Origin of the sequence: Streptomyces sp. 2323.1 (assembly GCF_900221035.1) — a bacterium.
In the GTDB taxonomy this organism is placed as follows: Bacteria; Actinomycetota; Actinomycetes; order Streptomycetales; family Streptomycetaceae; genus Streptomyces; species Streptomyces sioyaensis.
In genome coordinates this window covers 288,358-403,700 of record NZ_LT907981.1, presented here as the reverse complement: position 1 = coordinate 403,700, position 115,343 = coordinate 288,358, and the positions used below count along the sequence as shown (strand labels likewise).

Genomic DNA, 115,343 nt, shown 5'->3' with positions numbered 1-115,343 from the left:
CTGGTGTCACTGCATCTGGCCGTACAGGCGCTGCGCTCCGGGGAGTGCTCCCTGGCGATCGCCGGAGCCGCGGCGGTGATGGGCGAACCGATCGGCCTCGTGGGCTTCAGCCGGCAGCGGGGGCTGGCGCGGGACGGGCGCTGCAAGCCGTTCTCGGCGTCGGCCGACGGTATGGGCATGGCCGAAGGCGTCGGCGTCCTGCTGGTGGAACGCCTCTCGGACGCCCGCCGCAACGGCCACCGGGTGCTGGCGGTCGTCCGCGGGACGGCGGTCAACCAGGACGGTGCGTCCAACGGCCTCACCGCACCCAACGGCCTCTCCCAGCAGCGGGTGATCCGGGCCGCGCTGGCCAATGCCGGTCTGTCGGCCGGTGCGGTGGACGTAGTGGAGGCGCACGGTACGGGTACGTCGTTGGGCGATCCGATCGAGGCGCAGGCGCTGCTCGCCACGTACGGGCAGGAGCGGGACGCGGACCGGCCGCTGTGGCTCGGCTCGGTCAAGTCGAACATCGGACACAGCCAGGCCGCCTCCGGCATGGCCGGGATCATCAAGATGGTGCAGGCACTACGCCACGGCGAGCTGCCGGCGACGCTCCACGCCGACGAGCCGTCGCCGCACGTGGAGTGGTCGTCGGGCGCGGTGGAGCTGCTGACCGAGGCCCGGCCGTGGACGGCCGAAGAGGACCGTCCGCGCCGTGCCGGCATCTCCTCGTTCGGCGTGAGCGGGACCAATGCGCATGTGATCGTCGAGCAGGTGGAGGAGTCCGGACAGGCGGAGTCGGCTGAGGATGGGGAGCCTGTTTCGTCGTCCTTGGGTGGCGTGCTCGTGCCGTGGGTGGTGTCCGGGCGTTCTGCCGATGCGTTGGCGGCGCAGGCGGAGCGGTTGGCGTCGCGGGTGACGGGCTCCGGCTGGTCGCCCGTTGACGTGGGGTGGTCGTTGGTGGCGTCGCGGTCGTCGTTCGAGCACCGGGCGGTCGTCGTGGGCTCTGCGACCGATGAACTGGCCGGAAAGCTAAGGCAGTTGAGCCCGTCTGCTGCGGTGGGTGATCCCGGCAGGACGGTGTTCGTCTTCCCAGGGCAGGGCTCGCAGTGGCTCGGTATGGCCGTGGAGTTGCTGGACTCTTCGCCGGTGTTTGCGGGTCGGTTGGCGGAGTGTGAGGAGGCCTTGGAGCCGTTCACCGACTGGTCACTGACTGCGGTGTTGCGTGGGGATGACGGCGCGCCGGGCTTGGACCGGGTGGATGTGGTGCAGCCGGTGTTGTGGGCCGTGATGGTGTCGTTGGCCGAGGTCTGGCGCGCCCACGGCGTCGAGCCCGCGGCGGTCGTCGGCCACAGCCAGGGAGAGATCGCCGCGGCCTGCGTCGCCGGCGCCCTGAACCTGGAGGACGGCGCCCGGGTAGTGGCACTGCGCAGCAAGGCGATCCGTGCGCTCTCCGGCCGTGGCGGAATGGTCTCGGTAGCGCTGCCCTCGTCCGACGTATCGGACCTGATCAAGCCCTGGAACGGTCGTATTTCGGTTGCGGCGCTCAACGGCCCGTCGTCCGTGGTGGTCTCCGGCGATGCGGACGCGCTCGATGAGCTGATGGACGGGTGCAAGGAGCGTGAGGTCCGTGCGCGCCGCATCGAGGTGGATTACGCCTCCCATTCGGCTCATGTGGAGTCGATTCGCGAGGAGTTGCTTGAGGTCTTGGCGCCGGTCGCGCCCCGTCCGGCTGAGGTGCCGTTCTTCTCCACTGTGACGGGGGAGTGGCTGGACACGATGGCCATGGACGCCGGGTACTGGTTCACCAACCTGCGGCAGACAGTGCAGCTGGAGCCCGCGGTGCGTGCGCTGCTGGCCGCGGATCATCGGGTGTTCGTGGAGGTCAGCCCGCATCCGGTGCTGACGATGCCGGTACAGGAGACCACCGAGGCCGTGGGCGCGGACGCGGTAGTGACCGGCACCCTCCGCCGCGACGACGGTGGTCTGTCGCGCCTCTACACCTCCCTCGGCGAGCTGTACGTACACGGCGTGGACGTGGACTGGTCCCCGGCCTTTGCTGCCGCTCGGCCGCAGCTCGTAGATCTGCCCACCTACGCCTTCCAACACCGCCGCTACTGGCTCGAATCGCCCAAGCCCGCAGCCGGGACGGCCGCTTCGGGACTCGTCGATGCCGGATTCTGGGAGACCATCGAGCGCGGGGACGCGGACACGCTCGCCGAGACGCTCGGGCTGTCCGATGACGGTGCGCTGCGCGAGGTGCTGCCCGCGCTCTCGCTGTGGCACCAGCAGCGGCAGCAGCGCAGCACGGTCGACGGCTGGCGCTACCGGATCGTCTGGCGGCCCCAACCCGAGCCCGAGCGTATGGGCTTGGACGGTACGTGGCTGGTGGTCGTACCTGACGGTCACCAGGACTCCCCGGTGGTCGAGGGCGTCGTCGGCGCGCTCCGGTCGGGCGCCGTGGACATCCGGCCCCTGATCGTCGGTACGGAGGACGCCGACCGGGAACGGCTCGCGGGCCGGCTGCGGGACGAGGCCGGGACGGTGGCCGGGGCGATCGCCGGGGTGCTGTCCCTCGTGGCCCTGGACGAGCAGCCGTGGACCGAGACCCAGACTCTGCCGGCCGGGCTGGTCCTGATGACGTCGCTGCTCCAGGCGCTCGGTGACGCCGGGATCGACGCGCCGCTGTGGTGTGCGACCCGGGGCGCGGTGTCGGTCAACCGTGCCGATGTCGTCGCTCAGCCGACGCAGGCGATGGCGTGGGGGCTGGGCCGGATCGCCGCCTTCGAATATCCGCAGCGGTGGGGCGGACTCGTCGATCTGCCGGGTGAGTTGGACGAGCGGGCCGGGCGACGGCTGGTCGCCCTGCTGGCGCAGACCCGGGGCGAGGACCAGGTGGCGCTGCGTGGTTCCGGTGTCTTCACCCGCCGGATGGTGCGGTCTCTCCCGGGGGACCGGCCGGCCGGTGAGGGCTGGCGGCCGCGTGGCACCGTCCTGGTCACCGGTGGTACGGGCGCGTTGGGCGGGCATCTCGCCCGCTGGCTCGCCCGCAACGGTGCGGAGCATCTCGTACTCGTCAGCCGCCGGGGCCCCGAGGCGCCGGGTGCCGCCGAGCTCGTCGAGGAGCTGGCGGGGCTCGGCGCGCGGGCGACCGTGCGGGCCTGTGACGTCAGTGACCGGGCGGCGGTGGCGGCACTCGTCGCGAGCCTGCCGCCGGAGCAGCCGCTGACGGCCGTGGTGCATACGGCGGGAGTGCTCGACGACGGGGTGATCGACCAGCTCACCGCGGACCGCGCCGGGACCGTGTGGGAGCCCAAGGCGGGCGCCGCCTTCGCCCTCCACGACGCGACCCGGCATCTCGACCTCTCGGCGTTCATCCTGTTCTCCTCCATGGCGGGCACGCTCGGCGGCCCCGGCCAGGGCAGCTATGCGGCGGCGAACGCCTGCCTGGACGCCCTCGCCCTCCAGCGCCGCGCCGAGGGACTGCCCGCGACCTCGATCGCCTGGGGCGCCTGGGGCGGCGGCGGTCTGGTGGGCGAGGAACTGGCGGAGCGGCTGCGCCGCGACGGAGTGCCGCCGATGGATCCCGACCTGGCCGTCTCCGCCCTGCAGACGGCCCTGGACGAGGACGAGACGTTCCTGGTCGTCGCGGACGTCGACTGGCGCAAGGCCACGGCCCGGCGGGTCGCCGCGGTGAGTGAACTGCCCGAGGTCCAGGCGTCGGCCGGGGCGGGTGCGGACGAGGCCGCGGCGCGCGGCGACGCCGCGCCGCTCGTGGCGCGGCTGCGGGACCTCGCACCGGCAGAGCGGCGTGCCGCGCTGCTGGACGACGTACGGGCCGCGGCCGCCGCCGTCCTCGGCTTCGACCAACCCGACGCGATCCCCGCCGACCGGGCGTTCCGCGACCTGGGCTATGACTCGCTGACCGCCGTCGAGCTGCGCAACCGGCTCGCCGAGGCGACGGGTCTGCGGCTGCCGGTCACCTTGGTGTTCGATCATCCGACGGCGACCGCGCTCACGGCGTTCCTGCACGACGGGCTCTTCGGCGCGCTGCCGGAGCGCGCCGAAGAGGCCGCACCTGCCGTCCCCGTCGACGACGATCCGGTCGTCATCGTCGGGATGAGCTGCCGCTACCCGGGGCAGGCCGACTCGCCCGAGGAGCTGTGGCGGCTGCTCGACGGGGGCACCGACGCCGTCTCGGGCTTCCCCACCAACCGAGGATGGGACATCGAGCGGCTCTACGACCCGGACCCCGACAAGCCGGGCACCTTCTACGCCCGCGACGGCGGGTTCCTCTACGACGCCGACCACTTCGACCCGGCGTTCTTCGGGATCTCGCCGCGCGAGGCCGTCGCGATCGACCCGCAGCAGCGGCTCCTCCTGGAGACCTCCTGGGAAGCGATCGAACGGGCAGGCATCGACCCGGAGGTGCTCCGCGGCACGGCGGCCGGCGTCTTCGTCGGTTCGAACTACAACGACTACGGCTCCCGTGCGCACACCGCCCCGGAGGGCATGGAGGGGTATCTGGCCACGGGCAGCGCGAGCAGCGTCGCCTCCGGCCGGATCGCCTACACCTTCGGTCTGGAGGGGCCGGCCGTCACGGTGGACACCGCGTGTTCGTCGTCGCTGGTCGCCCTGCATCTGGCGACCCAGGCCCTGCGGTCCGGCGAATGCACGCTGGCGCTGGCCGCCGGTGTGACCGTGATTTCCACCCCGCAGACGTTCATCGAATTCAGCCGGCAGCGGGCGCTCGCTCCCGACGGCCGCTGCAAGGCGTTCTCCGCGGATGCCGACGGCGCCGGCTGGGCCGAGGGCGTCGGTGTCGTCCTGCTGGAGCGGCTGTCCGAGGCCCGTCGGCGCGGACACCCGGTACTCGCCGTCGTCAAGGGCACGGCCGTCAACCAGGACGGTGCCTCCAACGGCCTGACGGCACCCAACGGGCCGTCCCAACAGCGGGTCATCCGCCAGGCGTTGGCGAACGCGGGCCTGGCCGCGGGCGACATCGACGCCGTCGAGGCGCACGGGACCGGCACCCAGCTCGGCGACCCGATCGAGGCCCAGGCGCTGCTTGCCACCTACGGCCAGGACCGGCCCGCCGAGCGCCCGCTGTGGCTCGGCTCGATCAAGTCCAACATCGGTCACACCCAGGCCGCGGCCGGTGTCGCCGGAGTCATCAAGATGGTGCAGGCGATGCGGCACGGTGTGCTGCCGCGCACCCTGCACGCCGCGCAGCCGTCGCCGCACATCGACTGGTCGGCGGGGAATGTGCGGCTGCTGAGCGAGCCGCAGGAGTGGACACCGGGCGACGGCCCGCGCCGGGCCGGCGTCTCCGCCTTCGGCATCAGCGGGACCAACGCGCATGTGATCCTGGAGGAGCCCGAGCCGGTGGCCGTCGAGCCCGGCGCCACACCGCAGGGCCCTCGGCCGGAGACCCCCGACGCCCCGGCGGCCGTCGTCCCCTGGCTGCTGTCCGCACGGGGCGCCACGGCTCTGCGGGCCCAGGGCCGGCGGCTGGCCGCACACCTGGACCGCCACCCCGAACTCGCGCCCGCCGATGTCGCGCTGTCCCTGGCCACCTCGCGCACCGCATTCGAGGACCGGGCCGCCCTCCTCGGCCGGGACACCGGTGAACTGACCGAGGCGCTCCGGGCGTTCGCCGAGGGCCGGGAGCACCCGCGGGTCGCCGTGGGCCGCGCCCGCGGCGGAAAGCTGGCCTTCCTCTTCCCGGGGCAGGGATCGCAGCGCGCCGGGACGGGACGGAGCCTCTACGCGACCCATGACACCTTCGCCGACGCCCTGGACGCGGTCTGCGCCCACCTCGACGGCCACCTCGACCGGCCCTTGCGCGAGGTGCTGTTCGCCGAGCCCGGCACCCCCGAGGCGGAGCTGCTCGACCGGACCGTCTACACCCAGGCCGGTCTCTTCGCCCTCGAAGTCGCCCTGTTCCGGCTGCTCGAAAGCTACGGCGTGCACCCGGACCTGCTGCTCGGCCACTCGATCGGTGAACTGGCCGCCGCGCATGTCGCCGGGGTGTTCTCCCTGGCGGACGCCTGCCGGCTGGTCGCCGCCCGCGGCCGGCTGATGCAGGCCCTGCCCGCCGGCGGAGCCATGGTGTCCGTCGACGCGGCCGAGGAGGACGTACTGCCGCTGCTCGCCCCGTACGAGGACCGGGTCGCGCTCGCGGCCGTCAACGGACCCGCCGCCGTCGTCCTCAGCGGCGACGAGGACGCCGTCACCGAGCTCGCCGGTCAACTCGAAGCCGCCGGTCACCGGACCAAGCGGCTGCGGGTCAGCCATGCCTTCCACTCCGGCCACATGGACGCGATGCTCGACGAATTCGCCGCCGTGGCAGCCGAGTTGGACTACCAGCGGCCCACTACGCCCGTCGTCTCGAACGTCACCGGGCGCCCGGCCACGGCCGAGGAACTGTGCAGCCCCGCCTACTGGGTGCGGCACGTACGGCAGGCGGTCCGGTTCCACGACGGGGTCCGGACCCTGGAAGAGCTGGGCGCGCGGACACTTCTCGACCTCGGGTCCGGGGTGCTGACCGCCATGGCGGACGAGTGCCTGACCACGGACGGGATCTCCCTCGGTGCGGTGCTGCGCCGGGACACCGACGAACCGGAGTCGCTCACCACCGCGCTCGCCCACCTGCATCTGCACGGCCACGGCCCGGACTGGGACCGCTGCCTCGCGCCCTCGGGCGGCCGACGGGTGCCGCTGCCGACCTACGCGTTCCAGCGGGAGCGGTACTGGCTGGAGGCCGGCACGGACCTGACCGACGTCTCCGCCGTAGGGTTGGAGGCCGCGGGCCATCCGCTGCTCGGCGCGGCCGTGCCGCTCGCCGGTTCCGGCGGTGCCCTGTTCACCGGGCTGCTCTCGGCGGGGCGTCAGCCGTGGCTGGCCGACCACGCCCTGGACGGCACGCTGCTCTTCCCCGGCACGGGATTCCTGGAACTGGCGCTCCAGGCCTGCGCCCGGACCGGCGCCGGCCACCTGGAGGAACTCACCCTGCAGGCCCCGCTGGTGGTCCCGGAGGACGGCACGGTCCAGCTCCAGCTCACCGTCGGGGACCCGGACGAGTCGGGCCGCCGCCCGCTGTCCGTGCACTCGCGCCCCGCCGGCCGCCCGGACGACGAGGGGCAGCCCTGGACCCGGCACGCCGAGGGCACCCTCGCCGACGGCCCGCCCGAGACCGGGACGCCCGCCGACCTCACCGCCTGGCCCCCGCCCGGCGCCGAGCCGGTCGACGTCTCCGACCTCTACGAGCGCACCGCCGCCAACGGCTTCGCCTACGGGCCGGCCTTCCGCGGTCTGCAGGCCGCCTGGCGCCGGGGTGACGAGGTGTTCGCCGAGGTCACCCTGCCCGAGCAGTACCGCGACACCGGCTTCGGGCTGCATCCGGCGCTGCTGGACGCCGCCCTGCACACCGTCGCCCTGGCCGCCCCCGACACCGAACGGGCCGTACTGCCCTTCAGCTTCCGGGCGGTCACCGCGGCACCGGCCGCACACCCGGACACCCTCCGGGTCCGTCTCGTCCGACAGGCCGACGACACCTACGCCGTGCAGCTGGCGGACGCCTCGGGCGCGCCGCTCGCCGCGATACCGGCGCTGGTTCTGCGGCCGGTCGACCCCGCACAACTGGCCGCCGCCGGACCGAAGCCGGCTGACCTGTACCGGATGGACTGGACGGACCTGCCGCTGAGCGGCCAACCGGCCGAGCAGTATGCGGTCATCGGTACGGACGGGGTGCCGGAGGTGCCCGAGGGGCACGGCGCCCGGTACGCGGAGCTGTCCGTGCTGGCCGCGGCCGTCGACGCCGGGGCCGAGGTGCCCGCGACGGTCCTCGTCGGCTGCCCGCAGACCGAGGGCGACCCGGCCGAGGCCACCCGCCGGGCCGTGCACCACGCACTGGAACTGGCACAAGCCTGGCTGAGCGACGAGCGGTTCAGCGCCTCGCGGCTGGTCGTGTGCACCCGTGACGCCGTGGCCGACCGGGCCGGCGCGGCGGTCTCCGGACTGCCGCAATCCGCCGTCTGGGGCCTCCTCCGCACCGCCAAGGCCGAGAACCCGGGCCGCTTCGCGCTGCTCGACCACGACGGCACGGCACGGTCCGCGGCCGCGCTGCCGGCCGCCCTGGCGACCGGCGAACCCGAGATCGCGTTGCGCGACGGCGCCGCCCGGGTGCCGCGCCTGGTACGGGCCCGGGCCGCCGAGCCGTTCCGGGGCCTCGGCATCGACGGCACGGTACTGATCACCGGTGCCGGCGGCATGCTCGGCCGGCTCGTCGCCCGTCATCTGGTGACGGCACACGGCGTGCGCAGCCTGCTGCTCGCCAGCCGCCGCGGGCGGACCGCGGACGGAATGCCCGAACTGGAGAAGGAGCTGCGCGAACTGGGCGCGGAGGTCGACATCGCCGCCTGCGACCTCGCCGACCGGGACGACACCGCCCGGCTGCTGGCGTCGGTAGCCGCCGAACGTCCGCTCACCGCGGTGGTCCACACCGCGGGCGTCCTCGACGACGGGGTGCTCGGTTCCCTGACTCCCGACCGCATGGACACCGTGCTGCGGGCCAAGGCGGACGCCGTACTCCACCTCGACGAGCTGACCCGGGACCTCGACCTGACGGCGTTCGTCCTGTTCTCCTCCCTCGCCGGGACCTTCGGCGGGGTCGGGCAGGGCAACTACGCGGCGGCCAACGCGTTCCTGGACGCCTTCGCGCACGCCCGCCGGGCAGCGGGCCGGCCGGCCGTCTCCCTCGCCTGGGGCCTGTGGGCCGCACGCAGCGGAATGACCACCAAGCTGGACGAGACCGACCTGCACCGGATGGCCCGCGGCGGGGTCCGCCCCATGCCGTCGGAGCAGGCGTTGGCGCTCTTCGATGCCGCGCTCGCCACCGAGGAGGCGTTCCTCGTCCCCGCCAAGCTCGACATGGCGGCGCTGCAGACCGCGGCCGGCGAGGTGCCTCCGCTACTGCGGTCGCTGACCGGACCGCGGCCGCCGGCGGGCCGGCCGGGCCCCGCGGCCGCCGCCGAAGCCGGACAGCTCGGCACCCGCCTCGCCGGGCTGCCCGAGCGGGACCGGCGCCAGGCGGTGCTCGATGCCGTCCTGGGCCAGGCCGCGCTGGTCCTGGGCCACACCTCGGCCGACGCGATCGACCCCGAACGCGGCTTCCTGGAGCTGGGCTTCGACTCGCTGACCGCCGTCGAACTGCGCAACCGCCTCACCACCGTGACCGGAACCAGGCTGCCCGCGACCCTGCTGTTCGACTACCCGGAACCGGGCGGACTGGCCGACCACCTGCTCGGCAGGCTGGCAGCCGCCGTGGAACAGCAGCCGGCCAACGGCGGTTCCATGTCCGGCCCGCTCGACGCGTGGGAGGCACAGACCGAGCGGCTCATGGACGACACCGCCGCCAGGACAGCGCTGCGCAGCCGCCTCCAGGGACTCATGGACCGGCTCGACAGCCTTCCCGAGGACCCGCACGCCGCACTGGAGAGCCGGCTGGACCAGGCGTCGGACGACGAGCTGTTCGACTTCATCGAGAAGGAACTCGGCGGATCGTGAGGCGCTGAGTGCCCGTACCGTGTACGGGCTGAGCGTCCGCGCACCGGCTCCGGCTGCCCCTGACGGGCTGCCGGAGCCGGCGTTGTCCAGGAGTACGGACGCTGGCCGAGGACTACACAGCCGACACCGCCGCGGACGACGATCCGCGCTTCCAGATGCTCGTTCACCGGGTGGAGGGTTCGCCCTCGCGGGTGGCGTGGAAGGTGCGCCGGTAGGCGAGGGGGGCCACGCCGATGGCGGCGTGGAGGTGCTGGCGGAGCGAGGTGGCGGTGGTGAAGCCGACCTGACCGGCGATCTGGTCCACGGACAGATCGCTGGTTTCGAGGAGTTGGCGTGCCCTGGAGAGGCGCTGCTGCGTGAGCCACCGCCCCGGGCTCTCCCCGACCTCGCCGCGGAAGCGGCGCGCGAAGGTCCGTAGGCTCATCTGTGCATGTCCTGCGAGGTCGGTAAGGGTGAGCGGGAGGTGCAGGTGATCGAGGGCCCATTGCCTGGTGGCGGCCGTGGTGACGGCGGTCGGTTCGGGGACGGGCTGTTCGATGTACTGTGCCTGGCCGCCTTCCCGCCACGGTGGCACCACGCACAGCCGGGCGACATGGTTGGCCACCGCACTGCCGTGGTCGGTGCGTATGAGGTGCAGGCACACGTCCACACCCGATGCGGCACCGGCCGAGGTGAGGACGTCGCCGTCGTCGATGAAGAGCACGTCGGGGTCGAGCCGGACCTGTGGGAACAGGCGCCGGAAGTGTTCGGCGAGGGCCCAGTGCGTGGTGGCGGGGCGGCCGTCGAGGAGTCCGGCCGCCGCGAGGACGAAGGCACCGGTGCAGATGGAGACCAGGCGGGTGCCGGGGCGGATCATGGCGAGTGCGTCGGCGACGGCGTCAGAGAGTTCGCCGGTGGCCAGGGCCAGGTCGAATGGCGGGATCACCACGGTGTCGGCGGTGCGCAGGGCCTCGGGACCGTGGTCGACGGCGATCTCGAAGTCGGCGTCCGTGCGCACCGGGCGCCCGTCGACGGTACAGGTGAGCAGCTCGTAGCGGCCGTCCGCGCTGCCGAAGACCCGGTTGGCGATGCCGAGTTCGAACGGATAGACCCCGTCGAGTGCGAGGACGACGATGCGGTGCGCCGATTGCGGCTGCGGTGCCTGGCTCATGACACGTCCATCCCGTCCATCCGTCCCCCCCGCTGCTCGATTGGCAGAATCCCATCGAATAGTGACCATCATGCCATTGCTCCGTGCCGCCGCGCGACGGCAGTGTGGACCGTATGAGTACAGCGACTTCACAACAGACCACCGCAGAGCAGGCCGCGACCACGCACACGGCCACGATGCGGGCGATCAGCCAGGACGTTCTCGGCCGGCCCGAGGTACTGAAGGAAGTGGAGGTGGCGCGCCCGGAACCCGGTCTGAGCGAGGTGCTGGTCAAAGTCCATGCGGCGGGGGTGAACCCCACCGACTGGAAGCACCGGGAAATGGGCCTCTTCCTCGGCCAGCCGCCGTTCGTCCTGGGGTGGGACGTCTCCGGGGTGGTGGAGGCAGTCGGAACGGGGGTCACCCTTTTCAAGCCGGGTGACGAGGTCTTCGGGATGCTGCCGTATCCCTACGGGGTGGGCTCCCACGCCGAGTACGTCACCGGGCCCGCGCGCGCCTTTGCCCGCAAGCCCGCCACGATCGACCACGTCCAGGCCGGAGCACTCCCGCTCGCCGCACTGACCGCCTGGCAGGCACTTGTCGACACCGCCGCCATACGGGCCGGAGACCGGGTGCTGATCCACGCCGCGGCCGGGGGAGTGGGCCACCTCGCGGTGCAGATTGCCAAGGCCCGCGGCGCCTATGTGATCGGTACGGCCAGCGCGGCCAAACACGCATTCGTACGCGACCTCGGGGCCGACGAAGTGGTCGACTACCAGCAGGCCGACTTCGCCGAGGTCGTCCACGACGTCGACGTCGTCCTGGACACCATCGGCGGCGAGTACCAGCTGCGTTCGCTGCGCACCCTGCGCCGTGGCGGCCTGCTGGTCTCGATCCTGCCCTTCCCGGCGCAGGGGCTGGCGGAAGAGGCCGACCGGCTCGGGGTGCGCACCGAACTGCTGCTCGTCGAGGCCGATCACACCGGGATGAAGGCGATCGCCGAGCTCGCGGAGGCGGGCGAGCTCCGGGCGGCCATCGCGGGAACGTTCCCGATGGCGCAGGCCGCGAAGGCACACGAGCTTGGCGAGACGAATCGAACCACGGGCAAGCTGGTGCTCGTCATGCGACCCACTAGCGGCGCAGGCGACTGACCGGCGAACGAATTCCGAGCAGCTGCTCCGGCCGGCAGCTGCCCTCCTGCCCTACGACGGTGGCCGTCGCCTGCGGGTGAAGCGCCGGGCGGCCAGCACGAGTGCCGTCACCGCGGTCACGGCCACCATCGCGAGCAGCCAGTTGCGCGAGTAGTCCAGCGGAAGCACCGAGGAGTTGGCCCTTGACCCCGGGCGCAGCAGCACCGGCAGCGCCACCATGGTCAACGCGCCCGCGACCGTCAGCGCGCCACGAACCGGCCCGCGCACGCCACCGCGCACCAGCACCAGCCCGACCAGCAACACCAGCGGCGCGATCACCCCGTCGTGCAGCACCACTGCTCCGCCCAACCAGACCAGCACGCCGGTCAGGTCAGGGACGTTCCTCAGCAAGGACGCCCCCACGCCCATGAGCACCACGCCGCCCACGCCCGCAAGGGCACGCACCATCTTCATGCCAGCACCTCCAGTCGGCCGACCCACTTGGTCTGAAGCACACCGGGACGGTTCGGGGCGATGAGCCGCGCCGGGTAGCCGTGGTCGGGGTCGAGTTCCTCCCCGTTCAGGCGCAGGGCGAGCAAGGTCAACGGGTCGCGGGCGTGCTCGTGCCCCATCTCCGACACCCGGTAGCCGCCGCGCAGCTGCAACGACGTCACCCGCACCCGCGCGTGCGGCGGCGCGCCCGCCCGCTCCAGCAGGTCCACGACCCGCACACCCGTCCAGTGCGCCGACTTGCTCCACCCCTCCACGCAGGCGATCGGCAGCTCCACCTCGTGCTGCGGCAGCGCGCGCAGCTCGTCCAGCGTCAGGGCGTACCGCTGCGGACCGTCCACCACCAGGCGGTACTCCTCGTCGGCGATCCGGCCGACGCCGGCTGCGGCAGCCGTCCGGTTGACGGGCAGGGACTGTGGGCCCTTGTCCGGGTGGCGCGGTGCGAACAGGGTGAAGTCCTTCAGCGGGGTGAAGGACTGGCCCACGGTGGTCAGCGTGACGGCCCCGACGGCAGCACCCACTGCGGCCAGCAGGGAACGCCGGTCGGGTCCGTCCTGCGGGGGCAGGGCGAGCGTCCCGGGCGACCGCCGGCTCCAATGCGCCCGGATCTCCGGGGCCTTGACCGCGATGTGCAGTACCAGCGCCCCGACGACCAGCCACGCCACGGCGTAGTGCACCGGCACGAACGAGAACGGCCATGGGTACCACTGGGCCGTGTTCAGCAGTCCCGTCGCCAGCTCGAAGACGGCTCCTGCCACCAGCACGGCGACCGACAGTCGCTCCAGGGCGTGCTTGGCCGACCGCAGTGGCGGCCATGCGAACAGCCGCGGATACACGGTCCACAGCTTGGCCAGCAGCAAGGGGATTGCCGCGATGCCGGAGGCGACGTGCAGGCCCTGGGTGAGCCGGTATCCCCACGACGGGCGGCTCGGGATGTTGTTGGCCAGCCAGCCCGGCGGATGCTGCATGACGTGGCTGACCAGTCCGGTGACGAAGCACACGGCGAACGACAGCCCCAGCCAACGGCCGATCGAGGTCGCCGTGCGGGCGTCATGGAGTCCGCCCTTGAACACCGGCGGAGAGAAACGCGATTTCATGCGTCCCATCACAGCGGCCGCAAGGGCACCGTGGAACGAATCGTCTCCTTACGGAACAGGGACGTCGACTGACTGTGCCTAGGTGAGCACTCAGTGTGGCGCGGTCGGTGTGTCGGTGCTCCCCGAGCCGGTGCCCGATCCGACAGACGCTCACCCGACGACGACTTCATCTGACCCGGGCTTGGCACACCACACCCAATGCCCCACACGAAGTCACCGGAATTGCTCCTAGGGGTTCTCTTAGAGTCCCCGGCCGGCGCACAAATCGGCTGACCGGCGCCCACAGAATGTGATCTGCGAGTAGAGGAATCCAGCGTCGTGGTCGCCGCTGTGAGGCAGGCCGCCGGTCCGCCGAGCGGTCCGGGGAAGGGAGCTGAACTGTGAGCGAGGGAAAGCTCCGCGACTATCTGAAAAGGGTGACGGCGGACCTCCACCGCACCGGCAAGCGGCTGCGCGAGATGGAGGCCCGCGAACGCGAGCCCATCGCGATCGTGGCCATGAGCTGCCGCTACCCCGGCAACGTGCGCTCGCCCGAAGACCTCTGGCGGCTGGTCGCCGACGGCACCGACGGCATCACGCCCTTCCCGGAGGACCGCGGCTGGAACGTGGACTCCCTCTACCACCCGGACCCCGCCCACCCCGGCACCTGCTACACCCGGGAAGGCGGCTTCCTCCACGACGCCGCCGACTTCGACCCGGACTTCTTCGCCATGTCGCCGCGCGAAGCGCTGGCGACCGACCCGCAGCAGCGCCTCCTCCTCGAAACGTCCTGGGAGGCCTTCGAACGGGCCGGACTGCGCCGGCAGGCTCTCAAGGGCAGCCCCACCGGCGTCTTCGTCGGCGTCATGTACAACGACTACGGCTCGCGGTTCACCGAGCCGCCCGCCGGCCTCGAAGGTCACCTGGGCAACGGCAGCGCCGCCAGCATCGCCTCCGGCCGGGTCGCCTACACCTTCGGCCTCGAAGGCCCGGCGGTGACCGTCGACACCGCCTGCTCTTCCTCCCTCGTCGCCCTGCATCTGGCCTGCAACGCACTGCGCCAGGGGGAGTGCTCCCTCGCCCTCGCCGGCGGTGTGACGGTGATGTCCACCCCCGTCACCTTCCTGGAGTTCAGCCGCCAGCGCGGGCTGTCCGCCGACGGCCGCTGCAAGGCGTTCTCCGACGACTCCGACGGCACGGGTTGGGGCGAAGGCGTCGGCATGCTGCTGCTCGAACGGCTCTCCGACGCCCGCCGCAACGGCCATCGCATCCTCGGCCTCGTCCGGGGCACCGCCGTCAACCAGGACGGCGCGAGCAGCGGGCTGACCGCCCCCAACGGACCGTCCCAGCAGCGCGTCATCCGCGCGGCACTCACCGCCGCGGGCCTCGCCGCGTCCGACGTGGACGCCGTGGAGGCGCACGGCACCGGCACCACCCTCGGCGACCCCATCGAGGCCCAGGCGCTGCTCGCCACCTACGGCCAGGAACGGGAAGCCGGCCGCCCGCTGTGGCTCGGCACCGTCAAGTCCAACATCGGCCACACCCAGGCCGCGGCCGGTGTCGCCGGAGTCATCAAGATGGTGCAGGCGATGCAGCACGGTGTGCTGCCCCGCACCCTGCACGCCGAGCGGCCCTCCACCCACGTCGACTGGAGCGAGGGCGAGGTCCGGCTGCTCACCGACGCCGTGAAGTGGCCGGACACCGACCGGCCGCGGCGCGCCGGGATCTCGGCCTTCGGGGTGAGCGGGACGAACGCCCACGCCGTGCTCGAACAGGCCCCGCCCGCCGCCACCGAAGCACCCGCGACCGGAACCGAAGCACCGGCCGACGGCCCCGACGCGGCGGAGCCGGCCCCTTTCGCCGAGCAGTCCGCCCCGGCGCCGCTCCCGGTGGTGCCCTGGGTGCTCTCCGCCCGCAGCGAACCGGCCGTCCGGGCCCAGGCGGCTCAACTGCTCGCCCACGCAGGCGAGTTGCCCGCGGACGTCCGTGCCGTGGACCTCGGTGCGTCGCTGGCCACCACCCGTACCGCTTTCGAGGAACGCGCGGTGGTGCTGGGCGAGGACCGCGAGGAACTGCTCCAGCACCTCGCCCGGTTCGCGCAGGGCGACGACACCGCGGCCGTCCGGGGCACCGCCGGCCGCGGCAAGACCGCGTTCCTCTTCGCGGGGCAGGGGGCCCAGCGGCTCGGGATGGGCCGTGACCTCCACGCGGCGTACCCCGCCTTCGCGGAGGCCTTCGACGAGATCTGCGCCCATCTCGACCCGGAGCTGCCACAGCCGCTCGCGGACGTCGTCTTCGGCCAGGACGCGGCGGCGCTGGACCGGACCGGATTCACCCAGCCCGCCCTGTTCGCCTTCGAGGTGGCGCTCTTCCGGCTCGTCGAATCCTGGGGCCTCACACCGGACTTCCTGCTCGGCCACTCCATCGGCGAGCTGGCCGCCGCGCACATCGCCGGCGTCCTCTCGCTGCCGGACGCCTGCCGGCTCGTGGCCGCCCGCGGCCGTCTGATGCAGGCGCTGCCGGCCGGGGGCGCGATGGGCTCCCTCCGGGCCGCCGAGGCCGAGGTGCTGCCGCTGCTGGCCGACGCCGGCGACCGGCTGAGCATCGCCGCCGTCAACGGGCCCGAGATGACCGTCGTGGCCGGCGACGAGGAGGCGCTCGCCCCGCTCGTCCGCCGCTTCGAACAGCAGGGCGGCAAGGCCAAGCGGCTGAGGGTGAGCCATGCCTTCCACTCCCCGCTGATGGCTCCCATGCTCGCCGAATTCCGTGCTATTGCGGCAGAGTTGACGTTCCATCAGCCGAATATCCCGGTCATTTCCAATGTGACCGGGGAGCCGGCCACCGACCTGGGAACCGCCGAATACTGGGTACGGCACGTACGGGAGGCCGTACGGTTCGCGGACGGCATCCGCGCACTCGACCAGCGTGGCGTCACCCGCTTCCTCGAAATCGGCCCCGACGCCACCCTCACCGCCCTGGCCCAGGGCTGCCTCGACGCGGACCCCGGCCACCCCGGCCACCTCTTCGTCTCCACCCTGCGCAAGGACCGGCCCGAGACCCACAGCGTCCTCACCGCCCTGAGCGCCCTGCACACCCGCGGCGCGAGCCCCGACTGGGACCGCCTCTTCCCCGGCGCCGATCGCGTCGACCTGCCCACCTACGCCTTCCAGCGCGAGCGCTACTGGCTGGCCCCCGAAGCGGCCACCGCGCACCGCACCGGCGAACACCCGCTGCTCCCCACGGCCATCACGCTGGCGGACCGCAGCGCCGTCGTCTCCACCGGACGCCTCGCCTCGTCCGCCCACCCCTGGCTCGCCGACCGGGCGGTCGACGGCTGCGTCCAGCTCCCCACGAGCGCCTACCTCGACCTCGCCCTCCACCTCGGCGCGCTCGCCGGCTGCGAGCACGTCGCCGAACTCGGCGTGGACGCCCCCCTCGTGCTGTCCGAGCGGTCCGCCGTCGAGATCCAGGTGGTGCTCGACGCCGCCGCGGAACCGGACGGACCGCGCACCCTCACGGTGCACTCCCGCCCCGCCGACCGGCAGGACGACGAGACGCCGTGGACCCGGCACGCCCACGGCGTACTCACCCCGCAGCCGCCCGCACTCCCCGGCCATGACCTGCGGAGCTGGCCCCCCGCCGACGCCCGGCCGGTGGACGTGGATGCCTTTCACGCGCCGCAGGAAGGCGACGAGCCCGATGGGCTGGTGGGCGTATGGCGGCAGGGCGACACGGTGTACGCGGAGGCCGCGCTGCCCGAGGCGTACCGCGGCGACGCGGCCCGGTTCGCCCTGCACCCGGCGCTGCTCGACGCGGTGCTCCAGGCGCTCCCGGCGGCGGGACACCCCGGCGCCGTCGCCGTGTCCTGGCGTGACTGCGTGCTGCACGCGGTGGCCGCGGAATCGGTACGCGCCCGCCTCGCCCCCGCGGACGACGGCGGCCTGGACATCCACCTCACCGACGAACTCGGCGAGCCCGTCGCCTCGTTCGGCTCCGTCACACCCGCACCCGACACCGAGGCCGCACCGCCGCAGGCGCCCTCCGGCCGCGACGATCTCTTCACCGTCGAGTGGACCGCACTGCAGCCGTCCACGCCGCAGCAGGCGCGCGCCAGGATCGCCGTCCTCGGCGCGGAAAGCCCCGGGACCGACACCGAAGGACCCGCGCTCCACCGCGCACTGGACGCGCTCGCCACGGAAGTGGAGCAAGGCGCCGGCGTCCCCGACCTCGTCATCGTGCCCTGGCGGACCGGCGACACCGGCGAACCGGCCGACACCGCCCGCACCTCGGCCGGGCAGGCCCTGACGCTGCTCCAGAACTGGCTTGCTCGACCGGCCCTCGCCCCCGCACGACTGGTCCTCCTCACCCGCGGCGCCGTAGCCACCGGCCCGGACGAGACCGTCACCGACCTGCCCGCCGCCGCGGTGTGGGGCCTGGTGCGCTCGGCGCAGTCGGAGAACCCCGACCGCTTCGTGCTCGTGGACACCCACGCCGACCACGACGACAGCGTCGATACCCTGCCCGCCGCGGCGGTCAGCGCGGCCATGGGATCCGGGGAGACCCAGCTCGCCCTCCGCGCCGGGCGCCTCCTGACCCCCCGCCTGACCCGGCTTCCCCAGCACTCCCGGGACACCGCGCACGCCCACCCCACGGCCGGAGGCCGCTTCGATTCGTTCCGCACGGTGCTGGTGACCGGAGCCACCGGAACCGTGGGCGCCGCCGTCACCCGACACCTGGTGACCGGACACGGCGTACGGCATCTGCTGCTCGTCGGCCGCCGCGGTGCGACCGCGCCCGGCGCCGTACAACTGGCCGCGGAACTCCGTGAGTTGGGCGCCCGGGTGACCCTCGCCGCCTGCGACGTCGCCGACCGCACCGCCCTGGCCGACCTGCTGGCCACCCTCCCCGAGTCACACCCCCTGGGCGCCGTCGTGCACGCCGCCGGCGTCCTCGACGACGGGGTGATCTCCTCCCTCACCCCCGAGCGGATCGCCACCGTCCTGCGGCCCAAGGCCGACGCCGCGGTCAACCTCGACCGGCTCACCCGGGACCTCGACCTGTCGGCCTTCGTGCTGTTCTCCTCGGCCGCCGCCACGTTCGGCGGCCCCGGCCAGGGCAACTACGCCGCCGGCAACGCCTTCCTGGAAGCGCTCGCCCAGCGGCGCCGCGCCGAGGGCCGCCCGGCCATGGCGCTCGGCTGGGGCATGTGGGCGGAGAGCAGCGAGATGAGCGCCCGCCTGGACGAGGTGGACCGGCGGCGGATGGACCGCGGCGGCGTCGGCGCGCTGGCCACCGAGGCCGCGCTCGACCTGTTCGACCGCTGTCTGGCCCAGGACCGGGCCGTACCGGTCCCGGTGCCGCTCGATGTCGCCGCGATCCGCAGAAGCGGCCCGGCGGTTGCCCCGCTGCTCCGGGGGCTCGTCGGCCGGCCCGCCAAGCGGACCGCGGCACCGGCGGCCGCACCGGGCACCGGCCCCGCCTCCCCGGCTGCCCACGCACTGGCCGCCCTGGCCCCGCAAGAGCGCCAGGTCCAGGTCCTCGACCTGGTACGCACCGAGATCGCTGCCGTCCTCGGCCACACCTCGCCGGGCCGGGTCGACGCCGACCGGGCCTTCGGGGACCTCGGCCTGGACTCCCTGACCTCCCTCGAACTGCGCAATGCCCTCGGCCGCCGCACCGGACTGCCGCTGCCGGCCACCCTGGTCTTCGACCACCCCACCCCCTCGGCCGTCGCCGGCTACCTGCTGACGGAACTGCTCGGCACCGGGCAGGAGGTGGAGGCCTCCGGGGCCGACGCCACGACGGCCGGCGAGCCCATCGCCATCGTGGCGATGAGCTGCCGCTTCCCCGGCGGCATCCGGACCCCGGACGCCTTCTGGGAGTTCCTGGCCGCCGGCGGCGATGCCATCGGCGAGTTCCCCGATGACCGGGGCTGGGACACCGCGGCGCTGTACGACCCCGACCCGGAGCACGAGGGCACGACGTACACCCGCCAGGGCGGCTTCCTCGCCGAGGCCGACCGCTTCGACGCCGGATTCTTCGGCGTCTCGCCCCGCGAGGCCCTGGCCATGGACCCCCAGCAGCGGATCCTGCTGGAGATCTGCTGGGAGGCGTGCGAGCGGGCCGGCATCGACCCGCTGTCCCTGCGCGGCAGCCGAACCGGCGTCTTCGCCGGCACCAACGGGCAGGACTACACCACCGTCCTGGGCAACGCCGCCGAGTCCGTGGGCGGATACCTGGGAACGGGCAACGCCGCGAGCGTGGTCTCCGGCCGGATCGCCTACACCTTCGGTCTCGAAGGCCCGGCCGTCACCGTCGACACGGCATGCTCCTCCTCCCTCGTCGCCCTGCACTGGGCCGTCCGCGCCCTCCAGTCGGGGGAGTGCTCGCTCGCCCTGGCGGGCGGCGTCACCGTGATGTCCACACCCGCCGCGTTCCTGGAGTTCAGCCGCCAGCGCGGACTGTCCGCCGACGGCCGCTGCAAGGCGTTCGCCGACGGCGCCGACGGCACCGGCTGGGGCGAGGGCGCAGGCATGCTGCTGGTCGAGCGGCTGTCCGACGCCCGGCGCAACGGGCACCCCGTGCTGGCCGTCGTCCGCGGCAGCGCCATCAACTCCGACGGCGCCAGCAACGGCCTCACGGCACCCAACGGCCCCTCCCAGCAACGGGTGATCAGGGCCGCGCTCGCCGACGCCCGCCTCACTGCCGGTGACGTCGACGCCGTCGAGGCCCACGGCACCGGCACCACCCTCGGCGACCCGATCGAGGCCCAGGCACTGCTCGCCACTTACGGCCAGGAGCGCGCCGGGGAGCAGCCCCTGTGGCTCGGGTCCGTGAAGTCGAACATCGGGCACACCCAGGCCGCGGCCGGCGTGGCCGGCGTGATCAAGATGGTGCAGGCCCTGCGTCACGGCCTGCTCCCGCAGACGCTGCACCTCGACGCCCCCTCGTCCCATGTGGACTGGACCGAAGGCGCCGTGGAACTGCTGGCCGCCCCCACCACCTGGCCCGACCACGGGCGCCCCCGCCGGGCCGCCGTCTCCTCCTTCGGCTTCAGCGGCACCAACGCCCACCTGATCCTCGAACAGGCCACCCCGGAACCGGCCGGGCCCGCCGTACCTGCGGACGCCACGCCGGCGGACGGCACGCATCCGGCACCGGACGACGCACAAGAGGCCGCCGACCCCGCCCCCCTGCCGCTCGTCTGGCCGCTGTCCGCCCGCAGCCCCGAAGCGCTCCGCGCCCTGGCCACGGCCCTGCACACGCACGCCGCAGACCACCCCGACCTGCCCGCCGCGGCCGTCGGCCACGCCCTGGCCACCACCCGGGCGTCCTTCGAGCACCGCGCGGTCGCCCACGGCACCGACCGCGCCGGCCTGCTGTCCGCCCTGGGCGGGCTGGCCGCCGGCGAGAAGCCGGCCACCGGAGCCGCCCTCGGCGTGGCCCGCCCCGGCGCACGCACCGCCTTCCTGTTCACCGGACAGGGCGCCCAGCGCCCCGGCATGGGCCACGAACTGCACCGCACCTTCCCGGTGTTCGCCCACGCCCTCGACGAGATCTGCGGACACTTCGCCGGCCATCTCGACCGGCCGCTGCGCGACGTCATGTTCCACGACACCGACGGACTGCTGGACCGGACGGAATACACCCAGCCCGCCCTGTTCGCCATGGAGACCGCCCTCTACCGCCTCGCCGAGAGCACCGGCCTGCGCGCCGACCACCTGATAGGCCACTCCATCGGCGAGGTGACCGCCGCGCACCTCGCCGGGGTGTTCTCCCTGGCCGATGCCTGCGCGCTCGTCGCCGCCCGCGGCCGGCTCATGCAGGCGCTCCCGGAGACCGGCGCCATGGTCGCCCTCCAGGCGACGGAGGCCGAGGTGCGGCCGCTGCTCGACGGGCTCGACCAGCAGGTCTCCCTCGCCGCCGTCAACGGCCCCGACTCCGTCGTGCTCTCCGGCGACCGCGCCGTCGTGACCCGGATCGCCGACCAACTGGCCGCCGACGGCCACCGGACCAAGCAGCTCCGGGTCAGCCATGCCTTCCACTCCCCGCACATGGACCCGATGCTCGACGATTTCCGTACGGTCGCCGAGGCCCTCACCTACCACGAGCCGCGCCTCCCCGTCGTGTCCAACCTGACCGGCAAGACCGCCACCGAACTGCACCTCCCCGACTACTGGGTGCGTCAGGTGCGGGGCGCCGTCCGGTTCCACGACGGCCTCCGCGGGCTCGCCGAGCAGGGCGTCCAGCGCTTCGTCGAAATCGGCCCCGACGGCACCCTCGCCGCCATGGCGGCCGGCTGCCTGCCCCCCGACGCCACCGGCACCGCCGTCATCCCGCTGCTCCGCGACCGGACGTCAGAGTCCCGCTCGCTGCTCGACGGCCTCGCCCGCGCCCACGTCCACGGCGCGGACCTCGACTGGTCCGCCGTCGCCAACGCCCACCCGGGACGCACGGCCGTCGCCGACCTGCCCACCTACCCCTTCCAGCGGCAGCGCTACTGGCCCACTCCCCGCGCCCTCGCCACCGCGGGAATCAGCCCCGCCGGCCACCCGCTGCTGAGCGCGGCCGTCGAACTCGCCGACGGCAGCCACCTGTTCACCGGCCGGCTCTCGACAGCCGACCAGCCGTGGCTCGCCGAGCACGCCCTGGCGGGCACCGCCGTCGTCCCCGGCACAGCCTTCCTCGAACTGGCCGTCCTGGCCGGCGACCGGGCGGGCTGCCCCCGGGTGGCGGACCTGACCCTGGTCAGCCCGCTCGTCCTGCCCGAGCAGGACGCGATGGACCTGCAAGCGGTCCTCGGCGCCGACGACGGGCAGGGCCACCGGCCGTTCACCGTCCATGCCCGCCCCGTCGACCCGGCCCCCGGCGAGCCCTGGACGCTGCACGCCACCGGCACCCTCACCGCCGCCCCGCCGGAGCCCGTGGCCTCCGCCCCCGCGGCCTGGCCGCCCGCCGACGCCGAGCCCCTCCCCGTCGAGGACCTCTATGACCAACTGAGCGCGGGCGGGTTCGACTACGGCCCGCTCTTCCAAGGCCTGCATGCCGCCTGGCGCCACGGCGACCAGGTGCACGCCGAGGTCTCGCTGCCCCAGCCGGCACACCAGGACGCGGACCGCTTCGCGCTCCACCCGGCGCTGCTCGACGCCGCGTTGCACGCCACCGCCTTCCTGCCGACGGAGGACACCGGGAGCGGACGCCTGCCCTTCTCCTGGCGCGGAGTGCAGATCCACGCGACCGGGGCGACGCACCTGCGGGTCCGTCTCGACCTGTCCGCACCCGACACCGTCTCGCTCGCCCTCGCCGACGCCGACGGCCGGCCGGTCGCCGACATCGAAGCGCTGACGCTGCGCGAAATCTCCGCCGACCGGATCGCGCTCTCCGCCCGGTCCGCCGGCCCCCTCTACCACCTCGACTGGCCCGTGGCCTCCCTCCCCACGACGCCCCCCGAGGAGCCGGCCCGACTCCTCGTCCTGGACAGCGAAGACCTCGCCGCCGACCTGGACGCCGCGGGCCTGCCCGCCACCCGGCTGACCGGTCCTGACCTCCAGGAGGCCACCGGCACCGTCCTCGTGGCCCTCCCCGCCGCCGACCCGCACGAGGCCGCGACCGGCGCACTGGCACTGGTCCAGCGCTGGCTGGCGAATCCGCCCGCCGCGGCCCGGCTCGTCTTCGTCACCCGGGGAGCCGTCGACGCCCCCGGCACCACCCACCACGATTCCGCGGCCGCCCCGATCTGGGGCCTGGTGCGCTCGGCACAGTCCGAACACCCCGGCCGGTTCGTCCTCGCCGACCTCGACGGCCAGGACACCTCGTACGCCGCCCTGCCCGCGGCACTGGCCACGAGCGAGCCCCAATTCGCCGTCCGCGGCGGCACCGTGCACCTGCCGAAGGCCGCCCCCGTCCACGCCGGCACCGCACTGCGCGAACCCGCCGACGGCACCTGCTGGCGCCTCGGCATGACCGGCAAGGGCACCCTCGACCACCTCGCCCTCATGCCCCACAACGACGCCGCACGACCCCTGGAAAGCGGCGAAGTCCGCATCGCGGTGCGGTCCGCCGGAGTGAACTTCCGCGATGTGCTGAACGTCCTCGGCATGTACCCCGGCGACGCCGGAGCCTTCGGCCTCGAAGGCGCGGGCGTGATCACGGAGACCGGCCCCGGCGTCATCGGATTGGCCCCGGGTGACCGGGTGATGGGGTTGTTCCCGTTTGCCTTCGGTCCGGTGGCGGTGGCGGATGAGCGGATGGTGATCCGGGTTCCGGAGGGCTGGTCGTTCGCGCAGGCGGCGTCGGTTCCGGTGGTGTTTTTGACGGCGTATTACGCGCTGGTGGAGTTGGGTGGGGTGCAGGCGGGCGAGTCGGTGCTGGTGCATGCCGGTGCGGGTGGGGTGGGGATGGCTGCGGTGCAGTTGGCGCGGCACCTGGGCGCGGAGGTGTTCGCCACCGCCAGCCCCGGCAAGTGGGAGACGCTGCGCGGCCTGGGTCTGGATGAGGCGCATATTGCCTCGTCGCGTGATCTGGATTTCGAGGGGTCGTTCCTGGCGGAGACCGGTGGCCGGGGTGTGGATCTGGTGCTGGATTCCCTGGCGCGGGAGTTCGTGGACGCCTCGCTGCGGCTGCTGCCGCGCGGTGGACGTTTCCTGGAGATGGGCAAGACCGACATCCGTGAGCCGGAGCAGGTGGCGGCGGAGCATGAGGGTGTGCGCTATCAGGCGTTCGATCTGATGGAGGCGGGGGCGGATCGGATCGGGGAGATGTTTGCGCGGGTGCGGGAGTTGTTCGAGGGGGGTGTGTTGGAGCCGTTGCCGGTGACGGCGTGGGATGTGCGGAGGGCGCCTGAGGCCTTCCGGTATCTGAGTCAGGCGCGGCATGTGGGCAAGGTGGTGTTGACGATGCCGGTGTCCCTCGATGTGGAGGGGACGGTGTTGGTGACGGGGGGTACGGGTGGTCTGGGTGCGTTGGTGGCCCGGCATCTGGTGGCCGAGCACGGGGTTCGACACCTGCTGTTGGCCAGCCGTCGGGGGCCGCAGGCTCCTGGTGTGGACGCATTGCGCGAGGAGTTGGCCGGTCTCGGTGCCGAGGTCGAGGTTGCCGCGTGCGATATCGCCGATCGTGAGGCGTTGAGCGGTTTGCTGGATTCCGTACCGAAGCACCACCCCCTCACCGCCGTCGTCCACACCGCCGGCGTACTCGACGACACCGTCGTCACCTCGCTCACCCCGCAGCGGCTCCGCGCGGTCCTGCGCCCCAAGGCCGATGCGACGGTCCATCTGCACGAACTCACCCGTGACGAGGACCTGGCGGCGTTCATCGTCTTCTCCTCCACCGCCGGGGTGTTCGGCGCTCCCGGCCAGGCCAACTACGCCGCCGCCAACGCCTTCTGCGACACCTTCGCCGCCGAGCGCCGGGCCGCCGGGCTGCCCGCCACCTCGCTCGCCTGGGGGCCGTGGTCACAGACGACGGGCATGACCAGCGGGCTCACCGAAGCCGATCTGCAGCGCATGGCACGCGCGGGCCTGCCCGCCCTGCCCGCCGACCGCGGACTCGCCCTCTATGACGCGGCGCTCGGCCGGCCCGAGGCTGCCCTGCTGCCGATGCTGGTCGATCCCCGCGCCCTGGGTTCGGGCGGTCCCGTACCGCCGCTGCTGAGCGGCCTCCTGCCGACCGCGGCACGCCGGACGGCAGCGGGCCCGGCGGCACCGGCCGGTCCGGGCTCCGCCGAGACGCTGACCCGTACGCTCGCCACCCTGACCCGCGACGAGGCACACCATGCCCTGCTCGACGTGGTGTGCACCCAGGTCGCCGCCGTACTCGGCCACGCCTCCGCGGCCGAGGTCGGCGACCAGCAGTCGTTCAAGGACCTCGGCTTCGACTCGCTGACCGCGGTGGAGTTGCGCAACCGGCTCGGCACCGCGACCGGCGCCCTGCTGCCCGCCACCCTCGTCTTCGACTACCCGACCCCGCTGGCCCTCGCCGACCACCTGTGCGCGGAGCTCGTCCCCGAGCAGCCCGCCGAGCCGGCCGCCGCACCCGAGGACGAAGCAGCGGTACGGGAGGCCCTCGCCGCCATTCCCCTCGCCCGGCTGCGGGCGGCCGGGCTGCTCGACGATCTGCTGGCGCTGGCGCAGCCGGCCACACCCGGCCCGGACCACGAGCCCGAGGCCGACGCCACCCCTGACTCCGATGCCATCGAGAGCATGGAAGTCGACGACCTTGTGCGCCTCGCGTTCGGCGCCACGGACGGCTGAGCACCGCCGTCCCGACGAAGCCACACCCGACGAAGCCGGAATGATGGAGAGCTGACCAATGGCCACGTCCGCGGATCAGATCGTCGAAGCCCTCCGGGCCTCGCTGCGGGAGAACGACCGGCTGCGCAAACAGCACCAGCAGCTGGTCGACGCCGCCGGTGAACCCCTCGCCATCGTGGCCATGAGCTGCCGCTTCCCCGGTGGAGTGCAGACCCCCGAGGAGTACTGGCAGCTGCTCGCGGAGGGCGTCGACGCGCTGTCCGAATTCCCCGCCGACCGGGGCTGGGACCTGGGCGCCCTCGACGTGACGACCACCCGCGGCGGCTTCGTGCACACCGCCGACGAGTTCGATCCGCAGTTCTTCGGGATGAGCCCGCGCGAGGCGCTGGCCACCGACCCGCAGCAGCGACTGCTCCTGGAAGTGTCGTGGGAGGCACTGGAGCGGGCGGGCATCGACCCGATGACGCTGCGCGGCAGCCGGACCGCCGTCTTCGCGGGCTGCAGCAATCAGGAGTACGGCTCCGGGCTGCGCGGCAACGTCCCCGAGGGCGTCGAAGGACACATCCTCACCGGCACCACGGGAAGCGTCGTCTCGGGCCGGGTCGCCTACGCCCTCGGCCTCGAAGGCCCCGCCGTCACCATCGACACGGCCTGCTCCTCCTCGCTGGTCACCCTGCACCTCGCCGCACAGTCCCTGCGGGCGGGCGAATGCGACCTCGCCCTCGCGGGCGGCGTGGCGATCATGTCCACCCCCGCCGCCTTCGTCGAGTTCGGCCGGCAGGGCGGACTCGCCCGCGACGGCCGGTGCAAGCCGTTCTCCGACGACGCCGACGGCACCGGCTGGGGCGAGGGCGCCGGCATGCTCCTCGTCGAACGGCTCTCCGACGCCCGCCGTAACGGCCACCCCGTGCTCGCCCTGCTCCGCGGCAGCGCCCTCAACCAGGACGGCGCCTCCAACGGCCTCACCGCCCCCAACGGCCCCGCCCAGCAACGGGTGATCCGCTCCGCGCTCACCGGCGCCGGACTGACCGCCGCCGACGTGGACGCCGTCGAGGCACACGGCACCGGCACGACGCTGGGCGACCCGATCGAGGCGCAGGCGCTGCTCGCCACCTACGGCCAGGACCGCCCGGCCGACCGGCCGTTGTGGCTGGGTTCGGTGAAGTCCAACATCGGGCACACCCAGGCGGCCGCGGGCGTGGCCGGCGTGATCAAGATGGTCCTCGCCCTGCGGCACGGCGTCCTGCCGCAGAGCCTGCACACCACCCGGCCCTCCACCCACGTGGACTGGTCGGCGGGCAGTGTCCGGCTGCTGACCGAGCCCGTGGCCTGGCCGGACGGTGACCGGCCGCGCCGCGCAGCGGTCTCCTCCTTCAGCATCAGCGGCACCAACGCCCACACGATCCTGGAACAGGCCCCGGAGGACCGGACCCAGACGCCGGAGGTCGGGGAACAGCCCGCAGTGGACGGGGAACAGGCCGTCGAAGCCACCCCGCCCTCCACCCGCGCCCGACTTCCGCACCTTCCGTGGGTGCTCTCCGCCCGCAGCGCGGACGCCCTGCGGGCACAGGCCGGCCGTCTGCGCGCACACCTGGACAGCCACCCCGACGTGGACCCGTACGATCTGGCCTACTCGCTCGCCACCTCCCGATCCGCCTTCGAACACCGCGCGGTGCTGCTCGGCACCGACCCGGCCGACCTGCACGGCAAGCTGACCGCACTCGCCGAGGAGGGCCCGCACGCCGCGGCCGCCGTCAGCGGCTCCCCGCTCCGCGGCAAGACCGCCTTCCTGTTCACCGGCCAGGGCGCCCAGCGCCTCGGCATGGGCCGCGAGCTCTACGAGACCTTCCCCGTCTTCGCCGACGCCTTCGACGCCGCCTGCGCACACCTCGACCCGGAGCTGCCACAGCCGCTCGCGGACGTCGTCTTCGGCCAGGACGCGGCGGCGCTGGACCGGACCGGCTGCACCCAGCCCGCGCTCTTCGCCTTCGAAGTGGCCCTCTTCCGGCTGCTCACCTCCTGGGGCATCAAGCCCGACGTCGTCATGGGCCACTCGATCGGCGAACTCGCCGCCGCGCACATCGCCGGCGTGCTGTCCCTCCCGGACGCCTGCCGCCTGGTCGCGGCCCGCGGACGGCTGATGCAGGCGCTCCCGCCCGGCGGCGCCATGGCCTCCCTCCAGGCGACCGAAGCCGAGGTGTCGCCGCTGCTGGCGGACACCGCGGACCGCGTGAGCATCGCCGCGGTCAACGGCCCCGACGCCACCGTCATCGCCGGCGACGAAGCCACCGTGGACACCCTCGCCGGCCACTTCCGGGACCTGGGACGCAAGGTCTCCCGGCTGCGGGTCAGCCACGCCTTCCACTCGCCGCTCATGGACCCGATGCTGGAGGACTTGCGCGTCACCGCCGGCGAACTCGCCTACCAGCAGCCGCAGATCCCCGTCATCTCCAATGTCACCGGCCGCCTCGCCACCGCCGACGAACTGTGCAGCCCCGACTACTGGGTACGCCACGCCCGCCAGGCCGTACGCTTCGCCGACGGCGTTCGCGCCCTCGCCGACCGCAACGTCACCCGGCTCGTCGAACTCGGCCCCGACGGCACCCTCACCGCGCTGGCCGCGGCCTGCCTGCCCGACGGCGACAGGATGCTGACCCCCCTCCTCCGCAAGGACACCCCCGAGGCCCTCGGCCTGCTCACCGCGCTCAGCAGGCTCCACATCTCCGGCGTCCCCCTCGACTGGGCCGCCCTGCTGCCCGGCGCGCGCCGCGTCGACCTCCCCACGTACGCCTTCCAGCGCACCCGCTACTGGCTGCACGCCGCACCCGCGGACGACACGACCGGCAGCCGGCCGGCCGACTCCGCGTTCTGGACCGCCGTCGAGCAGCAGAACGTGCCCGAACTCGCCGACAGCCTCAGCCTCGACCGCTCCCTCCTCGAACCGGTCGTCCCCGCCCTCGCGGCCTTCCACCGCGAACAGCAGCAGCACTCCACCGCCCGGACCTGGCGATACGCGGAGCACTGGGAGCCGGTCGACGCCCACCCCGCCACGACCGCACCGGCCTACTGGCTGCTCGTCGTCCCCGACACGGACGCAGCACACCACCGGCCCGTCGCCGCCGCCCTCACGACCGCACTGGCCGGACACGGCGCGACCGTCACCACCCTGAGCCTGCCGCCGGACGCCGACGCCGACCACATCGCGCAACGCATCGAGGAGAGCCGCGACCGGGACCGCGACCCGGACGAGCTCCACGTCCTCTCCCTCCTCGGCCTCGGCACCGCCCGGGACCCCCACCACCCCGACGCCCCCGCCGCCCTCGTCCAGACCGGTGCGCTCGTCCAGGCACTGCTCCGCACCGACGCCCCCGTCCGCCTGTGGACCGCCACCCGGGGCGCCGTCAGCATCGGCCGCTCCGACCCGCTCAGCGCCCCCGGGCAGGCCACCCTCTGGGGCCTCGGCCGCAGCGCCGCCATCGAACACCCCGACCACTGGACCGGCCTCGTCGACCTGCCCGAACAGCTCGACGACCGCGCCCTGGACCGACTGTGCGCGGTGCTCCACACCCCCGCCCACGACCCCGCGAACGGCAACGAGTTCGCCCTGCGCGCCTCCGGCCTCTTCGCCCGCCGACTGGTCCGCGCCCCCCGCCCCGAGCAGCCCCGCGGCGCGTCCGCCTGGGCGCCGGACGGCACCACGCTGATCACCGGCGGCACCGGCACCATCGGCTCCGCCCTCGCCCGCCAACTGGCCCGCGAAGGCGCCGCACACCTGCTGCTCATCAGCCGGCGCGGCCCCGATGCCCCGGGCGCCCAGGACCTCGTCGCCGAACTCACCGCACACGGCACCCGTACCACCCTCGCCGCCTGCGACCCCGCCGACCGCGACGCACTGGCGCAGTTGCTCGCCTCCCTCCCCGAAGACCAGCCCCTGACCAGCGTCTTCCACACCGCAGGCGTCCTCGACGACGGCACCCTCGCCACCATGGACGCCGAGCGGTTCGCCACCGTGCTGCGCCCCAAGACCGAGGCTGCCGCCAACCTCCACGAACTGACCCGCGCCCACGACCTGACCGCGTTCGTCCTCTTCTCCTCCATCGCCGGCACCCTCGGCGCGGCCGGCCAGGCCAACTACGCGGCGGCCAACGCCGGCCTGGACGCCCTCGCCCAGCACCGGCGGGCCCACGGCCTGCCCGCGACCAGCATCGCCTGGGGCCCCTGGGCACACGACGGGATGGCAGCCGACCCCACCCTTCGCGCCAAGCTCAGCCGCGCCGGCCTGCCGCCTATGGAGCCGGACACCGCCCTGGTCGCGCTGCACCAGGCACTCGACCACGGCGAGACACACCTCGTCATCGCCGACATCGACTGGGACCTGTTCCCCGCAGGCCGCAACGCGCTCTTCCGCAAACTGCCCGAAGCCGCCGCCCAGAACCCGGGCCAGGACACCCCGTCCGACGACGTCCGCAGCCTCCTCGCCACCCTGCGCACCCCCGCCGAACAGGAACAACACCTGCTCCGCCTGGTACGCCGGACCACCGCCACCGTCCTGGGATACCCGGGCCCCGACGCCGTCGAGACCACCCGCACCTTCCAGGAACTCGGCACCGATTCCCTCACCGCCGTCGAACTGCGCAACACCCTCTCCACGGCCGTCGCCCTGCCCCTGTCCCCGACGCTGGTCTTCGACTACCCGACGCCGACGGCACTGGCCCGTCATCTGCGCGCCGAACTCCTGGGAGACCTCGGCGAGCAGCACACCGCAGCCCTCGCGCACCCCGTCCAGGACGACGGGGAACCCATCGCCATCGTCGGCATGGCCTGCCGCTACCCGGGGGACGTACGGTCACCGGACGACCTCTGGAAGCTGATCGCCGCCGACGGCGACGCCATCACGCCCTTCCCCGACGACCGCGGCTGGAACATCGACGCCGTCTACGACCCCGACTCCGGCTGCCCGGGCACCAGTTACGTCCGCGAGGGCGGATTCGTCCGCAACGCCGGCGACTTCGACCCCGGCTTCTTCGGGATCTCGCCCCGCGAGGCCCTGGCCATGGACCCCCAGCAGCGGATGCTGCTGGAGATCTCCTGGGAAGCCGTCGAACGGGCCGGCATCGCCCCGCTGTCGCTGCGGGGCAGCCGCAGCGGACTCTTCGTGGGCTGCGGCTACCAGGGCTACGGGTCGGGTTCCGTCGACATGCCCGACGACCTCCTGGGCCATCTGCTCACCGGCAGCTCCGGCGCCGTGGTGTCCGGCCGCGTGGCGTACGCCCTGGGCCTGGAGGGACCCGCGGTGACCGTGGACACCGCATGTTCCTCGTCGCTCGTCGCCTTGCACTTGGCGGTGCAGTCCCTGCGCTCGGGCGACTGCGACCTCGCCCTCGCCGGCGGCGTGACCGTGATGTCCACGCCGGGTGCGTTCATCGAGTTCAGCAGGCAGCGGGGCCTCGCCGCGGACGCCCGCTGCAAGCCGTTCGCCGACGCCGCGGACGGCACCATCTGGGGTGAGGGCGCCGGCGTCGTGCTGGTGGAGCGCCTCTCGGACGCCCGCCGCAACGGCCACCAGGTGCTCGCGGTCGTCCGCGGCAGCGCCGTGAACCAGGACGGCGCGTCGAACGGCCTCACGGCCCCGAACGGCCCCTCCCAGCAGCGCGTGATCCGGCAGGCACTGGTCGGCGCGGGCCTCTCGGCCTCGGACGTCGATGCGGTCGAGGGCCACGGCACGGGCACCACCCTGGGCGATCCGATCGAGGCCCAGGCACTCCTGGCCACCTACGGCCAGGACCGCGACGAAGACCGGCCGTTGTGGCTGGGTTCCGTGAAGTCGAACATCGGCCACACGCAGGTGGCAGCCGGCGTGGCCGGTGTCATCAAGATGGTGGAGGCCCTCCGGCACGGCGTCCTGCCGCGGACCCGGTACGCGGAGCAGCCGTCCTCGCACGTGGACTGGTCGGCCGGGAAGGTACGGCTGCTGGCCGAGGACATACCGTGGCCGGAGGCCGACCGGCCCCGCCGGGCCGGCGTCTCGTCCTTCGGCGTGAGCGGCACCAACGCCCATGTCATCCTTGAACAGCCCCCTGTGGATGAACCCCAGGACGAACTCCAGGGCGGCGACCCTAAGGACGCACCCACTCGGACGCCCGCACCGGCCCTCGTGCCCTGGGTCCTGTCCGGACGCAGCGAGGCGGCCCTCAGGGCGCAGGCAGAGCGCCTGGCGGCGCATCTGACCGCGCACCCCGCACTCGACCCGCGGGATGTGGGACTCTCGCTCGCCACCACCCGATCGCCGTTCGAGCACCGGGCCGTCGTACTCGGCGAGGACCGGGAAACGCTGCTCAACAGCGTGCACGCCCTCGGCCGCGGCGAGCCCCAGGGCAACGTAGCCGAAGGCATGACCACCTCCGAAGGCAGCCTTGCCTTCCTGTTCACCGGGCAAGGGGCACAACGGCCTGGAATGGGCCGGGAGTTGTACGAGGCCTTCCCGGTCTTCGCGGACGCTTTCGATGCGGTGTGTGCGCACTTCGATGGCGAGTTGGAGTCGTCGCTGCGGGGTGTGGTGTTCGGTGAGGACGCCGAGGCGTTGCATCGGACGGAGTTCACTCAGCCCGCGCTGTTCGCCGTTGAGGTGGCGCTGTTCCGGCTGGTGGAGTCCTTTGATGTGCGGCCGGATTTCCTGGTGGGTCATTCCATCGGGGAGTTGGTGGCTGCGCATGTGGCGGGCGTGCTGTCGCTGGAGGATGCGTGTCGGCTGGTGGCGGCGCGCGGTCGGTTGATGCAGGCATTGCCGGCGGGTGGGGCGATGGTCGCCCTTCAGGCCGCCGAGGATGAGGTAATGCCGCTGCTGGAGGGCCAAGAGCGGCGGGTGAGTATCGCCGCGGTGAACGGTCCGCAGTCGGTCGTGATCTCCGGTGAGGAATTCGCGGTGGCGGAGATCGCCGGGCGTTTTGAGTCCGAGGGCCGGAAGGTGAAGCGGCTCCAGGTGAGTCATGCCTTCCATTCGCCGCTGATGGAGCCGATGCTCGACGAGTTCCGTGCCGTTGCGGAGAGCGTGGCGTACGCGGAGCCGCGTATCCCGGTGGTCTCGAACCTGACCGGCGAGCTCGCCACACCGCAGGAACTGACCTCCCCTGGCTACTGGGTCCGGCACGTCCGCGAGGCGGTCCGCTTCGCCGACGGCATCCGCTGGCTGGCGGAGCACGAGGTCACCCGATTCCTGGAAATCGGGCCGGACGGCACCCTGACCGCCATGGCGCAGGGATGCCTCGACAGTGACGCGGGCGCCGACCCTCTCCTCGTCCCCGCCCTCCGCAAGGACCGTCCGGAGGCCACGGGGCTCCTGACCGCACTCGGTCACGCCTATGCCCGAGGCGTCCCCGTCGACTGGGCCACGCTCTTCGCCGGCACCGGCGCGCGCCAGGTCGAACTGCCCACCTACGCCTTCCAGCACCAGCGTTACTGGCTCGGGCTCGCCCATACCAACGCCACCAACCTCGGTTCGGCGGGATTGCAGGCAGCCGAGCACCCCCTGCTCGGGGCCACCATGACGCTCGCCGACTCGCACTCCGTCGTCTTCACCGGCCGGCTCTCCGCGCAGGACCACCCGTGGCTGGCGGACCATGTCGTCGACGGCTCCCTCCTCGTTCCCGGCACGGCCTTCCTGGAACTCGCGCTCCGCGCCGCCGACCAGGCCGGTTGCGACCACGTCGAGTCGCTGACCATCGAAGCCCCCTTGGTGCTCCCGGCGCATGAATCCGTCCAAATCCAAATGCGCATCGAGGAGCCGGACCTGCACGGCACCCGCGCCCTTATCCTCCACTCCTGCCGCATCGGGAGCACCGGCGTCGCGGAGGAACCATGGGTCCGGCACGCCACCGGTCTGCTCGGCGCGGCCGATCACCGCGAGACCTTCGACTTCGCTGTCTGGCCCCCTGAAGGAGCGCAGCCCGTCCCGGCGGACGGTCTCTACGAGGCCTTCGCCGACGCCGGGATCGCCTACGGCCCCGCCTTCCGCGGGCTGCAAGCCGTCTGGCAGCGGGACGCCGACCTCTTCGCCACAGTCGAGCTCCCCGAATCATCGGAGGCCTCGTCATACGGACTGCACCCCGCATTGCTGGACACCGTCCTCCATGCCCTGGCGCTCGAAGCGCACGAGACTGCCGTACTCGGACAACTGCCGGTCTCCTGGCAGGACGTGAAGCTGTACGCCTCGGGAGCCACCGTGCTGCGGGCACGTATCTCGGCGAGCGCGGACGGCGGGCTGGCGCTCCAGCTGGCGGACGCCGTAGGACAGCCGGTGGCGGAGATCGCTTCCCTCACCCGGCAGCCGATGACGGCTGAGACGTTCAGCCGCGCCTGGCAGGGCAGCACCCACTCCGATGCCCTGTACCGGGTCGACTGGACCCGTGTGCCCGAGACCGCCGCGGAACCGGTCGACCTCGTCGATCTCGCGGATGTCGGGGATCTCCATGACCTCGGCTCCGCACCGGACGAGGCCATGCCGCCGTTCGTCGCGCTGCGCCTCGACGCCCTCACCGCCGAACCCGACGGAACTCCCGCGGCCGCACGGGCCGCCACGAATCGTGCCCTGGCCTGCATACAGGAATGGACGGAAGCCGAGCACCGCTCCACCACCCGACTCGTGGTGGTGACACGGAACGCCGTCCCGGCGGACCTACAGCAGCCCGACCCCGCACAGGCCATGGTCTGGGGCCTGGTCCGAGCCGCACGCGTCGAGCACCCCGACCGGTTCGTGCTCGTGGACGTCGACGGCACGGACGCCTCGCTGGCAGCGCTGCCGACCGCCCTGGCCTCGGGTGAACCCGAACTCGCCCTGCGGGAAGGCACGGCCTATCTGCCGAGGCTGAGCACGAACATCCGGCGGGACGAGCTGTCGATGCCGTGCCTGCCGAAGGACGGATGGTCCCTCGAAAACGCCGACGAGGGCACGCTGGAGAGCCTGCGCCTGGTGCGGCGCCCCGAGGCGAGGGAAGAGCTGGAGCCCGGACAGGTGCGCATCGCGGTGCGGGCCGCCGGGGTGAACTTCCGCGATGTGCTCAACGTTCTCGGCACGTACCCCGGGGACGCGGGTGCGTTGGGCCTGGAGGGCGCCGGCGTCGTGACCGAGACGGGCCCCGATGTCGTGGGCCTGATGCCGGGTGACCGGGTGATGGGGTTGTTCCCGTTTGCCTTCGGTCCGGTGGCGGTGGCGGATGAGCGGATGGTGATCCGGATTCCGGAGGGCTGGTCGTTCGCGCAGGCGGCGTCGGTTCCGGTGGTGTTTTTGACGGCGTATTACGCGCTGGTGGAGTTGGGTGGGTTGCAGGCGGGCGAGTCGGTGCTGGTGCATGCCGGTGCCGGTGGGGTGGGGATGGCTGCGGTGCAGTTGGCGCGGCACCTGGGCGCGGAGGTGTTCGCCACCGCCAGCCCCGGCAAGTGGGGGACGTTGCGCGGCCTGGGTCTGGATGAGGCGCATATTGCCTCGTCGCGTGATCTGGATTTCGAGGGGTCGTTCCTGGCGGAGACCGGTGGCCGGGGTGTGGATCTGGTGCTGGATTCCCTGGCGCGGGAGTTCGTGGACGCCTCGCTGCGGCTGCTGCCGCGCGGTGGACGTTTCCTGGAGATGGGCAAGACCGACATCCGTGTGCCGGAGCAGGTGGCGGCGGAGCATGAGGGTGTGCGCTATCAGGCGTTCGATCTGATGGAGGCGGGGGCGGATCGGATCGGGGAGATGTTTGCGCGGGTGCGGGAGTTGTTCGAGGGGGGTGTGTTGGAGCCGTTGCCGGTGACGGCGTGGGATGTGCGGAGGGCGCCTGAGGCCTTCCGGTATCTGAGTCAGGCGCGGCACGTGGGCAAGGTCGTGTTGACGATGCCGGTGTCCCTCGATGTGGAGGGGACGGTGTTGGTGACGGGTGGTACGGGTGGTCTGGGTGCGTTGGTGGCCCGGCATCTGGTCGCCGAGCACGGGGTTCGACACCTGCTGTTGGCCAGCCGTCGGGGGCCGCAGGCTCCTGGTGTGGACGTGCTGCGTGACGAACTGGAGGCGCTCGGCGCGGAGGTCGAGGTCGCTGCTTGCGATACGGCCGATCGTGAGGCGTTGAGCGGTTTGCTGGATTCCGTACCGAAGCACCACCCCCTCACCGCCGTCGTCCACACCGCCGGCGTACTCGACGACGGCATGCTGTCCTCCCTGACGCCCGCACGCATGGACGCGGTGCTGGCGCCGAAGGTGGATGCGCTGGTGCATCTGGACGAGCTGACGCGAGGCGCGGACCTGGCGGAGTTCGTGGTGTTCTCGTCGGTGGCGGGAACCTTCGGCAGCGCGGGCCAGGCCAACTATGCGGCGGCGAACGCGTTCGTGGACGCCCTGATGTGCCGGCGTAGCGGGTCGGGGCTCCCGGCGAGGTCGTTGGCGTGGGGTGCCTGGGCTCCGAACGCGGGCATGACCGGCGAACTGAGCGAAGCCGACCTCCAGCGCATGGCTCGCGGCGGCATCACGCCGTTCACCGAGGAGCGCGGTGTGGAGGCGTTCGACGCTGCTCGACACACCGCCGTACCCGTGGTGGTCCCGGTGCAGCTGAATCACACGATGTTGCGAGAGCAGCATGCCGCGGGCGTTCTCCCGCCGCTGATGCGCGGTCTGCTGGGGAGAAGTGCGCGTCGTACCGCTGTCTCCTCGGCGGTGGAGCTGACACCGGCCGACGCCCTGCGGTCCCGGCTTGCCTCCTTGTCCAAGGACGAGCGGCGAGCCGCACTGCTGGAACTCGTACGCACCCAGGCGGCACTGGTCCTCGGACACCCAGGCCCCGAGGCGATCGAGCCCACCCGCGACTTCCGGGGCCTCGGTGTCGATTCCCTTACCGCCGTGGAGCTGCGCAACCATCTACAGGCAGCCACCGGGCTGCCGCTGCCCGCCACTCTGGTCTTCGACTACCCGTCTCCGCTGGTGGTGGCTCGCCACCTGGAAGGCGAGCTGTCCGACGGGGACGAGACCGCTGATGCGGGGGCCATTGCTCCGACAGCGACGACATCGCCGGATGAGCCGGTGGCGATTGTGGCGATGAGTTGTCGGTTCCCTGGTGGTGTGGGGTCGCCGGAGGAGTTGTGGGGGTTGTTGGTTGGGGGTGGGGATGGTGTGGTGCCGTTCCCGGTGGATCGTGGTTGGGATGTTGCGGGTTTGTATGACCCTGAGCCGGGTGTGCCGGGGAAGGTGTCGACTCGTGAGGGTGGGTTTTTGCCGGGGGTTGATGAGTTCGATCCGGGGTTTTTCGGGATTTCGCCGCGTGAGGCGATGGCGATGGATCCGCAGCAGCGGTTGTTGTTGGAGGCGTCGTGGGAGGCGTTTGAGCGGGCGGGGATTGTTCCTGGGTCGTTGCGTGGGTCGCGTACGGGGGTGTTTGCGGGGACGAATGGTCAGGATTACACCGGGTTGTTGGTGGCGTCGGGTGAGGAGGACCTGGGCGGTTACATCGGCACCGGAAACGCCGCGAGTGTGGTGTCGGGGCGGTTGTCGTACACGTTTGGTCTTGAGGGTCCTGCGGTGACGGTGGATACGGCGTGTTCGGCGTCGTTGGTGGCGTTGCATTTGGCGGTGCAGTCCCTGCGGTCGGGTGAATGTGACCTTGCCCTCGCCGGTGGTGTGACGGTGATGTCGACGCCGGGGTTGTTTGTGGATTTCAGTCGGCAGCGGGGGTTGGCTGCGGATGGTCGGTGTAAGGCGTTTTCGGATGCTGCGGATGGTGCGGGGTTTTCTGAGGGTGTGGGTGTGTTGGTGGTGGAGCGGTTGTCGGATGCGCGGCGGAATGGGCATCGGGTGTTGGCGGTCGTACGCGGCTCCGCCGTGAATCAGGATGGTGCGTCGAATGGTTTGACGGCGCCGAATGGTCCGTCGCAGCAGCGGGTGATTCGGCAGGCGTTGGCGGGTGCGGGGCTGTCTGCGTCGGATGTGGATGTGGTGGAGGCGCACGGTACGGGGACGTCGCTGGGGGACCCGATCGAGGCGCAGGCGCTGCTGGCGACGTATGGCCAGGGCCGGGACGAGGACCGGCCGTTGTGGCTGGGTTCGGTGAAGTCGAACATCGGGCACACGCAGGCGGCTGCGGGTGTGGCCGGTGTCATCAAGATGGTGCTGGCGTTGCAGCACGGCGTCCTGCCGCAGACGCTGCACGTCAACGAGCCCTCCTCGCATGTGGATTGGTCGGCCGGCAACGTGCGTCTGCTCACCGAGGCCGTGGAGTGGCCGGAGGGCGAGCGGCCGCGGCGGGCCGGTGTGTCCTCGTTCGGCATCAGCGGCACCAACGCCCACACCATCATTGAAGAGGCACCGGCAACCGACGAGATGGTGGAGCGCGAAGAGTCGCTCAAGCTGCCCGCAGTGCCCTGGGTCATCTCAGGGCGGGACGAAGCCGGATTGACGGCACAGGCGCGCCGGCTCCTGACGCACCTGGACGAGTTCCGGTCCGACGCCGCCGATGTCGGTTTCTCCCTGGCCACGTCAAGGGAGGTATTCGACCACCGTGCCGTACTGCTCGTCGATGAGCACGAGACGGCCGTACAGGGTCTGACCGCACTCGCCGAGGGCCGAAAAGCTGCCGGCGTGGTGCGCGGTACCAAGGGACTGGGGCGGTCTGCATTCCTGTTCACCGGGCAGGGGGCGCAGCGTTTGGGCATGGGCTGGGAGCTGTACGACACCTTCCCGGTTTTTGCGGACGCGTTTGATGCGGTGTGTGCCTGCTTTGACGGCGAGTTGGCGTCGTCGCTGCGGGGTGTGGTGTTCGGTGAGGATGCCGAGGCATTGAATCGCACGGGGTTCACTCAGCCGGCGTTGTTTGCGGTGGAGGTGGCGCTGTTCCGGTTGGTGGAGTCCTTTGGTGTGCGGCCGGATTTCCTCATGGGACATTCCATTGGTGAGTTGGTTGCTGCGCATGTAGCGGGTGTGTGGTCACTGGAGGATGCGTGTCGTTTGGTGGCGGCGCGTGGTCGCCTGATGCAGGCGTTGCCGGCGGGTGGAGCGATGGTGTCGCTTCAGGCGTCGGAGGATGAGGTGCTGCCACTGCTGGAAGGGCTTGAGAAGCGGGTGAGCATTGCCGCGGTGAATGGTCCGCAGGCGGTGGTGGTGTCCGGTGAGGAATCCGCGGTGGCGGAGATCGCCGAGCGATTTGAGTCCGAGGGTCGGAAGGTGAAGCGCCTCCAGGTCAGCCACGCCTTCCACTCCCCGCTGATGGAGCCGATGCTCGACGATTTCCGGGCGGTCGCGGAGAGCGTCGAGTATGCGGAGCCGCGTATCCCGGTGGTCTCGAATGTGACCGGCGAACTCGCTACGGCGGAGGAATTGGCGTCCCCCGATTACTGGGTGCGGCATGTCCGTGAGGCTGTCCGTTTCGCTGACGGTGTGCGGTGGGTGGAGGGGCAGGGGGTGACCCGGTTCCTGGAGATCGGGCCGGACGGCACTCTGACCGCCATGGCGCAGGGTTGCGCGGACAGCGCGGACCTGGTGCTGTTGCCCGCTTTGCGGAAGGACCGGCTGGAGTCGGAAGCCCTTTTGGCGGCGGTCAGTGGCATGTTCGTCCACGGTGCGGATGTGCAGTGGCAGGCACTGTTTGCCGGGGCCCGGCGGGTCGATCTGCCCACGTACGCGTTCCAGCGTGAGCGTTTCTGGCCGAGCAACCCGGGGACTGCGGCCAGCAATGCCGCGGCGCAGCCGACGGACGACGGGGCCGCGTGGTTCTGGGAGGCCGTCGAGCGCGAGGATCCGGGCGCCCTGGCCGGGGAACTGGCGATCGCCGGGGATGCCTCGTGGGATGAGGCCCTGAGCGCGTTGTCGTCGTGGCGGCGGCAGCAGCGTGAGCGGTCGGCGGTGGACAGCTGGCGGTATCGGGTGCAGTGGAAGCCGGTTGGTGGGGCAACCGGCGAGGAGTTGTCCGGGCGTTGGCTGGTGGTGACGCCTGAGGGTGTGGCGGAGTCGAGGGTGGCCTCTTCGGTGGTGGAGGAGCTGGCTGCGTCTGGTGTGCAGGTAGAACGGGTGGCGTACGGCCTGGATGTGGAGCGGGGTGCGCTGACTGAACAACTTGCAGGGATCGCAGGTGAAGCCGTCGCGGGTGTGCTGGTGCTGCCGGGCGGCGTGGAGGGTGAATCCGCTGGTGGGGTCCCGGCGGGTGTGTGGTGGACGACTGTGGTGGTGCAGGCGTTGGGTGATGCGTGTGTGGGTGGGCGTGTGTGGGTGGTGACCCAGGGGGCCGTCGCGATCGGTCGGTCGGATGGTGGCCCCGATCCGGTCCAGGCTGCGGTGTGGGGCGTGGGCCGGGTGGTGGCGCTGGAGTTCCCGGATCGTTGGGGCGGTCTGGTGGATCTTCCGGAGGCCGTGGACCGCAGGGCGCTCGACCGCCTGGTGGGTGTGCTGGCGGATGGCTCTGAGGATCAGGTGGCGGTGCGGGCGTCCGGGGTGTTCGGGCGGAGATTGGTGCATGTTTCTGCTGGGGACAGCTCTGCCGACGGTTGGCAGCCGCGGGGGACGGTGCTGATCACGGGTGGTACCGGCGCGCTGGGTGCGCGTGTGGCCCGTTGGGCGGCTGAGCATGGCGCCGACCATGTGATCCTGACGAGCCGTCGTGGTCTGGAGGCTCCTGGTGCCGTGGAGTTGGAGTCGGAGCTGTCCGCCCTCGGCGTACGAGTGACGGTGGCGGCCTGCGATGTCGCTGATCGGGGTGCGGTCGAGGAGCTGTTGTCCGGGTGTGCGGTGGATGCCGTCGTTCATGCGGCGGGTGTGGTGGATTCCGTGCCGCTGGGTGAGGCGGACGCAGGTCATTTTGCTGAGGTGATGGGGGCGAAGGTTGCCGGTGCCGTGGTGCTGGATGAGGCATTGCGTGATCGGGAGTTGGATGCGTTTGTGGTGTTTTCCTCGATTGCTGGTGTGTGGGGGAGTGGCGGTCAGGGCGCGTATGCGGCGGGGAACGCGTTTGTGGAGGCTCTGGTGGAGGCGCGTCGTGCGCGGGGCGCGGTGGGCTGTTCGGTTGCGTGGGGCCCGTGGGCCGGCGGCGGAATGGCTGGCGTCGAAGGCGCCGAGGAGCATCTGCTGCGTCGTGGTCTGAGGGCGCTCGACCCGGCCCTCGCAGTCTCCGCGTTGGAGGTGGCTGTTGGTGCGGGTGAGGGTTCGGTCGTGGTGGCGGATGTGGAGTGGGAGCGGTTTGCTCCGGCGTTCACCAGTGCCCGTCCGAGTCCGTTGCTGGCCGACCTGCCGGAGGTCGCTGACGCGATAGGTGGCACGTCCCGGGCGGAGGTCGAGGGCGGGGGAGACTCCTTCCTCGGTAGGGTCGCGGACCTTTCCGCGGTGGAGCGCTCGCAGGCCGTACTCGACCTCGTACGCGGCCACACGGCTGCCGTGCTCGGATTCCGCGAGATGAAGGCCGTGGAGCCCGTCCGGGCGTTCCGGGACCTGGGATTCGACTCACTCACCGCGGTCGAGCTGCGCAATGGGCTGAATGCCGAGACCGGGATGCGGCTCCCCGCCACCCTGGTCTTCGACTACCCCACGCCACAGCTTCTCGCGGAGCATGTGCACGACGCCCTGTTCGGCGCCGCAGAGGTCGAGCCGGAGGCCGCCGTACTCGCTGACCTGGACCGTCTGGCCAGCGCGATTTCAGGATTTTCCCCAGAGAACGCCGCCAGGGGGCTCGTCGAGGCCCGTCTTCGGAGCATCCTGTCTGAGCTGGGCGGGGCGGCCGAGGGCGATGCGAAGTCCGCCGTGTCCCAGCAGCTGGATGCGGCCTCGGACGACGAGATCTTCGATTTCATCAATCAGGAGCTCGGCCGTTCCTGAACGCCGCTGGTGAACCGTTCCGGTCTACAACGTATGGGGCAAGTTCCACATGGCGAATGAAGAACGGCTTCGGGACTACCTCAAGTGGGTCACCGCGGACCTGCATGAGACCCGTCGGCGCCTGCAGGAGCTGGAATCGCAGCAGCAGGAGCCGGTCGCAATCGTCGGGATGAGCTGCCGCTTCCCCGGGGGTGTGAGCTCGCCGGAGGAATTCTGGCGACTGCTGCACAGCGGAGAGGACGCCATCTCCGAGTGGCCGCAGGACCGTGGCTGGGATGCCGATGCGTTGTACGACCCGGAGGCGGACGGGTCGGGCACGAGCTACTCGTGCAAGGGCGGCTTTGTCTACGAGGCCACCGAATTCGACCCCGGCTTCTTCGGGATTTCACCGCGCGAGGCGCTCGCGATGGACCCGCAACAGCGACTGCTGCTCGAAGCGTCCTGGGAGGCCTTCGAAGGCGCCGGAATCGACCCCCTCGGGCTGCGGGGAAGCCGCAGCGGCATTTTCGTCGGCGCCAGCGGCCAGGAATACGGCGCCGGCCTTCGTGATATCCCCGACGACGTCCGTGGCCACCTCCTGACGGGTAACTCGACCTCGGTCGTGTCCGGTCGTGTCGCTTACACACTGGGGCTGGAAGGCCCCGCGGTGACCGTGGACACGGCCTGTTCCTCCTCCCTGGTCGCGCTGCATCTGGCGGCACAGGCCCTGCGGTCCGGCGAATGCACGCTCGCCCTGGCGGGCGGGGTGACCGTGATGGCCACTCCTGGTGCGTTCATCGAGTTCAGCCGGCAGCGCGGCCTGGCGGCCGACGGCCGATGCAAGGCGTTCGCGGAGGCGGCGGACGGTACGGGATGGGCCGAGGGCGTCGGCATGCTGGTGCTGGAGCGCCTCTCGGATGCCCGGCGCAACGGCCACCGGGTGCTGGCGGTCGTCCGCGGCACCGCCGTGAACCAGGACGGCGCCTCCAACGGTCTGACCGCGCCGAACGGCCCCTCGCAGCAGCGGGTGATCCGGCAGGCCCTCGGGGCGGCCGGCCTGTCGCCCTCGGACGTGGACGCGGTCGAGGCGCACGGGACGGGGACGTCGCTGGGCGACCCGATCGAGGCGCAGGCACTGCTTGCGACGTACGGTCAGGACCGGGACGAGGACCGGCCGTTGTGGCTGGGTTCGGTGAAGTCGAACATCGGGCACACCCAGGCGGCCGCGGGTGCGGCGGGCGTCATCAAGATGGTGCTGGCGCTCCAGCACGGCATCCTGCCGCAGACCCTGCACGTCGATGAGCCGTCGTCACATGTGGACTGGTCGGCCGGCAATGTGCGGCTGCTCACCGAGGCCGTCGGATGGCCGGAGAACGGGCGGCCGGGGCGGGCAGCGGTCTCCGCCTTCGGCGTCAGCGGCACCAATGCGCACGCGGTGATCGAGCAGGCACCCGAGCCGGAGCCTGCACCCGAAGAAGGACAGAACGACGGCACGGCCGCATCCGTTCACCTGCCGGTGGTGCCCTGGGTGCTCTCGGCGCGCAGTGACTCCGCCCTCCGTGAGCAGGCCCGGAGGCTGCTTTCGCACGTCGAAGCCCACCCCGGTGACGACATACGGGACCTCGCCCACTCGCTCGCCTCGACGCGCGCCGCACTGGAGGACCGTGCTGTCGTCCTCGGCAGCAGCCGCGCGGAACTGGTCGCGGCACTGGACGCCCTCGCCCGTGACGCGCACGCCGAAGGCATCGTGCGCGGTACTGCCCGAACCGGCGCCAAGACGGCTTTTCTTTTCGCGGGGCAGGGCTCCCAACGTCTGGAAATGGGGCGGGAGTTGTATGACACGTTCCCGGTCTTCGCGGACGCTTTTGATGCGGTGTGTGCGTGCTTCGAAGGCGAGTTGGGGGCGCGGCTGCGGGACGTGGTGTTTGGCGATGATGCGGAGGCGCTGAATCGGACGGGTTTCACTCAGCCGGCGCTGTTCGCCGTCGAGTTGGCGCTGTTCCGGCTGGTGGAGTCCTTCGGCGTCCGGCCGGATTTCCTGGTGGGTCATTCCATTGGTGAGTTGGTTGCTGCGCATGTGGCGGGGGTGTGGCCGCTGGAGGACGCGTGCCGGCTGGTAGCGGCACGCGGCCGGCTGATGCAGGCGCTCCCGGCGGGTGGCGCGATGGTGTCTCTCCAGGCCGCCGAGGCCGAGGTGCTGCCGCTGCTGGAGGGCCAGGAGCAGCGGGTGAGCATTGCCGCCGTGAATGGTCCGCAGTCGGTCGTGATCTCCGGCGAGGAATCGGCCGTGGCGGAGATCGCCGCGCGCTTCGAGTCCGAGGGGGGCCGGAAGGTGAAGCGCCTCCAGGTCAGCCATGCCTTCCACTCCCCGCTCATGGAACCGATGCTCGACGAGTTCCGTACCGTCGCCGAAAGCCTGGTGTACGCGGAGCCCCGTATCCCGGTGGTCTCGAACCTGACCGGCGAGCTCGCCACATCACAGGAACTGACGTCCCCCGCCTACTGGGTGCGCCACGTCCGCGAAGCCGTCCGCTTCGCCGACGGCATCCAGTGGCTCGCGGAGCACGAGGTCACCCGTTACCTGGAAATCGGGCCCGACGGCACGCTCACCGCGATGGCACAGGCGTGTGGGGAGGGCGCCGAGCAGGTGGCGGTCCCCGCACTGCGAAGGGACCGGTCCGAGGCGCAGCACGTGGTGACGGCGCTCGCGCAGCTGCATGCCCACGGTGCGGTACTCGACTGGGCCGCGCTGCTGCCCGGGACCCGGCCCGTAGACCTGCCGACCTATCCCTTTCAGCGTCAGCGCTACTGGCTGGCGGCGACGGCGTCCGAGGCCGAGGGCGTCGCGGCCCCCGCGCTGGAGGGAGCCGACGCGCAACTCTGGGACGCGATCGAGCGCGGTGACTCGGCGGCGCTGGCCGGGGAACTCGCGATCGCTGGTGATGCCTCATGGGACGAGGCGCTGACTGCGCTGTCGTCGTGGCGGCGGCAGCGGCGCGAGCGGTCGGTGGTGGACGGCTGGCGCTATCGGGTGGAGTGGAAGCCGCTCGCTGCGCAGTCCGGTGGGGTGCCGGACGGTCGCTGGCTCGCGGTGGTGGCCGCCGGGGACGCGTATGCCGAGGCCGTGGTGGAGGGGCTGGCGGCGTGTGGTGTGCCGCTTGAGCGGGTGGAGTGTGCCGCCGGGGAGACGGACCGGGACCTGCTCGCCGCGCGAGTGCGTGAGGTGGCCGGTGCGGAGCCGGTCGCCGGCGTGCTGACGGTGGGTGCCGCGGACGCGGTGCGTACCGCGGTGCTGGTGCAGGCGCTGGGGGACGCCGGTGTCGGCGGGCGTCTGTGGGTGGTGACGCAGGGGGCCGTCGCGATCGGCCGGTCGGATGCCGGTCCGGATCCGGTCCAGGCTGCGGTGTGGGGCGTGGGCCGGGTGGTGGCGCTGGAGTTCCCGGATCGTTGGGGCGGTCTGGTGGATCTTCCGGAGGCCGTGGACCGCAGGGTGCTCGACCGCCTGGTGGGTGTGCTGGCGGAGGGCTCTGAGGATCAGGTGGCGGTGCGGGCGTCCGGCGTGTTCGGGCGGAGATTGGTGCATGCTCCTGCTGGGGACAGCACTGCCGACGGTTGGCAGCCGCGCGGGACGGTGCTGATCACGGGTGGTACGGGCGCGCTGGGTGCGCGTGTGGCGCGTTGGGTGGCCGAGCGCGGTGCCGACCATGTGATCCTCACCAGCCGCCGGGGCCCGGCGGCTCCCGGTGCGTCGGAGCTGGAGGCGGAGCTGTCCGACCTCGGCGTACGAGTGACCGTGGCGGCCTGCGATGTCGCAGATCCGGACGCGGTTGAGGCACTCTTCTCCGCACACCCCGTCGACGCCGTCTTCCACGCGGCCGGCGTACTCGACGACGGCGTACTCGACGCCCTCACGCCCGAGCGGTTCGCCGCCGTCATGCAGGCCAAGGCTGTCTCGGCTCGCAACCTGCACGAGGCTACCCGCGATCGTGACCTGTCGGCCTTCGTCCTGTTCTCGTCCTTCGCGGGCGCCATCGGCGCCGCCGGCCAGGCCAACTACGCAGCAGCCAACGCCTACTTGGACGCCCTGGCCGAGCGGCGAGCGGCCGAGGGACTGCCCGCGACCTCCCTCGCCTGGGGGCCGTGGGGCGAGATCGGCATGGCGAGCGACGCCTCGATGGCCGCGCGCATGCGCCGGGGCGGAGTGTCCCCGCTGCGGCCGGACCTCGCCGTCGACGCCATGGCGAACGCGATCCGCTCCGGCACGCCCGGACTGGTGATCGCCGACATCACCTGGGCGGACTTCCGTTCCGGCTTCGCCACGGTGCGCCCGAGCCCGCTGATCGGTGATCTTCCGGAGATCCGTACCGAGATCGAGCGCGCCGATGGGACGGGCGGCGACGACCGCCGCTCCGAGCTGGACCGACAGCTTGCGGGGCTGGAGCCGGCCGAACAGGAACGCGTACTCACCGACCTCGTCCGGTCGTACGCCGCCGGGGTTCTGCATTACGCGGGCACCGCCGACGTACCGCCGAACCGGCCCTTCCGGGACCTCGGTGTCGACTCGTTGATCGCCGTGGAACTGCGGAACGCCCTGAGCCTGGCGTGCGGCATCGCGCTGAGCGCGACGGTGGTCTTCGACTACCCGACGCCGACGGCACTGGCCGGCTTTCTGCGCACCCGGATCGCGCCGGCCCACGAGGACGTAGAGCAGTCGGCGACCCCCTCCGCGGTCGACGGCGACCCGCTTGCCATCGTGGGGATGAGCTGCCGCTTCCCGGGCGGCGTCGACTCCCCGGAATCCTTCTGGAAGCTGCTGTCGGACGGCGCGGACGCCGTCGGCGCATTCCCGGCCGACCGAGGCTGGGACCTGAATGCGGTCTACGACCCCGACCCGGAACACTCGGGAACCTCGTACGTCAATGTCGGTGGCTTCCTGAAGAACGTGGACCGCTTCGAACCCGCCTTCTTCGGCATGAGCCCCCGGGAAGCGGTGGCAACCGATCCGCAGCAGCGACTGCTGCTCGAAGTGTCCTGGGAGGCGCTGGAGCGCGCCGGTATCGACCCGCATTCCGTACGGGGCAGCCGGGCCGGCGTCTTCGTAGGCACGAACGGCCAGGACTACCCGGCGCTACTGGCCCAGTCCCCGGACGACTTCGACGGCTATATCGGTACCGGAAACGCCGCGAGTGTGGTGTCCGGACGAGTCGCCTACGCCCTCGGCCTGGAAGGCCCGGCGGTGACCGTGGACACGGCGTGCTCCTCGTCCCTGGTGGCGCTGCACTGGGCCGCACAGGCCCTGCGCTCCGGCGAGTGCGATATGGCGCTGGTGGGCGGCGTGACGGTGATGTCCACGCCCGGAGCCTTCGTGGAGTTCAGCCGGCAGCGCGGACTCGCCCCCGACGGCCGGTGCAAGGCATTCGCAGCGGGCGCCGACGGCACCGGCTGGGGTGAAGGCGTCGGAATGCTGCTCGTGGAGCGGCTGTCGGACGCCCGGCGGAACGGCCACCGCGTACTGGCCGTCGTCGCCGGATCCGCGGTGAACCAGGACGGTGCGTCGAACGGCTTGACGGCACCCAACGGCCCCTCCCAGCAGCGGGTGATCCGACAGGCACTGGCCAGCGCCGGCCTGACGCCCTCGGACGTGGACGCGGTCGAGGCGCACGGGACGGGGACGTCGCTGGGCGATCCGATCGAGGCGCAGGCGCTGTTGGCGACGTACGGTCAGGGCCGGGATGAGGACCGGCCGTTGTGGCTGGGTTCGGTGAAGTCGAACATCGGGCACACCCAGGCCGCCGCGGGTGTCGCCGGTGTCATCAAGATGGTGCTGGCGCTCCAGCACGGCGTCCTGCCGCAGACCCTGCACGTGGATGCGCCCTCGCCCTACGTGGACTGGTCGGAGGGCAACATCCGGCTGCTCACGGAGCCGGTCGCCTGGCCGCTCGACGAGGAAGCAGCGGGCCACGTCTGCCGGGCAGGCGTGTCCTCGTTCGGCATCAGCGGCACAAACGCCCATGTGGTCCTGGAACGGGCCCCGGAACCGCCGCCCACCGCCGAGGTCCTCCAGGCCGCACCGGAGCGCCCGTCCGTCACACCGCTGGTGCTCTCCGCACGTACCGAGCCCGCCCTCCGCGCGCAGGCGGCTCGCCTGCGCGCGGCCTACGCGGACGACCCTGAACTGGACCTGGCGGACCTGGGCTTCTCCCTCGCCACGACCCGCTCCGTACGCTTCGACCACCGCGCGGTGGTTCTGGCGGACGACCAGGCATCGGCACTCCACCGACTGGCCGCGCTCGCCGACGACCACAGGACGCCCGGTGTCATCCGTGGTTCCCAGACCGAGGGCCGGCTGGCGCTGCTGTTCGCGGGGCAGGGTGCGCAGCGGTTGGGGATGGGCCGGGAGCTGTATGACGCGTTCCCGGCCTTCGCGGATGCGTTTGATGCGGTGTGTGCGTACTTCGATGGTGAGTTGGAGTCGTCGCTGCGGGGTGTGGTGTTCGGTGAGGATGCGGAGGCGCTGGATCGGACGGGGTTCACTCAGCCGGCGTTGTTTGCGGTGGAGGTGGCGCTGTTCCGGTTGGTGGAGTCCTTTGGTGTGCGGCCGGATTTCTTGGTGGGTCATTCCATTGGGGAGTTGGTTGCTGCGTATGTGGCGGGGGTGTGGTCGCTGGAGGATGCGTGTCGTTTGGTGGCGGCGCGTGGTCGCCTGATGCAGGCGTTGCCGGCGGGTGGGGCGATGGTGTCGCTTCAGGCGTCGGAGGGTGAGGTGTTGCCGCTGTTGGAAGGGCTTGAGCAGCGGGTGAGTATTGCGGCGGTGAATGCTCCGCAGTCGGTTGTGATCTCCGGTGAGGAATCCGCCGTGGCGAGGGTCGCCGGGCGTTTTGAGTCCGAGGGGCGGAAGGTGAAGAGGCTCCAGGTGAGTCATGCCTTCCATTCGCCGCTGATGGAGCCGATGCTCGACGAGTTCCGTGCCGTTGCGGAGAGCGTGGCGTACGCGGAGCCGCGTATCCCGGTGGTTTCGAATGTGACCGGTGAGCTCGCTACGGCGGAGGAATTGGCGTCGCCTGATTACTGGGTGCGGCATGTCCGTGAGGCCGTCCGCTTTGCTGACGGTGTGCGGTGGGTGGAGGAGCAGGGGGTGACCCGGTTCCTGGAGATGGGCCCGGACGGCACCCTCACGGCCATGGCGCAGGGCTGCCTTTCGGCCCCTGACCTCTCGCTGGTTACCGCGATGCGCAAGGACCGCTCCGAGACCGAGGCCGTGTTGACCGCGGTATCGCAGGCGTTCGTGCTCGGCATGGATGTGGACTGGCGTATGTGCTTCCCCGCCGCCCGGCGAGTGGATCTGCCCACGTACGCGTTCCAGCGCGAACGCTTCTGGCCGACGCCTGCACCTGACGCCGACCCGAGTGAGAACTGGCGGTACCGGGTGGAGTGGAAGCCGCTTGTGGCGCCGTCGGGTGGGGTGTTGGGCGGACGTTGGCTTGCGGTGGTGGGCGCGGGTGAGGTGTGGTCCGAGGCCGTGGTGGAGGGGCTGGCGGCGTGTGGTGTGGCGGTCGAGCGGGTGGAGTGTGTCGCGGGGGAGGTGGACCGGGGGCTGTTGGCTGAGCGGGTGCGTGAGGTGGCTGGTGAGGAGCCGGTTGCCGGGGCGTTGGTGGTGGGTGCCGCGGACACCGTGCGTACTGCTGTGGTGGTGCAGGCGCTGGGGGATGCGGGTGTCGGTGGGCGTCTGTGGGTGGTGACGCAGGGGGCCGTCGCGATCGGTGAGTCGGATGGCGGTCTCGATCCGGCGGCGGCTGCGGTGTGGGGTCTGGGTCGGGTGGCGGCTTTGGAGCTGCCGGATCGTTGGGGCGGTCTGGTGGATCTTCCGGAGTCGGTGGATCGTGGCGTGCTGGATCGGCTGGTGGGCGTTCTGGCGGATGGTTCTGAGGATCAGGTGGCGGTGCGGGCGTCCGGGGTGTTCGGGCGCAGGCTGGTGCATGCTCCGGCTCCTGCTGGGGACAGCGCCGCTGATCGTTGGCAGCCGCGGGGGACGGTGCTGATCACGGGTGGTACGGGCGCGCTGGGTGCGCGTGTGGCGCGTTGGGTGGCCCAGCATGGTGCCGACCATGTGGTCCTCACCAGCCGTCGTGGTCTGGAGGCTCCTGGTGCCGTGGAGTTGGAGTCGGAGCTGTCCGCTCTCGGCGTACGAGTGACGGTGGCGGCCTGCGATGTCGCTGATCGGGGTGCGGTCGAGGAGCTGTTGTCCGGGTGTGCGGTGGACGCCGTCGTTCATGCGGCGGGTGTGGTGGATTCCGTGCCGCTGGGTGAGGCGGACGCGGTTCATTTCGCCGAGGTGATGGGGGCGAAGGTTGCCGGTGCCGTGGTGCTGGATGAGGCATTGGGTGACCGTGAGTTGGACGCGTTTGTGGTGTTTTCCTCGATTGCTGGTGTGTGGGGGAGTGGTGGTCAGGGCGCGTATGCGGCGGGGAACGCGTTTGTGGAGGCTCTGGTGGAGGCGCGTCGTGCGCGGGGCGCGGTGGGTTGTTCGGTTGCGTGGGGGCCGTGGGCCGGCGGCGGGATGGCCGGTGCCGAAGGTGCCGAGGAGCATCTGCTGCGTCGTGGTCTGAGGGCACTCGACCCGGCCCTCGCAGTCTCCGCGTTGGAGGCGGTTGTTGGTGCGGGTGAGGGTTCGGTGGTGGTGGCGGATGTGGAGTGGGAGCGGTTTGCTCCGGCGTTCACCAGCGCCCGTCCGAGTCCGTTGCTGGAGGGGCTGCCGGAGGTGCGGGCGGCGTTGGCCGTCGGTGCCGGCGGTGAGGGTTCCGGTGTTGTGCGGGAGCGTTTGGCGGGGCTGTCGGGTGTGGAGCGGGAGCGGGTGCTGCTGGAGTTGGTGCGTACCCATGCCGCAGCAGTCCTCGGCTACAGCAAGTCTGCTGACCTCGAAATCGGCCTCACCTTCCGGGACTTGGGTTTCGACTCACTCACCGCGGTCGAGCTGCGCAACGGCTTGAACGCGGAGACCGGCCTTCGGCTCCCCGCCACCTTGGTCTTCGACTATCCGACGCCGACCGACTTGGCGCGTTTCCTGGACGGCGAGCTGTTCGGGACCGCGGCGGACGTGGTGGCCGGTCTGCCGGTGCTGGCGTCGACCTCGGACGATCCGGTCGTCATCGTCGGGATGAGCTGCCGTCTTCCCGGTGGGGTGGCCAGTCCCGAGGACCTGTGGCGGCTGGTGGCCGGAGCCGAGGACGCGATCTCCGGATTCCCGACGGACCGTGGCTGGGACCTCGATTCCCTCTTCGGGAACGACGCCGACCAGCCAGGTGCGAGCCGGACACGTGCGGGCGGTTTCCTGCACGATGCCACCCAGTTCGACCCGGCGTTCTTCGGCATCAGCCCGCGTGAAGCGGTGGCGATCGACCCGCAGCAGCGACTGCTGCTGGAGACCTCCTGGGAAGCCCTCGAACGCTCGGGCGTCAGCCCCACTTCGGTCAAGGGCAGCCGGACCGGCGTCTTCGTCGGTGCCAGCAGCTCGGGCTACGGGGCCGGGCTGCGAGAGGCTCCGGAAGGGCTCGGGGGGCACTTGCTCACCGGAAGCTCGGGCGCTGTGGTGTCGGGCCGGGTGTCGTACGCGCTGGGTCTTGAGGGGCCGGCGGTCACGGTGGACACGGCGTGTTCGTCGTCGCTGGTCGCCTTGCACCTGGCTGCGCAGTCCCTGCGCTCGGGCGAATGCGATCTGGCCCTCGCCGGCGGTGTGACGGTCATGGGCAACCCCGGAGCCTTCGTCGAGTTCAGCCTTCAGGGCGGCCTTGCTGCTGATGGCCGGTGCAAGGCGTTTTCGGATGCTGCGGATGGCACCGGTTGGGCTGAGGGCGCTGGTGTGTTGGTGGTGGAGCGGCTGTCGGATGCTCGGCGTAATGGCCATCGGGTGTTGGCGGTCGTACGCGGCTCCGCAGTGAACCAGGACGGTGCCTCCAACGGTCTGACCGCGCCGAATGGCCCCTCGCAGCAGCGGGTGATCCGGCAGGCGCTGGCGGGTGCGGGACTGTCGCCGTCGGACGTGGATGTCGTCGAGGCGCACGGCACTGGTACGTCCCTGGGCGATCCGATCGAGGCGCAGGCGCTGCTTGCGACGTACGGTCAGGGCCGGGACGAGGGCCGGCCGTTGTGGCTGGGTTCGGTGAAGTCGAATATCGGGCACACCCAGGCGGCTGCGGGTGCGGCGGGCGTCATCAAGATGGTGCTGGCGCTCCAGCACGGTGTCCTGCCGCAGACCCTGCACGTCGATGAGCCGTCGTCACACGTGGACTGGTCGGCGGGCAACGTGCGGCTGCTTACCGAGTCCGTCGGATGGCCGGAGAGCGGCCGACCGGGGCGGGCAGCAGTCTCTGCCTTTGGTGTCAGTGGGACCAACGCGCATGTGGTGATCGAGCAGGCTCCGGTGGAGGAGGGTTCGGAAGCCGGGCCGTTGGGTGTGGTCGGGGGTGTGGTGCCGTGGGTGGTGTCCGCGCGGAGCCGGGAGGGGCTGCGGGCGCAGGCGCAGCGGTTGTTGGCGCATGTGGAGGCGCGGCCTGAACTCCGTCTGCCGGAGGTGGGGTTCGCCCTGGCCACGACGCGTTCGGCATTTGAACACCGGGCCGTCGTCCTCGGCACCGAGCGTGCGGAACTCCTCGAAGGCCTGACCGCTGTCGCAGAGGGAAGCACTGCGATCAGTGCAGTAACCGGTGCGGTGGATGCAGGAGGCCGGCTGGCGCTGCTCTTCACCGGGCAGGGTGCGCAGCGGTTGGGGATGGGTCGGGAGCTGTATGACGCGTTCCCGGTCTTCGCGGATGCGTTTGATGCGGTGTGTGCGTACTTCGATGGTGAGTTGGCAACTCCGTTGCGGGACGTGGTGTTTGGTGAGGATGCGGAGACGCTGAACCAGACCGGGTTCACTCAGCCGGCGTTGTTTGCGGTCGAGGTGGCGCTGTTCCGGCTCATGGAGTCCTTCGGTGTGCGGCCGGATTTCCTGGTCGGGCACTCCATCGGTGAGCTGGTGGCTGCGCATGTGGCGGGGGTGATGTCGCTGGAGGATGCGTGTCGTCTGGTGGCTGCCCGCGGGCGGCTGATGCAGGCCTTGCCGTCCGGCGGTGCCATGGTCTCGATCCAGGCGTCGGAGGCCGAGGTGTTGCCGCTGCTGGAGGGCCAGGAGCAGCGGGTGAGTATCGCCGCGGTGAACGGCCCGAAGTCGGTTGTGATCTCCGGTGAGGAATCCGCGGTGGCGGAGATCGCCGGGCGTTTTGAGTCCGAGGGCCGGAAGGTGAAGCGCCTCCAGGTCAGTCACGCCTTCCACTCCCCGCTGATGGAGCCGATGCTCGACGAGTTCCGTACCGTCGCGGAGAGCGTGGCGTACGTGGAACCCCGTATCCCGGTGGTCTCGAACCTGACCGGCGCGCTCGCCACCTCACAGGAACTGACGTCCCCCGACTACTGGGTGCGCCACGTCCGCGACGCCGTCCGTTTCGCCGACGGCATCCGCTGGCTGGCGGAGCACGACGTCACCCGATTCCTGGAAATCGGGCCGGACGGCACCCTGACCGCAATGGCACAGGGGTGCCTCGACAGTGACGTGGACGCGAACCATGTCCTCATCCCTGCTCTGCGGGGAGACGACCGTGGAGAGGTATCCGCGCTGCTGACTGCCGCCGGCCGAGCGTTCGTCCACGGCACCACCATCGACTGGCAGGCATTCTTCACAGCTAACGCCACCGAAAGCACCACCGCCACCGTTCCCACCCCCACCCCCATCGACCTCCCCACCTACGCCTTCCAACACCAGCGCTACTGGCTTGAGATACCGTCCAGCACCGCAGACGCGTCATCGATCGGCCTTGCCGCAGCCGAGCACCCGCTGCTGGGTGCGACGGTGGCCCTGGCCGGTGGCCATGAGGTGGTGCTGACCGGGCGTCTCTCGCCTCGAACGCAGCCGTGGCTTGCCGAGCACCGGATTGCGGGCGCGATCGTCGTACCGAGCACCGCACTCCTGGAGCTGGCGGTGCGCGCAGGGGATGAGGTCGGCTGCTCGCACATCAGGGAGCTTGCCCTTGAGGCACCGTTGGTGCTCGCCGAGGACGGTGCGGTTCAGCTGCAACTCCGCATCGAGGACCCGGATGCCTCCGGTGACCGGGCGCTCGGTGTGTACGCGCGTCCCGCCTCGGCTCCGGCCGATGCGCCGTGGACGCGGCATGCGAGCGGCGTCCTGGCGGAGAGCGGGCCCTCGGAGACCTTCGACTTCGCGGCGTGGCCGCCTGTCGGCGCGGAGCCCGTGGACATCGACGACCTGTACGACGGGCTGACGGCTGCCGGGTTCGACTACGGTCCGGCCTTCCGCGGTGTGCGCGCCGTTTGGCAGGGCGCCGACGGTGTGTACGCCGAGGCCGAACTGCCGGAGTCCGCCGCCGAGGGATTCGCCCTCCATCCGGCGCTGTTGGACGCGGCGCTCCATCCGCTCGGTCTCGGTCTGCTGGACGGTGTGGCCACAGAGGCCGTGCTGTTCGCATGGAGTGGCGCCTCCCTGCAGGCGACCGGTGCGACCTCGCTCCGCATCCGGCTGACCCGTCGCGGGCCTGACGAGGTGTCCCTCCAGGCGGCTGACGGCTCCGGGCAGCCGGTGCTCGCGGTCGAGTCGATGCTGATGCGCAAGACCGGCGAGCTGCGGAACGACGGGACGCCTTCGCTGCCGGCTTCGCTGCTCCGTCTCGACTGGGCGCCGATCGCCGTGGCACGGGCCATGGAGACGGACACCGGCGAGGACGCGGCAGCGGATGCCGATGTCGACGCGCCGCGGCTGACCGTAGTGGGGAGCGACCCGCTGGGCTTGGCCGAGGCGCTGGGCACGTACGCCGTCGAGGCTGCCGATGCCGCGACGACCACGACGGCCGCGACGGCCGGAACGGTGCTCGTGACCGGCGTCGCCACCGCGGCCGAAGCACACACCATGCTCAGCGTGCTCGGCGAACTGCTGGGGCAGGAGTCGGAGGCCCGTCTGGTGTTCGTCACCCGAGGCGCCGTCGCCCTCGGTGACGACGCTCTGGACGGTGAGGCCGCCGCCCTCCGGGAAGAGCTCCGCGTGGTCCAGGCCGCACACCCGGGCCGGATCGTGCTCGTGGACGTCGATGACGACCTCGACTCCCTCCGTGTGCTGCCCGCCGCGCTCGCCACGGACGAGCCCGAGATGGCCGTCCGCGGGGGCGAGGTGTCGGCGGCCCGGCTGGTGCGGTGCGCATCGACCGCCGCCACCGCGCTGGATGTGGCGCCCGGAGGAACGGTCCTGGTCACCGGACCGTTCGCCGAGCAGGTCGCCGCCGCCCTTGAGTCCGCGGCGCAGGTGGAGACCGTCGCGTACCAGGACCAGGACCAGGACGGGGAAGGGGACGGAGAAGGCGACCCGGCGCCGCGCCCCGATGGCCTGAAGGCGGCAATCGCCGCGATCCAAGCGACCGACCGCCCCCTCACCGCCGTAGTCCACACCGCCAACCTCGACCAGCCCCGCGACGTCGATCGGAACCGCGACGTCGACACGGCAAGGCGACTCGATGACCTGACCCGCAGGACCAACGAGGACGGCGCTGCGCCCGCCTTCGTCCTCATAGGCGTCGGCTCGGCCGACGCCCCGTCCTGCGGGCACCTGGCCGCGCTCGCCCACCATCGTGCCGCCGCCGGCCTGCCGGCCCTGGCGCTGCTCCCGTCGCCCGGCGCCGGCACCCCGGGGCTTTCCGCGGTATCGGTGGAGGAGAGTGCGGCGCTGCTGGGCGCCGCCCAGGCCACCGGCCGGACGGTGCTGCTTCCCGCCCGGGTGGACCGCGCCGCACTGCGCGGCTCCTCGGCCCAACTGCCGCCCATTCTCACCGCGTTGGCGCAGGGTTCCGGGCGGCGGATCGCCACACGTGCGCAGGCGAGCGCGGTCTCCGGACTGGCGCGCCGGCTCGCCAGGAAGGGGGCGGCCGAACGCGGCCGCGTGCTGCTGACTCTCGTCCGTACCCAGATCGCCCATGTCCTCGGCTACGCCGGCCCCGACGAGGTGGAGCCCTCCCGGAGCTTCACCGATCTCGGGTTCACCTCCCTCACCGCCGTCGAGCTGCGCAACCAGCTCAGGGAAGCGACGGGCATGGCCCTGTCCGCCACGCTCGTGTTCGACTACCCGACCCCGGTGGCACTCGCCCGCTACCTGGACGGTGAACTCACGGGAGAGACGGGCGACTTGGTGCCCACGCCGGTCGGTGTGCCCGTCGACGACGACCCGATCGTCATCGTCGGGATGAGCTGCCGCTACCCGGGCGGTATCCGTACCCCCGAGGAGCTTTGGGAGCTGGTCGCCGCAGGCGGTGACGGGATCTCCCCGTTCCCGGCCGACCGGGGCTGGGACCTCGGGAGCCTGTACCACCCGGACCCGGACCACCCGGGCACGTGCTACACCCGCGAAGGCGGCTTCCTGCACGACGCCAGCCACTTCGACCCGGGCTTCTTCGGCATCAGCCCCCGCGAGGCGCTGTCGATGGACCCGCAGCAGCGGCTGCTCCTCGAAGCGTCCTGGGAGGCCCTGGAGCGCTCCGGAATCGACCCCGCGGCCGCACGCGGCACCCTCACCGGCGTCTTCGCGGGCGTCACCTACCAGGACTACATCGGCATCCTCGGCGGGGCGGAGGAGAGCTTCGAGGGGTACGTCGGCACCGGTAACTCGCCCAGCGTGCTGTCGGGGCGGATCGCCTACACCCTCGGCCTCGAAGGGCCGGCGGTCAGTGTCGACACCGCCTGCTCGTCGTCCCTGGTCGCCCTGCATCTGGCCGTGCAGTCGCTCCGTCAGGGTGAGTGCGATCTCGCGCTCGCGGGCGGTGTGACGGTGATGTCCACCCCCGGCTCGCTCATCGAGTTCAGCCGGCAGCGGGCGCTCGCCGAGGACGGCCGGTGCAAGCCGTTCTCGGCCGACGCCGACGGCGCGAGCTGGGCCGAGGGCGTCGGCATGGTGGCCGTCGAGCGGCTGTCCGACGCCCGGCGCAAGGGGCATCCCGTCCTGGCCGTCATCCGTGGCAGCGCCCTCAACCAGGACGGTGCCTCCAACGGCCTCACCGCCCCCAACGGCCCCTCCCAGCAGCGCGTCATCCGCCGGGCACTGGCTGCCGCCGGACTCGGCCCCCAGCAGGTCGACGCCGTCGAGGCGCACGGCACCGGGACCACCCTCGGCGACCCGATCGAGGCGCAGGCCCTGATCGCGGCCTACGGCCAGGACCGGGACGAGGACCGTCCGCTGTGGCTCGGCTCGCTCAAGTCGAACATCGGGCACAGCCAGGCCGCGGCCGGCGTGGGTGGCGTCATCAAGATGGTGATGGCGCTGCGCAACGGGCTGCTGCCCAGGACGCTGCACGCCGAGGAGCCCAGCCCGCACGTCGACTGGACGGCAGGCCACGTACGGCTGCTCAACGAGGCCGTCACCTGGCCGGATGCGGACGAGCCGCGCCGGGCAGGTGTCTCCTCGTTCGGTATGAGTGGCACCAACGCGCACGTCATCGTCGAGGAGGCACCCCGGGAGCCGGCGCAGCGGAACACCCCGGCGGAGACCGCCCTGCCCGTCGTGCCGGTGCCCTTGGCGGCGCGTACCGAGGAGGCACTGCGCGACCAGGCCGCACGGCTGCGCTCCCACCTGCTCGCCCGGCCGGCCGAGTACGACCTCACCGGCCTCGGCTTCTCGCTCGCCACGACCCGCTCCGCCTTCGAGCACCGGGCGGTGCTCGTCGCGGCCGACCGGGACGACCTCGACCGCGGCCTGCGCGAGATCGCCGAGGGCGCGATGGTCTCCGACGTGCCCCGGGGCGTCGCCCGTGACGGCAGCGCCCGCCCCGTCCTGGTCTTCCCCGGCCAGGGCAGCCAGTGGGCCGGCATGGCACGCGAACTGCTCGACAGTTCACCGGTGTTCGCCGACCGCCTGGCCGCCTGCGAACGCGCCCTCGCCCCCTTCGTCGACTGGTCGCTGACGGCCGTCCTGCGCGGCGACGCCGACGCACCGGACCTTGAACGGGTCGACGTCGTCCAGCCCGCACTGTGGGCCGTCATGGTGTCGCTCGCCGAACTGTGGCGCTCCTACGGAGTCGAGCCCGACGCGGTCGTCGGACACAGCCAGGGAGAGATCGCCGCCGCCTGTGTCGCCGGGGCGCTGACCCTGGACGACGGGGCGCGGGTGGTGGCCCTGCGCAGCCGGGCCCTGACCGCCATCACGGGAAGCGGCGGCATGATGTCCGTACAGCTGCCCGCCGAAGCGGTGCGCGAGCGCATCGAGCCGTGGGGCGAGCGGCTGTCCGTCGCCGCCGTGAACGGCCCGGCCTCCGTCGTGGTCTCCGGTGCCGCGGACGCGCTGGACGAGCTGTTCGCCGCGCTGACCGCGGACGGTGTGCAGGCCCGCAAGGTGTCCGTCGACTACGGCTCCCACTCGGCTCAGGTCGAGCCGGTGCGGGCCCAGGTCCTCGACGCCCTGGACGGCATCAGCCCGGCCGAAGCCACCATCCCGTTCTTCTCCACCGTCACCGGCCAGTGGCAGGACGCCACCGGCCTCGACCCCGACTACTGGTACACCAACCTGCGGCAGACCGTACGGTTCGAGGACGCCATCCGCGGTCTGGTGGCCGCCGGACACCGCGCCTTCATCGAGGTCAGCCCGCACCCCGTGCTGTCCGGCGGGATCCGCGACTGCGTGGACGCGCTCGGCACGGACGCCGCCGTGCTCGGCACCCTGCGCCGGGACGCGGGCGGCCTCGGCCGGCTCCTCACCTCCCTCGCCGAAGCACATGCCCAGGGCGTGGCCCTCGACTGGACGGCCGTCTTCGCGGGCACCGGCGCACACCGCGTCGACCTGCCGACCTACGCCTTCCAGCGTGCGCGGTACTGGCCCCAGGCGCGCGAACTGGCCGCCGCCGGCAGCGAGGACGGGCCGCTGTCCGACGCCGTCGAAGCGAAGTTCTGGGAGAGCGTCGAACAGGAAGACCTCCAGGCGCTGACCGACACGCTCAACCTGGACGGCACGGAGCCGCTGAGCGCCGTACTGCCCGCGCTGTCGTCATGGCGCAGGAACAGCCGCGAGAAGTCCACCGTCGACAGCTGGCGCTACACCGTGCGCTGGACACCACTCGCCGAGCGCACCGCCGCCGCCCTGCACGGCACCTGGCTGCTGGTCGCCCCGGCAGCGGAAGCCGCCGCCGGCCAGGTGGCCGCCGTACAGGACGCGCTCACCGCACACGGCGCCCGGGTACGCCTCGTCGACCTGGCCCCCGAGGACGGCTCCAGCCGCGAGCGGACCACCGGCCGGCTGCGCGAGGCGCTCGCGGACGACGACCTCACCGGCGTCCTGTCGCTGCTCCCGCTGGACGAGCGCGCCCACCCCGACCACCCCGCCGTGCCCCTCGGCCTGTCCGGGACGCTGTCCCTGCTCCAGGCGCTCGGCGACCTCGGCATCGAGGCGCCCCTGTGGTGCGGGACCCGCGGGGCGGTCGCCATCGGCCGGTCCGAGTCCGTCACCCACGCCCACCAGGCCCTGGTCTGGGGCATGGGCCGGGTCGCCGCCCTGGAACACTCCGATCGCTGGGGCGGCCTCCTCGACCTGCCCGAGACGCTCGACAAGCGGGCCGCGGACCGCCTCTGCGCCCTGCTCGCCGCCCCGGACGGTGAGGACCAGATCGCCCTGCGCGGCTCCGGCGCCTATGGCCGGCGCCTGGTACGCGCCCCCCTGGCCGGCACCCCGGCACAGCGCACCTGGCGGCCCCGCGGCACCGTACTCGTCACCGGCGGCACCGGCGCCGTCGGCGGCCACATCGCCCGCTGGCTGGCCCGCGAAGGCGCCGAGCACCTGCTGCTCACCAGCCGTCGCGGCGCCGACGCGCCGGGTGCAGCGGAACTCAAGGCCGAACTCACCGCGCTCGGCTCACGCGTCACCTTCGCCGCCTGCGACGTCGCCGACCGCGACGCGCTGCGTGACCTGCTGGCCACTGTCCCCGAGCAGTACCCGCTCGACTCGGTCATGCACGTCGCGGGCTCCCTGGACGACGGTGTGCTCGACTCCCTCGACCCCGGCCGTATGGACACCGTGCTGCGCGCCAAGGTCACCGCGGCGCTCAACCTGCACGAGCTGACCCGGGACCGGGACCTGTCCGCGTTCGTGCTGTTCTCCTCCACCTCCGGCACCATCAGCGGCCCGGGCCTGGGCAACTACGCCCCCGGCAACGCCTTCCTCGACGCACTCGCCGACCGGCGCCGCGCCGACGGGCTCCCCGCCACCGCCGTCGCCTGGGGCCACTGGTCCGGAGACGGCATGGGCGAGGGCGCCGTCGGCGAGCGGCTCCGGCGCTACGGCGTCTACGACATGCAGCCCGAGCTGGCCTGCGGCGCGCTCCGGCAGGCCCTCGACCACGACGAGGCCTACGTCTCCGTCACCGACCTCGGCTGGGACAAGTTCACGCCCGCCTTCACCGCCTCCCGGCCCAGCGCCCTGCTGCGCGACCTCCCGGACGCCCAACGGGTCCTGGAGACGGCACAGGAGAGCGACGACACCGGGTCCGACGCCGCCAAGCTGCTCCAGCACCTTGCCGGACTCTCCGAGTCCGAACGCGCCGCCATGGTCCTGGACGTGGTCCGCAGCTATGTCGCCACCGTCCTCGGCTACGCCGGCCCCTCCGCCGTCGACCCCGAACGCGCCTTCAGCGACCTCGGATTCGACTCGCTCAGCGCCGTCGAGCTGCGCAACGGCATGAACGGCATCACCGGTCTGCGGCTGCCCGCGACCCTCGTCTTCGACTACCCCACCTGCGCGGTCCTCGCGGACTTCCTGCACGCCGAACTGTCCGACACGGCAGCCCAGGACGGGTCTGCGTCGGCGCCCGCCGCCGTGACGGCGGGACAGGCGGAGCACGACGAACCGGTGGCGATTGTGGCGATGAGTTGTCGGTTCCCGGGTGGGGTGGGGTCGCCGGAGGAGTTGTGGGGGTTGTTGGTTGGGGGTGGGGATGGTGTGGTGCCGTTCCCGGTGGATCGTGGTTGGGATGTTGCGGGTTTGTATGACCCTGAGCCGGGTGTGCCGGGGAAGGTGTCGACTCGTGAGGGTGGGTTTTTGCCGGGGGTTGATGAGTTCGATCCGGGGTTTTTCGGTATTTCGCCGCGTGAGGCGGTGGCGATGGATCCGCAGCAGCGGTTGTTGTTGGAGGCGTCGTGGGAGGCGTTTGAGCGGGCGGGGATTGTTCCTGGGTCGTTGCGTGGGTCGCGTACGGGGGTGTTTGCGGGGACGAATGGTCAGGATTACACCGGGTTGTTGGTGGCGTCGGGTGAGGAGGACCTGGGCGGTTACATCGGCACCGGAAACGCCGCGAGTGTGGTGTCGGGGCGGTTGTCGTACACGTTTGGTCTTGAGGGTCCTGCGGTGACGGTGGATACGGCGTGTTCGGCGTCGTTGGTGGCGTTGCATTTGGCGGTGCAGTCCCTGCGGTCGGGTGAATGTGACCTTGCCCTCGCCGGTGGTGTGACGGTGATGTCGACGCCGGGGTTGTTTGTGGATTTCAGTCGGCAGCGGGGGTTGGCTGCGGATGGTCGGTGTAAGGCGTTTTCGGATGCTGCGGATGGGGCGGGGTTTTCTGAGGGTGTGGGTGTGTTGGTGGTGGAGCGGTTGTCGGATGCGCGGCGTAATGGGCATCGGGTGTTGGCGGTCGTACGCGGCTCCGCCGTGAATCAGGATGGTGCGTCGAATGGTTTGACGGCGCCGAATGGTCCGTCGCAGCAGCGTGTGATTCGGCAGGCGCTGGCGGGTGCGGGGCTGTCGCCGTCGGATGTGGATGTGGTGGAGGCGCACGGCACGGGGACGTCGCTGGGGGACCCGATCGAGGCGCAGGCACTCCTGGCCACCTACGGCCAGGACCGCGACCGGGACCGGCCGTTGTGGCTGGGTTCCGTGAAGTCGAACATCGGGCACACGCAGGCCGCCGCGGGTGTGGCCGGTGTCATCAAGATGGTGCTGGCGTTGCAGCACGGTGTCCTGCCGCAGACCTTGCACGTCAACGAGCCCTCCTCGCATGTGGATTGGTCGGCGGGGGAGGTGCGGTTGCTGACGGAGTCGGTGGAGTGGCCCGAGACGGGTCGGCCGCGTCGGGCGGGTGTGTCTTCGTTCGGCATCAGCGGCACCAACGCCCACACGATCCTGGAGGAAGCCCCGTCCGAGGATGTTGCCCCGCCCGTGGCGTCAGAGGAGTCGCCCGCACTCGCGGCCGACGCCGACGCTGCCGACGCTGCCGAGGACGCCCGGACGGCAGCGGAAGCCGCCCCTGCCCCCTGGGTGATCACCGGCAAGACCAGGTCCGCGCTCCGGGCCCAGGCCGCCCGGCTGCTCGCGCATGTGGAGACATTCCCGGCCCTGCGGACGGTCGATGTGGGGCTGTCGCTGGCCACCACCCGGTCGGTCATGGAACACCGCGCCGTGGTCCTCGGCGCGGACCGGGACGAGCTGCTACGCGGCCTGGCCGCCGTAGCGGCCGACGAAGCCGCTCCGAACGCCGTCACCGGGGCCGCGAAGGCCGACGGCCGGCTGACCCTGCTGTTCACCGGGCAGGGCGCACAACGGTCGGGAATGGGCCGGGAGTTGTACGACGCGTTCCCCGTCTTCGCGGACGCCTTCGATTCCGTCTGCGCGCACTTCGACAGTGAATTGGCGTCGCCGCTGCGGGGTGTGGTCTTCGGTGAGACCGGGGGCGCGGATTCGGATGCGGAGAGTCTGAACCAGACCGGATTCACCCAGCCGGCGTTGTTCGCAGTGGAGGTGGCGCTCTTCCGGCTCGTCGAGTCCTTCGGTGTGCGCCCCGACTATCTGGTGGGTCATTCCATTGGCGAATTGGTGGCTGCGCATGTGGCGGGGGTGTTGTCGCTGGAGGATGCGTGTCGTCTGGTGGCGGCGCGCGGCCGGCTGATGCAGGCATTGCCGGAGGGGGGCGCAATGGTCGCTCTTCAGGCCACCGAGGCCGAGGTATTGCCGCTGCTGGAAGGCCACGAACAGCGGGTGAGCATTGCCGCGGTGAACGGCCCGAAGTCGGTCGTGATAGCCGGTGAGGAATCCGCGGTGGCGGAGATCGCCGGGCATTTCGAGTCAGAGGGCCGGAAGGTGAAGCGGCTCCAGGTGAGCCATGCCTTCCACTCCCCGCTGATGGAACCGATGCTCGACGAGTTCCGGACGGTCGCCGAAAGCGTGGCCTACGCGGAGCCCCGTATCCCGGTGGTCTCGAATGTGACCGGCGCGCTCGCCACGGCGGAAGAATTGACCTCTCCCGAATACTGGGTGCGGCACGTCCGCGATGCCGTTCGCTTCGCCGACGGGATCCAGTGGCTGGCGGAACACGAGGTCACCCGATTCCTGGAAATCGGCCCGGACGGCACCCTGACGGCCATGGCACAGGGATGCCTCGACGCTGACACGGCCGCCGACCCTCTCCTCGTCCCAGCCCTCCGCAAGGACCGTCCGGAGGCCACCGGGCTCCTCACCGCCCTCGCCCAGGTGTTTGCCGCCGGTACCCCGCTGAACTGGGGGGAAGCCTTCGCGGGCGGCGATGCCCGCCGGGTCGGTCTGCCGACCTATGCGTTCCAGCGGCACCGCTACTGGCCCAGGCCGCCCGTCATGCCGACCGGCGACATCAGTTCGGCGGGTCTCGGATCGGCGGACCACCCGCTGCTCGGCGCGGCGGTCGAGGTGGCCGGTTCCGACGCCTTCCTCTTCACCGGAAGGCTGTCGCTGCACACCCACCCGTGGCTCGCCGACCATGCGGTGACCGGGACCGTCCTGTTCCCCGGCACGGGCTTCCTCGAACTGGCCGTCCGCGCGGCCGACGAGGTGGGCTGCGACCGTGTGGACGAGTTCACCATCGCCGCGCCGCTCGTCCTGCCCGAGCGCGGGGCGGTGCAACTACAGCTCGCGGTGGAGCCGCCGGACGAGTCCGGGCGGCGGACGTTGAACCTGTACTCCCGGCCGGAGGACGACCCTGCCGAGCAGCCGTGGGTGCTCAACGCCAGCGGCGTGGTGTCCAACGGAGCGGCCGCGGAGCCGGGCGAGCCGTACGACTTCACCGTCTGGCCTCCGCGCGACGCGGACGCCACCTCGGTCGACGACTTCTACGGGCGCTTCGCCGAGGCCGGATTCGCCTACGGTCCGGTCTTCCGGGGGCTCACGGCCGTCTGGCAGCGCGGCGATGAGATCTTCGCCGAGGTCGGACTGCCGGCCGAGCACGACGGGCTGGCCGGCGCGTTCGGTCTGCATCCCGCGCTGCTCGACGCCGCGCTGCACGCGATGATGTTCGTGTCCATGGAGGATGTCGGCCGCGGACGGCTGCCGTTCTCCTGGAACGGCGTTTCCCTGAAGGCCGCCGGCGCCACCGCCCTCCGGGTCCGGCTGGTGCAGTCCGGACCCGAGTCCGTCTCCCTCGAACTGGCCGACCCCACCGGAGGTGCGGTCGCCTCCATCGAGTCGCTGACGCTCCGCCAGGTCTCCGGTGAGCAGATGAGCGGCAGCGCGCCGTACCACGACGCGCTGTTCCAGGTGGACTGGGTCACCGCGACGACGCCTCCCGTGCAGGACGAGGAACAGTGGGCGGTCGTCGGGGACATGGCGCTGGCCGTGGCCCTGGACGGCGCCGGCGTACGGGTGGAGGCGACGGACAGCCTGAGCGAGCTGGCCGACGAGGTGCCCCCCGTGGTGCTGGTCAGCGCCGCACATGCCTCCGCGACCGCAGCAAACCCGGCCCCGCACACCGCCGCCCACGACACCCTCGCACTGCTCCAGAAGTGGCTGGCGGACGAGCGCTTCGCCGCCTCCCGTCTGGTCCTGCTCACGCAGGGCGCCGTGAGCACCTCGGACGCGGACCACCCGGACCCGGCCCAGGCCGCCGTCTGGGGCCTGGTACGGGCCGCCGGGGTGGAGAACCCGGGCCGGTTCACGCTCCTCGACCTCGACGGAACGGCGGAGTCGACCGCCGCCGTGCCCGGTGCGCTGGCGAGCGGAGAGCCCGAGGCCGCGGTCCGCGCGGGAGTGGTGCACGTACCGCGGCTGGCGCGGGTCGCGTCCGCGGACGCGCTGCACCGGCCCGACACCGACGGGGACGCCTGGCGGCTGGACATCGCCGACAAGGGCACCCTGGAAAATCTGCAGCTGGCCGAATGCCCGGACGTAGCAGCCGAGTTGGGGGCCGGACAGGTCCGCATCGGGGTGCGTGCGGGAGGCGTCAACTTCCGCGATGTGCTCAACGCGCTGGGGATGTACCCCGGTGAGGCCGGCGCACTCGGCAGTGAGGGCGCCGGGGTGGTCCTGGAGGTCGGTCCCGGAGTGCACGACCTGCAGCCCGGTGACCGGGTGATGGGCATGTTCTTCGGCGCCTTCGGCCCCCTCGCGGTGGCGGACCGCCGACTGCTGGCCCGCATACCCGAGGGCTGGTCGTTCGCGCAGGCGGCTTCGGTTCCCGTGGTGTTCCTGACGGCGTACTACGCGCTGGTGGAACTGGGTGAAGTGCAGGCGGGCGAGTCGGTGCTGGTGCACTCCGCCGCGGGTGGCGTCGGCATGGCCGCGGTGCAGCTGGCGCGGCACCTGGGCGCGGAGGTGTTCGGCACCGCGAGCCCGGGGAAGTGGGCGACCCTGCGGTCGTCGGGCCTGGACGAGGCGCATATCGCATCGTCGCGTGATCTGGACTTCGAGCGGTCGTTCCTGGACGCGACTGCGGGCCGGGGTGTCGATGTCGTGCTGGATTCCCTGGCGCGGGAGTTCGTGGACGCCTCGCTGCGGCTGCTGCCGCGGGGCGGGCGGTTCCTGGAGATGGGCAAGACCGATGTCCGCGATCCGCAGGAGATCGCGGCCGCACACAAGGATGTCCGGTATCGGGCCTTCGACCTGTGGGAGGCCGGTCCTGAGCGGATCGGGGAGATGCTGAGCGCACTCCTCGACCTCTTCGAGCAGGGCGCCTTGCAGCCGTTGCCGGTCACGGCCTGGGACGTACGCAGAGCGCCGGAGGCCTTTAGGTACCTCAGCCAGGCCCGGCATGTCGGCAAGGTCGTGCTGACCGTGCCGGCTCCGCTCGACCCCCAGGGCACGGCGCTGGTGACCGGCGGTACGGGCGGGCTGGGCGCGCTGGTGGCCCGGCACCTGGTGGCCGAGCACGGAGTGCGCCACCTCCTCCTGGCCAGCCGGCGTGGCGAGCAGACTCCGGGCGTCGAGGCGCTGCGCGACGAACTGGCCGCCCTCGGTGCCGAGGTCACCGTCGCCGCCTGCGACAGCGCCGACCGCGAGGCACTGCGCGGGCTGCTGGACTCCGTACCGAAGCAGCACCCGCTCACCGCGGTCGTGCACACGGCCGGTGTGCTGGACGACGGCGTGCTGTCCTCGCTCACGCCGGAGCGGCTGGACAAGGTGTTCGCGCCGAAGGCGGACGCGGTGAGTCACCTGCACGAGCTGACCCGGGACGAGGACCTGGCCGCGTTCGTGGTCTTCTCTTCGGTGGCGGGGACGTTCGGCAGTGCCGGCCAGGCAAACTACGCGGCCGCGAACGCCTTCGTGGACGCGCTGGCCCGCCGGCGCAGCGGCCTGGGGCTTCCCGCACAGTCGCTGGCGTGGGGCGCCTGGGCTCCCGGCGTCGGCATGACGGGCGAGCTGAGCGAAGCGGATCTGCAGCGTATGGCGCGCGGCGGCATGGTTCCGCTCACCCCGGAACAGGGGCTCGGCCTGCTCGACACCGCACGGGACCTGGCCCGTCCCCTGCTGCTGCCGATGAACCTCGATACGGCGCCGCTGCGTGCGCACCCCGAGGCCGTACCGCCGCTGCTGCGCGGCCTGGTCCGGGCACCCGCCCGCCGTCAGACCGTGACCTCCGCCGCGGCGAAGGGCACGCAAGCACCGCAGGATCTCGCGGAGCGACTGGCCGCACTGCCTGCGGCGGACCGCGAACAGTATCTGCTCGACCTGGTCTGCACCCAGGTGGCCCTCGTCCTCGGACACGGATCCGCCGAGGACATCGAGCCCGACCAGGCCTTCAAGGAGCTGGGCTTCGACTCGCTGACGGCGGTGGAACTCCGTAACCACCTCAACGCGGCGACGCAGCTCAGGCTGCCCGCCACCCTCGTCTTCGACTACCCGACGCCGCTCGTCCTGGTCCGCCATGTCCTGGACGAGATCGACCTGCCCGAGACCTCGGGTGCGCAGCCGATCCTCGGCGAGCTCACCCGGCTGGAGGCAGCGCTGGCCGGGGCCACGTTCGGGGACGAGGAACGGGCCGAGATCACCGACCGGCTGCGGGCGCTGACCGCGTACTGGCAGGGCGGCGGCACGCAGGAGCAGGGCGCGGATCCGTACACGGAAACCGATGAGGACGACGGCGAGCTCGCCTCGGCATCGACCGCCGGGGAACTCTTCGACCTCATCGACAAGGAACTGGGAACGTCGTGACCGGACGCGGGGAACCGCTCGGCTTTGTTCGAGGATGTGACGTTGGTGGCTGCTGACGACGAGAAGTACATGGAGTACCTGAAGCGGGTGACGACCGAGCTTCGGCAGACCCGTCGCCAGCTTCGCGAAGCTGAGGGCAGGGACCAGGAGCCCATCGCCATCGTCGCGATGAGCTGCCGCTACCCCGGCAGCGTGCGTACTCCGGAAGACCTGTGGCAGCTGGTCGCCGAAGGGGGAGACGCCGTCTCCGACTTCCCGGTCGACCGCGGCTGGGACGTCGACGGCGCCTACGACCCGGACCCGGAGAAGCCGGGCTCCATCTATGTGCGCGAAGGCGGCTTCCTCCACGACGCGGGCTACTTCGACCCGGCGTTCTTCGGGATGAGCCCCCGAGAGGCGCTGGCCACCGACCCGCAGCAGCGGCTGCTGCTCGAAGTGGCCTGGGAGGCCTTCGAACGCGCGGGCATCGACCCGGCGACGGTGCGCGGCTCGAACGGCGGAGTGTTCGTCGGCGCCGCCACCTCCGGCTACGGCATCGGCGTCTCCGACCTCCCCGACGGCGTACAGGGGCTGCTCCTCGCGGGAAACGCCACCTCCGTGGCCTCCGGCCGGATCGCCTACACCCTCGGCCTCGAAGGCCCCGCCGTCACGGTCGACACGGCCTGCTCCTCGTCGCTGGTCGCCCTGCACTGGGCGTGCCATGCGCTGCGCCGCGGCGAATGCGATCTGGCGCTGGCCGGCGGAGTCGCCGTGATGTGCACGCCGGCCATGTTCTTCGAGTTCAGCAGGCAGCGCGGCCTGGCCGCCGATGGCCGCTGCAAGCCGTTCTCCGACGACGCGGACGGCACCGGCTGGTCGGAGGGCGCCGGCATGCTGCTCGTCGAGCGGCTCTCCGACGCGCGGAAGAACGGCCATCCGGTGCTGGCCGTCGTCCGGGGTACGGCCATCAACTCCGACGGTGCGTCCAACGGCCTGACCGCCCCCAACGGCCCCTCGCAGCAGCGGGTGATCCGGTCCGCGCTGTCCCGGGCGGGGCTGTCCCCGAGCGATGTCGACGCCGTCGACGCCCACGGGACGGGTACCTCGCTGGGCGACCCCATCGAGGCACAGGCGCTGCTCGCCACCTACGGAAAGGACCGCGCGGACCACGGGCCGCTGCGGCTCGGCTCGCTCAAGTCCAACATCGGCCACACCCAGTCGGCGGCCGGCGTCGGCAGCGTCATCAAGATGGTCATGGCGATGCACCACGGGACGCTCCCCAAGTCCCTGCACATCTCCGAGCCGTCCCGCCACATCGAGTGGACGGCCGGCGATGTCGAGGTGCTGACCGAGGCGATGCCCTGGCAGCAGGACGGGCGCCCGCGCCGCGCCGGCGTCTCGTCCTTCGGCATCAGCGGAACCAACGCCCACGCCATCCTGGAGGAGGCACCGGCGGACGAGGACGCCCCGGCAGCGGAGGACGACGGCGAGCCCGCCCGCGCACTTCCCCTCGTCCCCTGGGTGGTCTCCGCCCGAAGCGCGGCCGCCCTTCGCGCACAAGCGGCACAGCTGCTGTCGCGGGTCACGCAGGACGAGCTGGACCTGACCGATGTCGGACACTCCCTGACCACCACCCGGACCGCGTTCGAACACCGGGCCGTGGTGCTCGCGGAGGACCGGGCCGCGGCCCTGCGCGGCCTGGAGGAACTGGCCACCCAGGGCACCGAGGGAGCGGGCCCGGGGGTGGTGGGCGGCCGCACGATGCGCGGCGCCACCGCCTTCCTCTTCACCGGCCAAGGGGCCCAACGCGCCGGAATGGGAAGGGAGTTGTACGAGGCCTACCCGGCCTTCGCGGACGCGTTTGATGCAGTGTGTGCGTACTTCGACGGTGAGTTGGCAACTCCGTTGCGGGACGTGGTGTTGGGCGATGAGGCAGAGAGGCTGAATCAGACTGGTTTCACTCAGCCGGCACTCTTCGCGGTGGAAGTGGCCCTCTACCGACTGATCGAGTCCTGGGGCATCAAGCCCAAATACCTGGTCGGTCATTCCATCGGTGAGTTGGTTGCTGCGCATGTGGCGGGGGTGTGGTCGCTGGAGGATGCGTGCCGGCTGGTGGCGGCGCGTGGTCGGTTGATGCAGGCGTTGCCGGCGGGTGGGGCGATGGTGTCGCTCCAGGCATCGGAGGGTGAGGTGTTGCCGCTGCTGGAGGGCCAGGAGCAGCGGGTGAGTGTTGCTGCGGTGAATGGTCCGCGGGCGGTCGTGGTGTCCGGTGAGGAATCCGCGGTGGCGGAGGTCGCCGGGCATTTCGAGGGGCTGGGTCGGAAGGTGAAGCGGCTCCAGGTGAGTCACGCCTTCCATTCGCCGTTGATGGAGCCGATGCTCGGCGAGTTCCGTACCGTCGCCGAGAGTGTGGCGTACGCGGAGCCGCGTATCCCGGTGGTTTCGAATGTTTCCGGTGAGCTCGCTACGGCGGAGCAGCTGACGTCTCCCGAGTACTGGGTGCGGCATGTCCGTGACGCCGTCCGGTTCGCTGACGGTGTCCGGTGGCTCGCCGAGCACGGCGTGACACGGCTCCTGGAGCTGGGGCCCGGCGGCACCCTGACCGCGATGGCACAGGCTTGCCTCTCGGACACGGGTGACGAGGACACCGAGCGGGTGTTCCTCGCCTCCCTGCGGACGGACCGGCCCGAGACCACGTCCGTGATGTCGGCGGTGGCCGGCGCCTTCGCGTCGGGCGCGCCGGTCGACTGGTCGTCGTACTTCGCCGGCACCGGGGCGCGGCGGGTGGATCTGCCCACGTACGCGTTCCAGCGCGAGCGCTACTGGCTGGAATCGACGGGCGCCACACCTGAGCCGCGTGAGCGGTCGGTGGTGGACGGCTGGCGCTATCGGGTGGAGTGGAAGCCGCTTGTGGCGCCGTCGGGTGGGTTGTTGGGCGGTCGTTGGCTTGCGGTGGTGGCTGCGGGTGAGGCGTGGTCCGAGGCTGTCGTGGAGGGGCTGGCGGCGTGTGGTGTGGCGGTCGAGCGGGTGGAGTGTGTCGCGGGGGAGGTGGACCGGGGGCTGTTGGCTGAGCGGGTGCGTGAGGTGGCTGGTGAGGAGCCGGTTGCCGGGGTGCTGGTGGTGGATTGCGCGGATGTGGCGCGTAGCGCTGTGGTGGTGCAGGCGCTGGGGGACGCCGGTGTCGGTGGGCGTGTGTGGCTGGTGACACGGGGGGCTGTCGCGGTGGGCCGGTCGGATGGTGGGCCGGATCCGGTGCAGGCTGCGGTGTGGGGTCTGGGTCGGGTGGCTGCGTTGGAGCTGCCGGATCGTTGGGGTGGTCTGGTGGATCTTCCGGAGGCCGTGGACCGTCGGGCTCTTGATCGGCTCGCTGGCGTTTTGGCTGATGGTGGCGAGGATCAGGTTGCGGTGCGGGCGTCGGGGGTGTTCGGGCGGCGGCTGGTGCATGCGCCGGCTCCGGCTGGGGACGTGGAGGGTGGTTGGCAGCCGCGCGGCACGGTGCTGATCACGGGTGGCACGGGCGCCCTCGGTGCTCGTGTGGCGCGTTGGGTGGCTGAGCGCGGTGCGGAGCATGTGGTGCTGACCAGCCGCCGGGGTCTGGAGGCTCCTGGTGCGGTGGAGCTGGAGGCGGAGCTGTCGGCGCTCGGTGTGCGGGTGACGGTGGCGGCCTGCGATGTCGCGAACCGGGATGCGGTGGAGGAGCTGTTGGCGGGCTGTTCCGTGGACGCCGTCGTGCATGCGGCAGGTGTAGTGGACTCCGTGCCCTTGGGCGACGTGGATGCGGAGCACTTCGCTGAGGTGATGGGGGCCAAGGTCGCCGGTGCTGTGGTGCTGGATGAGGCATTGCGGGATCGGGCGCTGGATGCCTTTGTGGTGTTCTCGTCGATCGCTGGTGTGTGGGGGAGTGGTGGTCAGGCGGCGTATGCGGCGGGGAATGCCTTCGTCGAGGGTCTGGTGGAAGCGCGTCGTGCGCGGGGTGCGGTGGGTTGTGCGGTGGCGTGGGGTCCGTGGGCCGGCGGCGGAATGGCCGGCGTGGAGGGCGCGGAGGAGCATCTGCTGCGGCGTGGGCTGAGGGCGCTCGACCCGGCTCTTGCGGTGTCGGCGTTGGAGTCGGCGGTTGGCGCGGGTGAGGGTTCGGTGGTCGTGGCGGATGTGGAGTGGGAGCGCTTCGCTCCGGCGTTCACGAGTGCCCGTCCGAGTCCCTTGCTGGAGGATCTGCCGGAGGTGCGGGTGGCGTTGGCGGCCGGCGTCGGCAGTGCGGGTGCCGGTGCCGGCGTGATGCGGGAGCGGCTGTCCGGGCTGTCGGTTGTGGAGCGGGAGCGCGCGCTGTTGGAGTTGGTGCGAACCCATGCCGCAGCGGTCCTCGGCTACCCAAAGCCCGAGTCGCTCGAAGCGCGCTCTGCCTTCCGGGACTTGGGCTTTGACTCGCTGACCGCTGTGGAGTTGCGCGGCCGGTTGAACACCGAAACCGGTCTGCGGCTGCCCGCCACCGTCGTCTTCGACTATCCGTCGCCGGTCGATCTGGCACGCTTCCTGGGCGATGAGCTGTTCGGCACCGGGGCGGACGCGGTCCCTGGTCTGCCGGTGCCGGCTTCCGTCTCGGACGATCCGGTGGTCATCGTCGGGATGAGCTGCCGGCTTCCCGGTGGGGTCGTCAGCCCCGAGGACCTGTGGCGGCTGGTGGCCGGGGCCGAGGATGCGATCTCCGAGCTTCCCGATGACCGTGGCTGGGACCTCGATGCCCTCTATGACCCGACTCCGGGCCGGCCTGGGAAGAGCTACTCGCGCCACGGCGGATTCGTCAGCGGCGTCGACCAGTTCGATCCGGCGTTCTTCGGTATCAGCCCACGGGAAGCGGTCGCGATCGACCCGCAGCAGCGGCTGCTGCTCGAGACCTCCTGGGAGGCGCTGGAGCGTTCCGGTATTGATCCGCAGACGTTGCGGGGGAGCCGGGCCGGGGTCTTCGTCGGTTCCAACGGCCAGGACTACCCCGCCCTGCTGCTGAGCACTCCGGAAGGCCAGGACGGCTACCTCGGTACCGGGAACGCAGCAGCTGTGGTGTCGGGCCGGATCTCGTATGCGCTGGGTCTGGAGGGGCCCGCGGTCACAGTGGACACGGCGTGTTCGTCGTCGCTGGTCGCCCTGCACCTGGCTGCGCAGTCCCTGCGCTCGGGTGAATGTGATCTGGCGCTGGCCGGTGGTGTGACCGTGATGTCAACGCCGGGTGCGTTCATCGAATTCAGCCAGCAGCGTGGCCTTGCCGCCGATGGCCGGTGCAAGGCGTTCTCGGATGCTGCGGATGGCACCGGTTGGGGCGAGGGCGCCGGTGTGTTGGTGGTGGAGCGGTTGTCTGATGCGCGGCGTAATGGCCATCGGGTGTTGGCGGTCGTACGCGGCTCCGCCGTGAACCAGGACGGCGCTTCCAACGGTCTGACGGCGCCGAATGGTCCGTCGCAGCAGCGGGTGATTAGGCAGGCGCTGGCGGGTGCGGGACTGTCGCCGTCGGACGTGGATGTGGTGGAGGCGCACGGCACCGGTACGTCCCTGGGCGATCCGATCGAGGCGCAGGCGCTGCTTGCGACGTACGGTCAGGGCCGGGACGAGGACCGGCCGTTGTGGCTGGGTTCGGTGAAGTCGAATATCGGGCACACCCAGGCGGCTGCGGGTGCGGCCGGTGTCATCAAGATGGTGCTGGCCTTGCAGCACGGTGTGCTGCCGCAGACCCTGCATGCCGATCAGCCGTCGTCGCATGTGGACTGGTCGGCGGGCGACGTGCGGCTGCTCACCGAGGCTGTGGAGTGGCCGGAGGGGGAGCGGCTTCGTCGGGCCGGCGTGTCTGCGTTTGGGGTGAGTGGGACCAACGCGCATGTGGTGATCGAGCAGGCTCCGGTGGAGGAGAGCTCGGACGCGCTGCCGGTTGGTGGTGTGGGTGTGGTGCCGTGGGTGGTGTCCGCGCGGAGCCGGGAGGGGCTGCGGGCGCAGGCGCAGCGGTTGTTGGCGCATGTGGAGGCGCGGCCTGAACTCCGTCTGCCGGAGGTGGGGTTCGCCCTGGCCACGACGCGTTCGGCGTTTGAACACCGGGCCGTCGTCCTCGGCACCGAGCGCAGTGCGCTGGTTGACGGACTCAGGACGCTGGCCACAGGTGGCGAAGCCGCTTCCGTGGTGAGCGCTCTGGCTGCACCCGAAGCGCGACTGGCGCTGCTGTTCACCGGGCAGGGTGCGCAGCGGCTGGGGATGGGGCGCGAGTTGTACGACGCGTTCCCGGCGTTCGCCGATGCCTTTGACGCCGTCTGTGCGCACTTTGACGGCGAGCTGGCGACTCCGTTGCGGGATGTGATGTTCGGTGAGGACGCGGAGCGTCTGAACCAGACCGGGTTCACTCAGCCGGCATTGTTCGCCGTCGAAGTGGCGCTGTTCCGGCTGGTGGAGTCGTTCGGCGTACGGCCCGACTATCTGGTGGGTCATTCCATCGGTGAGTTGGTGGCTGCGCACACCGCTGGCGTGCTGTCGCTGGAGGACGCGTGCCGTCTGGTGGCGGCCCGTGGTCGCCTGATGCAGGCACTCCCCGAGGGTGGCGCGATGGTCGCCCTTCAGGCCACCGAAGACGAGGTGGTGCCGCTGCTGGAAGGTCAGGAGCAGCGGGTGAGCATCGCTGCGGTGAACGGTCCGCAGTCGGTCGTGGTCTCGGGTGAGGAAGCGGCAGTGGCCGAGATCGCCGGGCGCTTCGAGTCCGACGGGCGGAAGGTGAAGCGGCTCCAGGTCAGCCACGCCTTCCACTCCCCGCTGATGGAGCCGATGCTTGACGAGTTCCGTACCGTCGCGGAGAGCGTGGCGTACGCGGAGCCCCGTATCCCGGTGGTCTCTAATCTGACCGGCGCGCTCGCCACCTCACAGGAGCTGACGTCCCCCGACTACTGGGTGCGGCACGTCCGTGAAGCCGTGCGCTTCGCCGACGGCATCCGCTGGCTGGAGGCACACGACGTCACCCGGTTCCTGGAAATCGGGCCGGACGGCACCCTGACCGCCATGGCTCAGGGATGCCTCGACAGTGATAGCGACGTGCACGCGGACCATGTCCTCATCCCCGCTCTGCGTGGCGATGACCGTGGAGAGGTATCCGCGCTGCTGACTGCCGCCGGCCAGGCCTTCGTCCACGGCACCGCCATCGACTGGCAGGCATTCTTCCCCGCCACCGAAAGCACCACTACCACCGAAAACACCGCTCCCGCCCCCACCCCCATCGACCTCCCCACCTACGCCTTCCAACACCAGCGCTACTGGCCCCGGTTCACGGGCCTGCCGGCCGGCGATCTCGGCTCTGCCGGGCTGGAGTCCGCGCAGCACCCCTTGCTGGGCGCTGCCCTCTCCCTGGCCGACAGCACAGACCGCACGGACAGCACGGACAGTGCGTACGGCACCGCCGAGACCGGCGCCGTGGTGTTCACCGGCCGGGTGTCCGTCGCCGCTCAGCCCTGGCTCGCCGAGCATGTCGTCTCGGGCTCGGTGCTGCTCCCCGGCACCGCCTTCCTCGAACTGGCCGTCCGTGCCGGGGACCAGGTCGGTTGCGGGCAGGTGGAAGAACTGACGCTGCAGGCGCCCCTCGTCCTGTCGGAGCGAGGTGCCGTACAGCTCCAGGTGGCCGTCGGGGCCGCGGACGAGTCCGGGCGCCGAACGCTGAGCGTCTACTCCCGGCCGCAGGATGCGGAGATGGAACAGCCCTGGATACGCCACGCTGCCGGCGTACTCGGCACGGACAGTGCGGCGCCCGGCGCTGACCTGTCCCAGTGGCCGCCGGCTGGTGCGGAGCCGGTCACCGTCGAGGGGCTGTACGAGGGGCTGACGGCGGCGGGATTCGGCTACGGTCCGGTCTTCCGCGGACTGCGCCAGGTATGGAGCCGTGGCGACGAGTTGTTCGCCTCGGTCGAACTTCCGGAGAGCGCCGTCCCCGACGCGGCCGGCTTCGGGCTGCACCCGGCGCTGCTGGACTCGGCGCTGCACGCACTCGGACTCGTGGCCGCGGACCAGGCGGACGAGGGTCGGGGCAGGCTGCCCTTCTCCTGGTCGGGGGTGACGCTGCACGCGTCCGGAGCGTCGGTGCTGCGTGCCCGGCTGTCCGTGCACGGTCCCGACGCGGTCGCCCTGGAGCTGGCCGATGCCTCGGGCGGGCCCGTCGCGACGATCGACTCCCTGGTCCTGCGACCGGTGTCGGCAGACGGGATCGCCCAGGCCAAGGCCGGCCGGCAGGACACCGCGCTGCACACGATGGACTGGATTCCGCTGCCGGAGCCCACCGAGGGCAGCGGGCACACCGCGCCCCCGGTACCCCTCGATGTGGCCGTCGACCCATCCGACGGCACCGACGCCACCGACGACCCACTCGACCTCTCTGCGACCGGCGCGTCCGTATACCCGGACCTAGATTCGCTTCCCCAGGGCGAGGTGCCGTCCCACGTCCTGCTGCGGCTGGACGCTCCCGGCGGTGACCCGGCCGCCGCCGCACACACCGCGACCCATCGGGCGCTCGGGCTGCTCCACGCCTGGCTGGCCGAGGAGCGGTTCGCCGCGGCCCGGCTGGTCGTCGTCACCCAGGGCGCGGTCACCGTGGACGAACGGCGACCGGATCCGGCGCTGGCCGCCGTCTGGGGGCTGGTCCGGTCGGCGCGTTCGGAGAACCCGGACCGGTTCACGCTGGTCGATCTCGACGGGGCGAGCGAGTCCCTCGCCGTGCTCCCCGCCGCGCTGGCCTCCGACGAGCCCGAACTGGCCGTACGCGCGGGCCAGGTCTACGTCCCGAGGCTCCGCAGGCACGTACGGCCGGATGCACTGCCCGTGCCCGGGCAGAGCGGCGCGTGGTGCCTGGACATCGCGGAGAAGGGCACGCTGGAGAACCTGCACCTCGCGGAGTCGCCCACGGCGCAGGCCGAGTTGGGCGCCGGGCAGGTGCGGATCGCGGTACGCGCCGCCGGGCTGAACTTCCGTGATGTGCTGAACGCACTCGGCATGTATCCGGGTGACGCCGTGGCCCTGGGGATCGAGGGCGCCGGCGTGGTCACCGAGGTCGGACCCGGGGTGACCGGGTTCTCCCCGGGCGACCGGGTGATGGGGCTGTTCACCCAGTCCTTCGGCCCCCTCGCGGTGGCCGACGGGCGCACCCTCGCCCGCATACCCGAGGGCTGGTCGTTCGCGCAGGCCGCATCGGTTCCGGTGGTGTTCCTGACGGCGTACTACGCCTTGGTGGACCTGGGGGAGCTCCAGGCGGGCGAGTCGGTGCTGGTGCATGCCGCCGCGGGTGGTGTGGGGATGGCCGCGGTGCAGCTGGCGCGGCATCTGGGCGCCGAGGTGTTCGGCACCGCGAGCCCGGGGAAGTGGGAGACCCTGCGGTCGTCGGGTCTGGACGAGGCGCATATCGCGTCGTCGCGTGATCTGGACTTCGAGCGGTCGTTCCTGGACGCGACTGCGGGCCGGGGTGTCGATGTCGTGCTGGATTCCCTGGCGCGGGAGTTCGTGGACGCCTCGCTGCGGCTGCTGCCGCGGGGCGGGCGGTTCCTGGAGATGGGCAAGACCGACGTCCGCGACGCACAGGAGGTGGCGGCCGCACACGCGGATGTGCGCTACCAGGCGTTCGATCTGTTTGACGCCGGTCCGGAGCGGATCGGGGAGATGCTGACCGCACTCGTCGCCCTCTTCGAGCAGGGCGCGCTGCGCCCGCTGCCGCTCACCGCGTGGGACGTACGGAAGGCACCCGAGGCGTTCCGATACCTCAGCCAGGCCAAGAACGTCGGCAAGGTCGTGCTGACCATGCCGGTTCCGCTCGATGCGGAAGGGACGGTCCTGGTCACGGGCGGTACCGGTGGTCTGGGCGCGCTGGTGGCCCGGCATCTGGTGGCCGAGCACGGGGTCCGCCATCTGCTGTTGGCGAGCCGCCGTGGCGGACAGGCTCCGGGCGCCGACGCGCTGCGCGACGAACTCGCCGCCCTCGGCGCCGAGGTCACCGTCGCCGCCTGTGACACCGCCGATCGCGAGGCGCTGCGCGGGCTGCTCGGCTCCGTCCCGCCACAGCATCCGCTGACCGCGATCGTGCACACGGCCGGGGTGCTCGACGACGGGGTGCTGTCCTCACTGACGCCCGAGCGGCTGGATGCCGTGCTCGCGCCGAAGGCGGACGCGGTCAGCACCCTGCAGGAGCTGACCCGGGACGAGGACCTGGCGGCGTTCGTCGTCTTCTCCTCCGTCGCCGGCATGTTCGGCGGCTCGGGGCAGGGCAACTACTCGGCGGCGAATGCCTTCCTGGACGCGTTCGCGCAGGCCAGGCACGGTGTGGGGCTGCCCGCCACGTCACTGGCATGGGGTCCGTGGGCCCCCGGCGCGGGGATGACCGGCGAGCTGACGGACGCCGACCTCACGCGGATGGCGCGGGGCGGCATGCTGCCGTTCACGGCCGAGCAGGGCCTGGCGGCATTCGACGCCGCATTCGGGACGGCCGAAGCGGTCTACGCCCCGGTGCGGCTCGATCACGCGGCGCTGCGGGCACCGCACTCCGCGCCGCCGGCGCTCCTGCGCGCTCTGGTGACCGGGTCCGCCCGCCGCTCGGCCGCGTCGGCGTCCCCCGGTGACGCCGCGGAGAGCCTGCGGACCCGGCTGGCCGCGCTGCCGGCCGCCGAGCGGGAGCCGGCCGTGCTGGAGCTCGTCCGCACGCAGGCAGCGCTCGTGCTCGGGCACGCCGGCCCCGAAGCCGTCGAGCCGGCACGGGACTTCCGTGGCCTGGGCATCGACTCGCTCACCGCCGTCGAGCTGCGCAACCGGCTGGGCGCCGCGACCGGTCTGCGGCTGCCCGCGACGCTCGTCTTCGACTACCCGTCGCCGGTAGCGCTGGCCGGCCATGTGTGCACCGAACTGTTCGGAGACGAGCCGGCCGCCGCCCCGGCCGCCGTGGCAGACCGTCCGGCGACCGGCGAGGAGCAGCTCGCCATCGTCGCCATGAGCTGCCGGTTCCCGGGCGGGGCGGGCAGCCCCGAGGAGTTCTGGTGGCTGCTGGCCGACGGCGTGGACGCGCTGTCGCCGCTGCCGGCCGACCGGGGCTGGCAGACCGACGGCGACGCAGCCCGGGTCGAGGGCGGATTCCTCTACGACAGCGGCGACTTCGACGCGGACTTCTTCGGCATCTCGCCGCGTGAGGCCGTCACCATGGACCCGCAGCAGCGGCTGCTGCTGGAGATCTCGTGGGAGGCACTGGAGCGCGCCGGCATCGACCCGGCGGCGCTGCGCGGCAGCCGCACCGGAGTGTTCGCGGGGACGAACTACCAGGGCTACGGCTCGGCCGCACACACGCTGCCCGAGGGCACCGAGGGGCAGTTGCTCACCGGCCACGCCACCAGCGTGACGTCCGGCCGGGTCTCCTACGCCCTCGGGCTCGAAGGCCCCGCCGTCACCGTCGACACGGCCTGCTCGTCGTCGCTGGTGGCGCTGCATCTGGCCGCCCAGGCCCTGCGGCTCGGGGAGTGCGATCTCGCCTTCGCGGGCGGGGTCACCGTCATGGCCACCCCGGGTGCCTTCGTGGAGTTCGGCCGGCAAGGGGGACTGGCGGGCGACGGGCGGTGCAAGGCCTTCGCCGACGACGCGGACGGCACCGGCTGGGGCGAGGGCGCGGGCATCGTCCTCGTCGAGCGGCTCTCCGACGCGCGGCGCAACGGGCACCCGGTGCTCGCCGTGCTCCGCGGCTCCGCGGTCAACCAGGACGGCGCGTCGAACGGTCTGACCGCCCCCAATGGCCCCTCCCAGCAGCGGGTCATCCGGGCCGCGCTGGCCAACGCCGGGCTCGACGCCCATGAGGTGGACGCGGTCGAGGCACACGGCACCGGGACCTCGCTGGGCGATCCGATCGAGGCCCAGGCGCTGATCGCCACCTACGGCCAGGACCGCGAAGCGGACCGGCCGTTGTGGCTGGGGTCGGTGAAGTCCAACATCGGACACACCCAGGCCGCGGCCGGCGTCGCCGGTGTGATCAAGATGGTGCTGGCGCTCCAGAAGGGCGTCCTGCCCCGCACGCTGCACGTCACCGAGCCCTCCTCGCACGTCGACTGGTCGGCCGGCGAGGTGCGGCTGCTGACCCGGGCCGAGGAGTGGCCACAGCTCGAACTGCCGCGCCGGGCCGCGGTGTCCTCGTTCGGGATCAGCGGCACCAATGCGCATGTGGTGCTGGAGCAGTACGGGGCGGCGGACGGCGGGCCGGAGGGGGACAACCCTCAACCCCTCGACGGCACCGTGCCCGCCGGGGACGATGGGCCTGTCGATCAGTCGGGACCCGTCGTCTGGCCGCTGTCCGCCCGCTCTGCCGCCGCACTCCGCGACCAGGCGAAGCGGCTGCGCGCCCACCTCACCGACCGCCCGGAGCTGCCGGTACGCGATGTCGGGTACTCGCTCGCCACCACCCGGGCCGCCTTCGACCACCGGGCGGCGCTGGTCGCCGGGGACCGGGACGCGTTCCTGACGGGACTCGCCGCGCTGGCCCGCGGGGAGGACGCGGCGGAGCTGGTGCGCGGGCGCGCGGACACCGGGGGGAAGCTCGCCTTCCTCTTCAGCGGTCAGGGCTCCCAGCGCGCCGGCATGGGACGCGAGCTCCATGCGCGCTTCCCCGCCTATGCGACGGCCTTCGACGAGGTCTGCGCGGAGTTCGACCGCCACCTCGAACGGCCGCTGCGCGAGCTCGTCTTCGCGGACGAGGGGACGCCCGAGGCCGCGCTGCTCGACCGCACCGCCTACACCCAGCCCGCGCTGTTCGCCGTGGGAACGGCACTCCACGCGCTGGTCGGATCGTGGGGTATCAGGCCCGATGTCCTGATCGGCCACTCCATCGGAGAGCTGACCGCCGCGCACGTGGCCGGGGTGCTGACCCTGCAGGACGCGTGCCGTCTGGTCGCCGCCCGTGGCCGGCTGATGCAGGCACTGCCGGAAGGCGGCGCCATGATCGCCGTTCAGGCCGCCGAAGAAGAGGTGGCGCCCCTGTTGGAGGGCCTGGCGGACCGGGCGGGGATCGCCGCGGTGAACGGGCCGTCGGCCGTCGTCGTCTCCGGCGAGCAGGATGCGGTCACCGAGATCGCCGGACAGCTGGCCGAACGCGGGCGAAAGACTAGGCGTTTGCGGGTCAGCCATGCGTTTCACTCTCCACTGATGGACGCGATGCTCACGGAGTTCGGCGAGATCGCGCGGGGTGTGCGCTATGCACCGCCGCGCCTTCCCGTCGTCTCCAACCTCACCGGGGAACCGGCGACCGACGCCGACCTGACCTCGCCCGAATACTGGGTGCGGCATGTGCGGGAGGCCGTCCGTTTCTGCGACGGCATCCGCCGGCTGGAGGCCGACGGCGTACGGACGTATCTGGAGCTGGGGCCCGACGGCGCGCTCGCCGCCACGGCATGGGAGAGCCTGCGCGCGCCCGATGAGGACACCGCCGCGCTCCCCGTGCTGCGGCGCGACCGGCCCGAGGTGCGCAGCGCTCTCCTTGCCGCGGCGAGCCTGCACGTACGCGGACTCGGGGCGGGTCCCGCCGCGCTGTACGGCAGGGGGGCGCGCCGGGTCGAGCTGCCCACCTACGCCTTCCAGCGCCGTCGGTACTGGCTGGAGCCGGCCGGTGCGCAGACCGCGGCCGATGCGGCGCAGACGGTGGACGACCAGTTCTGGGCCGCCGTGGAGCACGCCGACCCGGGCGAGCTGGCCGAGCGTCTCCACCTGGCCGGTGACGCTCCGCTGAGCGAGGTCCTGCCCGCGCTGTCCTCGTGGCGCCACCAGCAGCGAGAACGCACCGTCGCCGACGGCTGGGAATACCGGGTCACCTGGCGGCCGGCCGGCGAGGCCCCGGCTCCGGTGCTGTCCGGCACCTGGCTGCTCGCCCACCCCGCGGGCTGCGGCGGACGTGCCTGGGAGACGGCGATCGCGGCCGGGCTCACCGCCCATGGGGCGGCCGGAGTCGTCCCGGTCGAGGTCGACTGCGGCCGCGCCGACCGCAAGTCGCTCGCCGACCAACTGGGCACGCTGCTGGCCGAGTCGGGCCCCGTGGACGGCGTGCTGTCCCTGCTCGGCACGGACGAGGAGCCGCACCGGAGCCAGCCCGCCACACCCGGCGGGCTCGCCGCCACCATGGCCCTCGTCCAGGCCCTCGACGACCTGGGCACCGGCGCGCCACTGTGGTGCGCGACCACCGGAGCCGTGGCCGTACGGGAGCGCGAGGCCGTGCCCTCTCCCGTACAGGCCGCGGTCTGGGGCCTGGGACGGGTCGCCGCGCTGGAGCAGCCGCAGAGCTGGGGCGGTCTGGTCGATCTGCCCGCGGAGCCCGATGAGCGGGCCGTGGAGCGGCTGTGCGCGGTCCTGGAGGCCGGGCCGGGCGAGGACCAGGTCGCCGTCCGCGGCTCTGGGGTGTTCGTCCGGCGACTGGTCCGGGCCCAGGCCCCGGACACCGCCGGGCCCGGCACCGACGAGCCGTGGGTGTGCACCGGAACCGTCCTGATCACCGGGGGCACCGGCGCGCTCGGCGCACACGTGGCCCGCCGGCTGGCCGGCCGGGGCGCCGCACACCTGATCCTGGCGGGCCGGCGCGGTCTGCAGGCCGAAGGCGCGGCCGAGCTACAGGCCGAACTGACCGCCCGCGGCACCCGGGTGACGGTCGCCGCCTGCGACGCCGCCGACCGGGACGCGCTGGCGCGGCTGCTGGCCGAGCACCCCGTCGACGCGGTGTTCCACGCCGCGGGCGTGCTCGACGACGGGCTGATCGCCGGGCTCGACGGCGCCCGCCTGGACGCCGTGCTGCGCGCCAAGATGACGGCCGCGGCACATCTGCACGAACTGACCGACGGCCTGACCGCGTTCGTGCTGTTCTCCTCCTTCGCCGGTACGGCGGGGGCGACCGGCCAGGCCAACTACGCCGCCGCCAACGCCTACCTGGACGCCCTCGCCCAGCACCGGCACGCCCTGGGACTGCCGGCCACCTCCCTCGCCTGGGGCCCGTGGGCCGGCGCCGGGATGGCGGCCGGCGCCACGGGCGACGAGCAGCTGGCCGAGCGCCTCACCCGGGGCGGTATGGGCACGCTCGACCCGCGGCTCGCGGTCGACGCGCTGGAGCGGGCGCTCACCCGTGGCGACACCACGCTGACCGTGGCCGACGTGGAGTGGGCGCGGTTCGTACCCGGCTTCACCGCGGTGCGGCCCAGCGCGCTGTTCGCCGATCTGCCGGAGGCCCGGCGCGCGGCCCCGGAACGCGAGTCCGCGGACGGTGACGGGCCGGGCGGCCTCCAGGCGCTGCGCGCGCAGCTGGCCGGGCGGAGCGAGACGGACCAGGAACGCGTCCTCGTCGCCCTCGTCCGGACCAGTGTCGCCGGCGTTCTCGGGCACGACTCCGTGGACGCGATCGACCCGAAGCGGGCGTTCAGCGAGCTGGGCTTCGACTCGCTCATGGCCGTCGAGCTGCGCAACCGGCTCGGTCTCGCCACCGGCACCCAGCTGCCCGCCACGCTGCTGTTCGACCACCCGACCGCCGCGACCCTCGCCCGCCATCTGCGGACGCAGGTCGCGGCGGGGGAGACGGCCGGGGCGCTGCCCGCGCTCGCCGAGCTGGACCGGCTGGAGGACCTGCTGGCGGAGGTGGCGCAGGACGATCCGCAGCGGGCCAGGATCGCCTCCCGACTGCAGACGCTGCTCACGAAGTGGCACGAGCCGGAGGACACCGAGGCGGAGCCGAAGGACGACGCCGGGGTGAGCGACCGGATCAACTCCGCCACCGCAGACGAGATCTTCGACTTCATCGACAACGACCTCGGCATGTCATGACACGCCGGCCGAAGAACCACCGGAACCGCCACGTGGATGAGGGTGCATGAACGAACAGAAGCTCCTCGAGTACCTCAAGAAGGTCACCAACGACCTCCACCAGACCCGCCAGCGCCTCCAGGAAGTCGAGGCCGGGCGCCAGGAGCCGGTGGCGATCGTGGCGATGAGCTGCCGTTTTCCCGGTGGGGTGGGTTCGCCGGAGGAGTTCTGGCGGCTGCTTGCGGGTGGGGTGGATGCGATCGGTGAGTGGCCGGCGGACCGTGGCTGGGATGTGGAGGCGCTGTACGACCCCGAGCCGGGGGTCCCCGGACGCAGTTACACCCGCTCGGGCGGCTTCCTCGATGACGTCGGCGGTTTCGATGCGGGCTTCTTCGGGATTTCGCCGCGGGAGGCGGTGGCGATGGATCCGCAGCAGCGGTTGCTGCTGGAGACGTCGTGGGAGGCGTTCGAGCGGGCCGGGATCGACCCGGCCGCGCTGCGCGGCAGCCGTACCGGCGTCTTCGCCGGCACCAACGGGCAGGACTACACCGCGCTGCTGCTCGGCGCCGCGGAGGGGCTGGAAGGCCATATCGGCACCGGCAACGCCGCCAGCGTGGTGTCCGGCCGGATCTCCTACGCGCTGGGCCTGGAGGGGCCCGCGGTCACCGTCGACACCGCCTGCTCCTCCTCGCTCGTCGCCCTCCATCTGGCGGCGCAGGCCCTCCGGTCGGGGGAGTGCGACCTCGCGCTGGCGGGCGGGGTCACCGTGATGTCCACGCCCGGTCTGTTCCTGGAGTTCAGCCGGCAGCGCGGACTGGCCGCCGACGGCCGGTGCAAGGCGTTCGCCGACGCGGCCGACGGCACCGCCTGGGGTGAGGGCGCGGGCATGCTCCTGGTCGAGCGGCTCTCCGACGCGCGGCGCCACGGCCACCCCGTCCTCGCCGTCCTGCGCGGCTCCGCCGTCAACCAGGACGGCGCCTCGAACGGCCTCACCGCCCCCAACGGCCCCTCCCAGCAACGCGTCATCTGGCAGGCGCTGTCCGGCGCGGGCCTGGCCACGGCGGACGTCGACATGGTGGAGGCCCACGGCACCGGTACGACACTCGGCGACCCCATCGAGGCCCAGGCGCTCCTGGCGACCTACGGGCAGGACCGGGAGACCGACCGGCCGCTGTGGCTGGGATCCGTCAAGTCCAACATCGGGCACACCCAGGCAGCGGCGGGCGTGGCCGGTGTCATCAAGGCCGTGCTCGCCCTCCACGAAGGGCTGATGCCCTCGACGCTGCACCTCGACCGGCCCTCGTCCCACGTCGACTGGTCGGCGGGGAACGTCTCGCTGCTCGCCGACGCCACTCCCTGGCCCGACCACGGGCGGCCGCGCCGGGCCGCGGTCTCCTCCTTCGGCGTCAGCGGCACCAACGCCCATGTCATCCTCGAACAGGCCCCGGCCCCAGAGCCCGTCCCCGAGGCCGACGGTGTCCCCGCGACGGACGCCGGCTCCCGGCCACTCGCCTTCCCGCTCTCCGCGCGCACCGCGGAATCGCTGCGTACGCTCAGCGCCCGGCTGCACGAGCGGCTGTCCGACCGGCCGGCGCCGCCGCTGCGCGACCTCGCCTGGTCGCTGGCCACCACCCGTACGGCCTTCGAGGAACGGGCCACCGTGATCGCCGCCGACCACGAGGAGCTGCTGCGCGGCCTGGACCTGCTCGCCCGCGACGTTCCGGCCCCCGGAGTGGTGCGCGGCACGAGCGGCGCGGACGGCCGGACCGCCTTCGTCTTCCCCGGCCAGGGCTCCCAGTGGGACCGGATGGCCACCGAACTCCTCGATACGGATGCGGAGTTCCGCGCCCGCTTCACCGAGTGTGCCCAGGCCGTGGAACGGTTCTCCGGCTGGTCCCTGGACGAGGTGCTGCGCGGTGCGGAGGGGGCGCCGTCCCTCGATCGCGTCGATGTCGTCCAGCCCGCGCTGTTCGCCGTGATGGTCGCCCTGGCGGGGCTCTGGCGCGCCCGTGGGGTGGAGCCCGACGCCGTCGTGGGGCACAGCCAGGGCGAGATCGCCGCCGCCTGTGTCGCCGGGGCGCTGAGCCTGGAGGACGCCGCCCGGGTCGTCGTCCTGCGCAGCCGCGCGCTGACCGCACTCGCGGGGCGCGGCGGCATGATGTCCGTCCTGCTGCCGCTGCCCGAGGTCGAGGAGCGCCTCGCACCTTGGGGCGAGGCCATCTCGGTCGCCGCCGTCAACGGCCCCCGCTCCGTGGTCGTCTCCGGAGCAGCGGACGCTCTCGACGAGCTGTTCGCCGCGCTGGAGGCCGACGGGGCCCAGGTCCGCCGGATACCGGTCGACTATGCGTCGCACTCCGCGCAGGTCGAGGAGATCCGTGCGCAACTGCTCGCCGACCTGGCACCGGTCAGCCCGCGCAGCGGCGCCACCCCGTTCTTCTCCACGGTGACCGGCGACTGGATCGACACCGGCCGGCTGGACGCCGAGTACTGGTACCGCAACCTGCGCCGGACCGTACGCTTCGAACACGCCGTCCGCTCCTTGGCCGAACAGGACTACCGCGCCTACGTCGAGGCCTCACCGCACCCCGTGGTGACCACCGCCGTACGCGAGACGCTCGACGCACTCGACATCGCGGACGCCGCCGTGGTCGGCACCCTCCGCAAGGGGGAGGGCGGCCCCCGGCGGTTCCTCACCTCGCTCGCCGAACTGTCCGTCGCCGGCGGGCCGGTCAGCTGGCGCACGGTTCTCGACCCCGCCGGGACAGGCGGCGCCCGGCGGATCAGCCTGCCGACCTACCCCTTCCAGCGGCGCCGCTACTGGCCCGAGCCCGCCCCCGCCCTGCGCGGCGGCCCCGGCGACGCCACCGACTCCCGCTTCTGGGAGGCCGTCGAGAGCGGCGATGCCGACACGCTCGGCGCCGCGCTGGCCCTCGACCCGGCCACCCTCGACGAGCTGCTGCCCGCCCTGTCCGACTACCGCCGGCGCCACCGCGAAGGGGCGCAGGCCGACTCGTGGCGCTACCGCATCACCTGGAAGCCCGTCCCCGCCGGCGCCGCCCCGGCCACCTTCCGCGGCACCTGGCTGGTCGTCACCACCGGCGACCACACCCCGGCCGACGACCTGACCACGGCGCTCTCGGCGGCCGGAGCCCACCCCGTGCTCGTGCCGGTGGACGCCGAAGCGGACCGCGCCGCGCTCGCCGGGACGATCGAGGCGGCACTGCGCGGCACGGCCTCCCCGGACGCACCGCTGCCCCCGGTCGCGGGCATCGTCTCCCTGCTCGCCCTGGACGAGGACGACCACCCCGCCCACCCCGGCCTGCCCCGGGGCTTCGCCGCCACCGTCGCCCTCGTCCAGGCACTGGACGACACCGGCGTAGAGGCCCCGCTGTGGTTCGCCACCCGGGGCGCCGTGGCCACCGATCCGCAGCGCGGCGTCACCGCGCCGCGCCAGGCCCTGGTGTGGGGCTTCGGCCGGGTGGTCGCCCTGGAGCAGCCGGAGCGCTGGGGCGGACTGCTCGACCTGCCCGAAACCCTGGACCCGGCCGCCGCCACCGCCATGGTGCGGGCGCTCGCCGGCATCGGCGACGAGGACCAGCTCGCCATCCGGCCGCACGGTGTCGTCGCCCGGCGGCTGGTCCGCGCCGCCACCGGCGAGCTCGACACCACGCGGCGCTGGACTCCCCAGGGCACCGTCCTGGTCACCGGCGGAACCGGCGCCCTCGGACGCCATGTGGCCCGCTGGCTCGCCCGGAACGGCGCACCACACCTGCTGCTCGTCAGCCGGCGCGGCGCCGACACCCCCGGGACCGCCGAACTCGCCGCGGAACTTACCGAGTTCGGCACCCACACCGAATTCGCGGCCTGCGACATCGCCGACCGGGACGCGCTCGCAGACCTGCTCGACACGATCCCCGCCGACCGGCCGCTCACCGCCGTCCTGCACACCGCAGCCGTACTCGACGACGGAACGATCAACTCCCTGACCCCCGCCCAACTGGCCGGAGTGCTCCGGGTGAAGGCCGGCGGCGCCCGCAACCTCGACGAGCTGACCCGCCCGCACGACCTGTCGGCCTTCGTGCTGTTCTCCTCCACCGCCGGCACCATCGGCGCGCCGGGCCACGCCAACTACGCCCCCGGCAACGCCTACCTCGACGCCCTGGCCCAGCAGCGCCGGGCGGCCGGGCACCGGGCCACCTCCATCGCCTGGGGGCCCTGGGCGCAGGCAGGCATGGCCGAGGGCACCGTGGGCGAGCGACTGCACCGGCACGGTGTCCGCGTCATGGACCCCCAGTCGGCCGTCGCCGCGCTGCAACGCGCCCTCGACCACGACGACACCGCGCTGGCCGTCACCGACATCGAATGGGACACCTTCACCCACGCCTACACCACGGCCCGCCCCCGGCCCCTGATCGCCGACCTTCCCGACGCGCAGCGGGCCCGTGCCGCAGCCGCACCGGCGACGGAGGAGACGACCGAAGGCCCCGCACTCGCCCGGCAACTCGCCGCCCTGGGCGAGGCGGAGCAGCGCCAGGCCCTGTCGGAACTCGTCCGCGCCCACATCGCCGCCGTCCTCAACCACACCGACCCCGACGAGGTCGCCCCCCACCGGGCCTTCCGCGAGCTGGGCTTCGACTCCCTCATGGCGGTCGAACTCCGCAACGCGCTCAGCACGGCCATCGGCAAACGGCTCCCGGCCACCCTCATCTTCGACCACCCGACCCCGGCAGCACTGGCCACCCGGCTGCGCACCGAGCTGGACCTCGACGAGGCGCCGGCCCCGGCCGCGGTGGTCTCCGCCAAGGCGACGGCCGACGAGCACGACCCCATCGCCCTCGTGGCGATGAGCTGCCGTTTTCCCGGTGGGGTGGGTTCGCCGGAGGAATTCTGGCAGCTGCTCTCGGGCGGGGTGGACGCGATCGGTGAGTGGCCGGCGGACCGTGGCTGGGATGTGGAGGCGCTGTACGACCCCGAGCCGGGGGTCCCCGGACGCAGTTACACCCGCTCGGGCGGCTTCCTCGATGACGTCGGCGACTTCGACGCGGGCTTCTTTGGGATTTCGCCGCGGGAGGCGGTGGCGATGGATCCGCAGCAGCGGTTGCTGCTGGAGACGTCGTGGGAGGCGTTCGAGCGGGCCGGGATCGACCCGGTCGCGCTGCGCGGCAGCCGTACCGGCGTCTTCGCCGGAACCAACTACCAGGACTACTCCTCCCGTTCCCTCGCCTCGGCACCGGACGCCGAGGCACACCTCGGCACCGGCAACTCCGCGAGCGTGATGTCCGGCCGCCTCTCCTACACCTTCGGTCTGGAGGGGCCCGCGGTCACCGTCGACACCGCCTGCTCCTCCTCCCTCGTCGCCCTCCATCTGGCGGCGCAGGCCCTCCGGTCGGGCGAATGCGATCTCGCGCTGGCCGGCGGCGTCACGGTGATGTCCACCCCGGGGCTCTTCCTGGACTTCAGCCGCCAGCAGGGCCTGGCGGCCGACGGCCGCTGCAAGGCGTTCGCCGACCGCACCGACGGCACCGGCTTCTCCGAGGGCGTCGGCGTCGTCCTGGTCGAGCGGCTCTCCGACGCCCAGCGCAACGGGCACCCGGTGCTGGCGCTGCTCCGCGGCTCCGCCGTCAACCAGGACGGCGCCTCGAACGGCCTCACCGCCCCCAACGGCCCCTCGCAGCAGCGGGTGATCCGCGAGGCCCTGGCCGGCGCCGGCCTGTCCGGCACGGAGGTCGACGCCGTCGAGGCCCACGGCACCGGCACGACACTCGGCGACCCCATCGAGGCCCAGGCGCTCCTGGCCACCTACGGGCAGGACCGGGAAACCGACCGGCCGCTGTGGCTCGGCTCCGTCAAGTCCAACATCGGGCACACCCAGGCCGCCGCCGGTGTGGCGGGCCTGATCAAGATGGTGCTGGCGCTCCAGCACGGCGTCCTGCCGCCCACCTTGCACATCGACCGGCCGTCGACCCATGTGGACTGGTCGGAAGGGGACGTACGGCTGCTCACGGACACCGTGCCGTGGCCCGAGACCGACCGGCCGCGACGGGCGGGGGTCTCCTCCTTCGGCATCAGCGGCACCAATGTGCACGCCATCCTGGAGCAGGCCCCCGCCACCCCCGCCCCGCCGCCGGCCGCCACCCCGTCCGTACCCGTCACCTGGCCCCTCAGCGGCACCACCCGCGACGCCCTCCAGGCACAGGCCGGCCGCCTGCACGCGCATCTCGAAGACCGGCCCGAACTCGGCCTGCAGGACGTGGGACTCTCCCTGGCCACGACCCGGACCGCCTTCGAGCACCGCGCCGCGCTCGTGGGCAGCACCCGGGACGAGCTGCTGAGCGACCTGCGCGCGCTGGCGACCGGCGAGACCGCGACGCAGGTCATCACCGGGGTGGTACGGGGCGAGGGCAGAACAGCGATGCTGTTCACGGGCCAGGGCGCCCAACGCAGGAAGATGGGAAGGGAGTTGTACGAAACCTTCCCGGTCTTCGCGGATGCTTTTGATGCGGTGTGTGCGTACTTCGATGGCGAGTTGGCATCGCCGCTGCGGGACGTGGTGTTTGGCGACGATGCGGAGACGCTGAACCAGACCGGTTTCACCCAGCCGGCGTTGTTCGCGGTGGAGGTGGCGCTGTTCCGGCTCGTCGAGTCCTTCGGCGTACGGCCGGAATTCCTGGTGGGGCATTCCATCGGCGAGTTGGTGGCTGCGCATGTGGCAGGCGTGCTGTCACTGGAGGACGCCTGCCGTCTGGTCGCTGCCCGTGGCCGGTTGATGCAGGCCTTGTCGTCCGGCGGTGCCATGGTCTCGATCCAGGCGTCGGAGGCCGAGGTGCTGCCGCTGCTGGAAGGCCAGGAGCAGCGTGTGAGCATCGCCGCGGTGAACGGTCCGCAGTCGGTCGTGATCTCCGGCGAGGAATCCGCGGTGGCGGAGATCGCCGGGCGCTTCGAGTCCGAGGGGGGCCGGAAGGTGAAGCGCCTCCAGGTCAGCCATGCCTTCCACTCCCCGCTCATGGAACCGATGCTCGACGAGTTCCGTACCGTCGCGGACAGCGTGGCTTACGCGGAGCCCCGTATCCCGGTGGTCTCGAACCTGACCGGCGAGCTGGCCACATCACAGGAATTGGCCTCCCCCGACTACTGGGTGCGCCACGTCCGCGAGTCCGTCCGCTTCGCCGACGGCATCCGCTGGCTGGCGGAGCAGGGCGTGACCCGGTTCCTGGAGATCGGGCCGGACGGCACCCTGACCGCCATGGCGCAGGCGTGCCTGGACGGCGACCGGGCGCTGATCCCCGCGCTGCGCAAGGACAGGTCCGAGACACACGGCCTGATGGCGGCCGTCGGAGCGCTCCACACCTCGGGCGCCGGGCTCGACTGGTCCGCGCTGTTCCCCGGTGCCCGCCGCGTCGATCTGCCGACCTATGCCTTCCAGCGGCGGCGCTACTGGTGGGACGCGGTGGCCGGGGTGGGCGACCTGGACGCCGTGGGGCTGCGCGCGGCCGGTCACCCGCTGCTCGGTGCGGCAGTCACCGTGGCCGGTTCGGAATCCGTGGTCTTCACGGGGCGGCTGTCCCTTGCCACCCATGGCTGGCTCGCCGGACATGCGGTGCTGGGCAGGGTGATCCTGCCGGCGACGGCGTACCTCGACCTCGCCGTCAGCGCCGGTGACCGCACCGGATGCGACCATCTCGCCGAACTCACCCTGGAGGCGCCGCTCGTCCTCCCGGAGCAGGGCGCGGTCCAGCTCCAGGTTGCGGTGAGCGCACCCGACGACACCGGGAGCCGGTCGTTCACCGTGCACTCCCGGCCGGTGGAAGCCGACGATGCCGCGCCCTGGGCCCGGCACGCACAGGGCACCCTGGCCGCCGCCCCGCCCAACGAGCCGGAATCCCTCGGCAGTTGGCCGCCCGCGGGCGCGGAGCCGGTCGGAACGGGGGAGTGGTACGACGCCTTCGCCGACGCCGGGTTCGCCTACGGGACCGCGTTCCAGGGCCTCGGGCGCGTCTGGCGGCGCGGGGACGAGCTGTTTGCCGAGGCCGCCCTGCCCGAGCCGTACCGTGCGGACGCCGCACGGTTCACGCTGCACCCCGCGCTGCTCGATGCGGCCGTGCAGACGCTGCTCGTCGGCGGCCGGGACGCCGAGGGCACGGGTGACGGCGGTGCGATGCTGCCGTTCGCCTGGAGCGGAGTGACGTTCCATGCCGAGGGGGCCGATGCGCTGCGGGTGCGTCTGGCGCCCGCCGAGGGCCGGGCCGATGCCTTCTCGGTGCTGGTCACAGACGTCTCCGGCCGGCCCGTCGCCACGGCCGATGCGCTGACCCTGCGCACGGTCACCCCCGAGCAGCTGCCCGCCTCCCCGCCGGCCGGGCCGGAGGTGCCGCTGCGCCTCGACTGGCAGGCCGCCGCCTCCCTCCCCGCACGCGCCGAGGCCGCGCGGTGGGTCGTGCTCGGCAGCCCGTTCGGCGCCGCGTTCGCGGGACCCTCGGACGCCGGGATCGCGGAGGCGCTGGACACAGCGGGCGTGCACGCGGAGTCGTACGCCGATCTCGACGCGCTGGCGGCCGCGGTGGCCACCGGGATGACGATGCCGGACACCGTGCTGCTGGAGTGCGCACCGGAGGGCGGCACCGACACCCCGGACGTCCGGGGACTGCTCGCGAGCACCCTCGCCGTCTGCCGCCAATGGCTCGCCGAGGAGCGGTTCGCCGGCTCCCGGCTGGTGCTCGTCACCCGGGGCGCCGTCGCCGCCGGGCCCGGGGAGGACGTCAGCGATCTCGCGGGCGCGGCACTGTGCGGACTGGTCCGCACCGCGCAGCTGGAACACCCCGGGCGGCTGTGGCTGCTCGACCTCGACGACAGCGAGGCGTCCCGCAGCGTGCTCGCGGATGCCGTGGCCGCCGCCCCTCCGCAGGCGGTGCTGCGGGCGGGCGAGTTGCGGCTGCCGCACCTCGCCCGTACGGAGCCTGCCCAGGCCCCGGACTCCACGTTCGATCCGGAGGGCACGGTGCTGGTCACCGGGGCCACCGGCGCGTTGGGGCGGCTGCTGGCCCGCCATCTCGTCACCCGGCACGGCGTACGGCACCTGGTGCTGGCGAGCCGCAGCGGCCCCGCGGCCGCCGGGGCGGCGCAGCTGTGCGCGGAGCTGGCCGAGCAGGGAGCGGAAGCCTCCCTGGTGGCCTGCGATGTCGCCGAGCGGGCGGACGTGACGGCACTGCTCGACTCGGTCCCGGCGGGCCACCCGCTGACCGGCGTCGTGCATCTCGCCGGGGTCGTCGACGACGGGGTGCTCACCGCGCTCAGCGAGGAGCGGATCGACCGGACGCTACGCCCGAAGGCCGACGCCGCCTGGCTGCTGCACGAGCTGACCAGGGACCGGAAGCTGTCGGCGTTCGTGCTCTTCTCCTCCGCGGCCGGCACCTTCGGCTCGGCGGGGCAGGCCAACTACGCGGCCGCCAACGCCTTCCTGGACGGGCTGGCCGCGCACCGGGCGGCCCAGGGGCTGCCGGCCACCTCGCTGGCATGGGGGCTGTGGGCCGAGGACGGCGGGATGACGACCGGCCTCGCCGACACCGACCGGCGGCGGATGGCCCGCGGTGGCATGCGGCCGCTCTCCGCCGACGACGGGCTCGCGCTGTTCGACGCCGCGCTGGCGACGGGCGACCCCGCCCTGGTCACCGTGGGCCTCGGCCGGGGCGGACTCGCGGCACTGCTGGGCGGTGCCGCACCTGGCCGGACCCGGCGGACGGTCTCCGCGTCCGCGGCGGACCAGGACGATCTGCTGGCACGGCTGGCGGCCGCCGGCCCCGGCGGGCGGGACGCGCTGCTGCTGGATCTGGTACGGCGTCAGGTCGCCGCGGTTCTCGGCCACGGGTCGCCCGAGGACGTCGAACCGGACCGTGACTTCACCGAGTTGGGCTTCGACTCGCTGACCGCCGTGGAGCTGCGCAACCAGCTCGGCACCGTCACCGGCCTGCGGCTCCCGCCCACGCTCGTCTTCGACGTCGCCACCCCACAGGATCTCGCCGCCCGGCTGGGCGAGGAGCTGACCGCGGGGGGCCTCCCGCAGTCCGGTACCGGCACCGCAGGATCCGACGACCGGCCGTCCGCGACGGGACGGGCCGAGGACACCCTCGGCGCCCTCTTCCGGGGAGCCTGCGAGTCGGGACGGGTGGAAGAGGCATTCGCGCTGCTCCAGGCGGCCGCCCGGCTGCGGCCGACGTTCGACGCGCCGGAGGACGTCGGAGCGCAGTGCACGCCCGTACGCCTCGCACGCGGCGGCGCCTCCCCGGATCCGGCCGAGCCGGTGCTGATCTGCTTCAGCTCGTATGTGGCGCTCGCCGGTGTGCACCAGTACGCCAGGTTCGCCTCCGTCCACCGGGGCACGCGCGACGTATGGGCGCTGCCCACCCCGGGCTTCGGCCGCGGAGAGCTGCTGCCCGCGTCCTTCGACGCGGTCGTACGGGTGCAGGCCGAGGCGGTGCTGCGGTGCGCGGACGGCGGCCCGTTCGTGCTGCTCGGCTCGTCGTCCGGCGGCATCCTGGCCCTGGCCGTGGCGCACTACCTGGAGAAGGCGGGGACACCGCCCGTCGGCGTCGCGCTGCTGGACACCTATCTGCCGCGCGAGGACTCGCCCTTCACCCGGTTCGCCGGCGAGATGATCGGCGGGATGTTCGACCGCGAGTCCCTGTTCGCGCACATGGATTCCGATCGGCTCACCGCGATGAGCTGGTACATCCACGTCGTCGGCGCATGGGCGCCGGACCGGCTGTCCTGCCCCGTGCTGCTGGTGCGCTCCAGTGAGCCGCCGGTGAGCGTCGAGCAGGTCGGAGAGCTCGCGGCGGAGGAGTGGCAGGCGTCCTGGGACGGCGCGGACACCGTGGCCGAGGTACCGGGCAACCACTTCACGATGATGGAGGACCACGCGGGCTCCACCGCGAAGACCGTCACCGCTTGGATGGAGGCCCTGCCGGGCTCCCGGCCGCAGGGCAGTGGCACGCCACGATGAGGGGTGAGGAGAGGCGTGAACCGCCCGGACAACCGCGCGTGGGCGTACGGCCCCGGGCTCATTGTCTGGGCGATTCACCAGACCCTGCCGGCGACGGTCTACGGCGCGCCGCACAGCGGACACCATGGTCACAGGCCCGCGGGACGAGGTCGCGGGCCCACCGAACGAGGGAGACACCATGAAGATCACGGTTGACCGGGACCGGTGCGTCGGTGCCGGGATGTGTGCGATGACCGCCGGCGAGGTCTTCGAGCAGCACGACGACGACGGCCGTGTCGTGCTGCGGATGACCGAGCCGCCCGCGCAGCTGGCGGACGACGTGGAAGAGGCGGAGCAGCTGTGCCCGTCCCGCGCCATCACGGTGGACCCCGCCGCCGGCTGACCCGTGCGGCGAGGCCCCACGTGAGGGCATCACGCCCGCCTTACCACCAGCGGCAGTTGCTCGGCACCGAAGACGTTGCTGCCGTGGAACGACAGGCGGGAGCCGGCATCCACTCGCACGCTGCGGAAGCGGTCCAGCATCAGCTCCAGCACGATCCGGCTCTCCAGCCGGGCGAGCGGGGCGCCGATGCAGTAATGGATGCCGTGCCCGAACGCCGCCTGCCGGGAGTTGGACCGCTCCGGCACGAAGGCCGCGGGGTCGTCGAAGACCCGCTCGTCATGGTTGGCGGACAGCAGCCACAGGTGGATGAGGGTGTTCGGCGCGATGACCTCCCCGGCGATCTCCACCTCCCGCGTCGGCACCCGTTCGACGCGGGTGAACGGCGGCCGGCAGCGCAGCGTCTCCTCGATCAGCGCGGGAATCCCGGACCGGTCCGCGCGCAGCGCCTCCCAGCGCTCCGGCGCGCTGTCCAGGCACAGCAGGATGTTGCCGAGCAGTACCGAGGTCGTGATGTGGCCCGCCAGCAGCAGCAGCGTGGCGAAGCTGACGATCTCGTCGTCGGACAGCCGCTGGCCGTCGACCTCCGCGTGCACCAGGGTGCCGATCAGGTCGTCGTGCGGGGTGCGCCGGCGCGCGTCCACGAACTCCTGCAAGTACGCCGAGATCTCCTTGCCGGTCAGCTCCATGCGCCGCACGCTCTCCGGGTCCGCGGCATCCGTGGCGAGCAACTGGGCGCCCCACGCCTGGAACATGGCCTGGTCGTGGAGCGGCACGCCCAGCATCGTGGCGATCACCATCACCGGCAGTGGATTGGCCACCGCATCGACGAGATCGAAGCGCTCACCGTCGACCGCGTCGAGCAGCTCGCGGGTGAGGGTGGTGATCTGCGGGGTCAGTTCGGAGATCAGCCGGCTGGTGAACGCCCGGCTGACCAGGCGGCGCAGCTTGCCGTGCTGCGGGGGGTCGAGCAGCAGCAGGACGCCGCTGGGTGTCTCGCCGCCGAGCCGCCCCACGGTGTCGGAGGAGTACAACCCCGGATCGCCCAGGATGTGCACCACGTCCGCGTGTCTGAAGACATGCGCATTCCCCGACTCGTCCCGCCAGACCGGGCTTTCGTTTCGCATCCGGCGCATCCAGGCCAGCAGGGTGGCGCCGCCGTCCGGCTCCACCGTCGGAGGCTGAACGACCTCCGGGCCGGGCGCCCACGGCGGGTGCGGCACATTCGGGAGGACATTCGACATTTGCTGCGGCACCGGTGATTCCCCTTTCGCGCCGGCCCGGACGCATACCGGAGCACGCGTCCTGCCGTCGAAAACCTTTCTTCACAGATAAGACCGAAGCTCAGCACGGCGGTGCGGCGCAGGACAGGAATGCGGCGGAATTCTAGGGATTTCCGAAGCCTCAGGACCGGCCTCGGCGGGGCTTGGGCTCCACTCGGAGCGGCAGGGCACGCAGCGGCGCGGATCCGGTACCCGGGAGGCGGGCCGTGGGCTCGGACGTCATTGTCTGGAGGAATCCCCAGACCATGGCGGTGCGGTACCGCGGGGCACTGTTTCAGACCACAGGATAAGCATCGACACCATCCGCGCTCTGGCCGTGAATGCGTGCCTGGCGGTCATGTCGAGGCCACCCAACTGTGCGCGACCGAGAGGGGATCCCCAATGCGCGTGCTGTTCGCCGGACTGTCCGAGAAGTCGCATCTGTATTCCATGGTGCCGCTGGCTTGGGCGCTGACCGCGGCAGGGCACGAGGTGCGCATGGCGAACGCCCCGGCACTCACCGACATCGTCACCGGCACCGGTCTGGTCGCGGCCCCCGTCGGCCGTGACCACGAACTGCACCAGGCCATGAAACTGGCCCCCGAGTCACAGGACCAGGACGTCGCCAACTGGAGCCGGCTGGGACCCGGGGAGGTGGACTGGCCCGCCCTCCGCGACCGCTACGAGATCAGCGTCCCCTACGGCTTCGCGCTGTACAACGAGCCGGTGCTGGACGAGATGACCGCCCTCGCGAAGAGCTGGCAGCCGCATCTGGTCATCCGTGACCCGCTCTGCTACGCCGGCGCCATCGCCGCCCGCGCCTGCGATGCCGTCCACGTCCGGCTGCTGTGGTGCGCCGATGTCTACGGCAGGGCCCGGCAGACCTATCTCGGCCTGATGAACCAGCTCCCGCCCACCGAGCGGGTGGACCCGCTCGCCGACTGGCTCGACGAGCGGGGCGCCCCGTTCGGCGTCTCCTGCGACGAAGAGCTGATCCACGGGCAGTACACCCTCGACACCCTCCCGCCGAGCCTGCGGCCGCCCACCACACTGCGGTCGCTGTCCATGCGCTACGTGCCGTACAACGGGGACGCGGTGTGGTGGCCGTGGCTGCGCGAGGCACCCAAGCGGCCGCGGGTCTGCCTGACCCTCGGCACGAGCAACACCGAGGCGTACGGCGGTGACTACGTCTCCGTCCCCGACCTCCTCGGAGCGCTGGCCGCGCTCGACATCGAGGTGGTCGCCGCGCTCCTTCCGCAGCAGCGGAAGGCACTCGCCGACATCGCCGACATCCCTGCCAATGTGCGCGCCGTCGACGGCGTGGCGCTGCACACCCTGCTTCCCAGCTGCTCGGCCGTCATCCACCACGGCGGCTGGGGGACCTACGCCACCGCCCTGATCAACGCGGTACCGCAGCTCGCCCTCTCCACCAACGTCGCCGACCAGGAGTGGCGGGGCCGGTCCCTGGAGCGCGCCGGCGCGGGGATCTTCGCCCACCACAGCGAGGTCACCGCCGACCTGGTGCTCCGACACACCCTGCAGATCCTCGACGACCCGGGCTTCGCCTCCGCCGCGCAGCGACTGCGCGACGAATCCGCGGCGATGCCCAGCCCGCGCGACATGGTCGCCACACTGGAGCAACTGGTCGCGGAGCGCTGACCGGGCCGAGTCGGCCGGCGACCGACAGGCCCTCCCCCTGACACCACTCGCCCCTGGATGGAAACCGTGAAGGCTCTTGTGCTCTCGGGAGGCGCGGGTACGCGCCTGCGGCCCATAACCCACACCTCCGCCAAACAACTCGTCCCGGTCGCCAACAAGCCGATCCTCTTCTACGTGCTGGAGGCCATCGCCGAGACCGGCATCATCGACGTCGGCATCATCGTCGGCGACACCGGACCGGAGATCCGTGCGGCGGTCGGCGACGGCTCCCAGTTCGGCCTGAAGGTGACCTACATTCCGCAGAGCGCCCCGCTCGGCCTCGCCCACGCCGTCCTCATCGCCCGCGACTTCCTGGGCGACGACGACTTCCTGATGTACCTGGGGGACAACTTCATCTCCGGCGGCATCACCGATCTCGTCGAGGGCTTCCGCAAGGAACGCCCCGACGCCCAGCTCGTGCTCAGCCGGGTCCCCGACCCCACCGCCTTCGGCGTGGCCGAACTGGACGCCACCGGCCGGGTGACGGGCCTGGAGGAGAAGCCGCAGCACCCCAAGAGCGATCTGGCGCTGGTCGGCGTCTATCTCTTCACCCCCGCGGTACACGAGGCGGTACGCACCATCCGGCCGTCCGCGCGCGGCGAACTGGAGATCACCGACGCCGTGCAGTGGATGGTCGAGGCGGGCCAGGACATCCGCTCCGGTGAGCTGTCCGGCTACTGGCGGGACACCGGCAGCGTCGTCGACATGCTGGAGGTCAACCGCATGCTGCTGGAGAGCCAGGAACGCTGCATCGAGGGCTCCGTGGACGAGGCGAGTGAGATTCTCGGCCGGGTGCGCATCGGGCCCGGCGCGACGGTCCGTACCTCGCGGATCGTCGGGCCGGCCGTGATCGGTGCCGGCACCGTCGTCACCGACTCCTACATCGGCCCGTCCACCTCCATCGCGGAGGACTGCCGCATCCACGACAGCGAACTCGCCGCCTCGATCGTGCTGCGCGGTTCGTCGTTCGAGAGTGTGCGCCGGGTGGAGGCCTCCCTGGTCGGACGCAACGCCCAGGTGGCGCTCGCCCCGCAGCGTCCGGTGGCCCACCGGCTGGTCATCGGCGACCACGCGAAGGTGCACATCCAGTCCTGACGCCGCCCGCGCGGCGGGCCGACCGTCCCACCCGCACGAACAACGGAAGGGGGTAGGCGCTCCTCACCGGCCTGGCTCCCAGGCCTCGCGCCACAACCTCGATGAGCCCCACGAGAATCCTGGTGACCGGCGGCGCCGGCTTCATCGGTTCGCACTACGTCCGTACGCTCCTGGGACCCTTCGGGCCGGGTGACGTGCACGTCACCGTGCTCGACAGCCTCACCTACGCGGCCAGCACGGCCAACCTCGACGAGGTGCGCCACCTCGACAGCTTCCGCTTCTTCGCCGGCGACATCTGCGACGAGGCGCTGGTCGGCGAGCTGATCGCCTCCCACGACCAGGTCGTCCACTTCGCGGCCGAGTCCCATGTCGACCGCTCCATCCGCAGCTCCGCGGAGTTCGTCCGCACCAACGTGCTGGGCACCCAGGTCCTGCTCGATGCCGCGCTCCGGCACGGGCTCGCCACCTTCGTCCACGTCTCGACCGATGAGGTCTACGGCTCGATCGCCACCGGGTCCTGCTCGGAGACCCACCCGGTCAACCCCAACTCGCCGTACGCGGCCTCCAAGGCCTCCAGCGATCTGATCGCCCTCGCCTACCACCGCACCCACGGCCTCGATGTGCGGGTCACGCGCTGCTCCAACAACTACGGGCACCGCCAGTTCCCGGAGAAGGTCATCCCGCTGTTCGTCACCAACCTCCTGGACGGCAAGAAGGTCCCGCTGTACGGCGACGGCCTGCACGTCCGCGACTGGCTGCACATCGACGACCACGTCCAGGGCATCGAGCTGGTCCGCACCGGCGGCCGCCCCGGCGAGGTCTACAACATCGGCGGCGGCACCGAGTTGAGCAACCGGGAACTGACCGATCTGCTGCTGGAGACCTGCGGCGCCGCGCCGGAGATGATCGAGTACGTCGACGACCGCAAGGGCCACGACCGGCGCTACTCGGTCGACTGGAGCAAGATCCAGACCGAGCTGGGCTACAAGCCGGGCAAGGACTTCGCCGATGGCCTGGCCGAGACGGTCGCCTGGTACCGCGACCACCGCGACTGGTGGGAGCCGCTCAAGGACCGCGCGGTGCGGCTCGCCGGGACGTGCTGATGGCCTGGTGCCATTCGCCGGGAACGGGCCCGGACGGCCCGGTCCGCCGGGTGGTCGTGCTGGGCGCGAGCGGATTCATCGGCCGGCAGGTGTCCGCCGCGGTCCGGGCGGCCGGCGGCGAACCGCTGCTGGTGGCCCGCCGGCCCGTCGCGGACGCCACCTCGCGCTGCATCCCGCTGGACCTGATCGGCGACGGGCCGGATGCCCTGAGCCGCCTCCTCGACTCCGAGCGGCCCGCTGCCGTGGTCAATGCCGCGGGCGCCGTGTGGTCCCGCACGGAGGAGACCATGCAGCAGGCCAACCACGCCCTGGTCGAAACGGTGCTGGCGGCGATCGCCGCGGCCTCCTGGCGCCCCCGTCTCGTCCACCTCGGGTCGGTCTTCGAGTACGCCCCGCCCCCTCCCGGCACCCCGCTGGACGAGCGGGCACCGACCCGGCCGACCACCCCGTACGGACGGTCGAAACTGGAAGGCACCCAGGCGGTCCTGGCGGCGGCCGAAGCGGGACGGGCGGACGCGGTGGTGCTGCGGCTGTCGAATGTGATCGGGGCGGGCACCTCACCGAGCAGCCTGCTGGGGCAGGTCGCCGCACAGCTGCGCGCCGCGGAGGCCGGGCAGGAGGCGGTGGTGCGGGTCAGCCCGCTGCGGGCGAGCCGCGACTTCGTGGACGTCCGGGACACCGCGGACGCGGTACTGGCCGCGGCGTCGCTGCCGGTCGGCGGACAGGTCATCAACATCGGGCGCGGCGAGGCGGTGCCGGTGCGCGCCATGGTGGAGAGGCTCATCGAGGCCAGCGGAAGGCCGACCCGGATCGTCGAAGGGGCCGGAGCCGGCGTCCGGACGAACACCGGCCTGGACTGGATGCAGGTGGCGACCGGGACCGCCCGGCGGCTGCTCGGCTGGTCGGCGCGGCACAGCCTCGACAGCTCGGCCCGGGAGCTGTGGCGGGCGACCGCCCCGCAGGCCACCGCGCACGCCACCCGCCCGTGAGCCCGTCGTAGGCACAGCATTAGCAGAAACCCTAGGCCGCCGTCCCTACGGTGGCAGCAGGGGGACTCGGCTGCGGTCGAACGCCCCTGCACCGCCCCGTACAGCAGCCCGAGCAGAGGTGTGGAAGTGTCAGGGTCCGTAGCGGTATCCCCGCGGCATGTGGCCGTTTTCGTCTTCGCCGACTTCGGGCACGTCAACCCGACGCTCGGCCTGACCCGGGAACTCGTCGCCCGCGGCCACCGGGTGACCTATGTCGTCGACCACCGCTACACCGAGCTGGTCGAGCGGGCCGGCGCCCGGACCGTGGGCTACACCTCCCGGCGCGGCGCGTTCGGCAAGGTGCCCGACCCGAGCGCGGAACGCCTGGCCGCCGAGGGCTACGAGCTGCTGGTCGAGACGATGGAGACGGTCTGCCCGCGCGCCGTGGCCGCCCTCGGCTCCGACGTGCCGGACGTCGTGCTCTACGACTTCGAGTCGTTCGCGGCCGCCCGGATGACCGCTCGCCTCCTGGGCTGCACCACCACCGTGCAGCTGAGCCCCAGCCATGCGTCGAACGAGGCGTTCTCCATGCGGGCCCAGCTGTTCGACCCCGAGGACCCGTCGATGCGCGAGGGCGGCGCCGCGCTGATGCGCTTCACACAGGACCACGGCCTCGCCCCGGACGAGCTGGGCCGCTTCCTGGCGGAATGGGACGACCGGAACCTGGTCTTCCTGCCGCGGGAGTTCCAGATCGAGGGCCCGACCTTCGACGACCGCTTCGCGTTCGTGGGCCCCTCGGTGGCCGAAGACGCCGCTGCGCCGTGGACACCGCCGGGCGACGGCCGCCGGCTGGCGCTGGTCTCGCTGGGCACCGAGTCCAACCGGCAGCGCGACTTCTTCCGCACCTGCCTGGACGCCTTCGACGGCGACGACTGGCATGTGGTGATGACCCTCGGCCGCGGCAGCGACCTCGCCGCCCTGGGACCCGTGCCGCCGCACGTCGAGCTCCACGAGTGGCTGCCGCACCCCGTGGTCCTGCCGCACGCCGACCTGCTGGTCTGCCATGCGGGCATGGGCAGCGTCATGGAGGCGCTGTACTTCGGCACCCCGCTGATCGCGGTGCCGCAGACCTTCGAACTCGCCCTGACCGCACGGCGCCTGGACGACCTGAAGCTGGGCCGGTGGATCGACCGCGACCGGCTGACCGCGGACACCCTCGCCGCCGCCGTCAAGGAACTCGTGACCGACCCGGGGACGCCGGAGCGGATGGCGCGGATGCGCGCGCACGTCCGCGGGGCCGGGGGCGCGGTCCGGTCCGCCGACCTCCTGGAGCGGTGGGCCGCCGACCGGGCCCCGTCCGTCTCCGGGGTCTGAACCGTCCGGGCCCCTTCCCGCCCCTGCGCCCGGACCGCACGGCGCCCGGCACGCTCCCCAGCGTGCCGGGCGCCTTCTGCCGTCCCGTCAGGTACGACTGGTGACGAACTCGGTGACGCTGCGGATGCTGTGGTCGATCATCTCGTCGGTCAGGCCGGGGAAGACCCCGATCCAGAAGGTCCGCTCGGCCATGATGTCGCTGTTGGTCAGCGGCCCGCTCACTCGGAACGTGCTGTTCAGATAGGCCGGGTGGCGGGTGAGATTGCCGGCGAAGAAGCGTCGGGTGGCCACCCGGCGGGACTCCAGGTGGTCGATGAGCTCCGCCGTCGAGAACGGCGCGCTGTCCAGCACCGTGAGCACGAAGCCGAACCAGCTCGGATCGCTGTCCGGGGTGGGGTCGGGCAGCAGCAGATGCGGCAGGCCGTCCAGCCCCGCTCGCAGCCGCGCCCAGTTGTGCCGTCGGGCCGCACCGAACTCGTCTATTTTTCCGAACTGGTTGAGTCCGAGCGAGGCCTGCAGATCCGTCGACTTCAGGTTGTAGCCGATGTGGGAGAAAATGTACTTGTGGTCGTAGCCCTTCGGCAGGGTGCCCATCTGCTGCTCGAACCGCTTGAAGCAGCGGTTGTCCTCGCCGGGCTCACACCAGCAGTCCCGCCCCCAGTCCCGCAGCGACTCCACGATGCGGGCGAGCACCATGTTGTCGGTCAGCACACAGCCGCCCTCGCCCATGGTGATGTGGTGGGCCGGATAGAAGCTCTCGGTGGCCAGATCCCCGAACGTGCCCGTCAGCCGGCCCCGGTAGGTGCTGCCGAGCGCATCGCAGTTGTCCTCGATGAGGAACAGCCCGCGGTCGCTGGCGATCTTGGCTACTTCCTCGACGGCGAAGGGGTTGCCGAGCGCATGGGCGATCATGATGGCCCGGGTACGCGGACCGATGGCCTCCGCGATCCGCTCCGGGGAGGCGTTGTAGGTGCCGAGTTCGACGTCGATGAAGACCGGCACCAGACCGTTCTGCAGGATCGGGTTGACCGTTGTGGGAAAGCCGGCCGCCACGGTGACAACCTCGTCGCCGGGCACCAGCCGGAGGTCCTCCAGCTGGTGCGAGGTCAGCGCGCTGAGCGCCAGGAGGTTGGCCGAGGAACCCGAGTTGGTCAGATGCGCCTTGCGCAGCCCGAAATACTTGGCCAGCGCCCGCTCGAACCGGCGGGAACTGGTACCGGCCGCGATCCGCAGATCCAGGGCCGCCTCGACGAGGGCGACCCGGTCCTCCTCGTCGAGCACCGCGCCCGACGCCGCAACCGGCGTCACCCCGGGCACAAATCCGGACGCGACATTGTCCTGGTGGTACGCGCGTACCTGATCCAGAATGTCGCTCTTGCTGTACCCCATCGGCTGCCGCCTCCTGTGAGTGTCCTGCGGGATGTTCGTCGCGTTGCCGCGGGGGTGCGATCCGGGTTCGCGGCGCGGAGCACGACAGGCCGACGGCGTGTCCGGCCATGCGGTACACCGGTTCCCGTCACCGGTCGGCTGATCGGGGTCATCAGCTCAGCACGCCGGGCCCGTACGGGGCCAGTAAGGGCCGCGAACTCTAGGGAGTGCCATAGAGGGTGGGCGGCGCGGCACCACGGGCGCCGCCGGTGCACGGGACACTAGGGAATGTCCCACATCGCCCCTGCCCATACTGGGGCCGGACAGGGGGACGGCGCTTCACCACGGTCGGAGCGACGGGACGGTTCTCCCTCCCGTAAGGCGCAATGACGTTCCGGTGAGACCTTTCGCCAGGGCGGTCTCGGCACAGCGGACGGGATGTTCCCGGCGCTCCCGGACCCGGTGCCGGGGCTGCCCGGACGGCCTGCGCCTGCCCGAGGCAAGGACCTGTTTCCGAAGTGGTGGGAGCGCGAAAGACGTGAGTGCCAAGATGCGCACCGAACTGATCCGCCCGGTGCACGAGTTGCTCACCGAGCACGCCGACCGGTTCGCCGGAAAGACCGCCTTCTCCGACGCGCGACGCAGCGTGACCTACGCCGAACTCGACCGGCGCACCGCCCGGCTGGCTGGCCAGCTGGCGGATCTGGGCCTGGCCCGCGGCGGCCGGGCGGCCGTCTACCTGGGCAATTGCGTGGAGATGGCGGAGAGTTGTCTGGCCGCCTCCCGGGCGAGCGCCGTCGGGGTGCCGTTCAACCCGCAGTCCTCCGACGCGGAGCTGGCGCATCTGCTGGACGACAGCGAAGCCCAGGTGGTGATCACCGGTCCGGCCCAGGCCGACCAGGTACGGCGGATGCTGCCGCAGCGCCCCGGGCTGCGCATCGTGGTCACCGGCGAGGACGCGGCCCCCGAAGGCACCGCGCACTACGAGACGCTCGCCACCACCGACCCGGCCAACCCGGCGCGCGACGACCTCGGCCTGGACGAGCCGGCGTGGATGCTCTACACCTCGGGAACCACCGGCCGCCCCAAGGGCGTGCTGTCGACCCAGCGCCGGTCCCTGTGGGCGACGGCCTCGTGCACCGCACCGGTCCTGGGTCTCTCCGCCGGCGACCGGGTGCTCTGGCCGCTGCCGATGTTCCACCTCGTGTCGCACAATGTGTGCCTGCTGGGAGTCGTGGCCGTCGGCGCCACGGCGCACCTCATGCCGGGGCTGGCGGCCGACGAGGTCCTGGAGGCCGTTCAGGACCGGGCCAGCACCTTTCTCGTCGGCGTACCGACGATGTTCCACCACCTGGTCGAGGCGGCCCGCGACGGCGGCTTCACCGCGCCCGACCTGCGTCTGTGCCTGGTCGCCGGCTCCGCCTGCCCGGTCCGGCTGCAGCGCGCGTTCCAGGAGACCTTCGGGATCTCCCTGCTGGCCAGCTACGGCAGCACCGAGACCGGCGGCGCGATCACCACGAACCTGCCGGACGGCCCGCAGGTCGAGGGCTCCTGCGGGGTGCCGCTGCCCGGACTCGACCTGCGGCTGACCGACCCACGGACCGGGGAGGAGGCCGCCACCGGCGAGGAGGGCGAGGTGTGGGTCAACAGCCCTGCCCTCATGCTCGGTTACCACAACCAGCCCGAGGCCACCGCCGCCGTGCTGTCCGAGGGGTGGTACCGCACCGGCGACCTCGGCCGCCGCGACGACGCCGGCTATCTGACGCTCACCGGCCGGGTCAAGGAACTGATCATCCGCGGCGGTGAGAACATCCACCCCGGCGAGGTCGAAGAGGTCCTCCAGCAGATCCCGGGAGTGGCCGAGGCCGCGGTCGCCGGCGTTCCGCACGAGGTGCTCGGCGAGGTCCCCGTCGGCTACCTCGTACCGGGCCCGGACGGTATCGACCCCGACCTGGTCCTCACCACCTGCCGCGAGCAGCTGTCCGCCTACAAGGTGCCCGACGCGCTCTACGAGATCGCCGCCGTCCCCCGCACCCCGGCCGGGAAGATCGCCCGGCAGGAACTGGCTCAGCTGCCGGCCCGGCTGCTGGCGGTCAACCCCCTGGCCGAACTGCGCACCGAGGCGGCCTCCTCGGCGGACGGCTCCGCCGACCGGGCCGCCGCACTGCTGACCCGCCGGCTCCACGGCTCCCAGCGCAACCGCGCGCTGCTGACCATGGTGCGCTCGGCCGTCGCCGACGTCCTCGGCCTCGGCACGGCGGACGACGTCGCGCCCGACAAGGCGTTCAAGGAACTGGGCTTCACCTCGCTGGCCGCCGTCCAGCTGCGCGACCGGCTGCGCTCCCTCACCGGCAAGCGGCTGTCGGCCGCGATCGCCTTCGACTACCCCACCCCGGCCGCGCTCGCCGGGCACCTGCACACGGAGCTGCTGGACGAACCGGCGGCGAGCGCCGCCGAGGCCCCGCTGCGCGCGGAGCCGGACGAACCGGTCGCCATCATCGCGATGGGGTGCCGCTACCCGGGCGGCAGCGACTCCCCGGAGGCCCTGTGGCGGATGGTCGCCGCGGGTGCCGACGCCGTCGGTCCGCTGCCGGCGGACCGCGGCTGGGACCTGGAACGGCTCCTCGGCCGCGACCCGGCCGCCGCCGGCCGGTCGGACGCCCGCGAAGGGGCGTTCCTGCCCGAGGCGGACCGGTTCGATGCCGCCTTCTTCGGCATCTCCCCGCGCGAGGCGCTGGCCATGGACCCACAGCAGCGGCTGCTGCTGGAGACCGCATGGGAGACCTTCGAACGCGCCGGGATCGACGCGGCGTCCCTCAAGGGCAGCCGCACGGGCGTGTTCGCCGGTGTGATGCACGGCGGCTACGGCCCCGGCCCGCACGACCGGTCGGCCCAGAGCCTGGAGGGGCATCTCGCCAACGGCAGCGCGATCAGCATCGCCTCGGGCCGGATCGCGTACAGCTTCGGCCTGGAAGGCCCCGCCCTCACCGTCGACACGGCCTGTTCGTCCTCGCTGGTGGCGATCCATCTCGCGGCCCAGTCGCTGCGCCAGGGGGAGTGCTCGCTGGCACTGGCCGGCGGGGTGACGGTGATGACCGCGCCGACCGCCCTGGTCGAATTCAGCCGCCAGGGCGCGCTGTCCGCCGACGGCCGCTGCAAGGCGTACTCCTCGGCGGCCAACGGAACCGGGTTCTCCGAAGGGGCGGGCCTGGTGCTGCTGGAGCGGTTGTCGGACGCCCGCCGGCTGGGGCATCCGGTGCTGGCGGTGGTGCGGGGCAGCGCGGTGAACCAGGACGGCGCGAGCAACGGTCTGACGGCACCCAGCGGACCGGCCCAACAGCGGGTGATCCGGCAGGCGTTGGACCGGGCGGGCCTCACCCCGGACGAGGTGGACGCGGTCGAGGGCCACGGCACGGGCACCACACTGGGCGACCCGATCGAGGCACAGGCACTGCTGGCGACCTACGGCCAGGGGCGGGACCAGGACCGGCCGCTGTGGCTGGGCTCGCTGAAGTCGAACATCGGCCACACCCAGGCGGCGGCAGGTGTGGCGGGCGTGATCAAGATGGTGCAGGCGCTCGGGCAGGGCGTACTGCCGCGGACCCTGCACGTCGACGAACCGTCGCCGCACGTGGACTGGTCGGCCGGAGCGGTGCAGCTCCTCACCGAGCCGGTCACTTGGCCGGAGACCGACCGGCCCCGGCGCGCCGCGGTCTCCTCGTTCGGCGCCAGCGGCACCAATGCGCATCTCATCCTGGAGCAGGCACCGGACCGCCCCGTGGCCGGTGACGCGGCGCCGGAGCCGGTCACGGACGCCGGTGTGGTGCCCTGGCTGGTGTCCGGCCGCGGACCGCAGGGACTGGCCGGACAGGCCACCCGGCTGCGGGAGTTCGCCGAGGCCGGAGCGGATCCCGTGGACGCGGCAGGAGTGGGGCTGGGGCTGCTGGGCCGCAGCGCCCTGGACCACCGCGGTGTGGTGGTGAGCAATGGTGCGGGGCTGCCGGCCGGACTGGACGCCCTCGCGCGGGGCGAGGCGGGCCCCGGTGTCGTGCGGGGGACCGCGCGGCCGGGCGCCACCGTCTTCGTGTTCCCCGGGCAGGGCTCCCAATGGGTGGGCATGGCCCGGGAGTTGTCGGCGTCCTCGGCGGTGTTCCGCAACCGGCTGACCGAGTGCGAGGAGGCCCTGTCGGCCTTCGTGGACTGGTCGCTGGCGGACGTGCTGAAGGGGGCCGAGGGCGCTCCGGGGCTGGAGCGGGCGGAGGTCGTGCAGCCGGTGCTCTTCGCCGTCATGGTGTCCTTGGCCGAGGTGTGGCGCTCGTTCGGCGTGCAGCCCGACGCGGTGGTGGGGCACTCCCAGGGCGAGATCGCGGCGGCCTGCGTGGCGGGGGCGCTGAGCCTGGAGGACGCGGCACGGGTCGTCGCCCTGCGCAGTCAGGCGATCTCCCGGGTGGCGGGCTCCGGCGGCATGGCGTCGGTGGGCATGCCCGCGGACGAGGTACGGGCCCGGCTGGAGCACTGGCACGGACAGGTCGGCGTCGCGGCGGTGAACGGTCCCTCCTCCACCGTGATCTCCGGTCATGCGGAGGCCCTGGAGCAGGCGATGGCGCTGCTGGAGGGCGAAGGGGTGCGGGTGCGCCGGGTCCCGGTCGACTTCGCCGGGCACTCGGTGCAGACCGAGCAGCTGGAAGCCGAGCTGCTGGAGGTGCTGGCATCCGTGTCCCCGCGGCCCTGCGAGGTGGCGTTCTACTCGTCGGTGACCGGCGGCCAGGTCGACGGACCGGAACTGAACGCCGCCTACTGGTACCGCAATCTCCGGCAGACCGTGGAGTTCGAGGCCGCCACCCGCGCCCTGCTGGCGGACGGGTACGAGATCTTCGTGGAGGCCAGCGCCCACCCCGTACTGGCGGTCGGACTCCAGGAGACCTTCCAGTCCGCCGGATCCGCCGCCGCGGCCGTGCCGTCGCTGCGTGTCGACGACGGCGGCTGGGACCGCTTCCTGCTGTCGCTGGGCGAGGCATGGGTGCACGGTGCACCGGTGGACTGGCGGCCGGCGTTCCCCGCCGCCGCGGCGCCCCGGACCGACCTGCCGACCTACGCCTTCCAGCGCGACAGGTTCTGGCTGACGCCCCCCGACGGCGCCGGCGATGTTTCCGCCCTGGGACTGGCGGAGGCGGAGCATCCGCTGCTGGGCGCGGCCGTGGAACTGCCCGACTCCCAGGCCCTGCTCTTCACCGGCCGGCTGTCGGCCCGGACCCACGACTGGCTCACCGACCACCTCGTGGCGGGCAGCGCCGTGCTACCCGGCCCGGCCCTCGTCGAGCTGGCGGTACGCGCCGGTGACGAGGTGGGCTGCGACCGGCTGGCGGAGCTGTCCCTGCACGCGCCGCTGGTGGTCCCATCGCAGGGCGCCGTCCAGCTCAGGGTCACGGTGAGCGCACCGGACGAGACCGGCCACCGGCCCGTCGCCATCCACTCGCGACGTGACGACGAGGGCACCGGCCGGCCGTGGACGTGCCACGCCACCGGCACCCTGACCGCGGACGGGGCCACGCCCTCCTGGGACCTGGAGGTGTGGCCCCCGGCGGAGGCGACCGCCGTGGAGCCGGCCGAGGTGTACGCCGCCCTGGCCGACGCCGGCTACCACCACGGCCCCGCCTTCCAGTGCCTGACGGCCGTATGGCGGCGCGGTGACGACCTCTTCGCCGAGGTCGCCCTGCCCGAGGACCGCACGACGCAGGCCGCGGCGTTCGGCCTCCATCCCGCCCTGCTTGACTCCGCACTGCACCCCGTGTGGGCGGGCGGACTCCTCGGCGACGAGCGGCAGACGCGGCAGCCCGCACGGTGGCAGGGCGTGACCCTGCACGCCGCCGGCGCCTCGGTCCTGCGGGTCCGCATCACCCGTACGGCATCCGAGGACCTGACCATCGCCGCCGCCGATGCGACCGGCCGGCCCGTGCTGACCATCGAGTCCCTCGCCACCGGGCCGGTGTCCGCCCGCACCATCAGGGGCGCCGCCGCAGCACAGCAGGACAGCCTGTTCCAGGTGGAGTGGACCGAGATACCGGCCGCGTCGATCGCCGCGGACACCCCGCCGGCCTGGGCCGTCGTGGGCGAGGACCCGCTGCGCGCACGGTCCGGCCTCATGGGCGCCGGACAGTACGCCGAGACCTACCCGGACCTGGAGACCCTCGCCAAGGAGATCGAGGGCGGCGCCGCCGTACCGGATCTCGTGGTGATGACGGCCGCCCCCGCTGCGGACGGGGCCACCGCGGAGGGAGCCACCGCGGACCTGGCCGACGCCGTCCACCGCCGCACCCGGCAGGCGCTGGCCTGGGCCCAGACGTGGCTGACCAGCCCCGCCTTCGCCTCCTCGAAGCTGATCCTGCTCACCCAGGGCGCGGTGGCCGCCTGGGACGACACCACCGAACCGGACCTGACAACGGCCGCCGTATGGGGACTGATCCGGTCCGCACAGACCGAGAACCCCGGCCGCTTCACCCTCGTGGACACCGATGCCGGCAAGCCCGCCTGGCGCACCCTGCGCAAGATCGTCGGGTCCGACGTGCCGCAACTGGCCCTGCGCAAACGCGCGTTGCGGATCCCGCAGCTGACCCGGCTCGCCGCGCCGGCCCAGAGCGCCCCGCTGCTCGCCGACCCGCACGGCACCGTCCTCCTCACCGGCGGCACCGGCCTGCTCGGCGCCGCACTCGCCCGCCACCTCGTCACCGACCACGGCGTACGCGACCTCCTGCTGACCAGCCGCCGGGGCCCCGACGCCCCCGGCGCGGCCGACATCGAGGCCGAACTGACCGCGCTGGGAGCCCGGGTGACCATCACGGCCTGCGACGTGGCCGACCGCGAGGCGCTCGCAGGGTTGCTGGCGACGCTGCCCGCCGACCGTCCGCTCAAGGCGGTCGTACACACCGCGGTGGTGATGGACGACGGCATCGTGCTGTCCCTGACCCCGGAGCGGCTGGACGCCGTGCTGCGGCCCAAGGTGGACGCCGCGCTCGCCCTGCACGAGGCGACCAAGGACCTGGACCTCTCCGCGTTCCTCGTCTTCTCGTCCATCGCCGGGATCCTGGGCGGCGCCGGCCAGGGCAATTACGCTGCGGCCAACGTCTTCCTCGACGCCCTCGCCCGGCACCGCCGTGCGCACGGCCTCCCGGCGGCGTCCATCGCCTGGGGCCTCTGGGCCGGCCGGGACCTCACGACCTCCGGCACCTCCCGGCTGCCGGTGCACCCGCTCCCGCTCGCCGAAGGCCTGGAACTGTTCGACGCGGTATGCGGCCTGGACCACGGCAACCCGGTCGCCGCACGGCTGGACACCGCGGAACTCCGCCGCCAGGCCGCATCCGGGAACCTGCCGCCGACGCTGCGCGCCCTGGTGCACAAGCCGTCCCGGCCGGCCGCACGCAACGCGCCCGCGGAAGCCTCCGAGCTCAAGCACCGCCTCGCCGCGATGACCGACGCCGAACGGGACGAAACCCTCCTCGACCTCGTGCGCCGTCTGATGGCCACGGTGCTGGGCCATGCCTCCGCCGACGCGATCGGAGCCCAGCAGGATTTCAAGGATCTCGGCTTCGACTCCCTGACCGCGCTGACCGTCCGCAACGAGTTGAACGCGGCGACAAAACTCACCCTGCCGCCCGCGGTGGTATTCGACTTCACCGACCCCAGCGCCCTGGCCCAGCACCTCAAGCGAGAGCTGCTCGAATGCTGATCGGGCCCGCCAGCACGCAAAGAGGAGAATCTTCATGAAGGTGGAAGACGTCTACATCGACTCGCTGGGAGCATTCCTTCCGGAATGGGCGAGCGCGGAGCAGGCGGTCGCCGATGGCATCCTGGACGCGGAGATTCCGCAGAGCAACGGACTGACCGGCGCCCACGTCGGAGGCGACATTCCGGCGATGGACATGGCGGTCTCCGCGGCCCGGACGGCTCTGGAGCGTTCGAAGCTGGATATCGAAGCGATCGGCTCGCACATCCACAGCTCCGTCAATTACCAGGGCCCCGTGGGCTGTTATCCGCCCGGCTACATCATGCGTGAGCTGGCCCTGGAAAACGTCCCCGCGCAATACCTCCAGCAGGGGTGCAACGGCATGCTGGGGGCGCTGGAGGTGGCCATCGGCCAGATGACCGGTGCCGCGGAGGCCGAGGCGGTCCTGCTGACGTCGGGCGAGAACTTCACCGCCCCGGGAGCCGACCGCTGGAACGACGGCTTCGGCCAGTCCTACTTCTTCTCCGACGGCGGTATGGCGGTCCTGCTCAGCGCCGACGAGGGATTCGCCCAGGTGCGCTCGCTCAACGCGGGCGTGCTGCACGCACTGGAGAAGTGGCACCGCGGCAACGGACCTCTGCTGGAGCGCGACGGGCCGGACCCCACGATGCCGGAGCGGGCCGAGCAGTTCAACGAAACCGAAATGCCGTTGACCGAGGCCCTTGAGAAGATCACGCTGTTCAACCTCGACATCATTCACCGGTCCCTGGTCGACGCGGATCTGAACGCCTCCGACCTCGCCAAGGTCATCCCGATCAACATGGACGGGCGCATGGTCGAATTCGGCACCATGATGCCGCTCGGCCTCCCCATGTCGCGATCGAGCTGGGATTACGGGAAGTCGGTCGGGCATGTCGGCGGGGCCGATGTCTTCATTTCGCTGGAACACCTGGTGCGTACCGGCGAATTGACCGCGGGTGATAACGTCCTGCTGGTGTCCCAGGGACCCGGATGGATCTGCACGGCCAGTGTCGTGACCATCCTGGATCTGCCTCCGTGGTCCGTGTGACACCGCTTTGTGCGGCCGGGTGAGACCGGCCGGACCGTGGAACCGGGCCGGCGGACCGCCGACAGCCGAACGCAGGCTGTCGAAGGCGCCGGCCCGAGCTGTGACAGGTGTCGTGTGTGACTTCGGAGGGCGCCCCTCCGGAGCGTGTGCGGTGTGAGTGCTGATGGTTGAGATGAGGGGAGCCTGAGGTGGCTACGGGTACGGTAGTGCGGTTTGACGATGTGCGAGGTTATGGCTTCATCGCCCCCGACGCCGGCGGGGAGGATGTCTTCATGCACGCGAACGACTTGTGCGACGAGAAGCATCTGTTCCGAAGCGGGCTGCGGGTCGAGTACACCACCGAAGTGGGGGACCGCGGGCTCAAGGCCGGCGAGGTACAGCTGCTGGAACCGGCGCGCACGGCCACCGTGCGGCGGCAGGCGCCGAGCGCGGTGACGGAGCGCTCCGCCGCCGAGTCGGACGAGGAGCTGGTGTGCGAGATCCTGTCCGCCGCCGAATTCCGCGGCGAACTGACGGAGGCCCTGCTCGACGCGGCCCCGACGCTGACCGCGGCGCAACTGGTACAGGTACGCAAGCGCGTCATGGAACTCGTCCAGACGCATCACTGGATCGAGTCCTGACCCACCGCCCCGCACGGCCCGCGCACGGCCGGCCGACACGGCCGCCGCCGGGCGCGGCTTCCCGGCGGGGCGGACGTCACCCATGAATGAGGCGGTCACGGCCGGACATCACCAGTCCGCCGTGACCGCCTCATCCGTGGTGTGGCTGCCCCTTCATCCCACGTGCCGGCTAGGCCTGGCCCATGCTCACCACAACGACTCCAGGGCCTCGGCGGCCCGTACGGCGCCACCGGCCCGTTGCGTCACCTCGGCCATCCGCCGCACCCGTTCGCGCAGCCCGTCGTCCGCGGCCGTCGCGCGCACGGCGTCCAGCAGCGTGTCCTCCGTGACCTCCGCGGGGTCCAGCAGCGTGCCGAGTCCCAGTTCCACGGCCCGACGGGACGCCACCCGGGTCTCCGGCATCTGCGGGACCAGCACCGGCGGCGTGCCCGCGTACAGCGACTCCATCAGGCTGCCCAGCCCCGCGGCGGTGACGAAGACGTCGGCCCGCCGCAGCGCCGCCAGCTGGGGAATCCACGCATGGACCTCGACGTTCGACGGCAGCGGGCCCAGCTTCCGCGGGTCCAAGCCGTTGCCGAGGGTGATCACCACGTGCCAGGGCCGGCCGTCGAAGGCGCGCACGCAGGTGGGGAAGAAGTCCGGCTGGTTGTTGTAGAGGGTGCCCATCGAGATCACGACGAGCGGCAACCCGTTCCGGGGCGCGTCCCAGCTGCCCCTGGTGTACTCCGCGGAGAGACAGGGGCCGACGAACGTCGTCTCCTCCCCGAAGGTCTCCCCGGCCGGCTGGAACTCCCGGGGCGCGTAGACGAGGCTCCTGTCGGCACCCCAGTCCACCAGGTACTCCGGTGAGGCGGTGATGCCCAGGTCGGCCGCGAACTGCTCGGCCTGGTGGTGGAGTTCCACCACGGCCGGGTGGTCGTCCGGCACCCCGGAGTCCACATCGACCGTGCGCTTCTGCGAGTAGTGGGCATTGGACGCCATCGAGGGGGTGGACTGCACCGCGGGGCGGTCCCAGAGCTGTCCCAGGGCCCGGCCCGCAGGGCCGACGATCATGTCGTACAGCACCAGGTCGGGCACGTCGTCGGCGAAGAGCTGCCGGGCCAGCGGCACCAGCTGCGCGCTCTCCTGGAGGAACAGCACGCCCGACCAGGCCAGCATGTCCGAGGTGAGCGTCTGGTACTGCCCCGGGCCCAGGGCCTCCGTCAGCAGGCTGTCGTAGGGCAGCGCGGTGGCGCCCGTCGCCCGCACCGCGGGCGCGAAGTCCTCCGAGGTCAGAAAGCTGACGCGGTGTCCTCGCCGGACGAGTTGCTCGGTGATGGCCAGCAAGGGGCGCAGGTGCCCATGGGCCGGGATGCTGAGGACGACGATGTGACGGGGCATGGGTGTCCTTAGGAAGAGCGGACGGCCGTCAGGAGGCCGACGCGGCCGGTGCCGGGGAGGGTCGGGTCGAAGGCCGGGGGGACCGGGCGGGTGTGGCGCTGTGCCAGGTGGGTCAGGGGTTCTTCCTCGGCGCTCCAGCCGTGGGCCGCGAGCCAGTCGGCGGGGGGCCGGGTCATCTCGTTCTTCCACAGGGAGGACAGCAGGTGCATGACGCCTTCCGGTGCGGCCGCTGCGGCCTCCTGGGCCTGGTCCGTGTTCACCATCGACCGGGTGACATGCTCCACCGACAGGTGGCTGCCCGGCGCCGACAGCGTGCTGATCCGGTCGAGCAGGTGATCCGCGTCGCGCTCGGTCAGGTAGACCAGTACCCCCTCGACCAGCCAGGCCGTCGGCTCGTCCGCGCGGAAGCCGCGCTTGACCAGCAGCGAGGGCCAGTCCTCGCGGAGGTCCGCCGCGATCACCTCACGTGTGCAGCGCGGCACTTCGCCCTGGAGGACGTCCTCCTTGAAGGCGAGCACCTCGGGCTGGTCCAGTTCGAAGAGGCGTACCCCGGCCGGCCAGTCCAGCCGGAAGGCACGGGTGTCCAGGCCCGCCGCGAGCACGACCACCTGGCGGCAGCCCGCCGCGCACGCCTGCGTGAAACAGTCGTCGAAGTACCGGGTGCGCAGGGCGAAGTAGTCGCCCATGGCCTCGGCGAACAGCTCGCCCTGCCCCGTGGTCCAGATCGCCTGCTGGTCGACGCTCGCGGCGTCGAGGAAACGCCTGGCCAGGGAGTCCTCGAACAGGCGGTCCGGGCGGTCGCTCTCGGCAGCGCGGGCGATCGCCACGACCAGCGCGGTGCTGCTGACCCCCGCCAAGCGCTTGTGTCCGTCGGTCATGTGGCCCTCCGCTGCGTGTGGTTCGCTGTCATGTCGCTCCTGTTCATGAGGCGGCGGCTTCATGAGGCGGCGGCGCGCTTGCCGTACGCCGCGCGGTCGAAGCGGACACCGCCCCGCCAGATCGCCTCGATCGACCGGGTGCGACGGATGTCCTTCGTGGGGTCGCCCTGGACGAGGACGAGGTCCGCGCGCCGCCCCGGGGCGATCACCCCGCGGTCGGCGAGACCGAAGTGCGCGGCGGGGGCCGAGGTCGCCGCGGTGAGCGCCTCCGCCGGCGTCAGTCCGGCCGCCACCAGGAGTGCCAGCTCGGCGTGCAGACTGGCGCCGTGGACGACCGGGCAGGCACGGTCCGGCCGGTAGTTGGCGTCGGTTCCCGCCAGCACGGGCACACCGGCCCGGTGCAGGCTGAGGACGCTCGACAGGGCGTGGGCGAAGTGCTGTCCGGGGGAGGCCGGCTCGATGCAGAGGCCTTCGTGGCCCTCCGCGATCGCGGTACGGGCGTGCTCCGGGAGATGGCCGGCGATCTGCGGATCGTCCGCCAGCGATCGTCCCGTGTGGGCCGAGCGGGCCATCTTCGGTGTGGACATCTCCAGCATGACCAGGGTGGGGATGACGGCCCGTCTCTCCTCTGCCGCCCGGCTGACGAACGCGTCGTCCAGAGTTGCTTCCAGCGGTAGATGCGTCAGCATGTCCACGCCGCTGTCCAGGGCGAGTCGCGCGGACCACAGCGCGGCCACATGAGCCACGGTGAGCAGGCCCCGGCGCCGCGCGGCCTCGGCGAGC

24 protein-coding genes (2 of these 24 only partly in view) are annotated in these 115,343 nt (G+C 72.2%); 16 read left to right on the top strand and 8 right to left on the bottom strand.

Features of this window, described 5'->3' with window-relative positions:
* On the top strand, positions 1 to 9,546 hold the 3' portion of the coding sequence (locus CPH93_RS01315; RefSeq protein ID WP_096211653.1) for a type I polyketide synthase. 5,313 nt of this gene lie to the left of the window's left edge; the window shows 9,546 of its 14,859 coding nt (coding positions 5,314-14,859); the start codon falls outside the window, past its left edge; its stop codon occupies positions 9,544 to 9,546.
* Positions 9,547 to 9,709: 163 nt separating this feature from the next.
* On the opposite strand, the gene CPH93_RS01310 is transcribed toward CPH93_RS01315, so the two are convergent.
* A complete protein-coding gene (locus tag CPH93_RS01310) occupies positions 9,710 to 10,696 on the bottom strand; it encodes a GlxA family transcriptional regulator (protein WP_093488002.1) in 987 nt (328 codons plus the stop codon).
* Between the two features lie 113 nt (positions 10,697 to 10,809).
* Here CPH93_RS01310 and CPH93_RS01305 point away from each other — a divergent pair, with 113 nt between their 5' ends.
* Positions 10,810 to 11,826, top strand: a complete 1,017-nt coding sequence (locus tag CPH93_RS01305) for an NADP-dependent oxidoreductase (protein WP_096211652.1) — start codon at positions 10,810 to 10,812, stop codon at positions 11,824 to 11,826.
* 51 nt (positions 11,827 to 11,877) lie between these two features.
* Here the strand turns inward: CPH93_RS01305 and CPH93_RS01300 are convergent, their stop codons facing one another.
* Together CPH93_RS01300 and CPH93_RS01295 are read right to left on the bottom strand one after the other, a co-directional pair.
* Entirely contained in the window at positions 11,878 to 12,279 is a 402-nt protein-coding gene (locus CPH93_RS01300) for a hypothetical protein (RefSeq protein ID WP_096211651.1), read from the bottom strand.
* Positions 12,276 to 13,412 carry a molybdopterin-dependent oxidoreductase gene (locus tag CPH93_RS01295; protein ID WP_096215245.1) on the bottom strand — a complete coding sequence of 379 codons (1,137 nt, stop codon included), beginning with the start codon at positions 13,410 to 13,412 and terminating at the stop codon, positions 12,276 to 12,278. The genes CPH93_RS01300 and CPH93_RS01295 overlap by 4 nt, the downstream gene beginning before the upstream one ends.
* Before the next feature lie 380 nt (positions 13,413 to 13,792).
* On the opposite strand from CPH93_RS01295, the gene CPH93_RS01290 reads away from it, so the two are divergent.
* From CPH93_RS01290 to CPH93_RS01255, 6 genes are all read left to right on the top strand, one after another.
* On the top strand, positions 13,793 to 25,642 hold the full coding sequence (locus tag CPH93_RS01290; RefSeq protein ID WP_159394946.1) for a type I polyketide synthase: 11,850 nt from the start codon (positions 13,793 to 13,795) through the stop codon (positions 25,640 to 25,642).
* A 58-nt stretch (positions 25,643 to 25,700) separates the two neighbouring features.
* On the top strand, positions 25,701 to 41,453 hold the full coding sequence (locus CPH93_RS01285; protein ID WP_096211650.1) for a type I polyketide synthase: 15,753 nt from the start codon (positions 25,701 to 25,703) through the stop codon (positions 41,451 to 41,453).
* Between the two features lie 49 nt (positions 41,454 to 41,502).
* Positions 41,503 to 66,879: a type I polyketide synthase gene (locus tag CPH93_RS36590; protein WP_231977134.1), complete on the top strand. Its 25,377-nt coding sequence runs from the start codon at positions 41,503 to 41,505 to the stop codon at positions 66,877 to 66,879.
* 45 nt (positions 66,880 to 66,924) lie between these two features.
* Entirely contained in the window at positions 66,925 to 82,671 is a 15,747-nt protein-coding gene (locus CPH93_RS01265; protein WP_197708730.1) for a type I polyketide synthase, read from the top strand.
* Between the two features lie 46 nt (positions 82,672 to 82,717).
* Positions 82,718 to 93,646: a type I polyketide synthase gene (locus tag CPH93_RS01260; protein ID WP_096211649.1), complete on the top strand. Its 10,929-nt coding sequence runs from the start codon at positions 82,718 to 82,720 to the stop codon at positions 93,644 to 93,646.
* 178 nt (positions 93,647 to 93,824) lie between these two features.
* On the top strand, positions 93,825 to 94,028 hold the full coding sequence (locus tag CPH93_RS01255) for a ferredoxin (RefSeq protein WP_093488020.1): 204 nt from the start codon (positions 93,825 to 93,827) through the stop codon (positions 94,026 to 94,028).
* A gap of 29 nt (positions 94,029 to 94,057) precedes the next feature.
* Here the strand turns inward: CPH93_RS01255 and CPH93_RS01250 are convergent, their stop codons facing one another.
* On the bottom strand, positions 94,058 to 95,281 hold the full coding sequence (locus CPH93_RS01250; RefSeq protein ID WP_231977133.1) for a cytochrome P450: 1,224 nt from the start codon (positions 95,279 to 95,281) through the stop codon (positions 94,058 to 94,060).
* A 408-nt stretch (positions 95,282 to 95,689) separates the two neighbouring features.
* Here CPH93_RS01250 and CPH93_RS01245 point away from each other — a divergent pair, with 408 nt between their 5' ends.
* The 5 genes from CPH93_RS01245 to CPH93_RS01225 all read left to right on the top strand — a co-directional run bounded on the left by CPH93_RS01245 (position 95,690) and on the right by CPH93_RS01225 (position 101,525).
* Positions 95,690 to 96,946 (top strand): activator-dependent family glycosyltransferase, encoded by a 1,257-nt coding sequence (locus tag CPH93_RS01245; protein ID WP_093488024.1) that lies wholly within the window; start codon positions 95,690 to 95,692, stop codon positions 96,944 to 96,946.
* Positions 96,947 to 97,012: 66 nt separating this feature from the next.
* On the top strand, positions 97,013 to 98,080 hold the full coding sequence (locus tag CPH93_RS01240; protein ID WP_096211647.1) for a glucose-1-phosphate thymidylyltransferase: 1,068 nt from the start codon (positions 97,013 to 97,015) through the stop codon (positions 98,078 to 98,080).
* Between the two features lie 101 nt (positions 98,081 to 98,181).
* Complete coding sequence (gene rfbB / locus CPH93_RS01235) at positions 98,182 to 99,183, top strand: dTDP-glucose 4,6-dehydratase (RefSeq protein WP_093488029.1); 1,002 nt, start codon at positions 98,182 to 98,184, stop codon at positions 99,181 to 99,183.
* The gene (locus CPH93_RS01230; RefSeq protein ID WP_159394945.1) at positions 99,183 to 100,172 is read left to right on the top strand and encodes an NAD-dependent epimerase/dehydratase family protein; all 990 of its coding nucleotides are present in this window, start codon (positions 99,183 to 99,185) and stop codon (positions 100,170 to 100,172) included. The genes rfbB and CPH93_RS01230 overlap by 1 nt, the downstream gene beginning before the upstream one ends.
* A 126-nt stretch (positions 100,173 to 100,298) precedes the next feature.
* A complete protein-coding gene (locus CPH93_RS01225; RefSeq protein WP_231977132.1) occupies positions 100,299 to 101,525 on the top strand; it encodes a macrolide family glycosyltransferase in 1,227 nt (408 codons plus the stop codon).
* A gap of 87 nt (positions 101,526 to 101,612) precedes the next feature.
* On the opposite strand, the gene rfbH is transcribed toward CPH93_RS01225, so the two are convergent.
* Positions 101,613 to 102,914 (bottom strand): lipopolysaccharide biosynthesis protein RfbH, encoded by a 1,302-nt coding sequence (gene rfbH, locus CPH93_RS01220; protein WP_093488035.1) that lies wholly within the window; start codon positions 102,912 to 102,914, stop codon positions 101,613 to 101,615.
* Positions 102,915 to 103,443: 529 nt separating this feature from the next.
* On the opposite strand from rfbH, the gene CPH93_RS01215 reads away from it, so the two are divergent.
* The 3 genes from CPH93_RS01215 to CPH93_RS01205 all read left to right on the top strand — a co-directional run bounded on the left by CPH93_RS01215 (position 103,444) and on the right by CPH93_RS01205 (position 112,302).
* Positions 103,444 to 110,616 carry a type I polyketide synthase gene (locus CPH93_RS01215; protein WP_096215241.1) on the top strand — a complete coding sequence of 2,391 codons (7,173 nt, stop codon included), beginning with the start codon at positions 103,444 to 103,446 and terminating at the stop codon, positions 110,614 to 110,616.
* 34 nt (positions 110,617 to 110,650) lie between these two features.
* Positions 110,651 to 111,682, top strand: a complete 1,032-nt coding sequence (locus CPH93_RS01210) for a ketoacyl-ACP synthase III family protein (RefSeq protein WP_173909691.1) — start codon at positions 110,651 to 110,653, stop codon at positions 111,680 to 111,682.
* A gap of 188 nt (positions 111,683 to 111,870) precedes the next feature.
* The gene (locus CPH93_RS01205) at positions 111,871 to 112,302 is read left to right on the top strand and encodes a cold-shock protein (protein ID WP_096211644.1); all 432 of its coding nucleotides are present in this window, start codon (positions 111,871 to 111,873) and stop codon (positions 112,300 to 112,302) included.
* A 186-nt stretch (positions 112,303 to 112,488) separates the two neighbouring features.
* Here the strand turns inward: CPH93_RS01205 and CPH93_RS01200 are convergent, their stop codons facing one another.
* The 3 genes in view from CPH93_RS01200 to CPH93_RS01190 are tightly spaced (at most 59 nt apart) and all read right to left on the bottom strand, a layout consistent with a single transcriptional unit that may run on beyond the window.
* Positions 112,489 to 113,682 (bottom strand): macrolide family glycosyltransferase, encoded by a 1,194-nt coding sequence (locus CPH93_RS01200; protein WP_096211643.1) that lies wholly within the window; start codon positions 113,680 to 113,682, stop codon positions 112,489 to 112,491.
* Between the two features lie 8 nt (positions 113,683 to 113,690).
* Positions 113,691 to 114,560 (bottom strand): SAM-dependent methyltransferase, encoded by an 870-nt coding sequence (locus CPH93_RS01195; RefSeq protein ID WP_096211642.1) that lies wholly within the window; start codon positions 114,558 to 114,560, stop codon positions 113,691 to 113,693.
* Between the two features lie 59 nt (positions 114,561 to 114,619).
* On the bottom strand, positions 114,620 to 115,343 hold the 3' portion of the coding sequence (locus tag CPH93_RS01190; RefSeq protein WP_231977130.1) for an amidohydrolase family protein. The gene runs 554 nt beyond the window's last position; only the last 724 of its 1,278 coding nucleotides appear in the window; the start codon falls outside the window, past its right edge — the gene reads right to left on this strand; its stop codon occupies positions 114,620 to 114,622.

Excerpts from the sequence above, each read along its gene's own strand:
- CPH93_RS01255 (WP_093488020.1), top strand. The coding sequence starts at position 93,825 with ATGAAGATCACGGTTGACCGGGACCGGTGCGTCGGTGCCGGGATGTGT.
- rfbB (WP_093488029.1), top strand. The coding sequence starts at position 98,182 with ATGAGCCCCACGAGAATCCTGGTGACCGGCGGCGCCGGCTTCATCGGT.
- CPH93_RS01285 (WP_096211650.1), top strand. The coding sequence starts at position 25,701 with ATGGCCACGTCCGCGGATCAGATCGTCGAAGCCCTCCGGGCCTCGCTG.
- CPH93_RS01195 (WP_096211642.1), bottom strand. The coding sequence starts at position 114,560 with ATGACCGACGGACACAAGCGCTTGGCGGGGGTCAGCAGCACCGCGCTG.
- CPH93_RS01245 (WP_093488024.1), top strand. The coding sequence starts at position 95,690 with ATGCGCGTGCTGTTCGCCGGACTGTCCGAGAAGTCGCATCTGTATTCC.
- CPH93_RS01305 (WP_096211652.1), top strand. The coding sequence starts at position 10,810 with ATGAGTACAGCGACTTCACAACAGACCACCGCAGAGCAGGCCGCGACC.
- CPH93_RS01210 (WP_173909691.1), top strand. The coding sequence starts at position 110,651 with ATGAAGGTGGAAGACGTCTACATCGACTCGCTGGGAGCATTCCTTCCG.
- CPH93_RS01230 (WP_159394945.1), top strand. The coding sequence starts at position 99,183 with ATGGCCTGGTGCCATTCGCCGGGAACGGGCCCGGACGGCCCGGTCCGC.
- rfbH (WP_093488035.1), bottom strand. The coding sequence starts at position 102,914 with ATGGGGTACAGCAAGAGCGACATTCTGGATCAGGTACGCGCGTACCAC.
- CPH93_RS01200 (WP_096211643.1), bottom strand. The coding sequence starts at position 113,682 with ATGCCCCGTCACATCGTCGTCCTCAGCATCCCGGCCCATGGGCACCTG.
- CPH93_RS01310 (WP_093488002.1), bottom strand. The coding sequence starts at position 10,696 with ATGAGCCAGGCACCGCAGCCGCAATCGGCGCACCGCATCGTCGTCCTC.
- CPH93_RS01215 (WP_096215241.1), top strand. The coding sequence starts at position 103,444 with ATGCGCACCGAACTGATCCGCCCGGTGCACGAGTTGCTCACCGAGCAC.
- CPH93_RS01260 (WP_096211649.1), top strand. The coding sequence starts at position 82,718 with ATGAACGAACAGAAGCTCCTCGAGTACCTCAAGAAGGTCACCAACGAC.
- CPH93_RS36590 (WP_231977134.1), top strand. The coding sequence starts at position 41,503 with ATGGCGAATGAAGAACGGCTTCGGGACTACCTCAAGTGGGTCACCGCG.
- CPH93_RS01300 (WP_096211651.1), bottom strand. The coding sequence starts at position 12,279 with ATGAAGATGGTGCGTGCCCTTGCGGGCGTGGGCGGCGTGGTGCTCATG.
- CPH93_RS01295 (WP_096215245.1), bottom strand. The coding sequence starts at position 13,412 with ATGAAATCGCGTTTCTCTCCGCCGGTGTTCAAGGGCGGACTCCATGAC.